A 96,643-nucleotide genomic window follows, 5' to 3' on the forward strand; every position below is an offset into this window, starting at 1 on the left:
CACCTTTCCCTGGTTTTAGCTGGGGGTTATAAAATTACCTTTGAGGAAGCGGAAAAAATAAAAAAAGATAGAACGCGCCATAAGGAAATTTTGCCGATAGTACGACCTGTTATTGAAAAAATGGCCTTAATTGTTAAGGAAAAAATAATCAATTATGACCATAATTTACCTGTTTATTTGGTTGGTGGTACTGCCTACCTTGAGGGCTTTGGCGAGGAATTTTCTAAGTTTCTGGGTAGGATAGCCTATGTTCCTCCCCATCCTTTGCTGGTAACCCCCCTTGGGATTGCGCTTTTTGGTTAGGGGTGAAAGAATGTCCATCTATCTTACCGCCATGAAAAATTATCTTGGACAACAAAAGACTACAGAGAGTTTTAAACCTAAAGCATTAATCTTAATTGCCGGTGCTACCGGTGGTGCTGAGGAAGGGTTTCTGGCCCTGGAAAGGATTAAAACTACTTATGACTTAATGGTAGTTGCCAGCCAAAATGCTTTTAACCTTTACGGGGAAGAAAACCTTAAATCTTTAACCGGTGTTTCCCTAATTCATAACGGGGAAGAGTTTAAAAATTATGATTTTTTAAAGACCATTTCGCTGGTTTTTTTACCGGTTATCACAGCAAATCTTGTGGGAAAACTTGCCCATGGTATTTATGATGAACCCTTAGCTTCAATAATATTTCATGCCAAACTTGCCGGTAAACCGGTTCTAGGTATTGTTGATGGAGCCTTGCCCGATGGGGAGGGTTTTAAAAGGCGGGGATTTAACAACCCGCCGGCGGGTTTGGTAAAGCTGATTCAGGAAAATATCGAGAAAGTCCGCGAGCAGGAAATATTTCTTTATGAGGGTAAAAAAATTTTGGCAAAACTTTCACCATACCTTGCCCTGCCTAATCCTGAGATACCCAAAGAAACCTCTTTTACCAGGATAAAAATAAAAAAACGCATTGTTACCCGGGACGACCTCTTAAACTTGAAGGAGGTAGAAGTAATCGTGCCGCAAAAGGCAATTTTAACTGATCTTGCCCGGGAATATGCCGCCCAGAAAAAAATAAAAATTACTTATGGTGAATAAGGCGGTGATGAGATGCTGTTAGGAAAGATTATCGGGAATGTGGTTGCTACGCGAAAAGACGAAACTTTAGTAGGAACGAAGATGTTGGTAACCCAACCGGTGGATTTAGAGGGAAATCCCGTTGGCCAGCCTTTTGTGGCGGTTGATACGGTAGGCGCGGGAATTGGTGAATTGGTACTTTATGTTACCGGTAGTGTTGCACCTTTTGCGGTACGCCGGGGGGACGTGCCTATTGATGCTGCAATTGTAGGTATTGTGGATAAGCTGGAATGGCAACGAAGCTAAAGGAGGTCTTTTATGGACGCTCAAACCTTTAAGACCGCAGTCATCCGGCGTAAACTGGTGGATGTTTTAATGGATCCGGACCAAAAGGCAACGCTGGTTTTAAAAAACGGTCTGGTAATTAACGTTATTACCCGGGAAATTTATCAAGCGGATGTGGCGGTTTATGATCAGTATATTTTAAAAGTTGGGGATGCTTCTGATTTAATTGGGCCGGAAACGGAAGTGGTGGATTTAGGGGGAAGATATTACGTTTCTCCGGGGTTTATTGATTCGCACATGCATTTTGAAAGCAGTATGTTGACCATTTCGGAGTTTAGTAGACTTTCTATCCCTACCGGTACCACCACGCTGGTGGCGGACCCCCACGAGATTGGAAATGCCTTGGGACCGATTGGCATTAAGGCCATGGCGGAAGAAACCAAAGTGGTACCCAACCGGGTTTATCTGGTAGTGCCGGCTCTTACCCCCGATTGCCCGGGTTTAGAAACGGCTGGCTACGATATCACCTCTAAAGATATGCCGGAGATTTTGAATTATCCTAATGTTATTGGTATTGGTGAACTTCAGGGGTTTTCTAATGCTAAGTATGTTTATAGATATACGCCGGAGGTTATCACAGACCTTATCTCCTCAACTACTTATGCCCAATCCATCGGTAAAATGATCGACGGGAATGCACCGGAGCTTTTTGGCAGTGAACTGGCAGCTCACTTAATTGCTGCGGGTACCGAGGCGTCCTGCCACGAAACTACTAGAAAAGATGAGTGTGTAGAAAAACTTCGCTACGGCATGTATGTTTTTATGCGGGAAGGCTCTACCCAGAAGAATATGGCGGAGTGCATTCGGGCGGTAACGGAAGAGGGTCTTGATTCCCGGAGGTTAATTGGGGCAACGGACGATATGGTAGCCGAAGATTTAGCAAAAAATGGTCACATGAACTGGGTAGTGTCCCGGATTATAAGGCAAGGCATTGACCCGGTTGAAGCAATACAAATGGTTACTATAAATCCTGCAACTTATTTTGGCTTAAAACATGTGGGTGTTTTGGCTCCCGGTAAGATGGCCGATTTAGTAGTGATATCGGATTTAATGGAAATGAAAATAGAAAAAGTTTATATCGGGGGTAAGTTGATGGCCGAAAAAGGCCGGATGGTGGTAAATATACCTAAATATACTTATCCTGAGGAAGTTAAACACTCGGTGAAATGTAAGCCGGTAACTGCTGAGGTTTTAGAGGTGAAAGCTACCGGTTCCAGTGCGGTAGTGCGGACTATTGGCCTTATCCCCGACCAGAACCTAACGGACGCTTATGAATTTACCGTTCCGGTAAGCGGTGGTGCGGCCCAAGCGGATCTTGCTCAGGATGTTCTACCCATAGCAGCTGTAGAAAGGTATGGACGAAAGGGCAGTATCGGAAGAGCTTTTGTTAAAGGTTTTGGCTTAAAAAGTGGGGCCTTTGCCGAAAGTGTTAGCCACGACGCCCATAACATAATCGTCGTGGGGACAAATTATCAAGACATGGCTTTAGCGGTAAATCGCGTCATTGAAATGGGCGGTGGAGTTGCTGTAGTTAAAAACGGTCAAGTTTTAGGAGATTTACGACTCCCGGTTGGGGGCCTTATTACCGATGAACTGGATGGTTTTGAGCTTTCGCAAAAGCTTGCCGCGCTTCACCGCTTGGCGGAGAGCGAACTGGGTTGTACTGTCCACGCACCGTTTATGCATTTGTCGTTTCTGGCCTTAACTACCAGTCCCAAATGGAAAATAACTGACCAGGGTTTGGTTGACGTCAACAGCTTCAGGATTATTCCGCCGGTTAAATAAGGAGGGGCTTTTTAATGCAAAAGGTGGGTTATTATCGTCCGGAAACTTTAGAGGAAGCCCTGGAACTTCTGGCTACAGGACAGGAAAATTATAAAATCCTTGCCGGGGGTACCGACCTGGTTTTGTACTTACGGGAGCGCAAAATAAAGCCAACGGCTTTAGTAGATATTACCCATATTGCTGCTTTAAAAGGTATAGCTGAATTTGACGGAAAGATTGTGATTAAAGCAGCAACAACTTTTACGGAAGTTGCCAATTCCCAACTTGTTCGCGAAAAAGTTCCAGCCCTTGCCGATGCTTGTAGTGTTGTTGGTTCCCCCCAAATAAGAAATCAGGGGACTATTGGAGGCAATATTATAAATGCCTCACCGGCTGCCGATTCAGTTCCTGCATTGGTATTATTTGATGGAGTTGCTAAGCTTAGAAGTAAAAATGGTTCTAGGGAACTTTTACTTACTGACCTTCTGCAAGGTTCCGGTAAAACATCTTTAGCCCCCGACGAATTATTAGAGGAAGTAATTTTAAATCCCTATCCGCAAAGTATTAGTGGCTTTTATAAACTTGGGCGCAGAAACGCGCTGGCTATTTCCCGGATTTCTGGGGCAGTGGAAATAGTATTTTCCAGCAATAAAGTAGAAAAAGCAAGGGTAGCTTTAGGCTCCGTTGCTCCCAATCCCTTTAGAGCAAAAGAATTGGAAGAGTTTTTAGTGGGACGGGAATTTACCAACGAAACCAAAGAACAATTTCTTCTCTTGGCTAAAAAGCTAGTGGCCGAAAAACTGGGAAGCCGTGCTTCTGCTCCCTATAAACGGGAGGCAGTAGCGGGAGTTATGCGGGAAGTTTTAAATCTTATTGAACTGCGCCGGGGGAGGTAGTAGTTGTGGAAAAGAAAAAGCTTTCCCTTATTGTAAACGGAAAATTAGTTGAAATGGAGGTTCCAACCCACCTCCGCCTCTTGGATTTCCTCCGGGATTATCTGCATCTTACCGGAACTAAGGAAGGTTGTGGGGAAGGGGAATGCGGCGCCTGTACGGTTCTTTTAGACGGAAAACCGGTAAATTCTTGCCTGGTCATGGCCCATAGTGCCCATGGCCGGGAGATTATCACCATCGAAGGATTGGGAACCCCGGATAAGCTCCATCCTGTTCAAGAAGCTTTTTTAGAAGCGGGAGCAGTCCAATGTGGCTTTTGTACTCCGGGGATGGTTTTAACTTCCTATGCCTTATTAAAGGAAAACCCCAATCCTACCCGGGAGGAAATTAAGGTGGCTATTTCTGGTAACCTTTGCCGTTGTACCGGTTACAACAAAATCGTTGAGGCCGTGGAGCTTGCCGCCCGAAAGGAGGGAAAGTAGATGGAGGAAAGAGTGGTTGGTCAGTCCCCCTGGCGGATTGATGGAATCGCTAAAGTTTCCGGCCGGGCAGTGTTTCCCCAGGATATTTACCTCCCCGGGATGGTTTATGGAAAAACCGTTCGCTCAAAGTATCCTCATGCAAGAATAACGAAGCTTGATGTTTCCAAAGCCGAAGCCTTACCGGGAGTATTAAAAGTATTTACCGCCAAAGATGTGCCCGGTCACAATGGTCATGGGGTTTTGCATCCGGATATCCCCGTTTTTGCCGACGGTAAAGTTACTTCCATAAATGACGCCCTTTGCCTGGTAGTGGCCAAAACTCAGGATATTGCGGAGGAAGCGGCTTTATTGGTTGAAGTGGAATATGAAGAGCTGCCTGCGGTTTTTGATCCCCGGGAGGCAATGAAAGAAACTGCTCCTAAACTTCGGGAAAACGGTAACATTGCTTATCACCTCAAAATTCGCAAAGGGGATGTGGAAAAGGGTTTTGCCCAAGCAGAGGTAATAGTTGAGGAAAGTTTTAAAACTTCCATGGTGGACCAGGCTTTTCTGCAGCCGGAGGCGGGGGTAGCGACCGTTGATGAACGGGGTCATGTGGTAATTTATGTAGCAACCCAGTATCCCCACTGGGATCGAACAGAAATTGCAAGAGCTCTGGGGATTCCCCAAAACCGGGTGCGGGTAGTTACTACGGCAGTGGGTGGAGCTTTTGGCGGTCGAGAAGATATGACTGTCCAAATCCACGCTTGTCTTGCGGCAATGGTTTTAAAACGACCGGTGAAAATTGTTTACGATCGCAGTGAATCTTTTAAAGCGCATAGTAAGCGCCATCCAATGTATATGGATTATAAGGTAGGAGCCACCCGGGATGGGAAACTGGTGGCCCTTGAAGCTACAATTATTGGCGATGCCGGTGCTTATCTTTCCTGGTCGCCGAATATCTTAAGAAAAGCTGCAGTTCACGCAACAGGACCTTATGTTATCCATAATGTAAAAGTTGATTCTTATGCCGTTCACACTAACAATCCCTTTACCGGAGCTATGCGAGGCTTTGGAGCAGCTCAACCACCAATGGCGTACGAAGCGATAATGGACATGCTGGCGGAAAAGCTAAAGCTACACCCCTTTACCCTTCGCTGGCGTAATGCCTTTGAAAGGGGCTCAGAAACGGCTACTGGCCAAATATTAGACATGAGCGTAGGGTTAAAAGAAACGATGATTGAGGCAGCCAAGCATTTTGGCTGGAACGTCGCAGAGCTTAAATAAGGAGGTGTGAGCGAGCGGTGAAAAAACGGGGAATCGGAATGGCTTCAATTTTTTATGGTACCGGTTATGGTAATGGCTTTCCCGACGTTTCTTCCGCAGTGGTAGAAATCCACGATGATGGAAGTGCAACCGTATTAACCGGTGCTGCAGACTGTGGCCAGGGATCCAATACGATCTTAACCCAGATTGCGGCAGAAGAACTGGGCCTTCCTATTGAGAAGATTACTTTAATTTCGGCGGATACCGACTGTACACCGGATGCCGGTACTACTGCAGCAACCCGGCAAACTTATACCTCTGGAAATGCGGTAAAATTGGCAGCCGCCAAGGCTAAAAAAATTTTGTTGGATTTTGCTGCGGGGGTTTTAGCGGTCAATACCATTGACGGTCTTGATGTTAAAGATGGTTATGTTTATGTCAAAACTTTTCCGCAAAAACGGGTAGCTGTAGCGGAGTTGGCAAGTCACGCCCGCTTTAAGGGGAACCGTTTGATTGGGGAAGCAAGCTTTACAACGCACTCTACTGTGGTCGATCCGGAAACTGGCCAAGGAGCCCCCTATTATCCCTACGCCTTTGCCACGCAAATTGCGGAAGTTGAAGTAGATACCGAGACCGGGAAAGTGGAAGTATTACGAATAGTTGCTGCCCATGATGTAGGTCGGGCAATTAACCGAATTTCCGTAGAAGGTCAAATTCAGGGAGGCGTGGCTCAAGGGGTAGGTTGGGCTTTAACGGAAGAAGTGGAGCTTAAAAACGGCCAAATTCAAAACCCAAGCTTTACCGAATATTTAATTCCCACAGCAATGGATATGCCTGAAGTTACACCGGTAATTGTAGAAACTTACGAAGAAACCGGCCCTTATGGAGCAAAAGGGGTTGGAGAACCGGCGATGCTTCCCACAATGCCTGCTATTTTAAATGCCATTTATAACGCCATTGGAGTAAGAATTACTGAACTTCCGGCTACCCCGGAAAAAATCTTAAAAGCTCTCAAGGAAAAAGAACAAAGCAATGATTAACTTTGCAGGTTATAGTTTACCGGAGCCGATTTGGCTTACGGGAGGCGGGGGCAAGACGTCTTTGATGTATTATTTAGCGCAAAATATTACCGGCCCCCTTCTCCTCACCACTACTACCAAACTTGCTTATCCACCCCGGGAAGAAGTTCCCTTTTACCAGGCAGAAAGTTTAGATCAACTTCTTCCGTTATTCCACGAGGGAAGAAAGGTTCTTGCAGGAAAGCGGGTGGAAAAGGAGAAAATAATTGGTTTTTCCCCGGAGGAAATAGAGAAATTTTACCGGCATAACCCGATACCTATGCTTATTGAAGCGGATGGCAGCAATCGCCGGCCTTTAAAAATACATCTTGCCCATGAACCGGTACTGCCCCAAGTGCCCGCGACCGTTATAGCAGTTATAGGACTATCGGCCTTAAATAAACCCTATAGCAGTGAATATATCCACCGGGGAAAAAATATACCGGGGAGGATTATTACTCCTGAAGATTTACTGAAACTGGTTAGGGAAGGGAAATATTTTTCACCCCGTACCAAAAACAAAGTAGTTTTTTTAAATCAGGCCGAGGTAATTGAGAAAAGGCTCTTAGAGGAAGTGATTACTTTATTTAAAGCAATACCCGATTTATTGGTGACCTATGGCTCGTTAAAGGAGGGCTACATCTTGTCGGGATAGTGGGAGTCATAATTTTAGCAGCGGGTAGTTCCCGGAGGATGGGCAGAAACAAACTTTCCCTTCCCCTTTTGGGGAAAACTGTTCTAGAACAAACCGTTACCCTGTATCAGCAGACTTTTCCCGAGATTCTGGTAATTACTCCTTTGCTTATTGCGCCGAGTTCTGTCCAGGAAGGCATGGGAGGAACGCTCCGCGAAGCTGCTCGCCTAATACCTCCCAGCTGGCAAGGGGTAGTGGTAGCCCTTGGGGATATGCCGTTTATTGCCCCAACGACCCTGAAAACCTTTTTCGCTGCCATTGAAAAAGCTCCCGAAGAGGTTTGGGCCTTAAGTTTTCAAGGCCGGCGGGGACATCCGGTTTATCTACCACGACGCTATTTTTCACTATTTAGTAGACTTTTCGGGGATGTAGGTCTTCGCCAGCTTTTACCGGAGTTAACGCCAAAAACTATTGATACGGAGGACTATGGGGTGGTTTTTGATTTAGATAAGCCTGAGGATTATGAACCTTACGGAAAACTTATTCTGGTAAAAGGAGCAGGAGATATTGCGTCGGGGATCATCTGGCGTTTATATCAAGCGGGATTTAAAGTGGTGGCAACTGAACTTCTAAAGCCAACGACCATACGCCGACCGGTAGCTTTTGCCCAGGCGGTATTTACCGGTGAACATACCGTGGAAGGAGTTTTAGCCAAGAAAGCTACCCTTTTGGAAGTTCCCAATTTACTGGTAAATGGCATCGTTCCTGTTGTTCCCGATGAAGAAGGGGTAGCAGTCAAAGGGTTAAAGCCCTGGGCAGTGGTAGACGCTAGACTTGCTAAAAGAAATTTAGGGACGACCAAAGATGAAGCCAAAATAGTCATAGGAGTGGGCCCCGGGTTTACCGCACCCGATGATGTGCACGCGGTAATTGAAACGAAAAGAGGACATTTTTTGGGACGGGCAATTTATCAGGGTACAGCTGAGCCCAATACCGGTGTTCCCGGGGAAATTGGTGGGCACACCGTTAGGCGGGTAATTTATGCTTCTGCCAGTGGGCGGGTGCACTGGTATTGTGATTTTGGTCAAAGGGTAAATGCCGGGATGGTGTTGGGAGAAGTTGCTGGAGAAAAAATTATTGCCCAAATTTCCGGAGTAGTTCGCGGCTTAATTCATCCGGAAGTGGACGTGAGGGCAGGCATGAAAATAGGCGATATCGATCCCCGGGGAATTCCTGAATACGCCACAACGATATCCGAAAAAGCCCTGGCGGTAGCTGGGGGTGTTTTAGAAGCGCTTTTAAAGCTGGACAGTTCCAGCTTGTAAATAAAAACATTATACCTTAAGGAGGAGATGCAGTATGAACAAGTACATCCATGCCGTACCCAACTTTTCCGAAGGCCGGCGGACAGAAGTGGTTGAGGCGATTGTCGACCAGGTCCGGAATATTCCCGGCGTAAAATTAATCGGGTATTTTCCCGATGCTGATTTTAACCGGACGGTAGTAGAGTTAATCGGGAAGCCCGAACCGTTAAAAGAAGCCTTAATTAACATGGCAGCCAAAGCCATTGAATTAATTGATATGGAAGAGCAACGGGGTAGCCACCCGCGCATTGGGGCTCAGGACACCATTCCTATCTTTCCCATGAGAAACATCACTTTAGAAGAGTGCATCCAACTGGCTGAAGAAATTGGCGTTGAGTTAAACAAGCGGACCGGGGTTCCCATTTACTTTGCCGGGGAAAACGCTAGAATTCCTGAGAAAAAAGCTCTTGATTTTATCCGGAAAGGTCAGTATGAAGGCTTAAGGGATCTTTTACTTTCGGAAAATCCTGATCCCAAGCGGTTGCCGGATATTGGCGATGTGAAAAATTTTGTCCACAAAGGTGCTACTATTGTTAGCGCTGGTACCAATCCTCTGGTGGCGTTTAACGTTATTCTTGGTACTGATAACCTGGAGATTGCCAAGCAAATTGCTAAAGCGGTTCGAGGACCTTCCGGCGGCTTTACTTTCGTTCGGGCGGTAGCTTTGAAGTTTACCGATAGGAATCAAGTAGTGGTTTCCATGAACATGTTTGACCATGAAGCTTGTCCCCTTTATAGAACCTATAACTTTGTGAAGTCCGAGGCAGCTCGCTGGGGCGTACCGGTAGTAGGAACGGAATTAGTGGGTACTGTACCGCAGGAAGCCCTGGTACGGGTAGCAGAATATTTTCTGCAACTGGAAAACTTTAACCGCGACCAAATTCGGGAGAACCATATTCCGGACTTAATTTAATGAACAAAGGGCAGGGTTTTCCCTGCCCTTAATTTAAAAAGGAGGTGGATTTATGCTAACAGACCTGTCTCTTCGTGGCTTTATTAAAGAGCTAGCTTCTTCATCTCCGGCTCCCGGCGGCGGAAGTGTTTCGGCTTTAGCCGGAGCTAATGGTGCTGCTCTCTTAAATATGGTGTTAAATTTAACCCTCGGGCGGGAAAAGTTTGCCGGCGTAGAGGAGGAACTGGCACCCTTAAAAGATAAAACCGAAGCTCTCTACGAACGTTTAGTTAACTTAATTGATATTGATACGGAAGTTTTTAATGATGTGATGGCTGCCTTTAAGCTTCCGAAAGATACCGAGGAACAGAAAAAAGAACGTTTGGCTAAAATTCAAGAAGCTTATAAAAAAGCTGCTGATGTTCCCCTGGAAGTTGCGGAAAAATGCCTGGAAGTTTTGCGGCTGTGTCCAAAAATTGCTGAAAAAGGTAATCCCAATGCTCTGTCCGATGCGGGGGTGGCTGCACAAATGGCTTATGCTGGTTTACAAGGAGCGGTAATGAATGTTAAAATTAACCTTACTTCCATTAAAGATGAAGGCTATGTTAGGGCGGCCCGGGAAAGGGTGGCAGCTTTCTTGGAAGAAGGGGCAGAGCTTAAAGAACGGGTTACTCAGTATGTTAGCCAAAGATTATAAACAAAATTAATAAGATTAAAAGAAAAAATCTACAAAATGTGACAAAATAATATTTTTTCTGAAAATTAAAGCAGGAATTTTAAAATCCTTGTCGAATAAGTAATACAGAAGAAAGATAAAGTTAAGTTATAAACAATTAACGTAAGTACCGGGGTAATATAGTAAAAAGTATATAAAGATGATTTACAAGGTTATGGGTAATAACCCGGAAGGGTTATTATAAAGGGGCACCGGAGGAATTATAAAAAAATTATTAAGAAAGGGGTATGGTTATGGCATCTAATCAAGGAGCGCTCGACCGGATTTTTAAGTTGAGCCAGAAGGGAACCAGTGTAAGAACCGAGGTTTTAGCTGGTTTAACCACCTTTGTTACCCTGGCTTACATTATTTTTGTCAACCCGGGTATATTAGCCGATGCGGGAGTGCCCAAGGAAGCAGCGATTGCTGCTACTATCTATTCTACGGCGATAGCAACAACGCTCATGGGCCTCTGGGCTAACTTCCCGGTGGCGGTAGCACCGGGTATGGGCTTAAACGCCTTTTTTGCCTACTTTGTTGTGGCTCAATTACATTTGCCTTGGCAGGTGGGATTTGGAGCAGTTTTCTTCTCCGGTATTTTCTTCTTGATCTTAACGATCGGTGGAATTCGGCAGGCGATTGTTAATGCGGTGCCCAACAACTTAAAAGCTGCTATTGGTGTGGGTATTGGTTTATTTATTGCGTTTATTGGCTTAAAAAACGCAGGTATTGTAGTTGCAGACCAGGCAACTTTTGTTACCCTCGGTCATATCACCAAGCCTGAACCGCTTTTGGCTCTTGTTGGCTTAGTCTTAACTGCAGTTTTAATGTCAAGAAATGTTAAAGGCTCCATGTTAATTGGCATTTTAACTACTACGATATTGGGAATGATTTTTGGGGTTGTTCCGGTGCCTAAAAGCTTAAGCGGCATTATGAGTTTCAATTTACCCAATATTAAGCCGACGTTATTAAAACTTGATATTGCCGGCGCTTGGAAGTTTGGCATATTTAATATCGTTTTTACCATGACCATGGTAGAACTTTTTGACAACATGGGAACCTTAATTGGTTTAACCAGGAAAGCCGGGCTAATGGACGAAAATGGCAAGATTGAAAACTTAGACCGGGCGCTGACCACTGATGCTATCGGAACTATCATAAGCTCATTGTTGGGAACAACCACGGTTACCTCCTACATTGAAAGTGCTGCTGGAATTGCCGAAGGAGGTAAGACCGGTTTAACAGCAATTACAGTGGCGATACTCTTTATTGTAGCTTTAATTTTTGCTCCGCTTATTGGTATTGTTCCAGGCTTTGCTACTGCTCCAGCTTTAATTTTAGTAGGGGCTTTGATGCTGGCGGAAATAAGACATATCGAATTTGATGATTTTACCGAAGCTTTTCCGGCCTTTATGACTATCATTATGATGCCCCTTACTTACAGTATTGCTAGTGGTTTTGGTTTTGGCTTCATTTCATATACTCTCGTCAAAGCCCTCACCGGAAAGTTTAAAGATATCAGTTGGGTTATGTGGATTGTTTCTATAGCTTTTGCTATTAATTTCTATATGCGGCTTCACTAAACAAATGAGTAAAAAACTAGGATGATAAGGCCAGGCGTAATGCCTGGTCTTTAATCCTTGTGGGAAAAGTTGCAAATTTAGTTTACAATGGTTAGCCCAAATTGCCTACCAAGGGAGTGACTGTTATGTCAATTTTAATTAAAAATGGCACTATCGTAACAATGAACGCTAACCGCGATATATTCCAAGGGGATCTTTACATTGAAGGCAATACTATAAAGCAAATTGGCCCATCTTTAAGCGTCACTGCAGATAAAGTAATTGATGCTACCAGCAAAGTGGTAATTCCAGGCTTGATCCAAACGCACATCCACCTTTGTCAAACCCTCTTTAGGGGACAGGCTGATGATTTGGAACTTTTAGACTGGTTAAAGCTTAGAATCTGGCCCTTAGAAGGAGGCCACGACCCCGAATCCCTTTACTATTCGGCGATGTTAGGTATTGGCGAACTGTTTAAAGGTGGTACCACCGCTATTGTTGACATGGCAACGGTAAACCATACCGATTCTAACTTCCAGGCAATTTATGATGGCGGTATCCGGGCGATTTCCGGGAAATGCATGATGGACTACGGCACTGAGGTGCCCAAAACGATGCAGGATACTACCGAAAATGCCCTTAATGAAAGTGTGCGGCTTTTAGAAAAGTGGCATGGCAGAGATAATGGGCGCATCATGTATGCTTTTACTCCCCGTTTTGCGGTATCGTGTACCGATGATTTATTAAGAGAAGTAGTTAAATTAGCTGGCCGGTATAAAGTACGTATTCACACCCATGCTTCGGAAAATAAAGGGGAAGTGGAGTTCGTACTGCAGGATCGGGGGATGCGGAACGTCCTTTACCTAGAAAAACTGGGGATGACTGCTCCTAATTTAATTTTAGCCCACTGCATTCACTTAGATGAACAGGAAATGAAAGTTTTGGCCGAGTCCAAAACTAAAATTGCCCACTGCCCCTCTTCTAATTTAAAACTGGCCTCGGGTATTGCTAAAATTCCGGAACTCTTGGATTTAGGAGCAGAAGTATCAATTGCGGCCGATGGAGCTCCCTGTAATAATAATTTAGACGCCTTTATTGAAATGCGGATGGCAGCGTTAATTCAAAAGCCGTTTTACGGACCAACGTCCATGCCGGCCCATAAGGTTTTTGAAATGGCTACCATAGGTGGAGCAAGGGCTATGGGCTTAGAGAACCAGATTGGTAGCTTGGAAGTGGGTAAAAAGGCAGACGTGGTGATTGTGGATTTAGACGAAATGAGAACAACTCCCAATGAAGGAGTAAACATATATACCCAATTAGTTTACCAGGCCCAGAGCAGCAATGTTTTAACGACTATAGTTGATGGAAAAATTGTTATGGAAAACCGGATGTTAAAAACAATGGATGAGGCGGAAGTTCGCCGGAAAGCCAATGAAAGTTTAAAACGAGTAGCTAACCGGGTTGGGGTTAGCTTAGCCTAGGTGATTACAATGAAGCCGGTTAAAGATTTGGTGGAAGTAGCTTTAGGTACCAAAACTGCGGATTTGGTTTTAAAAAATGCTAACGTTTTTAATAGTTTTACGGGAGAATTTTTTACTGGCGATGTAGCTGTGGTTTCCGGCTACATCGCCGGGATTGGGGATTACTCGGGAAAAGAAGAAATAGATCTTCAAGGTGCCTATGTTACGCCGGGGTTTATAGATGGACATGTGCATATTGAAAGTTCCATGGTTTCTCCCGCTGAATTTGCCCGGGCCCTGGTGCCGATGGGGACTCTAACGGCAGTGGTCGATCCCCATGAAATTGCCAATGTTACTGGAACTGCGGGAATTAGGTATATGCTTAATGCCAGTGAAAATTTGCCGATAAATATTTATGTAATGTTACCCTCCTGCGTGCCGGCAACTCCCCTGGAAACAGCTGGAGCAACCTTAACCGCTAAGGAATTGGCCCAGTTCATAAATCACCCCCGGGTGTTAGGCTTAGGAGAGCTGATGGATTACCCAGGGGTTTTAACTGCTTCTGAAGAAATGCTGAAAAAATTAGCGGTTGCCAATGAAAAGCTAATTGATGGCCATGCCCCGGGAATTACCGGGAAGGAGCTCACTGCTTATATTGCCGCGGGCGTAACCTCGGAACATGAGTGTACTACTGCTGAGGAAGCCCGGGAACGATTGGCTTACGGGATGTATTTAATGTTGCGCGAAGGCTCGGCAACGAAGAATTTATTAGATCTTTTACCGGTGGTTAACCGTTATACCGCTTCCCGCTGCTTGTTTGTTACTGATGATCGGCACCCGGAGGATTTAATTAAACTTGGTTCAATAAATCATATGGTTAAATTAGCGGTAGAAGCAGGGGCGGATTTGGCGACAATTCTCCAAATGGCTACCATAAATGCTGCTAATTACTTTAGGCTTTATGATTTAGGGGCAGTAGCTCCCGGTTACCGGGCTGATTTACTGGTTTTTGCTGATTTAGGGGAGTTTCGGCCAAAGTTAGTGTTTAAAGACGGCAAGTTAGTGGCCAAAGAAGGCAAGCCCCTTTTTAGCGGCTACCCGGTGGCTGACCGGGAAGTACGGAACACCATGCGGTTAAAGGAAATTAAGCCGGAAAAACTAAAAATACCGGCTAGCTCCAATAAGGCCCGGGTAATTGGGCTTGTGCCCCGCCAGATTGTAACCAAAAAACTGGAGCTGGAATTGCCGGTAGAAGGAGGGTACTTTAAAATCGTCCCTGAAAAAGATATCATAAAACTTGCAGTATTTGAACGGCATAATTATACTGGCAATGTAGGGGTTGGATTAATTCACGGTCTTGGACTTAAAAAGGGAGCAATTGCCTCTACGGTAGCCCATGATTCTCATAATTTAGTGGTGGCGGGTATTAACGATGACGATATTGTCCTGGCGGTAGAGGAACTACAGCGAATTGGGGGAGGGCTTACGGTAGTGGCTGATGGTAAGGTTTTAGGGAGCCTACCTTTACCGATTGCCGGTTTAATGTCTGACCGTGCCCTTAATGAAGTCCAGGAAGAACTGGAAAAACTTCACCGGTTGGTTAGAAGCCTTGGAGTTTATGACGATTACGATCCTTTTATGACCTTGGCCTTTTTAAGTCTGCCGGTTATTCCGGAGCTTAAACTTACCGACTTAGGACTGGTGGATGTGGGAACCTTTTCTTTAGTACCGGTCTCCCTTTAGGAGGATGGTTTTGGAAGATGGATATTTTAGATATTATCGGACCTGTAATGATTGGACCCTCTAGCTCCCATACCGCTGGAGCGGTGCGGCTTGGAAAAGTAGGACGGCTGGTCCTGGGGGAAGAGCCGAAAAAAGCGAAAATTTTTTTGCATGGTTCTTTTAAGGAGACCTATCGAGGCCACGGCACCGACCGGGCGCTGGTTGCCGGACTCTTAGGTTTTGATACTGCTGACTCGCGGATTCGCGATAGTTTGGAACTTGCCAGTAAACAGGGATTGGTTTATGAATTTTTACCTATAGAATTACCCGAAGCTCACCCTAACACGGTATATATGGAGTTGTTTGGTGCTAAAAACACAGCCAGGATTACTGGCAGTTCCATTGGCGGAGGGTCAGTGTTGATTACTGATATTAATGGCTTTCCGGTAAAGATCACCGCTAAATATCCAACCTTAATTGTTCCGCATGAGGACCGTCCGGGAGCGGTGGCCAAGGTTACCTCGGTTTTATCCTGGCACGGAATAAATATAGCCCAAATGAGTGTTGCCCGGCAAAAAAAGGGTGCCCAAGCTTTAATGGTAATTGAAACCGACCAACCGGTGGAGGAGGAAACTTTTCTGGAAATAAAAGGGCTACCGGGAATTACCGGTGGTTTTACAATACCCCCGCTTTAAGGAGGAAACCATGTTTATTGAGTCGGTAGAGCAATTAATTAAAGAAGCAAAAAAGCTTGGGCAAACTCTTGGAAAAACGGCGGTCATTTTAGAAGCCAAGGAACGGGAAGTTCCGGAGGAAGAATTAATAGCTACCATGCAAAAAAGGCTTTTAGTGATGAAAGAGGCAATTTCGGAAGGACTTACCGGAAAACCTTCGGTAGGAGGGTTGGCGGGAGGCCAGGCAGTTAAATATAAAAAACGGCTGGATGAGGGGAAAAATTTAGCCTCGGGAGTCTTTGGTAAAGCAATTACCTATGCTTTAGCTGTAAGTGAGGCCAATGCCTCCATGGGTTTAATTGTGGCGGCGCCTACGGCAGGTTCTGCAGGGGTTTTACCGGGTGTGCTTTTAAGTTTAATGGAGGAGTATGGTCTAAGCGAGGAAAAAGTGGTGGAAGGATTATATGCTGCGGGTGCTGTGGGCTTAGTTATTGCCCACAAGGCTTCTCTTTCCGGAGCTCAGGGAGGCTGTCAAGCGGAATGTGGTTCGGCGGCGGCGATGGCCGCGGTTGCTGCCGTTGAATTAATGGGTGGAACTCCGGAGCAGGCAGCTATGGCTGGGGCAATTGCCTTAAAAGGTATGCTGGGCTTGGTGTGTGATCCTGTGGCAGGACTGGTGGAAGTTCCTTGCGTTAAGCGTAATGTTGCGGCTGCAGTACAAGCTTTGGCGGCAGCGGATATGGCTTTGGCGGGGATAACCTCGGCAATTTCCTTTGATGAAGTGATTGGGGCGATGGGGGAAATTGGGAGGGAGCTCCCCTTATCTTTAAAGGAAACTGCCCTTGGTGGGCTTGCGGCAACTCCTACGGGAAAAGCCCTGGCGGCTCAAATATTCCAGCGAAAGGAGGAAAATGATGGCAAAGATAATTGATTTATCCCAGGAAATTTACCAGGGGATGCCGGTTTTTCCTTTGCACTTAACAACTTATATTTTTCAAAACATTACCCATGAGGAGAGCATAAAAAAAATAGGCTTTCCCTTTGCGACCAGAAACTTACTTATCAATGAACACGGTCCAACCCACTCGGATGCGGTTTATGAGTATAATCCTGAGGGTCCAACTATCGATACAATGCCTTTAGAATATTTTTTAGGACCGGCAATTTGCCTTGATGTTTCCCATGTTCCCTATGAACGGTATATTGAAATTTATGATTTAGAAGGGGCTTTAAGAAAACATGGACTTACCATTGAACGGGGAGATATTGTCCTTTTATACACAGCCCACTACAACCGAAACTACGGCACCGAAAAATGGCTTACTACCTATTCCGGTTTGAGCTATGCGGCAGCGGAGTGGCTGGTGCAGAAAGGGGTGGTAAATATCGGAGTAGATGCTCCGGCCATCGACCATCCCGATGATCCCAACTACTCGGGACATGCGGTTTGTGCTAAATATGGCTTAACGAATACCGAAAACTTAGCTAATCTCGATAAAGTGGTTGGAAAGCGCTTTTTGTATATTGGCCTTCCTTTAAAAATCCGGAAAGGTACCGGTTCCCCGATTCGGGCGGTAGCTCTTTTAAATGAATAGCAGGATGAATACAAAAAACATGAAAAATTTCTGTTGACAAAAAACCTTTTGTAATTTATTCTCTAAATAAAGAACTTTATATTTGGGCACAAAGGAGTGTCCACCCGAAGAGTTAGCTGGCAATGGTGCCTTATGAAAGGCGCCATTTTCTATTTTTAGGACGGTGACAGAATGTTTGGTGCAACAGTGATTATTGCTTCCGCGGATAGCAACTTTCGTAATTTAACCAAGGCTGCGGTTAAAAACCTCGACTACATTGTAGTAGGCGAGTGTGTCGATGGCCCTTCGGCTTTAAAAATGGCTAGAAATTTTCAGCCGGATATGTTTATTATTGATGATTATTTAACAGGGGTCCCCGGGCGAGAAATTGCCAAAATATTATCTTATGACCGCCAGTGTGCGGTAGTATTAGCTATGGAATTTGAAATTGATAAATTAGATGAGTTTTTAGGCGAAATGGGAGTAGTGGGGATTGTCTTAAAACCATTGGAAGAGGAACAACTTATTATGACGGTCCAGGTAACCGAACATAATTTCCAGCGAATTAAAGATCTCGAAAAAGAAATAGAAGACCTAAAAGATGCCTTAGAGACTAGAAAACTTGTGGAGAAAGCCAAAGGAATATTAATGGAAAGCCTGGGCATTTCCGAAAAAGAAGCTTTTCGGAAGATTCAAAAGCAAAGTATGGATAAGCGAATTTCCATGCGGGCAGTGGCCGAGGCGATTATCCTGGCTTTTGAAGTTAATGAAAAAAAGTAAAGGGGGAATTCAGATGAGTTATACTAAAAATGATATTATGGATATGGTACGGGAGCAAAATGTTAAATTTATCAGGCTTCAGTTCACCGACATTTTTGGGGTTTTAAAAAATGTGGCCATTCCGGTTGAGCAGTTAGAAAAAGCCCTTAACAATGAAATTATGTTTGATGGTTCAAGTATCGAAGGATTTGTGCGGATTGAAGAATCGGATATGTACTTATACCCGGACCTCAATACTTTTGCGGTATTTCCCTGGCGGCCGCGAAATGGTGCCGTGGCTCGGCTTATTTGCGATGTCTATAACCCCGATGGTACTCCTTTTGAAGGAGACCCCCGTTATGTCTTGAAAAAAGTATTGGCTGAAGCCAAAGAGCTTGGTTATACCATGTATGTAGGACCAGAACTGGAATTTTTCCTTTTCCAGGTAGATGCTGAAGGAAAACCAACTTTAGTGACCCACGATAATGCCGGCTATTTTGACTTAAGTCCGGTAGACTTGGGAGAAAATGCCCGGCGGGACATGGTGCTTGCTTTAGAACAAATGGGCTATGAAGTAGAAGCATCCCATCACGAAGTAGCTCCCGGTCAGCACGAAATTGACTTTAAGTATTCCGACGCTTTAGATGTGGCGGATAAAATTGTAACTTTTAAAATTGTGGTGCGCTCTATTGCTCAAAGGCACGGACTTCATGCCACTTTTATGCCAAAGCCTTTATTTGGGGTAAATGGCTCGGGAATGCATACCAACCAGTCGCTGTTTAAAAACGGAGTAAATGCTTTTTACGACCCCAGCGGGGAATTGCAGCTTTCCGAAACTGCTTACTACTACATTGGCGGGATTATGAAACATATTAAAGCAATTACTGCTCTTGCCAACCCTCTGGTAAACTCCTATAAGCGGTTGGTACCGGGATATGAAGCTCCAGTTTATATTGCTTGGTCCGATAGAAATCGAAGTTCGCTAATCCGGATTCCGGCTAAAAGAGGAGCATCCACTCGCATTGAATTAAGAAGTCCGGATCCCGGGGCAAACCCGTATTTAGCGCTGGCTGTGATGTTAAAAGCTGGTCTGGATGGCATTAAAAATAAAATTAAACCACCGGCGCCAGTAAATCAAAGCCTTTTTAAAATGACTGCCGAGGAACGGCGTGCCATTGGAGTTGATACTCTGCCCGGTAGCTTGAAAGAAGCGATTGATTATCTCTTAGAAGATAAAGTTATCCAGGAAGCTTTAGGCAAGCACGTATTTGAGAAGTTTGTGGAAGCTAAGTTAAAAGAGTGGGATGAATACCGGGTTCAGGTTCATGACTGGGAGGTAAAAAAATATCTCACCGTTTTTTAAAAAAGTGGGCTGTCAAAAAAATGGGGGACAGCCCCTTTTTTTGTGTTATGATTATGTTATTATTAATATAAAGTTAAATTGTGGTGTGATCTTTATAAATTGGTGAGGAAAATGCCGAAAACGATTAAATACCGTTTAATTTTCTTTTTAACCCTGACCACGGTAATTGTAGGAGTTATAAGTTTTGGGTTTACCCACTACCGTGAAATAAAAGTAGCGGAAGATTTGGGTCTAAATGCCTCACGGGGAATGGCTAAATTATATGAAGAAAAATTAGATAATTTAGATGAATACGCCTTTGAGGATATCTGGTGGAGTTATGATTTAGCCGAGGGCCTGTTAAAAGGCTTACCTTATAATGACTACTACCGGGAGATAGAAAACAATATTATTAAACGTATGACAGCCAAAAAAGGCTTTATTCAAGTTTTGGATTTAAAAGGGAACAGCATTTACAGCCAGGGGATAAAAATTTCGCCTACTTATTTTAGATATCTTATAAATAAGCCTACCATGATGGGCAGTATTTCTGGATTTTATGAAATAGAGGACCTTTTTGGCAAAAAGCATGTAGCCTATCTAAGGGCCGAGCAAGTTCTAAATGAAGCGGGAAAAACTTTGGGGGTAATTGTAGTTGGTTATAGTTTGGAAGAAAATCAAGTTCTTTTTTCGGAGTTATTTGCCAAAGATTTGCAAAAGCAAAAATTCGCGCCAGGCTTAATTTTGTACTGGAAAGACAGGCCTTTATGGCATTTTGGTGATGTTAAAAAAGAACTTTTATTACAGGAGAAGCTAAAGAAACTTCCGAGGGAAGAGTTACTGTCGGAAATTCAGGTTATTGATGGCAAAAAGTATTTTGTTTCTTATCTGCCTGTTGCTAGTCAAGGACCGGAGCGCTTTCTTACTTTGGGTGTATTTATAGCTGCTGACTCGCTGGTTAGACCTTATATCATAAACTTTTGGCAAGGGCTAATCCTTTATGTTGTTCTTTTGGGTTTATTGGTTGTGCTTGGGATTTATGGAATTATCAATCGGCAATTAGAAAAGCCCTTAAATGAGCTTATGGAAGTAATTATTGAATGGATTGAAGGCAAAGACCGGGATTTTGCTGAGTACCAGCAAAAGTATCCAGAATATAAAAAGCTTTTTACACGAATTTACGAGCTAAAAACCACCAAAGAAAAAATTGCCAATCAGTGGTACCGGCTGGCCGAGGGAGTTTATAATTTAGGTGAAGCGGCTAATGATGGCGATTTGGTTAAAGAGTTGATTTTTCATATAAAAGCGCAGGTTGAAGTAAAAGGAATAAAAATAATTTTAAAAAATTTAGAAAGCAATGAGGATTTTACAATTTATGAAGAAGGCCAAGTGGTTGCCGATTTACCGGCCTTTTGTCTGGAAAATGATGATCCTTTAAACTTTGTCCAGGAATGTCAAGAGGATACCTGTTGTTATCCTATTACCCTTGGGAGGGAAAAATTAGGATTTATTATAATTGCAGCCAAAGAGGAAAAAATTACTGCTGAGGTTCGGGAATTTCTAAGTAACTTAATTTTAATGAGTGGGCCATTAATTAAACTTTACCTTTTAAAAACCCACTTAGCGGAAATTTCGAAAAGAGATCCATTAACAAAGGCCTTTAACCGAAGGTTCTTAGAAGATGCGATTCTGGAAAATAGGGATTGCAACTACTCCCTTATTTTTATCGATATTGATAAATTTAAAGAAATTAACGATACTTACGGGCATAGTGTTGGCGATATGGTTTTAATTGAACTTACGAAAAAGATTCGGGAGAATTTAAGAAGTCAGGATCAAGTAATCCGGATGGGTGGAGATGAAATTTTAATTTACCTTCCTAATACTACTCTTGAGCTTGCCCGGGAAATAGCCAACCGGGTGATGGAATTAATAAGAAAGCATAAATTTGAAGTTACCAAAGATAATACAAAAGTTGCCTTTCCTATTTCGGCCAGTATGGGCATTGGAAGTTGCAAGGAGGGGGAAAGTTTTGGTGAACTTTTAGCCCGAGTAGATAGAGCTTTATACCGGGCCAAAGAAGAGGGAAGAAACCTAATTGTGGTAGCAGAGGATTAAAAATGTATACAAGATATTTTCTGAATTTACCTTGTCATAAGTATAAATATTCATTATAATTTTACTACAACTTGCCGGCACAACGGCGTGTCGGACCTTGAGGCATTGACGCCTTCCTGGCTTTAGGTACTGTTTTTGTGCCTAAAAGGGGGAAGGCTTTTTAATTTATAGATAGGAGGAAATGGAAATGGACCGGGCTTTTGAGCGAATTCCCTCCGGATGTGCGATAAGCGGTATCATGAATGTTTCTGGTAAGCGGATTTCGGGAGAGAAAATTATTACTTCAATTTCACTGATGCATGACCGGAGTAACGGTTTAGGTGGAGGTTTTGCCGCTTATGGTATTTATCCGGAGTTTGCAGACCATTATGCCTTTCATTTAATGTACCAGTCGGAACGGGGCAGAACTTTAACCGAGGAATTTTTAAACAAGCACTTTATTATTGAACGGGGAGAACCGATTCCCACCCGGCCGCATCCGGAAATTACCGATCCTCCGCTTTTATGGCGGTATTTCTTAAAGGCACCGGAAGAACGTCTCTATAAAAATCATGAACCGATGGATGAACGGGATTATGTGGTAGAAAAAGTGATGTTTATAAATGATAATATACCCGATAGCTATGTGGCTTCCTCCGGAAAAAACATGGGGGCTTTTAAAGGGGTGGGTTATCCTGAAGACATTGGTCGCTTTTTCCGGCTGGAAGAGTATGAGGGTTATCTTTGGACGGCCCATGGTCGCTTTCCTACCAACACCCCCGGCTGGTGGGGTGGAGCGCATCCCTTCACCCTGCTGGACTGGTCGGTGGTGCACAATGGTGAAATCTCTTCTTATGGCATAAATAAGCGGTATCTCGAGATGTTTGGCTATAAATGTACCTTAATGACCGATACCGAAGTAGTAGCGTATGCGGTGGATTTATTGCACCGCAGGCATGGATTACCTTTAGAAATTGTAGCAAAGGTCTTAGCGGCACCGTTCTGGAAAGATATTGAGAAAATGGAAGAAGAGGATAAGCGGCTTTATACCACTTTGCGCCAGGTATATGGTCCTTCCCTTTTAAATGGTCCCTTTAGCATAATTGTCGCCAATAATAAGGTCATGATGGGCTTAAACGACCGGATTAAGCTACGACCGATGGTCTGGGGGCGACGGGGTGATTTTTATTATATGGCTTCTGAAGAAAGTGCCATTTACGAAATAGAACCGTCTTTAGACGAAGTTCATGTAGCCAAAGGCGGTGAGCCGGTAATAGTCCGGCTAAAGGAGGGTGAACAAAATGGCTAATTTAATACCTCCCCGGTTTAAAGTGGTAATTGATTATGAAAAATGCCGGAAATGTAAGCGTTGTGTCATAAACTGCGGCTTTGGAGTTTATAGCTTTTCCGACCGGGTTATTCCTGATCATAAAAAGTGTGTTTCCTGCCAGCGGTGTGTGGCTTACTGTCCGGAAGAAGCTATAACCATTATTGAAAATCCTAATGTTTTTCGGCCAAACAGCTACTGGACAATGGAAGAACGGATTAATATTATGAAACAAGCTTCTTCCAGTGGGATGCTTTTAACCGGTATGGGCAATGACCGGCCATACAAAAATTATTTTGACCATTTATTAATTGATGCCTGTCAGGTTACCAACCCTTCCATTGACCCTTTAAGGGAACCGATGGAGCTTACTACTTATCTTGGGTCAAAACCAGATGCGGTAAAGGTGAAGGTTGAGGACGGTCAAATTAAACTTGATACCAAAATTGCTCCCCAAATAAAATTAGATACCCCGATTATTTTTTCCCCCATGTCTTACGGCTCAATTAGCTTAAACGCCCATAAGGCTTTGGCCCGGGCGGCAAAGGAATGCGGGATTTTAATGAATACCGGGGAGGGAGGACTCCATAAAGACCTTTATCCTTACAAGGATAGGATTATCGTCCAGGTCGCCTCTGGCCGTTTTGGGGTTAACCAGGAATATTTGGATCATTCAGCGGTGGTGGAAATTAAAATCGGCCAGGGGGCCAAGCCGGGAATTGGCGGACACTTGCCGGGAGAAAAGGTTAACCGGGAGGTTTCGGAAACCCGGATGATACCCGAAGGTACCGATGCCTTAAGTCCCGCTCCTCATCATGATATTTACTCCATCGAAGATCTGGCTCAGCTCATTTATGCCCTAAAGGAAGCAACCAATTATGAAAAGCCGGTTTCGGTAAAAATTGCTGCCGTTCATAACGTGGCAGCTATTGCCAGCGGTATTGCCCGGGCCGGTGCGGATATCATTTATATAGACGGTTTTCGCGGCGGCACGGGAGCAGCACCTACTATTATCCGCGATCATATAGGCATACCTATTGAACTGGCCATTGCGGCGGTGGATGACCGTCTGCGGGCGGAAGGGATAAGAAACAGCGTTTCTATTGTAGCTGCTGGAGGATTTAGACACTCGGGCGATGTGGCTAAAGCTATAGCTTTAGGAGCCGATGCGGTGGCGATTGGTACGGCAGCTTTGATTGCTATGGGTTGCCATGTTTGCCAGATGTGCCATACCGGCAACTGCTCCTGGGGTATTGCAACCCAGCGGCCGGAATTAACCCAGCGGCTGGATCCGGACTGGGCGGCTGGGCAATTAATAAACCTCATTAAAAGCTGGTCTTTAGAGCTAAAGGAAATCTTAGGTGCTCTTGGCTTAAATGCCATTGAAAGCTTAAGGGGCAGCCGGGAGCGGTTAAGGGGAATAGGACTTACCGATACCGAACTGGCCATTTTAGGCGTAAAACATGCCGGAAGGTAAGGTGGTGGCTATGGAGATAAATGCAAAAGGCATGTATTATCGGGATTTAAATAATATTTTACGGGAAAAGGTAGCCGAAGGGGTTACGGAATTTGTCCTGCAGGGAATCAACGGCCAGAGGTACCTGGGAACTGGTTTAAAAGGTAAAGTTAAAATAGAAGTTTATGGTACTCCTGGCAATGACCTGGGGGCATTTATGGATGGCCCGGAAATAACCGTTTACGGTAACGGTCAGGACGGCATTGCCAATACCATGAATGATGGGCGGATTGTGGTTCACGGCCATGCGGGAGATGTCCTGGGATACGGAATGCGCGGCGGTGAGCTTTATATTCGCGATTCGGTTGGCTACCGCGTGGGCATTCACATGAAAGAATATAAAAAGCAGGTGCCGGTAATCGTTGTGGGAGGTACCGCCGGAGCCTTTTTTGGCGAATATATGGCGGGAGGAATTTTGGTTGTGCTGGGTTTAAATAAAAAAGAAGGAGAACCGCTAACCGGGGACTACCTTGGTACCGGAATGCATGGCGGAGCGATTTATCTTCGGGGAGAAGTGGAAAAAGATATTTTGGGTAAGGAAGTGGCGGAATTCTCTTTAGAAGAGGAAGATTATCGCCGTTTAAATCCTCTTTTAGAAAATTATGCTAAGTTTTATAATATAGCCCTCGAAGAAATTATGGCGGTGCCCTTTAAAAAATTAGTTCCGGTATCCCATCGGCCTTATGGCAAATTGTATACTTACTAACCGCAATGCATAACTGCTTGCGGTTTTTCCTTTTTTTATTATAAGATATTGAAAAAAAGCTGAGGGATTTATTTTGGAAAATTTGAAGGTGGTTTTGGGGATTAGGGATTATCCTGAGAGGAAAAGGTTTAAGGAAATATTAAGAACCATGGGAGTTTTAGTGGTAGGCGAGGGGGAGGAAATCCGAGCCTTGATAAATTTATCCTCCAGGGTTTGTCCTGATTTAATTATTTTAGACGAAAAGCTTGGGGTTACCAAAACCCTTCCCTATACCAAAATATTTTATGAAAGCCGTTTGTGTCCGGTAATTTTATACGTGGAGCAACTTGATTGGGAATACCTGGAAGATTTCAAAAAAGGCCCTACTTTAAGCCTATTGGTTAAGCCGGTAACGGCATTAAGCTTGATGGGAGCAATTTATACTGCTTTGACCAACTTTAACACTTATCTGGAATTGGTTACTCAGAAGGAAGATCTTGAAAAACGTTTAGAAGAAAGGCGTTTAATTGACCGGGCTAAAGCTCTGTTGATGCGCTGGGAAAATTTTACGGAAGATGAGGCTTATCATTATCTTCGGGAGGAAAGCCGAAAGCACAATATTTCCATGGGTAAGGTGGCCATAGGGATTATTGAAAAGTATACATAAAAGTATACATAATTCAATTTAAGAAAATGTTGTAATTGATTGTGTTATTTTGTAAAATTAGTAGCGAGTTTAGGTCTAAAAAAGCCATAGTTTGGGGCGGTGAAGTCCTGCAAAGAAAGGTTTTTACCTTTCTTGGTGGGGCTTTTTTATTTTTGGAGGTATGGACCAATGGAACATATGGAGTTTCTCGAACAGTTAAATACTTTTAGTATTAAGTTTTTACGGCTGCAGTTTGTTGATGTTGCCGGAAATTTAAAAAATGTGGCGGTAACTTCGGAAAATGTGGGTGAAGTCTTAAAAAAGGAAATGACCTTTATCCACAATGGCGAGAAGGTATTATTTGAACCGGATTTAGAAAGTCTAACGGTTTTACCTTGGCGACCAAGGGAGGGAGCGGTTGGAAGAATTTATGGCAATCTGCTCCTCCCGAAGGATGAACAAAAGATAATTTGTCCGCGCAAATTTTTTACCCGGTTTAATTTCTCCCTTGAGGTAGCTGTAGAATTTTCTTTTTATTTGCAAGAAAAAGCTCAGGAGAAAATTCCGATAGATCCTGCCGGACTTTGGGACGTATCTCCTCTGGATTTGGGAGAAAATTTACGCCGGGATGTGGTTTTAACTTTGGAGAAAATGGGGATTGGGATTAAATATTCTGGACATGGGGCAAATCCGGGGGAGCAGGTACTGGGATTAAAACCGGTTAAGGGAAACAAGCTTCCCGATATTTTAACCACCGCCAAGTTTGTGGTCCGAACAATTGCCGAACGTCACGGGCTTAACGCTTCTTTTTTCCCGTACCATCATAAAAAACCCGGTCTTTCGATTAAATATACATTTTTTGGTGAAAAAGAAGAGATGGAGATGTTTTATCAAAAAATCGTAGCCCTTTTGCCCGATGCGGAAATAATTTTCCGGCCTTTAATTAACGATTATTATGGTTATCCTCAAAAACCGGAAAACTTTATTTTTTATGATGGGGACAATATAGTTTTGACCGTAAGTCCTAAAGCTAATCCCTATTTAGCTTTAAGTTTACTGGCGATGGAAACTAATGAAAGTGCTGAAAATCAAACTTTCGCCGCGGATTTTGGGCAGGCCTTACGCCGTTTTTCCGAAAGCATGAAACTTCAGGAATTTTTTGGTGAATTATTTTGGCGATATTTAAAAATAAAACAAAGAAGTTACCACGATTTTTGGGCAAAGGTTCATGAGGAAGGCGATAATGGGGATTAATTAAAAATTTTCAATAAAACTTGAAGGAGGGGTTACCTATGACTTTTAGCCTTGGCTTAAACGGTACCGAGGCCACAAGAACCAAAAGGCGTACGGGAGGGGATTTTAGTCCATACAGCGGGATGTGCGTTACTTGTCTCGACGGGTGCGTGGGCTATTGCGAAATAGCCAAATCGGCTATTCGCGGTAAAGAGGTGATTTATCCGCAACCGTTCGGTACGACCACCTCCGCCTCCCAGAAGGACTATCCGGTCGATTACTCCCACTTTAATATCATGGGTACCGCGGTAGGGGCTGTAGGCATTGAGGCTGATCCGGATAAAGCTATTTTCCCGGCAGCCAACATTGAAACCGCTATCGGAGCTAATAAAGACATTAAGTGCCGCTTCCCGGCAGTTATTGCGGGAATGGGGTCGACAAATGTGGCCGCCAATAACTGGGAGCATTTAGCGGCTGGAGCAGCATTGGCGGGAGTACCCATTGTTATTGGGGAAAATGTTTGTGGAATGGATCCAAATTTAGAACTGGAAAAGGGGCGTGTAAAACATTCTCCTGCCCTAGAAAAAAGGGTAAAAGCTTTTACCGACTGGTATCAGGGCTATGGAATTATTGCCGTACAGGCTAACGTGGAAGATACCCGTCTAGGGGTGCAGGAGTATGCTATTGAAAAACTTGGGGTTGAAGCGGTAGAGATTAAATGGGGACAGGGTGCCAAAGACATTGGTGGTGAGGTTAAATTAAATACCCTCGAGCGGGCACTGCAGCTTAAAAGCCGTGGCTATATCGTTCTGCCCGATCCGGAAGACCCGACGGTTCAGGAAGCTTACAGAAAAGGAGCTTTTAAAGAGTTTGAACGCCATTCACGGATTGGCATGGTAGATGAGGAAAGCTTCCACAAGCGGGTAGAGGAATTAAGAAAAGCCGGGGCCAAGTACATCTTCTTAAAAACCGGTGCCTATAGACCGACGGATTTAGCCCGGGCGGTGAAGTTTGCCTCCGATGCCAGGCTTGATCTGTTGACGGTGGACGGTGCCGGGGGTGGAACCGGAATGAGCCCCTGGCGGATGATGAACGAGTGGGGTATTCCTACCGTTTACATTCAGGCTTTACTTACCAGGTACTTGGACCGTTTAGCCGAAAAAGGAGCTTACATTCCTCCGGTAGCTATTGCCGGTGGCATTAGCTTGGAAGACCAGGTGTTTAAGGGTATTGCCCTTTCCGCCCCCTACGTCAAGGTAGTAGGTATGGCCAGGGGGCCTTTGGCTGCAGCTATGGTAGGTAAAACCGTAGGGGAGCGGATTAAAGCGGGTAAGGTACCTACCGAATACCAAAAATACGGAGAATCTTTAGAGCAGGTGTTTATCTTTGCCGAAGAGCTCAAGAATAAATTGGGCGCAGATTTATTTGCAAAGCTTCCTGTTGGGGCAATAGGTGTCTATTCATATTTTGAACGAATGGCCCAGGGATTAAAGCAGTTTATGACCGGGGCCAGGAAGTTTAACTTAAACGCTATTACCCGGGACGATGTGGCTGCCTTAACCCGGGAAGCCGCAGAAATCACCGGCATTCAGTACATCATGGATATCGATGCCGAAGAAGCCTTAAATATTTTAGGCTAGATGACTAATTTAGGGGCGGTTCTGAAATTTACTTGCAAACGTCAATAGCAGAGCCGTCCTAATCTTTGATGTTTAAATGGATACTGGATACATGAGGGGATAGTAAAAAAATTTGGTAAAAATATGTTATAATGAGTACAAATTGAAAAATGGAGGTCAAAAATGAGTCCCACCAAATACGATATTTTAAAGATAGTTCAGGAGAAAGGCATACGTTTTATCCGACTTCAGTTTACGGACATTTATGGAATTCCAAAAAATGTAGCTATAACTGCTGAGCAGTTAGAGAAGGCCTTAGACGGGGAGTTAATGTTTGACGGCTCTTCTATTGATGGTTTCGTGAGAATTGAAGAATCGGATATGTATTTAAAACCCGATCCTTCGACTTTTATTGTCCTTCCCTGGAGTGACCAGAGGTATAGTGAAGCCCGCTTAATTTGCGACATTTATACCTACGATGGACAGCCATTCTCGGGATGCCCTCGGGGGAATTTAAAGCGAATTTTAGCTGAAGCAAAACAGTTTGGCATTGATGAAATGTTTGTAGGACCGGAAGCAGAATTTTTCCTTTTTCAAACCCGGGAAGATGGAACATTAACGACTGTCACCCACGATGAAGCCGGTTATTTTGACTTGGCTCCAGTAGACCGGGGGGAAAATGCCCGGCGGGATATGGTCCTTGCCTTAGAACAAATGGGTTTTGAAGTGGAAGCTTCCCACCACGAAGTGGCGCCAGGTCAGCACGAGATCGACTTTAAATACGACTCGGCGGTGCGGACTGCCGATAAAGTCATTACCTTTAAGACGGTGGTACGGAAGATTGCCAAAAAACACGGACTTCACGCCACTTTTATGCCTAAACCGGTTTTTGGCATTGCCGGTTCCGGAATGCATTTGAATATTTCCCTGGCAAGTCAGGGAGAAAATATTTTTTATGATCCCAATACTCCTCATCAGTTAAGCGATACAGCATTATACTTTATTGGTGGCATTTTAAAACATGCCCGGGCAATTTCAGCTATAACCAATCCCCTGGTAAATTCTTATAAACGGCTGGTTTCAGGCTTTGAGGCTCCGGTATACATTGCCTGGTCTTTTCGCAATCGCAGCCCTTTAATTCGTATTCCTGCCAAACGGGGGCCGTCTACCCGCATTGAGCTTAGAAGCCCGGATCCTTCGGCTAATCCCTATTTGGCATTTGCCGTTTGTTTAAAAGCAGGATTAGATGGCATTAAAAATAAAATTCTTCCTCCCGAACCTTGTGAGCGGAATATCTACCACATGGCTGAAGAAGAAAGAAAGGCTTTGGGTATAGGTGACCTACCTGCCAGTTTAGGCGAAGCGCTAAAAGAATTAGAGCGGGATGAAGTGATTCGGGAGGCGTTAGGAAAGCATATATTTGAGCGTTATATGGAAGGAAAACGCCTGGAATGGAATACTTATAGGATGCAGGTCCATGATTGGGAATTAAAAGAATATCTTATTAAGTATTAATACGGGCAGTGCCCGTATTTCTTTAACTAATGATAGTCGAAAATTTCACTTATCTCAAAAAAATAAAAATTTTTGGGTAAATTTGTGGTATAATTATACATATTAAAATACACTTGCAAGCAAATCTAGCATTGTCGGGGGGTAAAACTAATGTACGATGTAGCAATTTTAGGTGGTGGCCCGGGCGGTTATGTTGCGGCGATTCGGGCGGCGCAGTTGGGGCTAAAAGTTGCAGTAGTGGAAAAAGAGGAGCTTGGAGGTACTTGTTTAAACCGGGGTTGCATTCCCACCAAAGCCTTAGTTTCTGTAGCCGAGAGGCTTCACCAGTTAAAAACTGCTGATATTATGGGCATTGAAATTACCGGTTATAATTTTGACTTTGAAAAGGTAGCCATAAGAAAAAACCAGGTAGTGGAGCGTTTGGTAAAGGGTATACACTATTTATTTAAGAAAAATAAAATTACTTTAATTAAAGGTACGGGCAAATTAACCGGTAAAAACGAAATTACTGTGGAAACTGCTGACGGCGTAGAGAAAGTTGAAGCGAAAAATATCATTCTGGCTACCGGCTCCAGGCCTGCTTTAATTGCGGCTTTGGGGTACGACGGGGAGCGGGTGATTACCAGCGACGAAGCCTTAAATTTAATCAGGCTTCCCGAAAGTTTGGTAATTATCGGTGGTGGGGTAATTGGCTCCGAGTTTGCCACCATTTTTGGGGAGATGGGGGTAAAAGTTACCATAGTTGAGCTTTTGCCATCGATTTTATCCAATACCGATAAGGAAGTGAGCCGTTATTTAACTTCCCTCTTTAAAAAGCGTGGTATTGGCATTAAAACTAAGGTCGCGGTCAAAGAAGTTAAAAAGGACGAAAAAGTAACAGTAATCATGGAAAACGGGGAAGAGATTTTAACTGATATGGTCCTTATTTCCATAGGGAGGGTATTAAATACCAAAAATATCGGCTTGGAAGATGTTGGAGTAGCCCTTGGACCTAAAGGGGAAGTGCTCGTGGATGAGTACCTTAGGACAAATATTGAAAATATCTACGCCATTGGCGATATCACCAATAAAATGCAACTAGCGCACGTGGCTTCCGCTCAGGGGATTCGGGTGGTGGAAAACTTAGTTGGGGAGCCAAAACCGATGAGCTACGATGTGGTTCCTGGCTGTATTTTTACTCTTCCAGAAATTGCCATGGTGGGCTTAACCACGCAGGAAGCGGAAGAAAAAGGGCTTAAAATTATCACCGGTAAGTTTCCCTTCCAGGCGTCGGGAAAAGCTGTGGCGATGGAGGAAACAGAAGGTTTTATTAAAATTGTCGCTGACTATGATACCCATCGAATTTTAGGCGGACATATTGTTGGTCCGCATGCCACTGACCTTATTGGAGAGCTTTTATTAGCAGTCCAGAAAGGATTGACCTTAGAGGAAGTTGCTCATACCATTCACGCCCACCCGAGCTTGCCGGAGGCAGTGATGGAAGCAGCCGAAGCAGCCTTAAACCGGGCGATTCATATTTAAGTAATATAAAAGAACAATAAGATAATTCTGTAGGACGGGAGGTCTTTTATGAAAAAAATTACTGTCTTTTGGGGCTGTCAAATTCCCGGCCGCCTGACTTTTATGGAAAAAAGTACCCGCCTTGGACTTTTAGCTTTAGGTTATGAAATTCATGATATTCCGGAGTTTGGCTGCTGCCCAGAAAAAAGCTTGATTAAAAATGAAGATGAAAAGCTCTGGCTGTTAAATGCTGCAAGAAACTTGGCCTTAGCTGAAAAGGCCGGTTATCACCTGGTAGTTGCCTGTAATGGTTGCTCGTCTACCTTAAAAACTGCCTATGTTAAGTTAAAAGGAAATCCTACCCTTTTAGCGGAAGTAAATGAAAAACTTGCAGAGTTTGGTTTAATGCTAAAAGGAACGCTAAAAGTTTACCATTTAATTGAGTTTTTAGCCGATGAGGTGGGTCCGGGAAAAATAAAGCAACTGGTGAAAAAGCCCTTGAAAGGACTAAAAATTGGCGTTCATCCTGGCTGCCACCAGAACCGGCCTTCTCCCGCGGCAGCTTTTGAAGATCCCTTAAATCCAAGAAAATATGATCTTCTGGTGCAGGCTCTGGGAGCAACCACCCTTGATTACCAGTCTAAATTAATGTGTTGTGGCAATAACCTCACTTTAGCCGGAAAACTGGAGGATGGCTGGCGCATGGCCCGGACTAAAATCCAGGAGTTAACGAAGCTGGGGGCTGATGCTTTAACGGTCACCTGTCCCGCATGTTTTATGCAGTTTGACCAAAAACAGGCGCTTTTTGCCCGCCAGGGAGATAATTTAAATCTTCCGGTTTTAACATATATGGAGTTACTGGACCTGGCTTTAGGAATTTTGCCGGAAGAGCTTTTACTAAAGGACCACCGGGTGGATACCGGAAAGTTTTTGCAAAAAGCGGGGTTAGTACCTTTCTCTTTACCCTTTAACGAGGAAGTACTAAAGCGTTGCCTTACTTGCGGTGCCTGTGAATACGATTGCCCTTCCGCTCGTACCGGGGTAATGTCACCCCAAGCAGTGCTTAAACGGTTTGTTGGCGGTGACATCGAAGGATTAATAAATTCGCCGGAAATTTGGGAATGCGTGGAGTGTCATACCTGTCTTGAGTATTGTCCGCAAAAGTTTGGTATGGAAAAGGTTTTTACCTGGTTAAAACACGAAGCCATGGCCCGGGGGGTATACCCGGATTCTCTAAAAGCTGGTTATGAATCGTTTTTAAAAACCGGGAGGCTTTCTAAAATTGATGACCGGCAGCGGCAAAAACTTGGCCTTCCGCCCTTATCTTCTGAAGAACCCAAGCTTTATGTAGAAAAATTGCGCTAGCCTTTGTTTTTCAATCTTTTTGGTGTATAATATGAGGGACGGCATCACATTTTTAAGGAGGAAGCTTTAAGTGGCATCATTAAAAAAAGTCGTGGTGGCTGTGCCTTCAAATCTTTTAGAAGAAGTGGATAAAACTGCTGCCCTGGAGAAGGTGAGCCGCAGTGAAGTTGTCCGCCAAGCTTTAAGGTTATATTTAGACGAAAAAAAGCGTAAAATGTTAAGAGAAGAGATGATTAAAGGCTATAAAGAAATGGCCAAAATCAACTTAAACTTAGCCTTGGAAGGGTTTTATTACGAAGAGGACGGTTATATGGAGGTTAAATAATGGAGATCAGGCGGGGGGATATATTTTACGCTAATTTAAGCCCCGTAGTTGGTTCGGAGCAGGGCGGTACCCGCCCGGTGTTAATTTTACAAAATGACATTGGGAATTTGTATAGCCCAACCACTATTATTGCTGCTATTACCTCGCAAATTAACAAGGCTAAACTTCCTACCCACGTAGAAATTCCGGCAAAAGAATCGGGTCTGGAAAAGGATTCGGTAATCTTGCTGGAACAAATAAGAACTATTGATAAAAGCCGCCTGAAAGAAAAAGTGTCATCTTTAAACAAAGAGTTGATGCGTAAAGTAAACCAAGCGCTGGAAATAAGCCTCGGACTGGTAGAAATTTAACCAAGACACCGGGGCTTTGCTATTTTGGAGGTATTTTATGTATATTGGAATACCGGTTTGGCCCGAGGACGGAATCTACAAAATTCGCCAAACCTACATTCAAAAAATAGTTAAGGCTGGAGCCGAGCCTTTTTTTATCCTTCCGGAGCAGGATTTAACAAAAGTATTTAATGTAATATCGGGGATTTTAATTCCCGGGGGAGGTGACATTGACCCGGGACTTTTTGGAGAAGAACCACGTCCAGGTATTAGAAACTATATTTGCCAGAAAGACCAATTTGAAATAAAGCTTATCAAAAAGGCCATATTTTTTTCTTTACCGGTTCTGGGGATTTGCCGGGGAATGCAGTTAATAGGGGTTGCTTTTGGGGCAGACATGTACCAGGATTTGTTTTCTGAAAAAGCCGGGGTTTTTGCCCATGAGCAGAAAGCTCCAGCCCATGAGACTACCCATTTCGTTACGTTAAATTCGGAAGGAATCTTAGGGCATATTTTTGCTGTTCCTAAACTAAAAGTCAACAGTTTTCACCATCAGGCTTTAAAAAATCCCGGCCCGGTACTTAAAGTAGAAGCGGTAGCTTTAGATGGTGTTATCGAAGCGGTAAGCGGACCCAAAATTCTCGGGGTGCAGTGGCATCCGGAACTTTTGGATGGGCACGAAGGAATCTTTACTTGGCTTATCGCTGAAGGAAGGAGGGTTTAAATGAAGCTTTTGCAAAATGGGGTAATTATCACTGCGACGGGAGAGAAAATAGAAGGTGATATTTTAATTGATGAGGAAGGGAAGATAGCTACAATTGGGGTTGGGGGCTTTAATGGAAAAAGGGAAGTAATTGACCTTCAAGGGCAGTACGTTTATCCTGGATTAATTGATGCCCATACCCATATTGGCCTTATGGAAGAAGGAATTGCTTTTGAAGGGGAAGATATCAACGAGTATTATGACCCGGTTACCCCCCACGCCCGGGCCCTGGATGGTATTTATCCTTTTGATGTAGCTTTTACAGAAGCTTATCGAGAGGGGGTATTGGCGGTCGGGGTTTTACCGGGAAGCAGTAACCCTATAGGAGGGACAGGCTATGCCCTTTCTACCTGGGGCAAGACCGTGGACCAGATGGCTTTCGGCCCTTGTGGGGTGAAGATTGCCTTTGGGGAAAATCCCAAGAAAAATTATGCCTACCAAAAAAGGGTTCCCGCTACCCGCATGGGGACGGCGATGTTGATTAGAGAAAATCTCCTCTATGCTAAGGAATATCTTTTAAAGAAAGAAAAAGGGGATAAGGTAGAGCTTGATTTAAAAAAAGAAGCTCTACTTCCTGTACTGAAACGTCAGATTCCCCTTAGAGCCCATGCCCACCGGGCCGACGATATTATGACTGCGGTTCGCATTGCCCGGGAACTTGAGGTGGATTTAGTAATCGAACATTGTACTGAGGGACACCTAATTATCGAAGAATTAAAAGAAGCGGGAGTACCGCTGGTGGTAGGACCTACCCTTACCGGTCGCTCTAAATACGAATTAAAAGAACTTGGTTGGGAAACTCCCCTAAAGCTTTTTGAAGCGGGCCTAAAAATAGCTATTATGACTGACCATCCAGTAGTCCCCCTAAAATATTTGCGCCTTTTAGGTTTTCTTTTACAAAATTATGGTTTAAAAGAAAAAGAGATTTTACCTTTATTTACGAAAAATCCGGCGGAAATATTAAAGATTAATACCTTTGTTGGCGATATAAAAAAAGGTTTATGGGCTAATTTACTAGTAACTGAAAGACCGTTGTTTTCTCTGGGTAAAATATCTATGGTGTTTATTAAAGGGGAGAAAATCGTCGGATAAGGTAGAAAAGGCGCGATAAAATTTTTTTAAAAATAAAAGGATTTTTTTTCTCTCTGGCGAAATATTGAATTGAGTGGAAGGAAATGGGGATGATGGGGGGGGAGTCCCATGGAAATTATGCAGGTTTTGGTTGCTGATGACCAACCTGGTATCAGGATGCTGTTAAGGATTATTTTAGAACAAATGGGATTTGGGGTGATTGAAGCCAAAAACGGTCAGGAAGCTATAGAAAAAGCTCTAAATCTTAAACCTGGGTTAATAATTATGGATATGCGGATGCCTTATAAAAGCGGTGATGAAGCTATAAAAGAAATTCATCCTCTCCTTCCTACTACCGATTTCATTGTAATGACTGCCTATACTGCGCCGGAAGTGTTAGAGAGGATAGACCGGGAAAAAGTTTTTGAGGTTATAGCTAAACCTTTTGACATTGAAGATTTTAAATCGGTATTAGAAAAATATCTTAAAGAAAAATTTCCATGGAAATATGCCTACGTATAGATTTTTACTAACGCTTTAGGTAAAATGAAAATTAAGGGGGAGTGGTAAGTGGGTGACATTAAATGTTCCAACTGTGAGCTTTGCGGTCGAGAAGTGCCGGCGGATTTAATGTGTACTTTGGTTTTAAACGATGAAAACAAAGTAGAGAAAGCCTGTTGGTGTATTTGCCCCGAGTGCCGGGAAAAATTTGAAAAAAATATTGCGGAGGTTTATAAGGCATTGATTAGTAAATAAACAAACCGGGTTTAGTTCCCGGTTTTTTTGTTGTTTGGTTGATTTACCAAAATATAAAAGCTATAATGTTTTTGAATTATTACAAAAGGGATGGGATTTAATGTTTTATGTTTTAAGTGATTCACCGGAAAAAACTAAAGAATTAGGAAAATTTTTGGGTCAAAATTTACTTCCCGGTAGTATTGTAATATTAGCCGGAAACTTAGGTGCAGGAAAAACTCTCTTGGTATCGGGAATTATTGCCGGGCTTGGGGTTAAACGGGCAGTAAAAAGTCCTACCTTTAATCTTGTTCATACCTATCCGGCAGAAAAATTTAATATCAACCATTTTGATTTATACCGCCTAACCGCCGCGGAGTTTTTTGAACTAGGAATGGATGAGTATTTTACCGATAGGGATATTAATCTTTTAGAATGGGGAGAAAAAATTGAACCGGAATTAGAAAACGATTATCTTAAAATTACCCTGGAAAATATAGCTGATGAGGTACGGGGAATAAAAATTGAGGCTTATGGCGAAAGATTTAATGATTTATTGGAGGCGCTAAAAAGATGGAGTTAGCGGTTATAGCTGTGACCCGCAGTATTTCTCTTGCTTTACGCCACAAGGACGAGATTATTTTCGAAATAAATGACCGCTTAAAAGAACCTCATGCGGCAGGTTTAATGCCCTTGATTGATTTTGCTTTAAGAAGGGTTAAGGGAAAACCTGCGGATCTACAGGCGGTTTATACCGTTTTCGGGCCAGGGTCTTTTACTAGCTTAAGAATAAATCTTGCTACCTGTCTTGGATTGGCTAAAGCTCTTGGTATTCCCGTTTATGCTACCGATACTTTAAGCCTGATTGCTGCTAACGTTGGAGCCTACCGGGGAGAAGTAATGGTTTTAATGGAGGTTAATCGCGAAGAGTTATATTATGGTCGTTTTTTAAATGCTCCCAAGCCTGTACCCTTAGAAATGCTTTCAGTTTTAACCTTAGAAGAGGTAAAAGCAAAGCTTGGCACCTTTTCTGGAATTTTAATAGGGGATGGAGCAAACAAACTGGGAAAAATTCCTGAAAATATAACATTTTTAAAAAATGCTGGCGAACCGCTGGCCCGTAATTTGTTTGCTTTAGATTTAAAGCCTGTTGACTTTTTAAACCTGAAACCTATTTATTTAAGAAAATCCCAGGCTGAAATAATGCGGGAGATAAGGGGAGAATAAAAATTGGAGTTAAAGCCGATGAAGATTAAAGATCTCCCTCAGGTCCTGGAAATTGAGAAACTATCTTATTCCAATCCCTGGACAAAAGAAAGTTTTTTATATGAAATTACCGAAAATCCTTTAGCTACTTATTTGGTAGCAGTAGAGGGGGAAAAGGTTATAGGATACGGTGGTATTTGGGTGGTATTAGATGAAGCCCATATTACCACTTTAGCGGTACACCCCTTATACCGAAGAAACGGAGTAGGGGCTAGTTTATTAAACGCTTTATTGGAGGTTGCTCGAAATAAAAAGGTCCGTAATATCATCTTAGAAGTGCGGGTATCAAACCTGCCTGCCCAGCATTTATATCAGAAAACCGGTTTTAAGCCAATAGGCCTTCGAAAGAAATATTATACCCGCCCCGAGGAAGATGCAATAGTTATGAGCATTGAATTAAAGGAGGAAATTTAATTGGGTAAGGTTATTTTGGGCATAGAAACGTCCTGCGATGAGACGGCAGTAGCTTTGGTAGAAGACGGGAAACATGTTCTAAAATCACTAATTTCTTCCCAAATTGACCTGCACCGTAAGTTTGGTGGTGTGGTGCCGGAAATAGCCTCGCGTAAGCACTTAGAAGTTATCTTTCCCCTTTTGGAGGAGCTGTTTTCGGATTTTCCCAAAGAAAAAATAGCGGCAGTGGCGGTTACTTATGGCCCGGGCCTGGTAGGAGCTCTTCTGGTAGGCCTTTCGGTGGCTAAAAGCCTAAGCTATGCCCTTAATATCCCTTTAATTGGGGTTAACCACATGGAAGGGCATATCTTTGCTAACTTTTTAGAGGACCCAAATCCAGTTTTCCCGGCATTGGTCCTGGTGGTTTCAGGCGGGCATACCGATTTAATTTTCATGCGCGGTTTTGGTGATTATGAGCTTTTAGGGGAAACTATTGACGATGCAGCCGGTGAATGCTTTGATAAAGTAGGCCGGGTATTAAATCTACCCTATCCTGCGGGGCCAATTATTGACCGGTTAAGTAGCAAAGGAAAACCTCTCTATAAGTTTCCAGTAGCTCGCTTAAAAGAAGGAAGCTATAACTTTAGCTTTAGCGGGCTAAAAACGGCAGTACGAATTTTTTGCGAAAAAAATCCCCAAGCCCGGGCCGAAGACATTGCTGCATCTTTTCAAGAAGCTTTAGTAAAAGCTTTAGTTGAAAAAACCGTGAAAGCCCTAAAAAACTATCAACCGGCTAAGATTTACTTAGCCGGCGGAGTTGCAGCCAATTCAAAGTTAAGAGAAGAGTTTTTAAATCTTGGGAAAGCTTTTAAAGTTCCGGTTCATTTTCCTTCCCTTCAGTACTGTACCGATAATGCAGCTATGATTGCCGCAGCGGGTTACCACCGCTATCTTTTAGGTAAATACGCACCGCTTAATTTAAATGCCTATCCTTCGCTGATGCTCGGAGAAGAAAAGTATTAATCCTGTGGAAAACTACTTGTGGATAATGTGGATAACTTTGTTGATAACTTGGTATTAAAGGGTTTTAGCTGTTGATAACTTTTAAAAATTTGTCAAAGTGTTACGATATTTATCCATCAGGTGTCGCATTAACTCGGCATTGGACGGGGGAGTGTAGGTTATGGCGTTAGCTCCCGCTTCAATCGTTTTTAAAATTGAATCACTGGTTGGGCCACCGGTAGCAATTATAGGAATTTGCGGGTAGTTTTTTCTAATTTGTCGAACCAATTCCGGAGTTTTTGCTCCCGCCGAAACATTTAAGATATCAGCACCGTTAGCTAAACGGGCTTCAATATTTTCTTCCGGTGAGATTACGGTTATGATTATTGGAATACTTACCGTTTGACGTACCATTTTTAAAGAGTGGTTGTCGATTGGACTATTTAAGACAACGCCCAGGGCGCCCTGAAATTCGGCGTCTAAGGCCAGGTTTATAACCCGCCGTCCCCGGGTGGTCCCGCCGCCAACTCCAATAAAAACTGGCTGATCGGCAGCGCTAATAATAGCGTGGGTAATAATGGGTTGAGCAGTAAAAGGGTAAACGGCCATGATAGCGTCAGCGTTGTTATTCCTGATTAATACAAGGTCAGTGGTAAAAATTATTGATTGAATATGCTTGCCTAAGATATCAATACCGGAAGCTTCTTTAATTACTTCCGGCATTTTTATTATATTGCCCCTTAAAACGGAAGTAACTGCAGGAATAATTCTCTCCAAGGCAATCGCTCCTAATATTAAAATTTTATTATTTTTAGTTTTACAAGTTTATTATATCTTTAAAGAAAAATCTGTAAAGAAGAATGGAGGAAGTCTGTGGAAAAATATTTGGCCGAGGCGGTAAAAAGTAATGTGCTTCCAATTACTTCCCGCTGCAATGTCCGGTGCTGTTTTTGTAGCCATAAGGGAAACCCGGCTAAAGTTTTAAACGTTTCTTTACCCCATGTACCACTTAAAAAAATAGCCCAATTTCTACCCTTTTTGGATCCCGAAAAGAAGATTATCATAGGGGAATCGGCTACCATTATAAACGAAGGTGAGCCGCTTTTACATCCCGAATTTAAAGAGATAATTTTAGCCATTAGAAAACTTTATCCCAGGACTCCTCTGTCAATTACCACCAATGGCCTTCTTTTAACCCGGGAGATGATAGAATTTTTGGCTTCCCTGGGAGAAGTGGAGCTGGTGGTTTCGGTAAATGCTCTAACCCCTTCTAAGAGAAAATTAATTTTTGGTTTTGCCTCGGAAATCTATAGTAACCTTGAATACCTTTCCCGAAAAATTCCCTTTACTGCAAGCTTTGTTTTTATGCCTCATGTTGTTGGGTATGGGGAATATGCTGACAGTATAAAAAAGCTTCTTAATTTAGGGGTTGAGGCGGTAAGGGTATTTTTGCCTGGTTATACTGCAAAGAATCAAAAACTCATCAAAGCTCCCCAAAATCTAAATACTCTTGCCGAAAAGCTTTTTTATGAATTTTTAGAAGAAAATACGCCGATAATTATTGAGCCGACACGTTTAAAAGATTTTAAGGCCGAAGTTTTGGGGATAATCCCCCGGGGTTTGGCATCGTTTCTAAAGAAAAAAGATATTGTTTTAAAAGTCAATGGTAAATCCCCTTTTAGCCGGATAGAAGCCTATAAACTTTTAAATACTCCCGGAGATAAGAAAGTAGAAATTCTGCGGCAAGGGAAAATTATAACTTTTAATTTTTCTAAAAAGACCGGGCAAAGGGCAGGAGTGGTTTTTTACCGGGATATTGAAGAGGAAACCCTTAGGCAAATAATAAAAAAAATTGAAACACAAAACGCAAAATCACCTTTAATTTTAACTTCAGCTTTAGCTGTGCTGCTAATCAAAAAAGGACTTAGAAAGCTTGGAAAGAGATATCCGGTTTTACCGGTAAAAAGTCGTTTTTTTGGGGGTAACATTAAGTCGGCCGGATTACTAACGGTAGACGATTATATTTGTGCTGTAAAAAAGGCGGTGACACTTTTAAAACCGGATTATCTTTTATTGCCGAGCATTTCTTTTGACCACCGAGGACGGGATTTAACCGGTAAAAGTTATCTGGAGATTGAAGAGCTTTTTAATATTAGGACGGAAATTTTGTGAAAAAGTTTTAAAGGAAAAGGAAATATCTTTATTTTGTCGAATATATAAAAAAATTTTAACAATTTTCAGGGGGGATAAAGAGCTAATGGTAGCACAAGAGCGGGAGGAAATAAAACACCTGCAGTTTTTACGGCTTAAAAATTTACTGGAAAGGATATATGCAAAGGTACCCTTTTACCGTAAGCGCCTGGATGCTATCGGTTTTACGCCGGACAAACTAAAATCATTGGCAGACCTTCGGCATCTTCCTTTTACTACCAAGCAAGACTTGCGGGATAATTATCCCTTTGGCCTTTTTGCGGTAAGCCAGGAAGAGCTGGTTAGAATCCATGCTTCTTCCGGCACTACCGGTAAGCCCACAGTTGTTGGTTATACCAAAAATGATATTGAACTATGGAGTGAACTAATGGCAAGGTCCATGCAAAAAGCTGGGGTAACTGCCAAAGATATCATCCACAATGCTTATGGATACGGGCTGTTTACCGGTGGATTGGGTTTTCATTACGGAGCAGAAAAGCTTGGGGCTACAGTAGTACCGGTTTCTGGAGGTAATAGTAAAAGGCAGTTGATGCTAATGGAGGATTTTGGGGCGACGGTTTTAACCTGTACTCCGTCCTATGCTTTGCACCTGGCGGAAGTGATGGTGGAGCTGGGGATTTCCAGGGAAAGGTTAAAATTGCGTCTGGGGATTTTTGGTGCGGAGCCCTGGAGTGAAGAATTAAGGGCCAAGATTGAAGAAAAGCTAAAAATAAAAGCTATTGATGTTTACGGCTTAAGTGAAATCATGGGGCCGGGAGTAGCTATGGAATGTCAGGAGCAAAAGGGACTTCATTTAAACGAAGATCACTTTTTACCGGAAATTATAGACCCGGACACCGGCGAAGTGCTGCCCGAAGGGGAAAAGGGTGAACTGGTTATTACTACCCTTACCAAAGAGGGGATACCCCTTTTGCGCTACCGGACGAAAGATATTACCGCCCTTTCTTATGAACCCTGTAAGTGCGGCAGTATGTTAGTTAGGATGGATCGGGTCACCGGCCGGAGCGATGATATGTTAATTATCCGGGGGGTCAACGTTTTTCCTTCCCAAATCGAAACAGTGCTTTTGTCTTTGGGATATACTGAACCCCATTATATGATTGTAGTAGACAAAAAGGGAGCTTTAGATCAGCTTGAAGTTTGGGTAGAGTTATCGGATCAGTTTTTCTCCGATGAGGTAAAAAGGCTTGAGCAGTGGGAGAAAAAGGTAGAGGCCGAACTTTATACCGTCTTAAATATCAATGCTAAAGTCCGGTTGGTAGAGCCGCGCACCATTCCCCGGAGTGAAGGGAAAGCCAAAAGAGTCTTGGATAAAAGGGATTTAAAATAAAAGGAGGGATTTTTAGTGATTGTAAAGCAGCTATCGGTATTTTTAGAAAACAAATCAGGAAGATTAGCCCGGGTAACAGAAATTTTAGGGGAAAATAAGATTAATATCCGGGCCTTATCGATTGCCGATACTACCGATTTTGGGATTTTAAGGCTTATCGTTAACAAGCCCGATGAAGCCTATAGACTCTTAAAAGCGGAGCAATTTATGGTAAGTTTAACCGATGTTATTGCTGTAGAGGTTCCCGATAATCCCGGGGGGCTTGCTGGAGTTTTAAAGACTCTAGAACCTCACAATATTAATATCGAGTATTTATATGCCTTTGTGGAAAAAGCATCGGACAATGCTTTAGTGGTCTTTAGAGTCGAAGAGATAGAAAAAGCCATTAAAATTCTCACCGATAATGGGATAAAGGTTTTTAAAGGTAGCAAAGTTTATAGCTTATAACCGGCCTTATAAAGCCGGTTTTTTGTTAAATTAAATTTAAAAAAATAAAAATAAGCAGGAAAATGACTTAAGAAAGAGAATTCTTAAAAGGTTATATGTTTTGAAAAGTCTGAAAATAAGGAAGATGTTGGGATGGATGATAAAAAATTTTTAAGAAAGGAAATATTAAACAAAAGAGCTGGTCAATTGCCAGAAGAAATTGAGGAAAAAAGCGCTAAAATTTTGCAACTCTTAAAATCTTTTCGAGATTATCAGCAATCCAGAACGGTTATGGTTTACCTGGATTTTCGGGGGGAGGTAAGAACCCGGGAAATTATAAAAGATTTATGGGCGCACGGTAAAAGAGTGGTAATTCCGGTAACTATCCTTTCGGAAAAAAAGCTTTTGCCGGTATACCTTTGGGATTTTGGGGATTTAATGGAGGGAACTTATGGCATCTTGGAGCCTAAAGAGGAAAAAAGACAGGTGGTAGCCCTGGAGGAAATTGATTTAATACTGGTGCCGGGGGTGGCTTTTGACCTAAAGGGAAACCGCTTGGGGTACGGGGCTGGTTTTTACGACCGGTTTTTATCCAAACTTCGACCTGGGGTAAAAAAGGTTGCTTTGGCTTTTGAGCTTCAGATTGTACCGAAAATTGTTAGTGGGCCCCACGACATCCCCATGGATTATATTATTACTGAGGAGCGCCTCATCAACTGCCGCCTGTATTAAACTGCTAATGGTTTAAATTAAATATATATAAATATTAAATTTTTTTAAAAGTTTCTTAATGTTTTTTCTGACTTCTAATTTCCACATCTAATTTTTAGCTTTTTAATTAGTTTTAATGTTTTATTAAATGGTTTAATCCAATTTCTAATCTTTAACTTCTAATTTCTAATTAGGGGGTGTGTTCCTTGGTTTGTGCTTGCGGGAAGGAAGTTACCGATCCTAAAAAAGAAAAGCTAAAAGAACTCCTTGTGCAGTATCAGGGGCAAAAAGGAGCCCTGATTCCGGTTTTACAGGGAGCTCAGGAGATTTACGGCTATCTCCCAAAGGATGTTATGGAGGAGATAAGCAGTAGTCTTAAAATCCCCTTTAGTAAGGTTTATGGAGTAGCCACCTTTTATGCCCAGTTTCACTTAAAACCCCGGGGGCGTAATGTTGTCCGGGCTTGTTTGGGTACCGCCTGCCATGTGCGCGGTGGGGCTAAAGTTTTTGAAGCAATCAAAAACGAGCTGGGGGTTGGCGATGGGGAAACGACTCCCGATTTACGGTTTACCGTTGAATCGGTGGCTTGTATTGGGGCTTGTGGTTTAGCTCCTGTTATTATGGTCAATGACGACACCTACGGTCGTCTTACCCCGGATAAAGTGAAAGAAATCCTGGCTAAGTATGAATAGGGGGTGCCTTATGAGAAAGGTTTTGATTTGTGCGGGGACGGGTTGCATTTCGTCCGGTTCACCTAAAGTTACCGAAAAGTTTCGGGAAGAATTGGCCCAAAGAGGTATAACCGATATAGAAGTTTACAACACCGGTTGTCACGGTTTTTGTGAACAGGGGCCGATTGTAATCATTGAGCCGGATAAGACTTTTTACTGTCGGGTGGAAGTAGACGATGTACCGGAAATTATTGAAAAACACCTTTTAGGTGGGCAAATTGTAGAAAAAGTCTTATTCCATGAACCCCAGGTGGAAAAAAAAGTAGAAAAGTATACCGAAATATCTTTTTATGCCAAGCAAAAGCGCTTGGTCCTGCATAATTGTGGTCATATTAATCCCGAACGGATTGAAGATTATGTGGTCAGTGGAGGGTATGAGGCGCTAAAAAAAGCTTTGACTACCATGTCGTCCCAGGAAGTGGTTGATGAGGTGAAAAAATCGGGCTTACGAGGTCGGGGCGGCGGCGGCTTCCCCACCGGAATGAAATGGCAGTTTACCAAAGACGCCAAAGGGGATAAAAAATACGTCGTCTGCAACGCTGACGAAGGTGACCCCGGCGCCTTTATGGACCGTTCTGTTTTGGAAGGGGACCCTCACGCGGTTTTGGAAGGTATGGCCATTTGCGGTTATGCGGTGGGAGCTGATGAGGGCTATATTTATGTACGGGCTGAATATCCCCTGGCTATTAAGCGCCTGCAAATTGCCATAAAACAAGCGGAAGAAAAAGGCTATTTGGGTGAAAATATCTTTGGTAGCGGGTTTAATTTCCGGATAAAAATTAAAGCCGGGGCTGGAGCTTTTGTTTGCGGTGAAGAAACCGCCCTTTTGACTTCCATTGAAGGAAATAGAGGAATGCCAAGACCTCGTCCGCCTTTTCCGGCGGTGAAAGGTCTATGGGGCAAACCAACCAATATAAATAACGTGGAAACCTTTGCTAACGTGCCCCTGATAATTAAAAACGGCGCCGACTGGTATGCCGCCATGGGTACCGAAGGAAGTAAAGGGACAAAGATCTTTGCCTTGACCGGTAAAGTTAATAATACCGGTCTGGTAGAAGTACCGATGGGTATCACTATGCGGCAGATAATTTTTGATATTGGTGGCGGGATTAAAGGTGGCCGGAAGTTTAAAGCGGTACAAATTGGAGGACCTTCCGGGGGCTGCTTGCCGGAAGAACTCTTGGACTTACCGGTGGATTATGACTCATTAATTAAAGCCGGTGCCATGATGGGTTCTGGCGGTTTGGTAGTTATGGATGAAACTACCTGTATGGTGGACGTAGCCAAATTTTTCTTAAACTTTACCCAAAAAGAATCCTGCGGCAAATGCGTTCCCTGCCGGGAAGGAACAAAAAGAATGTTAGAAATTCTCCAAAAAATCACTGAAGGAAAAGGAGAGCCGGGGGACCTTGAAACTTTGGAAAAATTGGCCTACAACATTAAAAGTGCAAGCCTTTGCGGTTTAGGGCAAACGGCTCCTAACCCGGTACTTTCCACTTTACGCTATTTTAGGCACGAGTATGAAGCCCATATTTATGACAAGAAATGTCCGGCGGGGGTTTGCTCGGCGCTTTTGCAGTATAAGATTCTTGAAGATAAATGCGTGGGCTGCGGAGCCTGTGCCCGGGTCTGTCCCGTGGGGGCAATTTCTGGCGAAAGAAAACAGCCCCATAAGATTGATCCGGAAAAGTGTATTAAATGTGGTTCCTGTATGGAAAAATGTAAGTTTGGCGCCATAGTTAAAGGCTAAAGGGGGGATATGGATGGCAGACATTACTTTAAAAATAAACGGTATAAAAGTAACGGTGCCTGAAGGCACGACGATTTTAGAAGCAGCTCAAACTGCTGGTTTTAAGATTCCAACCCTCTGCCACGACCCGGAGCTTTCTAAACCCGGAGCTTGCAGGATATGTGTGGTCGAGGTTAAGGGAGCGCGGAATTTAGCTGCTTCTTGCGTTACCCCGGTAGCGCCGGGAATGGAAGTTTTAACTCATTCGGAGCCGGTGATCAATGCCCGGAAAGAAATTTTAGACCTGCTTTTAAGTAACCACCCCGAAGATTGTCTTACCTGCGATAAAATGGGAGAATGTGCTCTGGCGGCTTATGCTTATGAGTATGGAGTCCGTCGGGGAAGTTATCAAGGGGATAAAAACGTTTACCCCATTGAAGATAATAACCCATTTATTGTTCGGGATATGAACAAATGCATCCTCTGTGGTAAGTGTGTACGGGTTTGTGACGAGATTGTTGGTTATTCAGTAATAGATTTTATCAACCGGGGCTTTAAAACCAAAGTGGCTCCACCTTATGATGGAACTTTAGCCGAATCCAATTGCGTCTTTTGCGGAAGCTGCGTTACCGTATGTCCTACTGGAGCGCTGACGGTCAAAGACACCCGGGGGAAATTTAGACCCTGGGAGGTTAAAAGGGTAAAAACCACCTGTCCCTACTGCGGCGTTGGCTGTAACTTTGATTTGCTGGTAAAAGACGATAAAGTGGTAGGGGTTGCCCCTAATCCTACTTCCGAGGTTAACGGCCGGTTTATGTGCGTTAAAGGCCGCTTTGGCTATAAATTTATCCACAGCGGTGACCGGCTGACCAAACCATTAATTAAGAAAAACGGCGAGTTTGTGGAAGCTACCTGGGATGAGGCTTTAGAGCTGGTAGCTGAAAAACTCGCGGAAGTGAAAGCCAAGCACGGCAGTGACGCTATAGGGATCTTAGCTTCCGCAAAATGTACCAATGAAGATAATTACCTTTTAAGTAAATTTGCCCGGGCGGTGATTGGTACAAACAATATTGACCATTGTGCCCGCCTCTGACACTCGCCTTCGGTGGCAGGTCTTGCCGCCGCTTTTGGCAGTGGTGCTATGACGAACAGCTTTGAAGACATCATGGAGACCGACTTAATTGTTTTAATAGGCTCCAATACCACCGAGTCTCACCCGGTAGCAGGTTATAAGATCAAGCAGGCGGTAAAGAAAGGGGCTAAATTAATAGTTATTGACCCCCGGAATATTGAACTGGCGAGCTATGCGGATCTTCACCTGCAGTTAAAGCCGGGGACAAACTTACCCTTACTAAACGCGCTGGCTCATGTAATTATTGAGGAAGGACTCTACAATGAGGAGTTCATCCGGGAGCGTACCGAAGGATTTGATTCCTACAAGGAAACGGTTAAAGATTATTCTCCGGAAGCGGTAGCCGAAATCTGTGGCGTGCCTGCCGAAAAAATCCGGGAAGCGGCCCGAATGTATGCTAAAGCTTCCAGAGCGATGCTTTTATACACCATGGGAATTACCCAGTTTAGCTTTGGTACTTACGGGGTTTTAGCTGTTGCCAACTTAGCCATGCTTACCGGCCATATCGGCAAAGACGGTGCCGGGGTGAACCCGCTTCGTGGGCAAAACAACGTTCAGGGTGCTTGCGACATGGGCGGCCTTCCCAATGTCTTCACCGGTTACCAGCGGGTTGATGATCCAAAGGCCAATGAAAAGTTTTCAAAAGCCTGGGGAGTAAAGCTTCCGGAAAAACCCGGCCTTACCTTAGGGGAAATGTTTGATGGTGCCTTATCAGGCAAGATAAAAGCCATGTATATCATGGGCGAAAACCCGGTTTTATCGGATCCCGATGCCCGGCATATTGAACATGCCTTAGAGAAATTAGATTTCCTGGTAGTGCAGGACATTTTCCTGACCGAAACGGCAAAATATGCGGATGTAGTATTGCCGGCGGCAACATTTGCGGAAAAAGACGGTACCTTTACCAATACCGAACGCCGGGTACAAAGGGTAAGAAAAGCAATACCCTGTGTTGGTGAATCCAAACCCGATTGGGAGATTATCTCCCTGGTGGCTGCCAAGATGGGCTATCCAATGAACTACCAATCCGCCGAAGAAATTTTTGAGGAAATGCGCAGCCTTACTCCCAGTTATGCAGGGATTACGTATGAACGCTTAGAGAAGAAGAGTTTACAGTGGCCGTGTCCGGCACCTGATCATCCGGGGACCAAATTCCTTCACAGCGACAAATTTGTGCGCGGCAAAGGCTTATTCCACCCGATTCCCTTTAGAGAACCGGAGGAAAAGCCGGATCATGAGTATCCCTTTACTTTAATTACCGGTCGCCGGCTTTACCATTACCATACTGGGACAATGAGCCGGAGGTCGATGATGGGCGAACACGTGCCTGAGGATCATCTCGAAATTAACCCGGAAGATGCCAGAACTTTAAAGCTAAGTGATGGCGATAGGGTCAGGGTAACCACCCGCCGCGGTAATGTGGAAATTAAAGTGGCAATTACGGATAAAGTGCCGGTAGGAACCGTATTTACCTCGTTTCACTTTTTTGAAAGTCCGGTCAACCAGGTGACCAACCCGGCCCGGGACCCCATGGCCAAAACGCCGGAGCTCAAGTTCTCTGCCGCCAAAATTGAAAAAATATAACTGATGGGACGGTTCTGTAAGCTTGCTGTAAGAACTATCCCTGGAGGAGGTAATTTTAAATGCCGTTTATTCAAATTGAAATGTTAGAGGGAAGAACTGTAGAGCAAAAACGAGAGCTGGTCAGAAGAATTACTGAAGCCGTAGTTGACGTGGTTAAATGCTCGCCGGAAGCGGTGAAAATTATTATTCGCGATATGAAACCGGAAAATTACGGAGAAGCGGGAGTCTTACGAGCGGATAAAAAATAAAAATTCTTTTAAAAGGCGGCTTTCTAGCTGCCTTTTTTCTTAAATAAAATAATCTAAAGATTTTGAAAAATAATTGCAGGAATTGCTAGAAAAATTGCGAAATATATTTTAAAGAGTTATTTTAAAGACTACCTTTTTTGGAGGTGATAATTTGCGGGAGATTTTAGTGGATTTAACAAAATGCCTTGGCTGTAAAACCTGTGAATTGGTTTGCGCTACCGCCCATAGCAAGGAAAAACAATTTTTTTCAGCAATTTTTGAAGAACCAAAGCCAGTGCGCCGAATCTTTGTGGAAGCAAATGGTCCAACCAATTTTCCTTTAATGTGCCGCCAGTGCGAAGATGCCCCCTGTGTTATGGCCTGCATGAGTGGAGCTTTAACCAAAGACGAACTTTCCGAAGAAGTTGTGTTAAACTCCCAAAGGTGTGTTGGCTGTTTTATGTGTGTGATGGTTTGTCCTTTTGGCGTTATGACAAAGAACCAGCATAAAGCTGCCAAATGTGACCGCTGCGCTGAAATTGGTTATCCCCAATGCGTTTTAGCTTGTCCCACCAAAGCCCTATCTTTTGCAGAGATTCCTACTTATGCTAAAAAGGAACGTCAAAAATACTTAACAAATTTCTTGGTGAGGGAGTGATTGGATGGAGAACAATAAATTATCGGTAGACCAGGCTGTTCCCAAGCTTTACCAAAAAGCCCGGGAAGAAGGGATAGTAACTGTTTTTGACCGCTACGAAGCGCAACAGCCCCAGTGTGGTTTTGGTTTATCCGGACTTTGCTGCCGCCATTGCGTTCAAGGACCGTGCCGGATCGACCCCTTTGGGGAAGGGCCGCAAGTGGGAATTTGTGGAGCAACAGCTGAAGTAATAGTGGCAAGAAATTTACTGCGCCAGGTGGCTGCCGGAGCTGCTGCCCATGTAGACCATGCTTATGATGTTTTAGAAGTTTTAGAAAAGATTGCTGAAGGAGCAGAAAGTTACGGGATTAAGGATGCGGAAAAATTAAAACAAGTGGCTCATACTTTAGGTATAGCTACCGCTAATAAAACGGAGCAGGAAATTGTCAAAGAAATGTGTCAGGTAATTTATTTTGATTTTGCCAATTCCAGTACTGCTCCGATGACCTACCTAAAAGCAAATTCTCCCAAGGAAAGGTTGGAACTCTGGGAAAAGCTTGGTGTGTTACCAAGAAATCCAGACCGGGAGATAAGAGAAGCTCTGCACCAGACTACTATGGGCATGGATGCAGACCCGGTAAATTTAATCTTAAAAACCCTTCGCCTGGGTTTAGTAGATGGTTTTGCGGGACTTAAGCTGGCCACTGACTTACAGGATATAATTTTTGGTACACCCCAACCGGTAGTGACCGAAGCTAACTTAGGAGTACTTAAAGAAGATTATGTGAATATTATTGTCCATGGCCACGTACCTCTTTTATCGGAAAAGATTGTAGAGTGGAGTCGAAAATTAGAAGAGGAGGCTAAAAAAGCAGGAGCAAAAGGAATTAATCTTGCCGGTATTTGCTGTACCGGCAATGAAGTATTGATGCGGCAAGGGGTTCCCTTGGCGACAAACTTTCTGGCTCAGGAATTAGCTATCGTCACTGGAGCCGTGGATTTAATGGTAGTGGATGTCCAGTGCATTATGCCCTCTTTAGCGGAAATAGCTGCTTGTTATCATACCCGCCTGGTAACTACTATGCCTATTGTCAAGATCCCTGGTGCTGAACACGTACCTTTTAACAGCGAAACTGCCGATACGGCTTCTCAAGAAATTGTAAGGATGGCTATTGCAAGTTTCCAAAAGAGAAATCCTGCCAAAGTCTACATTCCCCGGGAAAAAGCCAAGGTAGTGGCTGGTTTTAGCGTGGAAGCAATAGTAAAAGCTTTAGCAAAACTAAATCCAGCTGATCCTTTAAAGCCCTTAATCGATAATATTGTCTCGGGTAATATTCTGGGGGTAGTAGCCACCGTAGGTTGTAATAATGCCAAAGTAAAACATGACTGGTTCCATATTGAGTTAGTAAAAGAATTAATTAAAAACAATGTTTTGGTGGTTACTACCGGCTGTTCTGCTCATGCCTTAGCCAAAGCAGGTTTGATGGATCCGGCGGCAGCTGAATTGGCGGGCGAAGGGTTAAGAACAGTCTTAACCGCAATTGGTACTGCCAATGACTTAGGAGGGCCGCTGCCACCAGTTTTGCACATGGGAAGTTGCGTGGATAACTCCCGGATTGGGGATTTAGTAATAGCTGTGGCTAATTATCTCAAGGTTAGTCCTAAAGACCTGCCCATTGCTGCTTCTGCTCCCGAATACCAGCACGAGAAGGCTTTAAGCATTGGAACCTGGGCGGTGGCGATGGGCATTATGACCCATTTAGGGGTTATTCCGCCGGTTTTAGGAAGCCCCAAAGTTACCCAAATCTTAACCCAGGATGCTGAAACTTTAATTGGTGGTAAGTTTTATGTAGAAACAGATCCTTATAAAGCTGCAGCAGGCATGATTGAGCACATAAAGACCAAGCGGGCTTTGTTAAACCTTTAGGGGGTTAACTTTAATGAAATATTTAATTATTGGTAATAGTGCTGCGGGTGTTTTTGCGGCGGAAAACTTAAGAAAATTAGATCCTACTGGGGAAATTACGATATTAACCGATGAGCCATACGAGGTTTATGGCCGTTGCTTAACATCGTATTTTATTGCCGGGGATATCGGTGAGGAACAAATTTATATTCGCCCCAGGGATTTTTACGAAAAAAACCGGATTAAGCTAAAAAGACAGGAAAAAGTAATAAAAATTGATTTTGGAGAAAAAAAAGTTTTTACGGCAAAAAACTTTTACCCTTATGACCGTCTTTTAATTGCCAGTGGAGCGAAAGCTAAAAAGCTTTCGCTTCCTGGAAGTAACTTACCTGGAATTTTTAACTTAAGGACCTTAGAAGATGCTAAAAGTATCATCGACTGTTCCCAAAAGGCCGAACAGGCGGTAATAATAGGTGGAGGGCTGGTGAGCTTAAAAGGGGCTTATGGTTTGTTAAAGCGGGGAATTAAAGTTACCGTTGTCGTAGCATCCCCGCAAATATTGTCCCAGGTTTTGGATGAAACAGCGGCGGAGTTGGTGCAACAAAATTTAGAAAAAAAAGGAATGAAAATTCTTTTGGAGGAAGATGTTTTAGAATTTTTAGGGGAAGATAAAGTTTTGGAAGTTAAGCTTTTAAGCGGAAAAACTTTAAAAGCGGATTTGGTTTTGGTGGGAAAAGGGGTAACTCCTAATGTTGAATTTTTACCTGAGGCGGAGAAATTTGCCGAAGGCCTACCGGTGGACCAATATTTAAGGACTCCTTGGGAGGATGTCTGGGCTGCGGGAGATGTGGCAAAAACCTATGATATAGCTTATGGTAAACCTAGAGTTAATGCACTCTGGCCAATTGCCGCCGAACAGGGAAAGATAGCAGCAATGAATATGGTCGGACAAAATTATGTGTATCAAGGTTCCATAAGCATGAACTCCCTGGAGTTTTTTGGGTTTAGTACCATTGCAGCAGGTATTACCCGCAGGGATGAAGGTTACACAGTAATAAAAAAAAGACAGGGAGCAAACTACTTAAAACTTGTAATGGATGGAGCCAAATTAAAGGGATATATTTTAAGCGGTGAGGTGCGGGGAGCTGGAAGACTTACCCAGCTAATTCTTTCCGGAGGAAAAATAAATAAATTGCCCTCCTTTTTAAAAATATTTTAAAAACAATAAATTTCTGGTAAAATGTAGATAAAAATCAAAGGAGGGGAAGCAATGGACCAAAAAACTTTGGAAAATTTAATGGCAGCTTTTGCCGGGGAATCCCAGGCCAACCGAAAGTACTTAGCTTTTGCGAAAAAGGCGGAAGCGGAAGGTTATCCCAATATTGCCAAGCTTTTTAGAAGCGCGGCGGAAGCCGAAACCATACATGCTTTAAAACACTTGGAAGTTGCCGGTAAAATTGGCTCTACTTTAGAGAACCTGAAAACTGCGGTTGCCGGTGAAACTTACGAATTTACCGATATGTATCCGGAATTTATTAAAGAAGCTGAATCTTCCGGGGAAACTAATGCGGTTAGAAGTTTTAATTTTGCTTCCAAAGCCGAAGAAGTTCATGCCCGGCTTTACCAGGAGGCTTTAAGTGCCTTAGAAGCTGGTAAAGATGTGGAAGGAGAATATTACATTTGTCCAATTTGTGGGAATATTGAAAAGAAAAGGCCCGAGCGCTGCGCTATCTGCAATGCTCCGGGGGAAAAATTTTTCCAAGTTTAAACAAAATAGCCTTCGGTTTTTTCCGAAGGCTATTTCAATATTTACCAAAGTATTTTTATGCCAAAAAGGATAGACTAAAAAAAGAAAAAAACAATTGACAAATTTTACTTTAAGAAGTATTATCATTGTAAAGGTATAAAAATACTATAAAAAAGTTTCGCAAAAACTTACATAAGAGAAAAGGAGTGAAGCAAGGTGGCATTTTTACAGGATAAGGATGTACAGTTTCTTAAAGACAAATTTGCCAAAGAAATGGTCAACGATGTGACCGTTCGCTTTTTTACCAAAAGCCCGGTATTGGCTAATGATTGCCAGTATTGCGACCATACCAAACAGCTTTTAGAAGAATTAGCGGCTACCAGTGAAAAAATTAAGCTAGTAGTTCATACCTATCCTACCGAAAAAGAAATGGTGGAAAAATACGGTATCGACAAGATTCCTGCCATAGTTTTTGAAGCAAATGAGGATGTAGGGATTCGTTTTTACGGGATTCCTTCAGGCTATGAGTTTTCAACGGTAATTGAGACGATTATTGACCTTTCTAGAGGTAAGCCGGAACTTCCGGATAATGTTTTAGCTGAACTTTCTAAAGTTACCTCTCCGGTAACTATTAAGGTTTTTGTAACACCTACCTGACCGTACTGCCCACGGGCTGCAGTTGCAGCTAACCGGTTTGCTCAGGCTAACGCCAACATTCGGGCTGAAGTTATCGAAGTGAGCGAATTCCCGGAATTGGGCGATAAGTACAACGTTTTTGGTGTTCCCAAGTCTGTAATTAACGAGAAGGTAGAAATTGAAGGGGCAGCACCGGAAGCGATGTTTGTGCAAAAAATATTGGAAGCGGTACAGTAAAAAAAGCTGCGGGATAACCCGCAGCTTTTGTATATTTAACCTATACCTTGCCAAAATATTAATAAATTACGAACCGGAGGCAAGGTAATGGTTGAAAAGGCTTTAAAAATTATTGCACCTTTGCAAGCGTTTTTGGATAATGTTGAACCAACCCATGGATATGTCTTAAATAAAGCTTTAAAGCAATTGCAGGAAGAAAACTATAAAACAATTTATTATGAAAAATATTACCCATTAATTTACAGTGGCATGTATGCAGCGGATAAGGGCTGGCAAAATGTTAACCATTATTTTAATCCCCAAACGAAAAAAGGGTTATTTATTTTTATACCTGCCAGAGAAGTGTTGCAGCAGGAACTAAATAGTTTTTTAAAACTTCAAGAACAAAAAAACCCAAAAGCTTTCTGGCATTTTGGCCGAGCAGTCCACATTTTACAAGATTTTACTGAACCCCACCATTTAAAGCCTACTTTTTTAGATGGTCATAAAAAGTTTGAGCGTTGGGTGGGCAATAATATTAAAAAAATAATTAAAAACTTAAGTTTACCGTCTCTTTTTACGCCGTACTTAACTTTAGATGTAGAAACTTTTTGCCCCAAAATCCTAGACTATTATGATTTAGTTGGAAAAAAAGCTGGAGAACTTAACTACTACCGGGTTTCTAAGGAGCTACTGGCAGTAGCGGTGGAACTTACGAAGCTCATATTTTTAGAATTTGACAATTATTTTAAAAAATTTGGGTTATAAAATTGTTTTTACTTACATAATAATTTAGTGGGGGCGCAAAAGACTTATAACCGAAAAATTGAAATGGATTTTGCGAAGCGGCTGGGCAAGGAGACTTGCCCCCGTTTTTTATTTTTTTGGTATAATGAAAGAAAAAAACGGTGAGGAAAAATGGAATTTATTACTATTGAGGCTTTTTCAGAAGAAAGGTTTACCGAAAGAAAATCATTATTTATCGGTCGGGCGCTACCAGTAAGCTCCGAGGAGGAAGCAAGGGAGTTTATCGATGAGATAAAAGAAAAGCACAAAGATGCTACCCATAATGTTTATGCGTTCAGTATTGAAAACAGGATTACCCGGATGAGTGACGATGGTGAGCCTTCCGGTACCGCCGGACGACCCGTTTTGGAAGCAATTTTGCAAAAAAAACTAACCAATGTCTGTGTAGTGGTAACCCGGTACTTTGGGGGAATCCTTTTGGGAGCTGGGGGCTTAATTCGAGCTTACCGCAAAGCTGCTGAGCTTTGTTTGAATAATGCTTCTATAATCATTGTTAAGAAAATCCCGGTTTATAGAGTTACAGTTTGTTATGAGCATTGGTCACGGGTATTAAAACTTGCGGCTACCTTGGGCTTGCCGCAAAAGGAGCCGCAGTATCTTCAGGAAGTTACCGGGTATTTTGGAGTTATTCCTGAACTTGAAGAAAAATTTCTCCGGGAAGTAATTGATCTGTCTTCCGGCCAGGCAAAGATCCAAAAAGAGGATGAAATGCTGGTGAAATATAAAGAAGGTAAGTATTTACCCGTTTAAGGGGGGAAAGGATGAAAGTATTTGTGTATGGTACGCTTATGCAAAACCAGAAGGCGAATTTCCTGCTTTCCCGGCAAAAATTTTTAGGTCCCGGCGAAATTTATGGTTTTTCTTTGTTTAAGGTTTCTAACTGGTACCCCGGAGTAGTTAGGCGGGAGGGTGATCGGGTTAAAGGGGAGATTTATGAATTAGTATATGAACCAGAAAAGACTTTAGCCCGGCTTGACGATTATGAGGGGGAAGGTAGCTTGTACCAAAGGATTCTAACAAAAGCTATTGATCTTATGGACGAAGAACACGAAGTCTTTGTTTATGTTTATAACGGTACCGTGGATGAGGAAAAATACATACCCTATGACCAACAACCCTGGCAGGGTTAAAAATAAAAAAAGCCCTAAAAGGCTATCGTTTGGGTTGTGGGGTTTTTAAGGTTTACTCTCACCTTTTAGGGCCATGTTTTAAATTTCGACAAAAAAAGCAAAAACCCTTTTATTTTAAAGCTTGATAGTAAATTTTTTTTCTAAAAACGATTTTTTTTATCTTTTTACTTTTAACTAATTCTTGTAGCACTTCTTGAGTAAGGGTAAGAGAAATATTAAAATGAATTGCGATATCGCCTTTAGTTTGCGGTAGTATTAAAAGATGGAGGATTGCTTTTTTTAGATAAGCTTGCCGACAGGGACTTAAGTCGGCAAGCTTTTGGGCTCTAATATCGATAAAATTTGGATTTACGTTAAATTTTGTTAGAAAAAATAGTTGTCTAGCTTTTTGCCCAAAATTGCTACCTCCTTTTTATTCTGCTGGAACAAAATAAACATCAGTAGGTTTAAATTGAGAGAGGCGTTTAAACCTGGCTTTAACTTTCATGCCAATTTTAATTTCTCCGGGTTTTACACCCACCAGTCTTCCCAGGAAAAAGGTATCAACGTCCGGCCATTCTACTAAAATCAAATGAAACGGTGTTTCCTTTAAAAATTCTTCACTGCCAAAGTAGCAGGTAGTATAAGTATGCACGTAACCTTCTTTGGGTAGTTCAAACCATTCGGTAGGGCTACCGCAATGCATGCAGTGGGCCCGGGGAGTACCATACTTATAACCACAGCTAGGGCAGTAAGTACTTAGAAGTTTTCCTTCGGACAGACCTCTAAAAAATGGGGTATCCTGGGCATAGCTGTGAATATAGTCAATTTCATAATGGTGTTTTATAATCAAGGGGTCTAAATTAAAAACTATTGTTCCCGTTTGTTCGCTTTCCGGTAATTTAAAGTTTTTATTAGCCATTTTAAAACCCCCTTTCTAAAATAGAAACCGTAATGTAAGTGCCAGTACCGGCATGACTGTGAATTAATCCTCTTTTAGCATTTTTAATTTGCAGCTTGTCATTACCAAAATGCTTGCCGATGGTTCCCTGAAGCTGCCAGAAGGCAAAGACCGCTTGCATTAGACCGGTAGCACCTACTGGGTGGCCGCAAGCCAGAAGTCCGCCCGAGGGGTTTACCGGTACTTTCCCGTTGAGTTCGGCATAACCGCTTTCTACAAATTTACCGCCCTCACCGTACTTGCAAAGACCAAGGTCTTCATAGGTTTGAATTTCCGAGGAAGTGTAAGCGTCATGAAGTTCTACAAAATCCAGTTCTTTTAAAGGATCGGTTATTCCTGCCATTTTATACGCCTGCAGGGCTGCCATCCGCCCGCCCCGGAAAGAGTGCACTCCTGGATATTTTAAGTCTTTATAATCGTCTTCTTTTTCGTGGGGCAGTAAAATAACTTTTCCCGAGGGTCGGTCGGCTAAGCGCATCGTATCGGTACCGGTACCAATACCCGTGATTTTAACCGGTTTGTCGGTGAGTTTATAAGCCATTTCTTCCGAAGCCAGGATGGCTACCGCTGCTCCATCGGACATCACGCAAATGTCAAGTCGCTTTAAGGGGTCAGCGACCATTTCCGACTTTAACACGTCTTCAATTGTTAATTCCGCTGGAAATTGGCTGTAGGGGTTATAAATGGCATTTTTATGGTTTTTTACCGACACCATAGCTAATTGTTGTTCGGTGGTTCCAAATTCGTACATGTGTCGCCGGGCCATTAAAGCATAGTAACCGGTGTAAAATCCGCCTACGGGATAGTCAAAATTTGTATCTGAAGCATGAGCGATAAATTCGTTTCCTTTCCAGGTATTAACGTGAGACATGGTTTCAAAGCCGTAAGCCACGCAGACTTCAGCCCTACCGGATGCTATAGTTTCCCAGGCGGTTTGAAAGCATAATCCTCCAGTTGCGCCTCCGCCTTCAATTCTTTTGGACATTTTGGGAACTAAACCTAAATAATCCTGGACCATAATTCCGGCCATTAATTGCCGGGTAAAATGGTCGGAAAAATACGAAGCTACAGTGGCATCAATTTGTTCGCGGTCTAATTTTGGGATGTCATTCATAGCATAATCGAAAGCTTCTTTAACCATGTAACGAAAATCTTTGTCGGGGTTTGCTTTTTTAAATTTGGTAATGCCCCCGGCTACCATATAAACTGGACGCATCGAAAAACCTCCTTTTAATTTTATACCGGACAGCCAAGCTGCCGGGCGATGACCAGCCTTTGAATTTCTGACGTACCTTCACCGATGGTTAAAAGCTTGGCGTCTCGTAAAAACATTTCTACCTGATACTCGGTAATGTAACCGTAACCTCCGTGGATTTGTACCGCATCCAAGGCTACTTCCACGGCAATTTCCGAGGCGTAGAGTTTGGCCATAGCTGCCTCCTTGGCAAAGGGGCGGTTGTTTTCTTTAAGCCAGGCGGCTTTATAGGTAAGGTTTCTGGCCAGTTCAATCTTGGTGGCCATATCGGCCAGTTTGAAAGCAATTGCCTGGTTGGAGGATATGGGTTTCTTAAACTGAATTCGGGTGTTGGCATAGGCCAGTGCTTGCTCAAAAGCACCCTGGGCAACTCCTACCGAAAGAGCAGCAATTCCAATTCGCCCGTTGTTTAAAACCTGCAGAAACTGTTTAAATCCTTCCCCGGGTTTACCCAAAAGGTTTTCTTTGGGAATGCGGACATTTTCAAAGACCAGTTCGGTGGTATTGGAACCTCGCATGCCCAGCTTTTCCAGATTATCAATTATCGTAAAGCCGGGGGTACCAACTGGAACGATGAAGGCAGAGATTCCCCTGGTTCCTTTGCTGCGCTCGGTGACAGCAGTAATGGTAACGTATTTGGCGTAGCTGGCATTGGTTATAAACATTTTGCTGCCGTTTATGACGTAATGATCCCCGTCCAAAACGGCGGTGGTTTGGGTTCCACCGGCATCGGAGCCGGCATTTGGTTCAGTTAGGCCAAAGGCTCCTAAGTATTTACCAAGAGTTAATGGAGGCAGATAAGTTTCTTTTTGTTCTTCTGTTCCAAAAAGTAAAATTGGCATTGCTCCCAGGGAGATATGGGCCGAATAGGAAAGGGCCAGGGAAGGGCAAACCCTTGCTAACTCTTCTACAGCAATGGCAAAACTTAAATAATCGGAACCAATGCCTCCATACTTTTCCGGAATAGGGAGCCCCATAAGCCCCAGTTCCCCCAGTTGCCACCAGATTTCACCTGGAATTTTGCCGTTTTTGTCTATTTCCCGGACTTTGGGTTTTAAAACTTCCTCGGCAAACTTCCTTACGGTGGTCTGGAGTAGTTTATGTTCTTCGGAAAGCTCAAAATTCACCTCACTCCCTCCTTTCTTTACTAATTTCTTTCAAGGCACTGGGGTTTTCTAAAGAAGAAGTATCACTATTTACATCTCCTAAATAACTTTCCCGGATTAGGCGTCGCAATATTTTGCCGTTTCTGGTTTTAGGCAGGGCTTTGATGATTAATACGTCTTCGGGAGACAGAGCTTTAGAAAGTTTGGTCGCGATTTGGTTTTTGATTTTTTGGATAAGTTCCTCTTTGGCAATATCCTTTTTACTTGGAACGGCAACTACTACTAATACCTCTCCCTTAATTGGATGGGGCACTCCAAAGGCTGCCGATTCGGCTATTTCGGGGAGAGCGTTGACGATATTTTCCACTTCTGCCGGTCCCAGACGTTTTCCCGCAACTTTTATGGTGTCATCGGACCTTCCCAGGATGTACCAGTAGCCGTTTTCATCAATTTTGGCCCAGTCGCCATGAGCCCAGAGGTCCTGGCCAAAGCGGGAAAAATAGGTTTTTTCAAAACGCTCCGGTTCCTTAAAAAATCCCCGGGTAATACCGTTCCAGGGCCCTTTAATTACCAGTTCTCCCACCCGGTTTCTTACCGGTTTTCCCTTTTCATCGACCACGTCAGCATTAATTCCCGGTAAAACCCCGGTAAAAGCACAAGGAGGAATTGGGTGGATGGGGTAGGAAGCTAATATTCCTCCGGATATCTCCGTACCTCCGGAATAATTGATGATGGGAAGTTTACCTTTTCCTACTTTTGCAAAAAACCACTGCCAGGCTTCCTCGGTCCAGGGTTCACCGGTGGAACCTAAAATTCTAAGGCTTTTAAGGTTGAAGTTTGCCGGTTCGGCATCGGGAAAAGTCATGAGATGTCGGATTAAAGTTGGAGAAAGGCCTAAAACAGTAATTTGATGCTTTTCAATAAGTTCCCATAGCCGGGTGCGGTTCGGATAATCGGGAGAGCCTTCATAAAGAATTACTGTGCCACCAATCAATAAAGTTCCGTAAATTAACCAGGGCCCCATCATCCAGCCTAAATCGGTTATCCAAAAAACTCTGTCCTGGGGACCAATATCAAAGGCAAAGAGCATATCAATAGCGTTTTTTACCGGAAAGCCAATATGGGTATGAAGGGTTCCCTTGGGTTTTCCGGTCGTTCCGGAGGTATAGATGATTAAAAGGGGATCTTCGGTTTTGGTATCTGCCAGGGAAACTTCTTGCGTAAATTTTTCTTTCAGGTCGTTGTACCAATAAAGCTTTTCCCGGGAATAAGGAAGCTTTTGGGTATTGAAATTTGAAACCGTAAGAATAGCAGTGTTAAGGTCTTTAACTGCCTCAAGGGCTGTTTTTAAAAGAGAAACTTCCTGGCCCCGGCGGGAAAAGCCGTCAGCGGTGATTAACAGTTTAGCCCCGGAAAGGGTAACCCTTTCCCGGACCGCTTCCACGCCGTACCCGGAAAAAACCGGTACGGCCACAGCTCCGATATAGGCTAAAGCTAGCAAAAAGACTGGTGCTTCTTTAATCATCGGAAGGTAAATCGCAACCCTATCGCCCAAAGAAATGTCAAGATTTACAAGGACCGTTGCTGCCTTTTGGATTTCCCGGTAAAATTGTTGATAGGTCAGGGTTTCGACGGTAGAATTTTCTTTTTCGGCAATAATTGCAAGTTTTTCACCGTTTGCGAGGGCTTTTTTAACAACCGCGTCGTAGGCGATGTTAAAGCTGGCATTAGTAAAATATTTTGGATAGTGCCAGCCCTGGCTTAAATCTTCTATTTTTTCGTAGGGAGTGAAAAAAGTTAAGTCCAGTTGTTTGGCCATTTCCGAATAAAACCAGTCTGGATAGCTAAATGCTGCTTTAATTAACTCCTCAAAGCTTTTAAAGTGCCAGCGAGCCATAAAACGGGCAATAAAGCTTTCCTTTAAATGGCGTTCCTCCGGGATAAACAATTTTTCACCTCCTTTTTAAGAATTTTCTAAAAATTAAGAAAGCAAACTTCATGCCAACAAAAAAGTTAAAACCATAAAAATAGCTGCTTCACTTTTGAAGCAGCTAGCTAAGATCTACCCGAATTATTTTTGCAGCGATGCTTCACTATTGAAGCACTAAAAGCCGGTTTTAATGCCGTGTTTGCGGGCTTTTCTAATAAAGGAAGCCTGACTTATTCCTAAAGCCTTTGCGGCTTTGCGGGTTGAACCGTGGGTTTCTAAAGCTTTTAAAATAAGACTTTTTTCCACGGTATTGAGTTTTTTGGCTAGGGATAAATCTTCCGGATTTTCTTTTATTTTAACTGTGGTAAACAGATTTTGGTAATCTTCTAAAGTAACGATCTTACCCGTTGAAACAATGACAAGACGCTCCACAGTGTTACTGAGCTCCCGGACATTTCCGGGCCAGGGCTTTTCGGTCAAAAAATCAACCAGTTCCGGGGCGAAAAGTTTTTTAAAACCGTGTTTTTTGTTAAATACCTCCAAAAAATAGTGAATTAAAGCCGGGATATCTTCAGGACGCTCCCGCAGGGGCGGAATCACGATGGGAATTACATTTAAACGATAGTAGAGGTCTTCGCGAAAGGTTTTGTTTTTTACCATTTGGCTGAGGTCTCTATTGGTAGCGGCTATAATTCTTACATCTAATTTTCTCGGAGTCGTACTTCCAAGACGGTAAATTTCCTTGTCCTGTAAAACCCTTAAAAGCTTGGCTTGAAGCTGTAGGGGAAGGTCACCAATTTCATCTAAGAAAATTGTCCCGTGGTTGGCCAGTTCAAAGAGGCCGGGTTTTCCGTTTTTATTGGCGCCGGAAAAAGCTCCCTGCTCGTAGCCAAAAAGTTCTGATTCCAGGAGGTTGTCCGGTATGGCGGAACAGTTTATTTTAATGAAATTTTCCGTACGGCGCCTGCTTTCCTGGTGGATGAGGGAGGCAATTACTTCTTTACCGGAACCGGATTCTCCCAGTATTAGCACTGTCGCATCAATATCCGCAACGCGGCGGGCTAGTTCTACCACGTGCTCCATGGCAGCGCTTTTATAAACTATTGGTTGCTGGTATTGACTTTCCCGCAGGTGCTTTAAGGCTTCCCGGTAGTTTTCGAGGCGTTCGTTTAATAATGAATTTAGCCTTTTTAATTCTTTATAATAACTGCGAATTAAATCAGTACGGGTGACAATACCGATAATTTTACCATCACTATCTACTACGGGTACTCTCCCAACCGGTACTTCCCAGGTTTTATCGGCGTCTTCTTCCGGGGTAAAGGTAAAAAGTTCAGTAATCATCAGTTTTTTTACCGGTGTATCCGGAGAAAGGTTATTAAGGAAAGCATCAAGCACATGACTTTTAGTTATTAACCCTAAAAGTTTGTTACTTTGGTCAACCACCGGTAAAGCATCAATTTTGTTAAGACGCATAAGGTAAGTAGCTTCCCGCAATGTACCGTCAGGCTCAATGGCAATAAGCTTGGTAGTCATTATTTGCTTTATTTGCATAAATGTCACCCCTGATTAATATATTCTAAAAATTAAGACAAATTACCTGCTAATTTTTTAAAATATTTTTACTAAAAAAGAGCGGCAAAGTTACCGCTCTGTAATTATTTCTTTTATTTTTTCTAAAGTAGTTACATCTTCTAAGCTCGTAACATCACCTTTTACTTCACCTTTTGTTACCAATTCTTTTAACAACCGGCGCATAATTTTGCCGCTGGCGGTTTTAGGCATCACGGGAGTAAAATAGATTTTCGCCGGTTCAGCAATCTTACCGATTTTCTCAACTGCTATTTTTCTAATTTTTTCTTCTGATTCCTGCGTTACTTCATATCCTTGACGCAGTGTTACGAAGGCAATCGGAACTAACCCCTTGATTTCATCGGGAGCACCTACCACTGCCACTTCGGCAACTCCTTCCACTTCAATGATGGCACTTTCCATTTCCATGGTACTGAGGCGGTGACCGGCAACGTTTATTACATCATCAATCCGACCGGTAACCCAGAAATGACCATCTTTATCTTTAACTGCACCGTCGTTGGTAAAATAAGCCCCGGGTACTTGCCGGAAATAGCTTTTAAGATAAAGATCGTGTTCCTTCCAGAGGGTACGTACCAGCATAGGAATTGGTCTTGTCATAATTAAATTACCGGGGGTTTCCGGAGGTACCGGATTTCCTTCTTCGTCAACTACTTCTAACTTTGCCCCTAAGAACTGAATACCGCAGGAGCCCGGTTTCATCGGGGTAATCCAGGCAGCTCCTGCTAAGGGGGTGCCGGCCGTTTCCGTTTGCCCCCAGGTATTATTAATGTAAATTTTTTCTTTACCTAAATTTTCATACATCCAGTACCAGGCTTCGGGATTAAGCGGCTCTCCCACCGTGCAAATCACATCCAAGCAGGAAAGGTCGTAGGGTTCCATATACCGTTCGCCGTAACGCATTAGCATTCGTACGGCGGTTGGTGCGGTAAATAATTTATTTACCCGGTATTTATGGATTATCTGATAAAAACGATCGGGTTTAGGGTAGTCGATAGCTCCTTCGTAAAAAATGGTAGTAATACCGTTGGCAAGAGCTCCGACAATACCCCAGATATGCATTGTAAGCCAGCCGATGTCTGCCGTGCACCATAAAATATCTTCGGGGTGCAGGTCTAAGTGATATTTGGCGTAAATATAATTATTTACCGTAAAAGCAACACCGGAATGAACCACACCTTTAGGTTTTCCGGTGGTGCCGCTGGTGTAAAATACCAGACCCGGTTCGTTAGCTTCGATGGGTTCCGGTGGACAGTCTATTGGGGCTTTTTGCATTAATTCATCCCACCAGTAATCCCTGCCCGGAACCATCTTAACCGGTGTGTTAGTTCTTTTAACTACCACTACTTTTTGGATACTGTTGATTCCTTCGATAGCCTGATCAGCTTTGGGTTTTAAGGGTATTTCTTTACCGCGGCGATAGCCACCATCGGCGGTAATTAAGACCTGCGGCTCATAATGAATGAGCCGGTCCCGTAAGGCCTGTTCGGAAAATCCGGAAAAAACGGTATTGAAAATAATGCCGGTGCGGTAGCAGGCTAAAACGGCAATGACCGTTTCGGCTAGATTTGGAAGATAAATAGCCACCCGGTCGCCTTTTTTAAGGCCAAAGCTTTTTAAGACGTTGGCAAAACGGTTAACTTCGGCCCAGAGCATGCGGTAAGTATAAAATTTTGTTTCGTAATTTTCACCTTCCCAGATAAGGGCCAGTTTGTTGTTGGCTCCTTTTTCTAAATGGCGATCTAACATATTATAGGCCGGATTGGTGATGCCCCCAATAAAGTAACGAAAATTAGGAAGAGCCCCCTCAAAAGTTTTTTCCCAGGGATGAAGCCACCACAGTTCACGCGCCACGTCATTCCAGAACTTTTCCGGGTTATCCCAGGATAGTTTTAAAAGTTCGTTGAATTTTTCAATACTGCCCGCTACCGATTTTTTTACTTTTTCCGGATTAGGATAAAAAATCTTACTTTCTTTAATCATTTTTAACTCTTCCGTTAATTCTGTCATGAAAAACCCTCCTTTAAATTCTTTTTTTTAATTTTAAAAAAATAAAACTCTATTTAGGTAAAAAAAGGCTTAAATGTAAAAATAAAGAGGCGAATTGCTTAAATTCACTTTTTAGTGGTAATTTATAAAAGTACTTGACTACAGGGAAATATTAGTTTAAATTTAAGTTAACTAAAAACCCTCGGGGGTGCCGGATGAGCCCGGCTGAGAAGGCTTCGCGCTGAAGAAGCCTACCCTTTGAACCTGCTCTGGGTAATGCCAGCGGAGGGAGAGGAAATAATGATAAGTTACAGCCAACCTCTTCCATCTTCTGGGAGAGGTTGGCTTTTTTTGGGGAGGTATTCGATGGAAATTTACCGGATTATTGATGTTAATTTAAACCGGGCCCGGGAAGGAATCCGGGTGTTAGAGGAAGTAGCTCGCTTTGGTTTGGTGAGCAGGAAATTATTTGAGGAATTTAAACATTTGCGCCATTTTATCAAAGAAATAGAAAAAAGTCTTGCTGGAAATCCCTTGTGGTATCGGGATGCTCAAAACGACCCGGGACAGGAACTAAGCTCAGAGGAGATGGCGAGGAATAATTTGCGGGAGGTGGTGTTAGCTAACGCCAAAAGAGCTCAGGAAAGCCTGAGGGTTTTAGAAGAATTTGGGAAGCTGTTAGATGCTGCAATTGTCCTTAATGCCAAGAAAGCAAGGTTTTTACTTTATGAGCTGGAAAAAGAAGTTTTAACCTTAATTAAGCCTTCGGTGGATTTAACCTTATACGTACTTACCGATGATGTTTACCTTAACGAAGAAAAGTTCTGGAGGGTGGTCGAAGATTGCCTGAAAAATGGAGTGACAGCTTTCCAGTACCGGGCAAAAGGAAAAAAGGGAGCCGAAATGTACCGGGAGGGGTTAAGGCTGAAAGAGCTTTGTGCCAAATATGGGGTTTCGTTTTTTGTAAACGACCGGCTGGATCTGGGGATTGCTTTAAATGCCGATGGGCTACATCTGGGACAGGAGGATTTACCCCTGGAGGTGGCAAGAAAGCATTTTCCCGGAAAAATTATCGGGCTTTCGGCTACCAATTATGAAGAAGGGGTTTTAGGAATAAAGGCAGGAGCCGATTATCTTGGGCTTGGGCCAATTTTTCCCACGCCCACCAAGGAAGATGCCGCACCGCCCTGTGGGGTAGAAGTGATTCAGAAGCTTAAAGAGGAGTTTCCCAATACTTCGGTAATAGCTATTGGGGGTATTGATCAAGAAAAGGTTTCTGAGATTATTCGTGCCGGGGCCGATGGGATTGCGGTAATTTCGGCTGTATTTGGAGCAGAAAACCCGGCTCGGGCAGTTTATGAATTACGGGAAACAATAGTTAAAGCAAAGGAGTGAAGGATAATGACTCAACTTTTAAAAGCAAAAGAGGGAGTTATTACCAGGGAAATGGAAATAGTGGCTAGGGAGGAAGGAAAATCGCCGGAAGAAATCCGGCAAAAGGTAGCTCTGGGGGAAGTGGTAATACCAGCTAATGTTAATCACCAAAATTTACAGCCTAAAGGTATTGGGGCCGGACTAAAAGTAAAAGTTAATGCTAACCTTGGGACTTCGGAAAACCGCTGTTTTTATGAAGATGAACTAAAAAAATTAAAGGTGGCTATTAAAGCGGGAGCCGATGCAGTAATGGACTTAAGTACCGGCGGAAATCTTGATGAAATTAGAAGGGCGATTATAAAAGAAAGTTCGGTGCCGGTAGGGACCGTACCTTTATATCAGGCGGCAGCTGAAACGCTAAATAAATACGGTGATATAAGTCGTTTGGATCCGGAACTGCTGTTTGACGTTATCGAAAGACAAGCAGTTGACGGAGTTGACTTTATGACGGTGCATGTGGGGGTGACCCGGGAAATCCTTAAAGTTCTTGACCGGTTTCCCAGGGTAACGGAGGTGGTTAGTCGCGGTGGTTCTTTAACCATTGCCTGGATGGAAAAAAACGGAAGAGAAAATCCTTTGTATGAACAGTTCGATCGGCTTTTAGCTATTTGCCGGAAATACGACGTTACCATAAGCCTGGGGGACGGTTTAAGACCGGGAAGTATTGCGGATGCTACTGACCAGTTACAAATTATGGAATTAATGAAGCTCGGTGAACTGGTTAAGTATGCCCAAAATCAAGGCGTCCAGGTAATGGTGGAAGGCCCCGGGCATGTGCCCATCAATCAAATTGAAATGAATGTTAAACTTATGAAGCGGCTTTGCGCTAATGCTCCCTTTTATGTATTAGGGCCACTGGTTACCGACATTGCTCCGGGATACGACCATATTACTGCGGCGATTGGTGGCGCCTGGGCTGCGTACTTTGGGGCGGATTTCCTCTGTTGTGTTACTCCAGCGGAGCATTTAGGATTGCCCACGGTGGAAGATGTAGAAGAAGGGGTAATTGCCTTAAAAATTGCCGCTCATGCAGCCGATTTGGCCCGGGGGAACCGGGAAGCATGGAACTGGGATTATGACATGAGTGTAGCTCGAAAAGAGTTAAACTGGGAACGGCAGTTTGAACTGGCAATAAATCCCGAACGGGCCAGGAAAATGCGAATAGAGCGCGGCTCTCAAGACATAAAGAGCTGTTCCATGTGCGGGGAACTTTGTGCCATGAAAATTATGAATGAAAGGGGAGGAAAAAATGCTTGAAACGTTATGGGAAATCCGGGAGAAGGCCCTGGGCTTATCTCCTCTGGTGGTAAATTTAACCAATAATGTGGTGACTAATTTTACCGCAAACGTACTTTTAGCGGCCGGGGCTTCGCCGATCATGTCGGAGGGGATAGAAGAAGCTGACGATTTAGTCAAAATTGCTAATGCAGTAGTCATAAATATCGGAACCCTTCACTCCCGTCAGGTTGAGTATTTTAAGAAAGCAGTTTATTTAGCCAATAAATATCAAAAGCCTTTGCTGTTAGACCCGGTGGGTTTGGGAGCAACTAATTATCGTAATGATACGGTATTTGAACTGTTAGCTACCGGCAATTTTACTTTGATTCGGGGCAATTACGGAGAGATAAGTTTTTTGGCGGGAAACTCTTCTCAGGTAAAAGGGGTGGACAGTCAAACTTCCGATTTTGCAGCCGAAAATCTTACAGAAGTGGCTAAACGCTACAAAACTGTTCTGGTAGCAACTGGGCCGGTAGATTACGTTATTGCTGAAGGAGAATTGTATTTAAACAGTACCGGGGATATAATGCTTCAAAAAGTTACCGGAACCGGGTGTGCTCTAACCTCATTAATTGGTGCTTTTGTTGGGGTAACTGATGAACCGGCTCTTGCGGCCTTAGCGGCTTTAGCTTTTTACGGAGCGGCTTCCGAAAAAGCCCGGAAAATAAGTGCCGGTCCCGGGAGTTTTCTGGTAAATTTTGTAGATTCTCTTTATAATTTAACTAAAGAAGAGTTTTTGAAGTTAACTACGGAAAAAGTTCAAGTGTTACGGTGAGAAAAATGGAAGTTACAAAGATTGGGGAAGAAGGGATTATAGCTATTGCCCAGAAAGCTACTGAAGTATCTTCCGGGGTTATTTTGGGAATCGGGGATGATGCAGCGGTAGTTGAAATTAAGGGAAAGCTCCTTGTTACCACTGACTTATTGGTGGAAAACGTCCATTTTAAGCGAAATTACACGAAGCCGGAAATATTGGGGAAAAAGGCTTTAGCGGTAAATTTAAGCGACATTGCGGCAATGGGAGGTATACCTCGCTTTTGTCTGGTGAGCCTGGCTTTGCCCAAAACCACTGAAGTTAATTTTGTTGAAGGCTTTTACCAGGGATTAAAAAGTATGGCTAAAGAGTATGGGGTTACTTTAATTGGTGGCGATACTACCGGAGCTGGCAGCGAAATAATGGTGGCGGTCACGGTCCTGGGGGAAGCCTTAGAAGAAGGAGTTTTAACCCGAAGCGGAGCAAAACCCGGGGATGGGGTATATGTCTCCGGTTATCTCGGAGATAGCGCGGCAGGGCTTTATTTGCTTTTAAAGGAAAAATTGGGTTTATTGCCGGAAGAAGTGGAAAAATATCTGATTTCCCGGCACTTGGAACCCGAACCCAGATTGGAGTTAGGCCAGCTTCTCTGCCGTGAAAAATTTGCTACTTCTACCAATGATTTAAGTGACGGTCTTGTGAAAAAACTTCAGGAAATAGCGCGGTCTTCCGGGGTTGAAATTACGATTAACCGGGAGAAAATACCTTTGTCTTTTGCTCTTTTAACATTCTGCCAGCAATTTACCTTAAAACCTTTGGATTTGGCTTTACACGGCGGCGAAGATTATGAACTTTTGTTTACTGTGCCTGCCGAAAAGGAGGAAGAGCTTTTTAAACTGGACTTACCGCTGTTTAAAATTGGTATGGTTACGGGATATGATGAGCGGGGAAGGGTAAAAGCTGAAGATGGGGTAGTCTTGCAGGATAGGGGTTTCCAGCATTTTTAATTCTGAGGTGGAAGATATTTGCGCAGGGTAAAAATTATTTTTTTAACTTTTTTACTGGCAATTACCTTAACTAAAGCTTTTGCCAGTGCAGCTTCTCCGGCAAAGGAAATTAAACTTGTCTTTTTGGGGGATGTCTTAGCCGGCGGCAACTTAAATTATTACTACCAAAGATACGGCTATGATTATCCCTGGCAGAAGGTTAAAAAGTATTTTCAGGGTAAGCTTGTTTTTGCCAATTTAGAAAGCTGTATTTCTCTTCGGGGAAAGCCCGAAAAGAAAAAATACACTTTTCGGGGGCGACCGGAATTTTTAAAGGCTATGAAAAAGGCAGGAGTTACGGCGGTTTCGGTTGCTAATAACCACTCTGCGGATTATGGGCTAATAAGTCTTTATGATACCCTTGGCTACTTACGTCAAGAAGGGATTTACTACTCAGGAGCAGGAAGAGATGTTTATATCACGGAAATCCCCTGGCAGGGATATAAAATTGGTTTTCTTGCTTTTTCCCGGGTTATTCCTTCAACTGCCTGGGTGGCAAGCCCCAAAAAAACGGGAGTTTGGTCTATTTATGAGCCGAATGTAAGTAAAGTATTAAAATTAATTCATGAAAATGATGCTAAATACGATCTATTAGTGGTAAGCGTTCACTGGGGGGTGGAAAGGGATTTAACTCCAAATCCACCTGAAATAAAACTTGCCCATAAACTGGTTGAAGCGGGAGCCGATGTGGTGATGGGCCATCATCCGCATGTAGTGCAAAGGTATGAAATCTATAAAGGTAGACCAATCTTTTACAGCCTGGGTAACTTTATATTTACTTCCAATAGTAATAAAGAAACTGCAAAAACTGTTATTGTTGAAGCGGTATTTACGGGAAGGAAACTAAAAAGTGTGGATGTTAGGTATGGAGAAATGAAAAGAGGCCAGCCGGTCATTAAATAATAATCCCCGGTTTTTACCGGGGATTATTCCTTAATCCTTCAGTTTGCCAGCAAGATAGGCTTCATACGCGGACAAGTCAAAATAGCCGTGCCCGCTTAAATTAAAGACAATAGTTTTAGCAACACCTTCTTCCCGGCATTTAATTGCTTCATCAATAGCTGCGGCGATAGCGTGGGAAGATTCCGGTGCCGGGATGATGCCTTCGGTACGGGCAAAGTTTACTCCAGCTTCAAATACCTTTAACTGGGGATAAGCTTTAGCTGAAATAATTTTATTTTTGTAAAGAAGGCTTACCAAAGGTGAATCGCCGTGGTACCGAAGTCCTCCCGCATGGATGCCCGGTGGGATAAAATCGTAGCCTAAAGTATACATCGGCATTTTAGGAGTAAGTCCGGCAACATCGCCAAAGTCGTATTTATATTCCCCTTCGGTAAGAGTTGGGCAGGCCTTTGGCTCTACAGCAATTATTTCAATATCTTCACCTTTTAATTTTTCCCGCACAAAAGGAAAGGTAAAGCCACCAAAGTTACTGCCACCACCCACGCAGGCAATCAAGACATCGGGCTTTTCTCCTAAAAGGGATAATTCCTCATAAACCTCTTGCCCGATTACCGTCTGGTGTAAAAGGACGTGGTCCAAAACACTTCCTAGAGCGTACTTGGTCTTGGGGTCACTCATAGCTACTTCTACCGCTTCGCTGATCGCTATCCCAAGGCTTCCCGGAGAATTAGGGTCAGCTTCTAAAACCTTACGTCCGGCAGCAGTTTCCGGGCTTGGGCTTTTTACCACCCGGGCACCGAAAGTTTCCATGAAAATCCTCCGGTACGGCTTTTGGTCATAGCTTATACCCACCATATATACGGTTAACTTCAGCCCGAAAAAATTGGCAGCATAAGCTAAAGCGCTACCCCACTGACCGGCTCCGGTTTCGGTGGTAAGCTGTTCGGTTCCATCCAGCATATTGAAATAAGCCTGGGCTAGAGCGGTATTAAGCTTGTGACTGCCGGAAGCGTTGGTACCTTCATATTTAAAGTAAATTTTGGCGGGAGTATTTAGAAACTTTTCTAACTTTTTAGCCCTTTTAAGTGGGGTTGGACGGTACTCGGCGTAAGCTTCCCGGACTTTTTCGGGAATTTCAATGAAACGTTCGGTAGAAATCTCCTGTTCAATTAAACTTTTAGGAAAAAGACCTTCTAAATCCGCTGGCGAGATGGACTTGCCGGTAACAGGATGAAGAGGCGGGGGTGGAAGTTCGGGTAAATCAGCTTTAAGGTTGTAGTAATACTTGGGTAAACTTACCTTGCTCATCTAAACTCACCTCATCTAATATTAATTTCTACCATTATAGCAATTTGGTGCAAAAATTGGCAAGGAAATTTTAAAAATTTCTCGAAAAGTTAATTAATCCTGGTTCGGTACCATGGCAGGGTTGCGGTCAATGTTTAAAAGTATTAAACTTTAAAGTAGACCTAATTATTATCCAGATTATTATCCAGGAGGGGATATGATGGAAAAATTTATGGAAGTTTTAAACACCAGACGCAGCATTAGAAAATTTCTTGATCATCCGGTGGAAAAGGAGAAAATTTTAAAAATCCTGGAAGCCGGAATGAATGCGCCTTCGGCAGGTAACGAACAACCCTGGCATTTTGTGGTGGTAACCGACCGGCAAAAAATGCTGGCAATGAAAGAAAAACATCCTTATGCGGCAATGCTTTCCGAGGCAGCGGCGGTTATTGCCGTGGTTGCTGACCCTAAGCTTTTAAAATATCCCGGTCCTGGGCAGGAATTGTGGGTTCAGGACCTGTCTGCAGCAACGGAAAATATTCTCCTTGCTATACACGCTCTAGGGTTAGGCGGTGTTTGGCTGGCAGTACATCCTTATGAAGAGCGGGAGCGCGAAATAGCTAAAATTTTAGAAATTCCCGAAGGATACCGGATTTTAAACTTAATAGCTTTGGGTTATCCCAACCAAACACCCGATACGACTACGCGATTTAAAGAAGTAAGGATTCATTGGGAAAAATGGTAAACTTCCCGGCAAAACCGGGAAGTTTTTTTTGCCCAAAACCTTTTAGTTAGAGGGATTAGGGGATAAAGTGGTTTTTGGAGCTATTTTTATTGTTTATTTTTGATTTTGGTAGTTTAGGTTGGATAGTAAAGGTTTTTCCATTAAAAGGGATAGTGATGGAATGGGATAGCGAAGGAAAATATTATAAATAATTTTTATGAGGATTGTTCCGAAGGCCATGTGGTTATGCGCTAAAATATTGGTCCTATACGGTCAAGACACCTCATCCATGGCGTCTTTTTATGTGCTACATTTTGGGGTCAGCCTTTCTTGTAACAGGCGCAAAAAGGCCTGAACCGGGGCTGAGGGTTTATTATCTTTATGACGTAGCAGTTTAATTTCTCTTCTTATGGTTAATTCAGGAATTTTAAGTATATGCAGGCGCCCGGCGCAAACTTCTTGGTCGATGACAAACCTTGATAATAGGGCAATGCCCAGGTTGGCGGCCACTGCCTGTTTAATTGCCTCTAGGCTGCTAAACTGCATTGCTACCTTGATTTTTTTGCCCAGTTGTTGTAATCGCTGTTCTAAAGCAATTCGTGTGCTGGATCCAGGTTCCCGTAAAATAAAGGGTTCGGTCAAAATTTGGTCCAAGGTAACCGCTGACTTGCGGGCTAGAAGATGATCTTCAGCAACGACTATAACTAATTCATCGTGGGTTATGGTTTTTGCCTCAATTTGAGGATGAACAATTCCTTCGCCGCCACAGAAAGCAATTTCCAGCTCATGGTGCAGTAGCTTTTGTTCAATTTCATGGGAGTTGCTTATATCTAATACTACTTCAATGCCTGGATAGAGCTTGCGATATTGTCCTAATATCTCGGGTAATACATAAATGCCGGGAGTTGTACTGGCTCCCACCAACAAACGGCCTTTGCCCAATCCCTTTAAATCCCGGAGTGTATTTTCTGCTTCCTCTAACTGGTTAAAAATTTTTGTAGTGTATCGATACAGAGTTTGCCCGGCTTCGGTTAAATAGACTTTTCGGCCCAATTTTTGAAATAATTCTAAGCCGAGCTCCTGTTCCAGATTTTTTATTTGAACAGAAATGGTTGGTTGACTAATCAGTAATTCTTCTGCCGCTTTAGTAAACCCTTGGTGCTTAGCAACAGTATGAAAGACTTTTAGATAGTTTAAATTCATTCTGCACACACCTGGCTTACATAGATATTTTCAATTGATAACATTGAAAAGATATATTTATATTATAATTCATTTTTCGATAAAATTAAAGCAAAAAACAAGGGGGAAGTGCAGATGAAGGTAGGTATTATTCGTTGTCAACAGACAGAAGATATGTGCCCCGGCAATACTGACTTTGCCGTGGCGCGGGAGAACAAGGGCGTGTTTGCCACTAGCAATGAGCCTGTTGAGGTGATCGGTTTTGTTTCCTGCGGCGGTTGCCCGGGGAAGAAGAGCGTTACTCGGGCGGAAATGATGGTAAACCGGGGGGCGCAAGTGGTTGTGTTGGCATCTTGTATAACGAGAGGGAATCCGATCGGTTTTGCCTGTCCCCATCGAGATAACATATTGGCAGCAATTAAAAAAAGAATTGGAGAAAAAGCGGAAATCTGGGATTGGACTCATTAAAAATATCTGAAAATTTATGGAAGTTTTAAATACCCGGCAAACTCCCAATACGACTATACGCTTCAAAGAAGTAAGGATTCATTGGGAAAAATGGTAAACTTCCCGGCAAAACCGGGAAGTTTTTTTTAAATATCAAATGCGATAAGATTATGTTAGAGGTGATAGGATGAAGCGATTTTGGGGGCTACTGTTCTTACTCCTTTTTGGCTTTAATAAATTAGTCCTGGGCGGGGAAGTTATTGTAAAGGGCATTGTGGAGTCGGCTTTAGAAGGAAAACATTACGAATTAAAAGTGACCGATTTCGGCAATTTAAATAAGCCTGCACCCTATTATGTCTTATCTGGCGAACATAACTGGCAAAGCTATGTGGGAAAGGAAGTGGTGGTGAAAGGAACTGTCTTTGACGGTTACAGTATTTACATGAAACCGGGTTTAAAGGTAATTTCGATTAGCTTTCCTGCGGAAAATACTAAGCGTACTTTTAAAGAAAACCTTCCTTATTACTTTGGACTATTTTTAGTTGCCGGATTTTTTGGCTACTATATCTTTTTACGATACTTTAAAAAGAAGTGAGGAGAGTTTACCGTGTATCCTATTAGTTTAAATTTAACGGGGACCCTCGTATTAGTAGTAGGGGGTGGAAGGGTTGCTCTTCGGAAGGTGCAAAGTCTTTTAAGAGAAGATGCAAAAATTATCGTAGTTGCCCCGAAAACTCTTCCGGAATTAAAGGCTCTGGCCCAGAGCGGGCAAATTAAACTTTATCTGCGGGAATTTCAGGAAGAAGATTTATCCGGCCCCAAGTTAGTCTTTGCTGCCACCGATAATTCAGAGCTTAATAAAAGAATAGCTAATCTTTGTCAAAGACTGGGGATTTGGGTCAATGTAGCCGACAGTCCCGAGGAGTCCAATTTTATTGTTCCAGCGGTTTGGCGCCGGGGAGGTTGGGAAATAGCTGTGGGGACCTCTGGGTTATCTCCTTTTGCGGCCCGCCTTTTAAAAGAAGAGCTTTCCCGGTTAATTGAACCTGCCTGGGATGATTACCTGAAATTTTTGGGGGAATTACGTAAAGCCTTAAAGGAAAGCAAAATTGAGAAAAATAAGAGAGAAGAAATTTTAAAAGAAGTAGCCAAAATTTATGATTACCAGAAGTTTTGCCAGGAAAAGCCTTCGGTAAAATTAATCTTGGAAAAATTTAAATAAAAATATTTTCACAAAGCAGGATTTACGAAAAATTTTGCGAATTATCTTAAGTTAAGAAAGCCCCTAATAATATTTTTAAAAATTAAATAGCAAACTTTAAGGTGCCTTTAAGGCTTAAAAGGGAAGTCCGAGCCCAAGAGTTTGGGTAACGGCGCGGTCCCGCCACTGTAAGTAGGGAGTTACCCTATAATATCCACTGGTTTATACCGGGAAGGGTAGGGTAACAATGAACTACAGCCAGGAGACCTGCCTTAAAGTTTGGTTCGAAACCTACGCGGATAGGTGGAGAACGGGAGTTTGGTTATAAGTCCCCTTCTACCGGCGTAGGAGGGGATTTTAATTTTTAAAAAGGATGGTGGAGGGCATGTTAAAAACCAATTTTCGCTTATTGTTTTTGTTAATTTTTCTTTTAATTCCCACCCCGGTTCTTGCCATGCATATTATGGAAGGGTTTTTACCGGTAAAATGGGTGATTTTCTGGGATCTTGTTACTTTACCTTTTCTGGTGATAGGTTTTATCCGCTTGCAAAAGGAAGCTAACCGGGGGCCGGGAGCTAAACTAATGTTAGCCTTTGCCGGAGCGTTTATCTTTGTTTTATCGGCTTTAAAAATGCCATCGGTAACCGGAAGTTGTTCCCATCCTACCGGAACGGGGTTGGCCGCAATTTTATTTGGGCCGTTTATCACGACCGTATTAGGTTTTATTGTTTTGATTTTTCAGGCTCTTCTTTTGGCTCATGGTGGCATTACCACCCTTGGTGCTAATACTTTCTCCATGGCAGTTGCCGGACCACTGGTAGCTTACGGGGTTTATAAAGGTCTCCAAAAAGCTGGATTCAACAATAATGTTAGCATCTTTTTAGCTGCCATGCTCGGGGATTTATCGACCTATATGATTACCTCTGGGCAACTGGCGTTAGCCTTTCCGGGAAGTTCACTTTTTTTAAGTGCTTTAAAATTTATGGGAATCTTTGCCTTAACCCAAATTCCTTTAGCTATAAGTGAAGGGATTTTAACGGTTTTAACCTATAATTTCTTGAGCCGTTATGAAGATGCCAAAATATGGGTAGAAAAGGGTGAGCATTAATGAGAACGTTTACCAATATCATCCTGCTAATTTTGGTAATAGCGTTAATTGCGGTTCCAATGTTTTTAGTTAAGGGGGAATTTTCCGGCGCCGATGAATTAGCCTCCCGGGTGATTGAAAAGCAAGACCCCAATTATAAGCCCTGGTTTTCCCCCGTCTGGGAACCGCCCAGCGGCGAGATAGAGTCGTTTTTATTTGCCCTGCAGGCGGCTTTGGGCGCCGGGTTTGTGGGATTTTATCTGGGGTACTTGAAGGGAAAGAAGGAAGGAAAAAATGTTAACGGAACAGTTGGCCTATCAAAGTCCGCTAAGGAAAATTGACCCTGTTTATAAACTTCTTTTTTCCTTTGCGCTTTTATTCCTGGGGTTAACAGCTCCCAATCCTTTTTTTACCTTACTCCCTACCCTGGGGTTAGTAAGCTTTTTTCTGGTGAGAAAGGGAAAAATCCCCGGGCAAATTTATCTTAAGTACTTGCTTTTACCGGGAGGTTTTTTGCTGGCAAGCTTAATCGGGATAATGATTGACTTCCGGCCAGCTCCTTATGTTAACTGGAAAAATTTGTTTTTGGCTTTAAATGCCGGCGGTCGTGCCCTTACTTCTCTTCTGGGGTTGTATTTTTTAATTTTTACCACTCCCCTCCTGGATTTAATAGCGGGACTTTCGAGATTTGGTATTCCTCAATTTATAATTGAAATAATTATTTTTATTCACCGGTTTATTTTTATATTCTTCGAAATAGCCGGGGAAATCATTAAAGCCCAGGAAGCAAGGCTGGGCTACCGGAATTTTCGCCGGGGCATCTACTCCTTTTCTTTCTTAACTACCGGGATTTTTAAAGGAGGATTGGCCCGGGCGGGACAAATGACCATTTCTTTAGAAAGCCGGGGATACAACGATAAAATAGTTTTTTTGCAACCGGATTATCAAAATCAAAATTACCCCTTGTTATTTGTGGGTATAGTAGTTATGCTGGCGCTCTTTACTTATGGAGGTGCTTTTATTTGGAGGAGCTTTTAACCGTAAAAGGATTAAAATACGTATATCCAACGGGAAATGTGGCTTTAGACGGCTTAAATTTGGAGATTAAAAAAGGTGAGCGGCTTTTTGTCTTAGGGGAAAATGGCGCCGGAAAAACCACTTTTTTTCTCCACTTAAACGGGATTTTAAAACCAACTGCAGGAGAGCTATTTTGGCGGGGGGAAAAGTTTTCGTACAAAAGGGATTTTCTGTTAAGACTTCGGCAAAAAGTTGGGGTGGTGTTTCAAGATCCGGAGACCCAGCTTTTTGCCGGTACGATAGCGGAAGAGATATCTTATGGGCTTTTTAATCTCGGGTATTCGGAAAGTAAAGTGCGGGAAAAGGTGGAAGAAACTTTAAAAGAGCTCGGAATTTGGGAGTTGAGAGACCAGCCGATAGCTTCGCTTAGCCTGGGTCAAAAAAAGCTTGTCGCCCTGGGAGCAATTTTGGCGATGGAGCCGGAGCTTTTAGTTTTAGATGAACCGACGGCGTTTTTGGACCGGTATAACACCCGCCTCTTTTTAAATATTGTTGAACGGCAGTGGCAAAAAGGGATTACGATTGTCGCTGCTACCCATGAAATTGATTTGGCGTACCGTTTTGCCGACAGGGTAGCGGTTTTACATGCCGGAAAACTTTTGGCTTCAGGGCCGCCCGAAGAAATTCTCCTGGAATCCCGGATTTTGGAAAGCGCGAACCTGGAAGAGCCATGGCTTTTAAGGGGCAGTAAAATTTTAAAAGATAGCGGGCGGCTTTTAGCTCACGAATATCCGGTAAAAGAGGAAAAAAAGTTCTGGGAAGTACTTAACCGGGTAAAAACTCCCCGTTACGGGGTAACTACAGGTACTGTAGCCGCGGCAGCGGCTTTGGGAGCAGCCCGTTTCTTGCTCCTGGGGGAAAAAATGAAGGCAATTACCATTAATACGCCGGCAGGAATAACTTTTACTTTAACCCCGGAAATTTTAGAGAAAAATGCGACGGAAGCGGTTTGCGGCATTAGAAAAGAGGCAGGAGATGATCCGGATGTCACCGATCAGGCTTTAATCATAGCCCGGGTACGCCGGCAAAACTTCCCGGGGATTGCCATAAAAGGAGGACGGGGAGTGGGAGTTGTCACGGAACCGGGGCTTGCTGTACCGGTGGGAGAAGCGGCAATTAATCCGGTTCCGCGGCAACAAATCAAAGAAGCGCTGGAGCCGTTAATTTTGGGAAGGGAAACGGGGTTGGAAGTGATTATTGAAGTGCCCGAAGGGGAGAAGCTTGCGTTACAAACATTAAATCCGATTTTGGGGATTAAAGGCGGTATTTCCATCCTGGGTACCCGGGGTATTGTCGTACCTTACTCCCGGGAAGCTTATATCGAGTCCCTGCAACTCCAGCTAAAAAGAGCGTTATATTTGGATTTAAAAAGACTTGTTTTTGTTTTGGGCAATAAAAGTAAAAAAGTAGCCAAGAGGTTAAATGTTCCTGCTGAAGCTATCGTGGAAACGGGAAATTACCTGGGGGATATGCTGAAGATTTCGGAGAACGAAGGGGTAGAGAAAATTTTAATAATAGGGTACCTGGGAAAACTTATTAAAACTTACCTTGGTATTTTAAACCTTCACAGCCAGGTGGCCCGGGGCCAAAAGGAGGCTTTAGCGTTATTTTTATATTCTCTTGGAGAAAGTCAGGAGTTAATTAATAAAATTTATTCCACCAAAAATATGGAGCAGGCCCTGGAAATTTTGAAGAGCGCCGGGAAAGACCATTACCTGCCTTTACTTGCCCGGGCGGTTAAAGAAAAGTTAAAGAGCTATTATAGCGGTCTTACCATGGATGTGGCTTTTACCGATATATCGGGGGCGATTATTGCCACAACCTTTGACCGCCTTGAGGAGGGATGGCCGTGGGATGGGTAAAAGTCGTGGGGGTCGGTCCGGGTAGTCCCGAGTACCTTACTAAAATTGGCGAAAGGGTAATTAGTGAGGCGGATTATGTGGCCGGGGCGGAAGAACTTTTAAAAACTTTTGCTCCGGATAAAAAACATCTATCTTTTGGTGAATTTGGCGCGGTTTTAAAGCAAATGAAAGATTTATCAAGAAGTTTTAACATTGCTCTTCTTTTGCGGGGCGATACCGGCTTTTACAGTTTATTAAGAAAGATTGAAAGAGAAAATCCAGGACTTGTTACCGAGGTAATACCGGGGATAAGCTCGGTGCAGTTAGCTTTTGCCCGCTTGAAAAAATTGTGGGATGGGGCTGCTTTTTATTCTTTGCACGGAAGAAACCTTCCTGAGAAATTAAAAGAAGAGTTTACGGTCCATGTATTTTTATTAGGAGAGAAAATCAATACCTCTTCCCTAAAACAACTTTTGCAAAAACACGGCCTGGAGGGAGCTTCTTACTATTTACTTTATGATTTAAGTTATCCGGAAGAAAAAATAGTAAAGCTTTCCTTTGCCGATTTACCTCCGGAGCTTTCAGGGAGGGGGATATTAATTGCTGAAAGATGAAGATTTTTATCTACCCGGAACTCCTTATACCAAAGAAGAAATCCGGGCAGTCCTTTTAAAAAAGCTTAACCTGAAAGGCGAGGAAGTGGTTTACGAAGTAGGGTCAGGCTCGGGCACCATTACGGTGGAACTGGCTTTAAGCCTTCCCCGGGGTAAAGTATATGCTTTTGAAAAAGACCTCCAGAGGCTTACCGTAATTAAAGAAAATCTACGAAGATTTTCGGTAAGGAATGTGGTTTTAATTCCCCAGGCCTTACCCTGTGATTTATCCGCCTATCCTCCGCCGGATTTGGTTGTAATTGGTGGAAGTTCTAGTTTAAGAGAAGTACTAAAGCAGGTTGGAGCCTGTTTAAAAAATGGTGGGGTCCTTGCCGGTTTGGCAGTTACCCTTGAATCATTAGCTATTTACCAGGAGTTTTTTCAAAACAGCTCTTTTACCGATTTTGACGGGATTAGCATAGCGGTTACCAGGCTTAAAAAAGCCGGAAGCTATCATATCTTAAATGCCCAAAATCCCGTATTTATCTTTACCGGAAGGAAAAAGGAGGAAAATAATGGCTAAACTTTACGTGGTTGGTGTTGGTCCGGGGGACCCCGAGCTTATTACGGTGAAAGCTATGAAGATTTTGCGAGGGGTACGGGTTTTAGTTTTTCCCGGAAAAAGGGCTTTTAAAGTTGTGGAAAGTTTTCTTTCAGATGATAAAGAAATTCTCTTTTTTAATTTTCCCATGGTGGAAGACGAGGGGAAAAAAAGGGAAGCGGCGCACACCTTTGCCCAAAAAATTTTAGAGTATCTAAACCGGGAAGAAGTTTCTTTTTTTACCCTGGGAGACCCGGGTTTATACAGTACCGCTGGATATTTATTGGAGGCGCTAAAGCAGTTAGGTTTTGCAGGGGATATAGAAATAGTTCCGGGGATAAATTCCTTTTCACTGGCAGCCGCTAAGTCTTTCTTTAACCTTGCTTTTGAAGATGAAAAGGTAGAAATCCTATCGACTTTGCCGGAAGATTTTACTTTTGAGCCCAAAACTACCTATGTTTTTTTAAAACTTTCCTCTTATTACGACCGCTTTTTAGAGCTGGTAAAGGAAGCAAAGATCCAGGGATATTACTTTAAAGAGCTTGGTACCGAAGAGGAAAAAATCTGTTCTTTTAATGAACTTCCCGAAAAAACCGGGTATTTTTCCCTGGCCTTAGCGAAAAGGGGGAATTAGCGGTGAAAGTTTATTTAGTAGGCGCCGGACCTGGAGATCCCGAGTTAATAACTGTTAAAGGGAAAAAACTTTTGGAGGAAGCTGATTTAATCGTTTATGCAGGCTCCCTGGTTAATCCCGGACTTTTGGAATATGCCAAACCGGAGGCGGTGAAAGTTGACTCGGCGCCCAGAACTTTAGAAGAAATAGTGGAGATAATGGTCGAGTATGCTCGAGCCGGAAAAGTTGTCGTACGCTTGCAGACCGGAGACCCAGCCCTCTATGGGGCGGTAGAGGAACAAAAAAGAGCTTTAAAAGCCTATGGAGTTGAGCTGGAATGGGTGCCGGGAGTTAGCTCTTTTCTTGGGGCGGCTGCCCGCCTGGGTTACGAATTAACCGTTCCAGACGGTACCCAGACGGTAATTTTAAGCAGAGTTGCCGGGAGAACTCCGGTGCCGGAAAAAGAAAATTTAGAGGCATTGGCTAAAATCGGGTCAACCCTTGTGCTCTTTTTAAGTGTGGATAAAATCGATGAGGTTGTCGCCGAAATTTCCCGGGTAAGAGCTTTTGATACTCCGGTAGCGGTAGTTTATAAGGCTACTTTTCCCGAAGAAAAAATTATTACTGGTACTTTAGCGGATATTGCTCAGAAAGTAAAAGAAGAAAAGATAAACAAAACCGCCCTTATCTTTGTAGGGGAGTTTTTAAATCCGCCCCCTACTCGCTCAAAATTATATGCTCCCGATTTTACTCATGGTGGGAGAAGAGAAAGTGATTAAGAATTTAATAATTTTTTACTTTACCGCAGCCGGCGAAACTCTGGCCCGGCGCCTTTTAACCCTAAAGCTTGGGGGGAACGTTACTCTCTTTTCCGGTAAAAGCGCGGAAATTAAAAACTGTCTTAAAAAAAACTGGAACAACGATACAGCTTTTCTTTTTATCGGAGCCTTAGGAATTGCGGTTCGCTTAATTGCTCCCTTTATCAAAGATAAGTTTTCCGACCCGGCGGTAGTTGTAGCCGATGAAACGGGTAAATATTTTATAAGCGTTTTATCCGGGCATTTTGGTGGGGCAAATGAAATTTGTCAACTTTTAGCCCAAAAGCTGGGGGGAGAAGCGGTAATTACCACCGCCACCGATGTTCAGGGAAAAGTTGGCTTGGATGTTTTGGCCAGAAAATACGGGTTAAGGTATGCTGACCGGGAAGTTTTTAAAAGGGTAAATGCTGCCTTAGCCCGGGGAGAAGAGGTTAAGTTTTTTGCCAGTTCTTTGCCTTCCGATTTTCCCTATCCTTACCGGGCAGAAATTGAAGAGGAGTTTTCTGGCATTAAAGTATTGATTTCGCCGTATCTTATTGCTCTAAAACCCAATGAATACCAGCTCTATCCTCCGGCGGTTTGGGTGGGTATAGGCTGTCGCCGGGGAGTAGAGTTTGCCCTGCTGGAAAAGGCAGTTTTAAAAGCTCTCCAAGAGGGTGGTGTTTCTTTAAAGGGTGTTGCCGGAATAGCCAGCATCGAACTTAAAAAAGATGAGACTGCTCTCCTGGAGCTGGCGGCGAAATACGGGCTTAAAACAAAATTTTTTACGCGGGAGGAACTTTTGGAAGTAATTAATACAAAAAATTTACAACAATCTTCTAAAGTTTTAACAAAAGTAGGGGTGGGAAACGTATGCGAAGCGGCGGCTATCAAAGCGGCAGGAATGGGGAATTTAATATTGCCCAAGAAAATTTTTCCGCAAACGACCGTAGCTCTGGCGGAAGCCTTGCGGTGGTGGGAATAGGACCGGGAGGAAAGGAAGAACTGACTCCTTTAGCCTTAAGTTACCTCCAGCAGTGTACGGTAATAATTGGTTATAAAACCTATATTGATTTAGTTAAATCTTTAATTGGTGAGAAAAAAGTAGTGGCTTACGGTATGAAGGAAGAACAAGCGCGAGCTTTAGAAGCTATCAACCTTGCTCTTTCGGGGGAACGGGTAGTGGTGATCTCCGGCGGTGATGCTGGAGTTTATGGAATGAGCGGGGTGGTATTAGAGGCTTTAAGGGAGAAAAATATTTCCCCCCGGAAAATAAATTTAACAATTATTCCGGGTATTACTTCTGCTTTAAAAGCAGCAAGCTTGCTGGGATCACCTTTAAACCATGACTTTTGCTTGATAAGCTTATCAGACCTCTTAACTCCCTGGGAGGTAATCGAGAAGCGGCTCCGGCATGCAGCTTTAGGAGATTTTGCTATCGCCTTGTACAATCCCCAGAGTCACCGGAGGAAGAAGCTCAGGAGAGCCATTGAAATTTTGCTGGAGTATAAAAATCCAGCTACACCGGTTGGTATTGTCCGGGAGGCCGGAAGATTGGCAGAAGAAATCAAGTTAAAAACTTTAGCGGAAATTACCGAAGAGGATGCCGATATGCGCACGGTAATAATTATCGGTAATAGCCAGAGCTATTTTTATGAAAACTTTATTATTACACCCCGGGGGTATAAGTGGTGATTTTATTGCTGGGAGGCACCAGTGAAAGTAGTTTAATTGCCGATTTACTCGAAAGAAAAGGTTTACCTTTTATTTTATCGGTGGCATCAAATTTGGGCCTTATGCGGTTTAAAAAATATGAAAAAACTTTACATGCTGGAGTTCTGGATTTTCACGGTCTTCTGGATTTTGTTCAGAAAAATGGGATTAAGTTAATAATTGATGCTACCCATCCCTTTGCTAAAAATGCCAGTGAAAATGCTATCAGAGCGGCCCAGGTATTAAATATACCCTATATCAGGTTTGAGCGCCCCAGGGATGAAATAAAAAATCCCCTTATCATAGAGGCCATTGATTTAGAAGCAGCCTTAAGGGAACTACCGCAACTTGGTAAGCGGCCATTAATAACTGTGGGAGTAAAAATGCTTCCGGAAATCATCAGAAAAAGTGCTGTTTTAGGGCAAAAACCTGTAGTTAAAGTTTTGCCCCTAAAGGATAATTTTACCCTTTTGGATGATTTAGGAGTTCCTCCCGAGGACCGGCTTTCCTTTTGGGGTCCGGGAAGCCGGGAGCTTATTTCTCAGCTAATTAAATTTTATTCCCTGACCGGGCTTTTGACCAAAGAAAGCGGTGATTTAGGAGGCGAAAGGGAAAAGGTAGAAAGCTTTTTAAGTCAGAGTTTACCGGTAATTTTAATAAAACGTCCGGTGGTTTTTTACCCTCAATTAGTATCCACGCTGGAACGGTTGGAAGAAATTTTAAGATTGGAGGCGGAAAAATGGAAAAAGCAGTAGTTTTGCTGGCTCACGGTTCCCGGGTGGCGCAAGCGGTGGAGAAATTTCGCGAAGTGGTAGGAAAGTTAAGGGAGCGCTTTCCCTTCCGGCTCGAGGAGGCGTTCATGGTAAGGGCTAATCCCAATTTAAAGGAAGCGCTTTTAAGGTTGTATCAGGAAGGATACCAGGAAATAGCCATTTTCCCGGTTTTTCTATTTGAGGGTCTTCATTTAGTGCACGATATTCCGGAAGAAATTGACCAGTTAAAAGCCCAGTATCCCAATTTAAAAATCACGGTTTTTAAACCTTTAGGCGAAAACGAACAGTTTATCGAGTTTTTAACGGCGGTGTTGGAAGATGAATTATAAATTTTTAAATAATCCAAAAGAGATTGAACAAAAAAGCTTTGCCATTATTGAAAGCTTAACGGGACTTGGCAATACTCCTGAAGACCAGGTAATTAAACGGGCCATCCATGCTTCGGGTGACCCGGATATTAGAAAGGATTTTCGTTTTCATCCCGCGGCAATCAATCAGGGACTTGTTGCTTTAACAAAGAAAAATCTGATTATCACCGATGTGGAAATGGTCCGGGCTGGAATTACCGGTTATGACGGCGAGGTAGTTTGCTTGATCCGGGAGGAAAGAATTAAGAGAAAAGCTTTGGAGAAGAATGTTACTCGGGCGTATCAGGCGATGATGGAATTAAAAGATAAAATGGACGGAGCAGTTATAGCAATTGGTAATGCCCCGACTGCTCTTTTAGCGGTGATTGAACTCATAAAGACCGGGGTAGAGCCGGCGCTGGTGGTGGGAGTGCCGGTGGGCTTTGTGGGAGCAAAAGAAAGTAAGGAACTTTTGCTGAACTGTGATGTGCCGTATATCACTTTACTGGGCTATAAAGGAGGCAGTACCATTGCGGCAGCAATAGTTAATGCTTTAATTAAATTATCCAGGACCGGAGGGAAATAAAGTGAAGGTGTTAATTACCGGTGGGGTGCGTTCGGGCAAAAGTAGTTTTGCGGAAAAGTTAGCGACCTCTTTCGGGGAAAAAGTGGTATATGTGGCTACCGCTACTGCCGGTGACGAAGAGATGCGTGAGCGGATTGCCAAACATCAAAGCCGTCGTCCCCCTAACTGGACCACGGTGGAGGAGCCGGTAAATTTACGGGACGTTCTTTTAACAGCCCGGGGAGATGCGGTTCTGGTCGATTGTCTAACCCTCTGGGTTACCAATTTACTTCTTAAAGAAGAAGATGTGGTTGGTAAAGCTTATGAAGTGGTAGAAATATTTCCTAAGATTACCGTTCCGCTTATCTTTGTTACCAACGAAGTAGGCTCGGGAATTGTTCCCGATAACCCGTTAGCCCGTAAGTTTAGGGATGTAGCCGGCCTGGTCAACCAAGTTTTTGCTAAGTACTGTGATGAAGTTTACCTTACCGTGGCGGGAATACCGGTAAAAATCAAGGGGGTGAGCTAATGGCCAGGGCGATAATGTTTCAGGGAACCGCCAGCCATGTAGGAAAATCGGTGCTGACTTTAGCTTTAGCCCGGGTGCTGTATCAGGACGGCTTTAAAGTTGCCCCCTTTAAAGCACAAAATATGGCTCTAAATTCCTACGTAACTTTGGATGGCGGAGAAATGGGTAGAGCCCAGGTAGCCCAGGCGGAAGCCTGCGGGTTAGAGCCCCGGGTAGAAATGAACCCGGTGTTATTAAAACCTTCGTCCGATAAAGGGAGCCAGGTTATAGTTTTGGGTAAACCCGTCGGTCACTATTCGGCCAAGAGCTACCATTTAGAACGGCGCAGTATGGTTTGGGAAGCGGTAAAAAAAGCTTACGAAACTTTAGCGCAAGAATTTGATTTTATTGTGATTGAAGGTGCTGGAAGTCCGGCGGAAGTAAATTTAAAAGCTTCCGACATTGCCAATATGAAAACCGCTTTTTTAGCCAATGCTCCGGTTATTTTAGTGGCCGATATTGACCGGGGAGGAGCTCTTGCTTCCCTGGTGGGGACAATGGAACTTTTAGAGCCCGAGGAAAGGAAAAGGGTGTGCGGCTTTATCTTAAATAAATTCCGGGGAGACCTGGAATTATTAAAGCCTGCCCTGACTTTTTTGGAAGAAAAAACCGGTGTTCCGGTTTTGGGGGTAATGCCTTATATACCCGAATTGTTAATTCCCGAAGAAGATTCGGTAAGTTTGGAAGAAACTGTTAGTAACCGGGAGAAAGATTTAAAAATTGGCGTGTTGTGGTACCCCAGGATTTCCAATTTTACCGATTTTGAAATATTCCAGTATGAACCGGACGTGGAGCTTATTTACATCAAAACTCTTCAGGATTTTCGGGACGATTTTGATCTGGTAATATTGCCGGGAAGTAAAAACACCGTAGCCGATTTAAACTATTTAAAACAAAGGGGCCTTGACCAAAAGCTTTACGCTTATGTAAAGAAAGGAAAACCCCTGATTGGAATTTGCGGGGGTCTTCAGATGCTTGGAGAAAAGATTTTGGATCCCGATTTGGTGGAGGGCAAGGAAACGGAAGTTAAAGCCTTAGGAATCCTCGATACTGTCACCGAATTTCGCGGGGATAAAATTACCCGGCGGACAAGTACCCGGGTTACCAGGGCCGATGGCTATTTCTTTCTCCAGAGGGAAGAAATCTCCGGCTATGAAATTCACCACGGTCGAACTTTTCTTTCAGGGGAAAGAAGTGATGTATTGGATAATAGGGAAAATCCGTTGGTATTTGCCTGCGGCAGAGTTTTAGGAACTTACCTACATGGTATTTTTGATAACGATCTTTTTCGCCACCGATTGTTAAATCGGTTGCGGCGGGAAAAAGGGCTTGGCGACCTTGAAAATCGCCCGACTTCTTTAAAAAATCTGCGCCTGGAAAATTATGACAAAATAGGCCGGGTGTTCAGGGAAAACGTTAATTTGAAGAAAATTTACGAGATTTTGGGGATCTGAGATGAAAGTAATTTTTCTTACCGTGCTAATTGCCTTAATACTAGACATTGTCTTTAAGGATCCTGGACAAAATTATCACCCGGTAGCTTTAATTGGCCGGTACATTGCTTTTATAGAAAAAAAGCTTTACCCGAAAAAGCCTATCAAGAGCGCTTTAATCGTTCGCGGAGGTTTACTGGTAGGGCTAACCTTATTGCCGGTAAGTTTCATAGCTTTTGTCTACCAGCATTTTACCCAGAAGCTACCTTTTCTTTTCCAGGTTGTTTTTCAGGGGATAGGGCTGTTTTTTGCTATAGCCCCGACCGGTTTGGCTGTTTCGGTTAATACCATAAAAAACTACCTTAAAGACGGTAACCTTGCAGAAGCCCGAAAAAGTCTTGGAATGATTGTAAGCCGTGATACCCGGGAATTACCGGTGACGGAAGTGGTAAGGGGAAGTTTGGAGAGCCTGGCCGAAAATACCAGCGATGGGGTAGTGGCTCCCCTCTTCTGGTATTTAATTGGAGGGCTTCCTGGAGTATGGTTTTACCGGGCTGTAAATACTTTAGACAGCATGGTGGGCTATAAAAGTGAAAGGTATCTTTATTTCGGGCGAATTGCGGCAAAATTGGATGATCTTTTAAATTACCTTCCCGCCCGCATGACGGGAGTTTTAATGGTTTTAGCAGCCTTTATCTTAAGATATGATTGGAAAAGGGCAATAAAAACCTGGCTTAGAGATGCTAAAAAACACCCGAGCCCCAACGGCGGAATTCCCGAAAGCGTCCTGGCGGGAAGTCTTGGGGTCAGGCTTGGAGGCGAAAACATTTACCACGGGCAGAAAAGCTTTCGAGCTTATTTAGGTGAACCGCTAAATCCGTTAACTCCGGAGGTAATCGACAGGGCTTTAAAACTTTTCTGGCTTACGGTAATTTTAATGGTTTTACTTTTAGGGGTTTCTTTTTTGTGGGGTGAGGTGTGATGAAAGGATTTATAATAAGTGGTACCGCTACCGGAGCAGGCAAGAGTACCCTAACCGTTGGGATATTGGCAGCTTTAAAACACTTGGGCTTAAAGGTGCAGGCCTTTAAGGCTGGGCCTGATTACCTGGATCCTACCTACCACCGTTTAGCGCTTGCTAAACCTACCTATAACCTCGATGAGATCCTGACTTCTCCGGGATTGGTTCGCCGTCTTTTTTACGAAAAAGCTAAAGCAGCGGACGTAGCGGTAGTGGAGGGGGTAATGGGCTTATTTGATGGCCGGGACGAACAGTTTTCCGGGAGCACTTACCGTTTGGCCAAGCTTTTAAATCTTCCGGTAATTTTAGTGGTTGACGCCCAGAATCTTGGTACCACCGTAGCAGCTCAAGTTTACGGTTATCTTAAATTTAAAAAAGATATCAAAATTGCCGGGATTATTTTAAACAAAGTTTCGGGGAAAAACCATGAGGAACATCTTTTATCGGCCTTAAAGCCGTTGGGGGTTAAGGTTTTTGGGGTGTTTTACCAAAACGAACTTTCCAGACTTAAATCCAGGCATTTAGGCCTTATCCCGGCCACCGAAGAGCAAAATATCGTAGAAATTATTAAAGAAATAAAAGATAAAGTGCTGGCAAAAATTAATTTTGCTGACTTGCTGGCAACTTTACCGGAGTTAACTGTTCCGAAAAAGCTTCCGGCAATTAAATACCCCGATTTAAAAGGAAAGCGCGTAGCGTATGCCTTTGATAAAGCTTTTAATTTTTATTACCAGGAGGCAATTGAGTATTTGAGAAGATCTAACGTCGAAGTCTTTGCGGTAAGTCCCTTAAACGATTCCGATTTTCCTCCCGTAGACTTACTTTTTTTGGGGGGTGGTTATCCCGAGCTTTTTGCCAGGGACTTATTTTTAAACCAAAAATTTATCCAGAATTTAAAAAAGAAAATCCAGGGTGGTCTTAGAGTTTATGCGGAATGCGGCGGTTTTATTTATTTAACTTCCGGCGTTAAGGTTAAGGAGCAAACTTATCCTTTGACCGGTATTTTACCCGGGGAAATGAAATTAATCGATAAACTTCAGGGCCTGGGGTATTACCAGGGAAAAGCCGTTGGAGGATTTTTGGGGCAAAACTTTCAGAAAGAGCTCACTGGGCATAAATTTCATTATTCCACTTATTCAGGGCCGCAGGACAATCCTGCGTATCTCTTACGGAAAAACGGACGGGAAGCCTTTGATGGGGTGGCAAGAGACAATATTTTTGCCTCGTTTTTACATCTTAATTTCTACGGTAAGGCCGATTTAGTAAAGGCCCTTGTAGGTGGAAGAAAAGGATGAAAATAAAAGCGTATGTTTGCGGTACGGCGGGAGAACTGGTTCAGGGAAGTATTGGAGGAAAAGATTTTTTATTAACTGCCCCGGTTAACATAGGGAATACAGTTGAAATTGCTCTTAACGAAAAACTTGAAATTCCCGAAGATCGACCCAAAATCAAGCGGTTAGTAGAAATATTTTACAGTAAATTTTCGGTTAAACATAAATTTACCATAAAAGTTACGAGAAATCTTCCCGAAGGCCGGGGCATGGGCAGCAGCACGGCGGATTTAGCCGGAAGTTTGGCTGGGATGTTAAAGCTAAGTGGAATTAGGATTAACCGCGGGGAGTTTTTAAAAATCTTAACCCAGGTGGAGCCCACCGATGGGAGCTTTCTTCCGGGAATTTCTCTCGTTGACCACCGCCGGGGGAGTTTTTGGTACCGGATAGCGGCGGCAAAAAACTATAAAATATTTTGGATTGATACCGGCAAAGCGGTAGATACGATTGCCTTTAACCGGCGGGAGGACTTAAAGGAACTAAATCGGCTTAAAGAGCCCAAAGTGCGTCAGGCGCTCAAAATGGTGTTCTGGGGTTTAAAAACCGATAATTCGTATCTTTTTGGGGAGGGGATAACCATTGATGCTTTTGCCCACCAGTTAATATTGCCTAAAGAGGAACTTTTCTGGGTTTACAGGGTTGGTAAAGGACTGGGAGCGGTGGGGGTTAACGTGGCCCATAGCGGCAGCGGGATTGGCCTTTGGTTTCATAATTCGTGGTCGCGGGAAAAAGAAGAAATCTTAAGAAAAAAGTTTTCTTCCTATACATGCCGGGTATTAACCCTGGTGGATGGGGGAATTACTTTGGAGGTTCAGGATGCTTGAACACGGAGGAAATAAGCAACTTTTTTACGAAAAATACGGGGTTTTACCGCGTTACGATTTTAGCGCCAATTTAAACCCCCTGGGTCCACCCAGAGACGCTCTTAAACTTTTGCGGGAAAACTTAAAGGAGTTAATTTCTACCTATCCCGATTACCGGTACCGGGAGTTAGAAAAGGCAGCTTACGGGTATTTTCAAAAGGAAGAAGTAGTTCTGGGAAACGGGGCTTCGTCCCTTTTAAACTATTTACTTTTTTATCTAAAACCTTCCCGGGGGTTAATTATCGGACCTACTTTTAACCTTTACGAAAAAACGCTAAGAAATCGCGGAATACCGGTAGAAAAGCTGGACTGTGCTTTAGAGGAGAAAGGGTATAGTAATGCCAGGGCTTATCTTTTACAAAAAGGCCGGAAGGGAGATTTATTGTTTATTTGCCGGCCGAACAACCCCGATGGCTCTGCCTGGCCCGTAAGTGAATTATTTAAATTAATTGCTTTATGTCAGGAAAAAGGGATAAAGCTTCTTTTAGATGAAAGTTTTGCCGATTTTATGGAAGATGAGAGGGAAATCTTTTGGCGAAATTCCGGTAAGCTAAAAGATGTCTTTATCTTAATTTCCCTTACCAAAATTTTTGCCATTCCCGGCTTAAGGCTTGGAGCTTTAATCTTACCGGAAAAGGATTATAAAGATTTTAAAAAATTTTTACCCGAGTGGGAGATAAATAATCTGGCAGCGGAGATAGGGCCGGTACTTTTGGCCCAGAGGGATTATCTGTTAAAAACCAGGACTTTAGTAAAAAAAGAAAGGGAGTATTTAAGCCAAAATCTTTTTCGTCTTGGCTTTCAGGTTTTGCCGTCCAAAGCAAATTTTTTAATGGCTTATCTTCCTGAAAGTATCAGCTCAGAACAGCTTCTTTCTGAACTGGCAAAATACCGGATAGCTGTAAGACCGCTTCAAAATTTTGGCTTGAAACGGGAAGCGGTGCGGATTGCGGTAAAAACCCGGAAAGAAAACCGGGTGCTGATAAATGCCTTAAAAAATATTTTATTCAAGGAGGTTTTTTAAATGAATATCAGAACCCTTACTACTTTAGCAATTTTAATTGCCTTAAGCGCCGTTGGCGCCTTTATTAAAGTTCCCAGTCCTACCGGAACCGTAGCTTTGGATAGTTTACCCGGTTATTTTGCTGCCCTTTATTTGTCCCCGGGTTTGGGAGCTTTGGTGGCTGCTTTAGGACATTTACTTTCCGCCGCTACTGCAGGTTTTCCCCTGACCTTACCGCTCCACCTGTTAGTTGCGCTGGAGATGGCCATTTTTGCTGCGGTATTTGGAGTTTTAGGTAAGCGCAATGTTATTGTAGGTATTGTGGTGGCTACCTTATTAAATGGAGTCATAGCTCCCCTTTCCTTTGCCCTTATGCCCAAATTTGGTATGGCCTTTTTCACCGCCATGGTAGTACCCCTGTTGGTGGCATCGTTTGTTAATATTTTGCTGGCCGGTTTAACTGCCCGGGCTCTTCGTGGAAAAACGGAGAGATGAGTATGGCCGGATTTAAATACCGGGATTTAACCATCGTACCTCTATCCCGGGAAAAGATGGTAATTGCTGCCGATAGCATTGGTGGGGTTGGTCCGAAAGCCGGGGATATAGTAAAAACTTCCGGAGAAATCGTTGGTCGTTACGGGGCTCGGGTGGTATTGATGGAGCTTTTAGCGGTAAAGGCCAGGCCGCAGGTAATTTCCTGTACCGTTTCGTGTGAATGGGAACCTACTGGTAAGGAAATTTATCAGGGGGTGTTGGCGGAAGTAAAAACCCTGCCTTTTGCCATTGAAATTACCGGAAGCAGTGAAAAGAATTTTACTACAAATACCACGGGAGCCGGTTTTACGGCGGTGGGTCTGGGAGACGAGCTTTTAGTAAACAGGATTTGCGAAACTTCGGACTTATATATCGTAGGCGTACCTCTGTTAGGGGAAGAAGTGTTAAAATTTCCGGAACTACAGGCTACACCTCATTTGGTTTATGAATTGAGCCAAAATAATGATGTACTGGAAATAATCCCCTGTGGGTCCGGCGGAGTTGGGGCGGAACTAATGTGGCTTAAAAATCAGGGATTTGAAATAGAGAGCGTTATAGCCCCTACCTTTTCCCTGGAAAAATCGGCAGGACCGGGAACTTCACTGCTGGTGGCGTTAAAAGAGGGTATTGAGCTTAAAGCGGAGATTCCAGTGCATTATCTGGGTAAAGCCACAAAAGTCAAAAAAGCTTAGGAGGTTTGCAATGAACGGCAAGGTATACTTAGTAGGGGCGGGTCCGGGAGACCCGGAGCTCATTACGGTAAAAGGGATAAAACTTTTAAAAGAGGCTCAGGTGGTTGTTTACGACCGGCTGATAAGCCCCGAGCTTCTAAAATATGTAAATCCTTCTGCTGAACTTTACTATGCCGGAAAAGCTCCTGGCCGACACAGTTTAAATCAGGAGGAGATAAACGAGCTTTTAATACAAAAAGCCCGGGAAGGAAAAATGGTGGTACGGCTTAAAGGGGGAGATCCTTTTGTTTTTGGCCGTGGAGGGGAAGAAGCTTTGGCTTTAACCCGGGCCGGGATTCCCTTTGAGGTGGTTCCGGGAGTTACTTCGGCGATAGCGGTACCGGCGTATGCGGGTATTCCGGTAACTCACCGCCGGATTGCTTCAAGTTTTACGGTAGTTACCGGCAATGAAACGGAAAATAAAGAAGAACGGGAGGTAGACTGGGGAAAAATTGCCCGGGTCGGGGGTACCCTTGTCATTTTAATGGGATTAAGTAACCTTCCGTTTATAAAAGGTGAACTTTTAAAATACTTGCCTGCCACCACACCGGTGGCGGTAATTTACCGGGGAACTACCCCCAGCCAGAAAATTGTCACCGGGACCCTGGAAGACATTGTAGAAAAGGTATTGGCGGCGGGGATCAAGCATCCGGCGGTAATTGTGGTGGGTGATGTGGTAAAATTACAAGGGGAGCTTGGTTGGTATTCCCCATCAGCATTAACGGAGTGAGCTTAAAATGTTAACTACCTTTCTTTTAGGCCTTACCTTTTTCACCAGGATTCCGGTACCGGGAAAACTTAATTTTTCCGAAGAAAAATTTAACAGGGCTCCTATCTTTCTTCCCGCTTATGGTTTAGTTACCGGTGGTATCTTAGCCTTAATAATTGAATTATTCGGAAGGTCCTTTCCGGCCTTTTTCTGGGCCGGAGTTATAATAGCCGGGCAAATTTATTTATCGGGAGCCCTGCATATCGATGGGTTACTGGATAGCCTTGATGCAATTTACTCCAACCGCGACCGGGAAAAAAGGCTGGAAATTTTAAAGGACTCCCGGGTAGGCTCGATGGCGGTGGCGTTTTTTGGAGCGTTTTTAATTCTAAAATACGGAAGTTATGCTTCCTTTACTCCGAAAATGCAGGCCTTTACGGTGCTTGTTTCCGAAATTATCCTGCGGGGAACGGGCTACCTGGTGATTTATTCCTTCCCCTATGTGGGTTCTTCCTTGGGACGGGGTTTTAAAGATAATGCTTCAACTGCCGGGTTAATCTTTACCCTGGGGCAAACCTTACTTTTTACCCTGGGAGCAGCGGCGTTTTTTAATTTTTCTCTAATTAAAATTTTAATAATTTTGCTTTTGGCTTATCTTTTTGCGTTTGTGGTGGCAGCTCGCTGGCAGCGGTTTTTTGGGGGACTAACGGGAGATAATTACGGCGGAATTATGGAATTAACCGGCCTTTTTGTTCCGGTGGCGGTTTTACTTATCAATATTATTGGGGTGGTGTGATACCACCCCTTTTAGCTTTTAATGGATTGTTAAGGTAAAATTCGCTTTTATTTCTCCAACTATTTCTTTTTTGTGATTTTTAATTACCGGACGGTAGTGAGCATTTATCTTTTGCAGCTCTTCATCATTTAGAAATCCAAGCTGGCGCAGGGCTTCTAAAGTAATAGCACCCAGGGCCCGGGCGTTACCATCGGCCACTTTTACCGCAACGGCAATACCTTTGTTAAGAACACCTACGATTTGCACCGCTTCCGCCCCAATTTTGGACACAAACCTACCGGGAAAACTTCCCATTAAATCGGTATCAAAACGGCCGGTTCCTGCGACCATTACCGGATAGGCATTCATGCTGTGTACTACTGTTTCTACCGCTTCTTTTAGTTTCCCGGAAAACAGGTCGGGCCGTGAGAGTTTCGCAAAGGCTAAAGCTCCATTTTTCAGGGGTACGGCAAAAACCGGCACCCCACAGCCGTCAATGCCGATCTTAATATTTTTTGGATAAACTTCGGTAAAGTCAGCAATAAACTTTAAAATTTCCTGCTGGACCGGATGGTCAAGCTTTTCGTAACCTTTTAACGGATAATTTTTAGCTTGGGCTAAGGCTAGCATGCCTGCATGTTTGCCCGAACAGTTGTTATAAAGGGGCGTTGGCTCCAGTCCCTCTTGTTTAAGCCATAACGCAGTTGGACGATCGAAAGGCTCATGGGTGCCGCAGCTTAGATAACCTTCGTCAAGCCCGATTTTTTGTAAAATTCCTGCTACCGTTTGGGTATGCTCTACGGTTCCGCTGTGGGAAGCGCACATTACAGCAATTTCTTTAGCGGAAAAATTAAAAGGCAAATCCTGACTTAAAAGGGGTAAAACCTGGATTGGCTTAGATGATGACCTGAGATAAGTTACAAGTTCCGGGTTTCCGGCAGAGGCTACAATCTTGCCGGTGTAATCGACCACGGCAATGGAACCAAAGTGGACACTTTCGACGATATCACCCCGGGTAACTTCTGCCAAAAGAGTGTAATCTGTTGCAAAATTCATTATCTCACCTCATTTTTCTCCTCCATCCATTATATCATTTTCGTTAACTCCGGAGTATCTTGTTTAATAGACAACCCCTGGAGTTTCTTTACGAAGGCTTTCTTTAAAGTTTTGAATGTTTTCTTGAAGGAAGGTAATGTCGGCTTTCTCCCGAAGCTCTTTTACCCATTTAGCAAAGATTTCTTTTTCTTTTTGCGAAGTTTCTAGAGGTTCATGCTCTCCAGTTGGCTTATTTTTCTGAGATGAGATGACTTCAGTATATAGCTTTTGGATGATAATCCGGTTTTTCAGGATCTCTTTATACTCTTTTTCCGACATTTGTGTATAAATTTGCTGGTATAATGACGGCAAATGGTTTTTAAGCTGCTTCAGCCTTGCTTCTATTTCTTCCCTTGTGGCATCTATCTTTCGCCTCTTGGCTTCCTGCAGAATAAGTTTTTCATCTATTAGGTCGGAAAGGATTTGGTCGAGGCGGTTAGCAGCCAGGCTTCCTGCTATCCGGTAGTTTTTGATAACCTTATTCACTTCCGAAGTAGTTAAGGCTTCGCCGTTTATAATTACCAGAACGTTAGGTTGATAGGTTTTCTGATTTACATTAAAAAAAAACTTAACCGATAGCAGCAACCCAGCTAACGCGAAAAAAATACCACATAATAATATGTTTTTATTATGTAGTTTATAAAAAGGTTTCAAGTATAATCTTCCTCCTCCGGCACTTTCTTTTCCTAAAAAAACAGAGCGGGACCTGCCCCGCTCTTTAAAGTTTTTGCTTAAATTTAATATCTATTCCGATTGTTAAGCCATTCGGACCGATGGTCTGCACAGAGGGTAGTGTTTTCGGTGGGACCGTAGAGAATGGGGTACATTAAGCAGGTTGGCCGCGTGCAATGGTTATTTCCATCGGTGGGTGACCACTGGGCCAGACCGTAATTATGTCCCGTTTCGTGACGAACGATTATTCCATTCCAGTTGCTTCCGCTGTCAAAGATTAGTGAGCCAGGTTTGTTAATGTACGCTATACCTAAAGTATTTCCGTAAGTTTGTCCGGAAAAAGCTACCATAAGATCAGCACCGTTGGTAAGACCGACTTCTATTTTAGCTTCATCCAGTAGATCGCCAGGAGTTATATTATTGGAATTCCAGACATTTTGGGCAACGGAATAGAAATCTATACCAAATTGTTCGTAAAGGTAGTCGTCAGCAACTTCAACGGCATAGTTGGCCCAGTACATCCAATTTGTACCGTAGCGGGCCCGCCATTCTTCGTCGCACGGCTCATTTATATAAACAGGTATTGAGAAAAGACTAAAAGTTTCGTTATTACCGAGGATAGGCGGTTTCATGTTTTTTTCGGGCAGGGAGTCCGGGTCTGGCGGTTGTGGCCCATTGGGATCCGAGGTGACGATGTCAACAAGCAGCCCGGTTTTTGGGTCAAGATATACCCCGGCCTTTGGATA

The 96,643-nt window shown here is 43.3% G+C and carries 99 protein-coding genes, 2 pseudogenes and 2 riboswitches (1 of these 103 cut by a window edge); of the genes and pseudogenes, 89 read left to right on the forward strand and 12 right to left on the reverse strand.

All coding sequences use genetic code 11. The features are described 5' to 3' along the window. The 40 genes and pseudogenes from eutJ to tsaD all read left to right on the forward strand — a co-directional run. Positions 1-303 carry the 3' portion of an ethanolamine utilization protein EutJ gene (eutJ, locus tag cpu_RS02225; RefSeq protein WP_075858356.1) on the forward strand. Its footprint begins 507 nt before the window's first position, so 303 of the gene's 810 nt are visible here — the last part of the coding sequence; its start codon lies beyond the left edge, outside the window; it ends in the stop codon at positions 301-303. 10 nt (positions 304-313) lie between these two features. Beyond that, on the forward strand, positions 314-1,075 hold the full coding sequence (locus tag cpu_RS02230) for a flavoprotein (protein ID WP_075858357.1): 762 nt from the start codon (positions 314-316) through the stop codon (positions 1,073-1,075). A gap of 12 nt (positions 1,076-1,087) precedes the next feature. Beyond that, positions 1,088-1,360, forward strand: a complete 273-nt coding sequence (locus cpu_RS02235; RefSeq protein WP_075858358.1) for a EutN/CcmL family microcompartment protein — start codon at positions 1,088-1,090, stop codon at positions 1,358-1,360. 12 nt (positions 1,361-1,372) lie between these two features. Then, complete coding sequence (gene ade, locus cpu_RS02240; RefSeq protein ID WP_075858359.1) at positions 1,373-3,184, forward strand: adenine deaminase; 1,812 nt, start codon at positions 1,373-1,375, stop codon at positions 3,182-3,184. A gap of 14 nt (positions 3,185-3,198) precedes the next feature. Further along, positions 3,199-4,059, forward strand: coding sequence for an FAD binding domain-containing protein (locus cpu_RS02245; RefSeq protein WP_075858360.1), 861 nt, complete (start codon positions 3,199-3,201; stop codon positions 4,057-4,059). 5 nt (positions 4,060-4,064) lie between these two features. Further along, on the forward strand, positions 4,065-4,538 hold the full coding sequence (locus cpu_RS02250) for a (2Fe-2S)-binding protein (RefSeq protein ID WP_075858361.1): 474 nt from the start codon (positions 4,065-4,067) through the stop codon (positions 4,536-4,538). Continuing rightward, complete coding sequence (locus tag cpu_RS14105) at positions 4,539-5,804, forward strand: xanthine dehydrogenase family protein molybdopterin-binding subunit (RefSeq protein ID WP_075858362.1); 1,266 nt, start codon at positions 4,539-4,541, stop codon at positions 5,802-5,804. It abuts the gene before it with no gap. A 17-nt stretch (positions 5,805-5,821) separates the two neighbouring features. Continuing rightward, positions 5,822-6,823, forward strand: coding sequence for a xanthine dehydrogenase family protein molybdopterin-binding subunit (locus cpu_RS14110; RefSeq protein WP_075858363.1), 1,002 nt, complete (start codon positions 5,822-5,824; stop codon positions 6,821-6,823). Beyond that, positions 6,816-7,496, forward strand: a complete 681-nt coding sequence (gene yqeC, locus cpu_RS02265) for a selenium cofactor biosynthesis protein YqeC (RefSeq protein WP_075858364.1) — start codon at positions 6,816-6,818, stop codon at positions 7,494-7,496. The genes cpu_RS14110 and yqeC overlap by 8 nt, the downstream gene beginning before the upstream one ends. Next, positions 7,496-8,800: a selenium-dependent molybdenum cofactor biosynthesis protein YqeB gene (gene yqeB / locus cpu_RS13310; protein WP_077177123.1), complete on the forward strand. Its 1,305-nt coding sequence runs from the start codon at positions 7,496-7,498 to the stop codon at positions 8,798-8,800. Before yqeC ends, yqeB begins: the two co-directional genes overlap by 1 nt. Before the next feature lie 34 nt (positions 8,801-8,834). Then, positions 8,835-9,752: a glutamate formimidoyltransferase gene (ftcD, locus tag cpu_RS02280; RefSeq protein ID WP_075858365.1), complete on the forward strand. Its 918-nt coding sequence runs from the start codon at positions 8,835-8,837 to the stop codon at positions 9,750-9,752. A gap of 52 nt (positions 9,753-9,804) precedes the next feature. Then, the gene (locus cpu_RS02285; RefSeq protein ID WP_075858366.1) at positions 9,805-10,428 is read left to right on the forward strand and encodes a cyclodeaminase/cyclohydrolase family protein; all 624 of its coding nucleotides are present in this window, start codon (positions 9,805-9,807) and stop codon (positions 10,426-10,428) included. Between the two features lie 272 nt (positions 10,429-10,700). Further along, entirely contained in the window at positions 10,701-12,029 is a 1,329-nt protein-coding gene (locus cpu_RS02290; protein WP_075858367.1) for an NCS2 family permease, read from the forward strand. A 125-nt stretch (positions 12,030-12,154) separates the two neighbouring features. Then, on the forward strand, positions 12,155-13,489 hold the full coding sequence (locus tag cpu_RS02295) for a 5'-deoxyadenosine deaminase (RefSeq protein WP_075858368.1): 1,335 nt from the start codon (positions 12,155-12,157) through the stop codon (positions 13,487-13,489). A gap of 9 nt (positions 13,490-13,498) precedes the next feature. Continuing rightward, on the forward strand, positions 13,499-15,211 hold the full coding sequence (gene ade, locus cpu_RS02300; protein WP_075858369.1) for an adenine deaminase: 1,713 nt from the start codon (positions 13,499-13,501) through the stop codon (positions 15,209-15,211). Between the two features lie 17 nt (positions 15,212-15,228). Then, entirely contained in the window at positions 15,229-15,885 is a 657-nt protein-coding gene (sdaAB, locus tag cpu_RS02305) for an L-serine ammonia-lyase, iron-sulfur-dependent subunit beta (protein WP_075858370.1), read from the forward strand. 10 nt (positions 15,886-15,895) lie between these two features. Beyond that, positions 15,896-16,795, forward strand: a complete 900-nt coding sequence (gene sdaAA, locus cpu_RS02310) for an L-serine ammonia-lyase, iron-sulfur-dependent, subunit alpha (protein WP_075858371.1) — start codon at positions 15,896-15,898, stop codon at positions 16,793-16,795. Beyond that, complete coding sequence (locus cpu_RS02315) at positions 16,779-17,459, forward strand: cyclase family protein (protein WP_200800623.1); 681 nt, start codon at positions 16,779-16,781, stop codon at positions 17,457-17,459. Before sdaAA ends, cpu_RS02315 begins: the two co-directional genes overlap by 17 nt. Positions 17,460-17,630: 171 nt before the next feature. Beyond that, positions 17,631-18,218 carry an ANTAR domain-containing response regulator gene (locus cpu_RS02320; protein WP_075858373.1) on the forward strand — a complete coding sequence of 196 codons (588 nt, stop codon included), beginning with the start codon at positions 17,631-17,633 and terminating at the stop codon, positions 18,216-18,218. A 13-nt stretch (positions 18,219-18,231) separates the two neighbouring features. Next, positions 18,232-19,560 (forward strand): type I glutamate--ammonia ligase, encoded by a 1,329-nt coding sequence (gene glnA / locus cpu_RS02325; RefSeq protein WP_075858374.1) that lies wholly within the window; start codon positions 18,232-18,234, stop codon positions 19,558-19,560. 111 nt (positions 19,561-19,671) lie between these two features. Next, a complete protein-coding gene (locus cpu_RS02330) occupies positions 19,672-21,657 on the forward strand; it encodes a GGDEF domain-containing protein (protein ID WP_075858375.1) in 1,986 nt (661 codons plus the stop codon). Positions 21,658-21,844: 187 nt separating this feature from the next. Then, positions 21,845-22,945, forward strand: a complete 1,101-nt coding sequence (locus cpu_RS02335) for a class II glutamine amidotransferase (RefSeq protein WP_075858376.1) — start codon at positions 21,845-21,847, stop codon at positions 22,943-22,945. Beyond that, a complete protein-coding gene (locus cpu_RS02340; protein WP_075858377.1) occupies positions 22,938-24,440 on the forward strand; it encodes a glutamate synthase-related protein in 1,503 nt (500 codons plus the stop codon). Before cpu_RS02335 ends, cpu_RS02340 begins: the two co-directional genes overlap by 8 nt. After that, positions 24,427-25,185 carry a GltB/FmdC/FwdC-like GXGXG domain-containing protein gene (locus cpu_RS02345; protein WP_075858378.1) on the forward strand — a complete coding sequence of 253 codons (759 nt, stop codon included), beginning with the start codon at positions 24,427-24,429 and terminating at the stop codon, positions 25,183-25,185. The genes cpu_RS02340 and cpu_RS02345 overlap by 14 nt, the downstream gene beginning before the upstream one ends. A 406-nt stretch (positions 25,186-25,591) precedes the next feature. Beyond that, a pseudogene (locus cpu_RS14220) lies at positions 25,592-25,804 on the forward strand (ANTAR domain-containing response regulator); the annotation flags it as partial. Positions 25,805-25,999: 195 nt separating this feature from the next. Beyond that, a complete protein-coding gene (locus cpu_RS02355) occupies positions 26,000-27,064 on the forward strand; it encodes a type I glutamate--ammonia ligase (RefSeq protein ID WP_075858380.1) in 1,065 nt (354 codons plus the stop codon). Positions 27,065-27,102: 38 nt separating this feature from the next. Then, a complete protein-coding gene (locus tag cpu_RS02360) occupies positions 27,103-28,683 on the forward strand; it encodes an FMN-binding glutamate synthase family protein (protein WP_075858381.1) in 1,581 nt (526 codons plus the stop codon). Between the two features lie 162 nt (positions 28,684-28,845). Next, positions 28,846-30,177, forward strand: a complete 1,332-nt coding sequence (glnA, locus tag cpu_RS02365; RefSeq protein ID WP_075858382.1) for a type I glutamate--ammonia ligase — start codon at positions 28,846-28,848, stop codon at positions 30,175-30,177. 150 nt (positions 30,178-30,327) lie between these two features. After that, on the forward strand, positions 30,328-31,698 hold the full coding sequence (gene lpdA, locus cpu_RS02370) for a dihydrolipoyl dehydrogenase (protein WP_075858383.1): 1,371 nt from the start codon (positions 30,328-30,330) through the stop codon (positions 31,696-31,698). Between the two features lie 48 nt (positions 31,699-31,746). Next, positions 31,747-33,042 (forward strand): heterodisulfide reductase-related iron-sulfur binding cluster, encoded by a 1,296-nt coding sequence (locus tag cpu_RS02375; RefSeq protein ID WP_075858384.1) that lies wholly within the window; start codon positions 31,747-31,749, stop codon positions 33,040-33,042. 70 nt (positions 33,043-33,112) lie between these two features. Continuing rightward, on the forward strand, positions 33,113-33,367 hold the full coding sequence (locus cpu_RS02380; RefSeq protein WP_075858385.1) for a CopG family ribbon-helix-helix protein: 255 nt from the start codon (positions 33,113-33,115) through the stop codon (positions 33,365-33,367). Then, complete coding sequence (locus cpu_RS02385) at positions 33,367-33,717, forward strand: type II toxin-antitoxin system PemK/MazF family toxin (protein WP_075858386.1); 351 nt, start codon at positions 33,367-33,369, stop codon at positions 33,715-33,717. Before cpu_RS02380 ends, cpu_RS02385 begins: the two co-directional genes overlap by 1 nt. Positions 33,718-33,754: 37 nt before the next feature. Beyond that, positions 33,755-34,420: a gamma-glutamyl-gamma-aminobutyrate hydrolase family protein gene (locus cpu_RS02390; RefSeq protein WP_075858387.1), complete on the forward strand. Its 666-nt coding sequence runs from the start codon at positions 33,755-33,757 to the stop codon at positions 34,418-34,420. Continuing rightward, positions 34,421-35,551 carry an amidohydrolase family protein gene (locus tag cpu_RS02395; protein ID WP_075858388.1) on the forward strand — a complete coding sequence of 377 codons (1,131 nt, stop codon included), beginning with the start codon at positions 34,421-34,423 and terminating at the stop codon, positions 35,549-35,551. Positions 35,552-35,659: 108 nt separating this feature from the next. Beyond that, positions 35,660-36,052 (forward strand): response regulator, encoded by a 393-nt coding sequence (locus tag cpu_RS02400; protein ID WP_075858389.1) that lies wholly within the window; start codon positions 35,660-35,662, stop codon positions 36,050-36,052. Between the two features lie 48 nt (positions 36,053-36,100). Continuing rightward, the gene (locus cpu_RS02405; RefSeq protein WP_075858390.1) at positions 36,101-36,286 is read left to right on the forward strand and encodes a hypothetical protein; all 186 of its coding nucleotides are present in this window, start codon (positions 36,101-36,103) and stop codon (positions 36,284-36,286) included. 100 nt (positions 36,287-36,386) lie between these two features. Further along, on the forward strand, positions 36,387-36,848 hold the full coding sequence (gene tsaE, locus cpu_RS02410; protein ID WP_075858391.1) for a tRNA (adenosine(37)-N6)-threonylcarbamoyltransferase complex ATPase subunit type 1 TsaE: 462 nt from the start codon (positions 36,387-36,389) through the stop codon (positions 36,846-36,848). Further along, positions 36,839-37,492 carry a tRNA (adenosine(37)-N6)-threonylcarbamoyltransferase complex dimerization subunit type 1 TsaB gene (tsaB, locus tag cpu_RS02415; protein WP_075858392.1) on the forward strand — a complete coding sequence of 218 codons (654 nt, stop codon included), beginning with the start codon at positions 36,839-36,841 and terminating at the stop codon, positions 37,490-37,492. Before tsaE ends, tsaB begins: the two co-directional genes overlap by 10 nt. A 3-nt stretch (positions 37,493-37,495) precedes the next feature. Beyond that, positions 37,496-37,945 (forward strand): ribosomal protein S18-alanine N-acetyltransferase, encoded by a 450-nt coding sequence (rimI, locus tag cpu_RS02420; RefSeq protein ID WP_305764297.1) that lies wholly within the window; start codon positions 37,496-37,498, stop codon positions 37,943-37,945. Then, positions 37,946-38,947, forward strand: a complete 1,002-nt coding sequence (tsaD, locus tag cpu_RS02425; RefSeq protein WP_075858393.1) for a tRNA (adenosine(37)-N6)-threonylcarbamoyltransferase complex transferase subunit TsaD — start codon at positions 37,946-37,948, stop codon at positions 38,945-38,947. An 81-nt stretch (positions 38,948-39,028) separates the two neighbouring features. Here the strand turns inward: tsaD and cpu_RS02430 are convergent, their stop codons facing one another. After that, on the reverse strand, positions 39,029-39,649 hold the full coding sequence (locus cpu_RS02430; protein ID WP_200800629.1) for a beta/alpha barrel domain-containing protein: 621 nt from the start codon (positions 39,647-39,649) through the stop codon (positions 39,029-39,031). A gap of 150 nt (positions 39,650-39,799) precedes the next feature. On the opposite strand from cpu_RS02430, the gene cpu_RS02435 reads away from it, so the two are divergent. From cpu_RS02435 to cpu_RS02510, 17 genes and pseudogenes are all read left to right on the forward strand, one after another. Continuing rightward, the gene (locus cpu_RS02435; protein WP_075858395.1) at positions 39,800-41,098 is read left to right on the forward strand and encodes a DUF512 domain-containing protein; all 1,299 of its coding nucleotides are present in this window, start codon (positions 39,800-39,802) and stop codon (positions 41,096-41,098) included. Positions 41,099-41,183: 85 nt separating this feature from the next. Beyond that, complete coding sequence (locus cpu_RS02440) at positions 41,184-42,467, forward strand: phenylacetate--CoA ligase family protein (RefSeq protein ID WP_075858463.1); 1,284 nt, start codon at positions 41,184-41,186, stop codon at positions 42,465-42,467. A gap of 15 nt (positions 42,468-42,482) precedes the next feature. Further along, a complete protein-coding gene (locus cpu_RS02445; RefSeq protein WP_075858396.1) occupies positions 42,483-42,914 on the forward strand; it encodes an ACT domain-containing protein in 432 nt (143 codons plus the stop codon). 132 nt (positions 42,915-43,046) lie between these two features. After that, positions 43,047-43,625, forward strand: a complete 579-nt coding sequence (locus cpu_RS02450) for a 5-formyltetrahydrofolate cyclo-ligase (RefSeq protein ID WP_075858397.1) — start codon at positions 43,047-43,049, stop codon at positions 43,623-43,625. A gap of 176 nt (positions 43,626-43,801) precedes the next feature. Continuing rightward, complete coding sequence (gene nuoE, locus cpu_RS02455) at positions 43,802-44,296, forward strand: NADH-quinone oxidoreductase subunit NuoE (RefSeq protein ID WP_234970168.1); 495 nt, start codon at positions 43,802-43,804, stop codon at positions 44,294-44,296. 10 nt (positions 44,297-44,306) lie between these two features. After that, complete coding sequence (gene nuoF, locus cpu_RS02460; protein ID WP_075858399.1) at positions 44,307-46,085, forward strand: NADH-quinone oxidoreductase subunit NuoF; 1,779 nt, start codon at positions 44,307-44,309, stop codon at positions 46,083-46,085. Between the two features lie 13 nt (positions 46,086-46,098). After that, positions 46,099-48,780 (forward strand): formate dehydrogenase subunit alpha, encoded by a 2,682-nt coding sequence (gene fdhF / locus cpu_RS02465; RefSeq protein WP_077177124.1) that lies wholly within the window; start codon positions 46,099-46,101, stop codon positions 48,778-48,780. Positions 48,781-48,839: 59 nt separating this feature from the next. Continuing rightward, positions 48,840-49,028, forward strand: a complete 189-nt coding sequence (locus tag cpu_RS02470) for a 4-oxalocrotonate tautomerase (protein WP_075858400.1) — start codon at positions 48,840-48,842, stop codon at positions 49,026-49,028. Between the two features lie 151 nt (positions 49,029-49,179). Continuing rightward, entirely contained in the window at positions 49,180-49,665 is a 486-nt protein-coding gene (locus cpu_RS02475; RefSeq protein ID WP_075858401.1) for a 4Fe-4S dicluster domain-containing protein, read from the forward strand. A gap of 4 nt (positions 49,666-49,669) precedes the next feature. After that, on the forward strand, positions 49,670-51,571 hold the full coding sequence (gene cooS, locus cpu_RS02480; RefSeq protein ID WP_075858402.1) for an anaerobic carbon-monoxide dehydrogenase catalytic subunit: 1,902 nt from the start codon (positions 49,670-49,672) through the stop codon (positions 51,569-51,571). Positions 51,572-51,584: 13 nt separating this feature from the next. Continuing rightward, the gene (locus cpu_RS02485) at positions 51,585-52,769 is read left to right on the forward strand and encodes an NAD(P)/FAD-dependent oxidoreductase (protein WP_075858403.1); all 1,185 of its coding nucleotides are present in this window, start codon (positions 51,585-51,587) and stop codon (positions 52,767-52,769) included. A 51-nt stretch (positions 52,770-52,820) separates the two neighbouring features. Then, positions 52,821-53,318, forward strand: a complete 498-nt coding sequence (locus cpu_RS02490) for a rubrerythrin family protein (RefSeq protein WP_075858404.1) — start codon at positions 52,821-52,823, stop codon at positions 53,316-53,318. Between the two features lie 195 nt (positions 53,319-53,513). Then, positions 53,514-53,954 (forward strand): thioredoxin family protein, encoded by a 441-nt coding sequence (locus cpu_RS02495; protein ID WP_077177125.1) that lies wholly within the window; start codon positions 53,514-53,516, stop codon positions 53,952-53,954. A gap of 12 nt (positions 53,955-53,966) precedes the next feature. Beyond that, positions 53,967-54,170 (forward strand): annotated as a pseudogene (locus tag cpu_RS13580) (thioredoxin family protein); the annotation flags it as partial. An 87-nt stretch (positions 54,171-54,257) separates the two neighbouring features. Continuing rightward, entirely contained in the window at positions 54,258-54,917 is a 660-nt protein-coding gene (locus cpu_RS02500; protein ID WP_075858405.1) for a zinc dependent phospholipase C family protein, read from the forward strand. Between the two features lie 150 nt (positions 54,918-55,067). After that, positions 55,068-55,706: an IMPACT family protein gene (locus cpu_RS02505; RefSeq protein WP_075858406.1), complete on the forward strand. Its 639-nt coding sequence runs from the start codon at positions 55,068-55,070 to the stop codon at positions 55,704-55,706. A gap of 11 nt (positions 55,707-55,717) precedes the next feature. Further along, positions 55,718-56,086, forward strand: a complete 369-nt coding sequence (locus cpu_RS02510; protein ID WP_075858407.1) for a gamma-glutamylcyclotransferase family protein — start codon at positions 55,718-55,720, stop codon at positions 56,084-56,086. Positions 56,087-56,498: 412 nt separating this feature from the next. Here cpu_RS02510 and cpu_RS02515 read toward each other — a convergent pair whose 3' ends face one another. The 6 genes from cpu_RS02515 to acs all read right to left on the reverse strand — a co-directional run bounded on the left by cpu_RS02515 (position 56,499) and on the right by acs (position 64,920). Next, a complete protein-coding gene (locus cpu_RS02515; protein WP_075858408.1) occupies positions 56,499-56,987 on the reverse strand; it encodes a Zn-ribbon domain-containing OB-fold protein in 489 nt (162 codons plus the stop codon). Between the two features lies 1 nt (position 56,988). After that, positions 56,989-58,242, reverse strand: a complete 1,254-nt coding sequence (locus cpu_RS02520; protein WP_075858409.1) for a thiolase domain-containing protein — start codon at positions 58,240-58,242, stop codon at positions 56,989-56,991. Positions 58,243-58,262: 20 nt separating this feature from the next. After that, positions 58,263-59,408: an acyl-CoA dehydrogenase gene (locus cpu_RS02525; RefSeq protein WP_075858410.1), complete on the reverse strand. Its 1,146-nt coding sequence runs from the start codon at positions 59,406-59,408 to the stop codon at positions 58,263-58,265. 1 nt (position 59,409) lies between these two features. Further along, positions 59,410-61,335, reverse strand: coding sequence for an AMP-binding protein (locus cpu_RS02530; RefSeq protein WP_075858411.1), 1,926 nt, complete (start codon positions 61,333-61,335; stop codon positions 59,410-59,412). A 156-nt stretch (positions 61,336-61,491) separates the two neighbouring features. After that, the gene (locus cpu_RS02535) at positions 61,492-62,871 is read right to left on the reverse strand and encodes a sigma 54-interacting transcriptional regulator (RefSeq protein WP_075858412.1); all 1,380 of its coding nucleotides are present in this window, start codon (positions 62,869-62,871) and stop codon (positions 61,492-61,494) included. Positions 62,872-62,961: 90 nt separating this feature from the next. Then, positions 62,962-64,920, reverse strand: a complete 1,959-nt coding sequence (gene acs / locus cpu_RS02540) for an acetate--CoA ligase (protein WP_075858413.1) — start codon at positions 64,918-64,920, stop codon at positions 62,962-62,964. 173 nt (positions 64,921-65,093) lie between these two features. After that, a riboswitch (TPP riboswitch) is annotated at positions 65,094-65,207 on the forward strand. A gap of 58 nt (positions 65,208-65,265) precedes the next feature. Between acs and cpu_RS02545 the strand changes: the two genes are divergently transcribed. The 5 genes from cpu_RS02545 to cpu_RS02565 are packed head-to-tail and all read left to right on the forward strand — an operon-like array spanning position 65,266 to position 70,314. Then, complete coding sequence (locus cpu_RS02545; protein WP_075858414.1) at positions 65,266-66,294, forward strand: thiamine phosphate synthase; 1,029 nt, start codon at positions 65,266-65,268, stop codon at positions 66,292-66,294. 6 nt (positions 66,295-66,300) lie between these two features. Beyond that, complete coding sequence (gene thiC / locus cpu_RS02550) at positions 66,301-67,590, forward strand: phosphomethylpyrimidine synthase ThiC (protein WP_075858415.1); 1,290 nt, start codon at positions 66,301-66,303, stop codon at positions 67,588-67,590. Continuing rightward, positions 67,583-68,386 carry a hydroxyethylthiazole kinase gene (gene thiM, locus cpu_RS02555; RefSeq protein ID WP_077177128.1) on the forward strand — a complete coding sequence of 268 codons (804 nt, stop codon included), beginning with the start codon at positions 67,583-67,585 and terminating at the stop codon, positions 68,384-68,386. The genes thiC and thiM overlap by 8 nt, the downstream gene beginning before the upstream one ends. A 5-nt stretch (positions 68,387-68,391) precedes the next feature. Beyond that, complete coding sequence (thiL, locus tag cpu_RS02560) at positions 68,392-69,372, forward strand: thiamine-phosphate kinase (protein WP_075858417.1); 981 nt, start codon at positions 68,392-68,394, stop codon at positions 69,370-69,372. Positions 69,373-69,390: 18 nt separating this feature from the next. Beyond that, positions 69,391-70,314 (forward strand): CapA family protein, encoded by a 924-nt coding sequence (locus tag cpu_RS02565; RefSeq protein WP_075858418.1) that lies wholly within the window; start codon positions 69,391-69,393, stop codon positions 70,312-70,314. A 30-nt stretch (positions 70,315-70,344) separates the two neighbouring features. Here the strand turns inward: cpu_RS02565 and cpu_RS02570 are convergent, their stop codons facing one another. Then, the gene (locus tag cpu_RS02570; protein WP_075858419.1) at positions 70,345-71,622 is read right to left on the reverse strand and encodes a TrpB-like pyridoxal phosphate-dependent enzyme; all 1,278 of its coding nucleotides are present in this window, start codon (positions 71,620-71,622) and stop codon (positions 70,345-70,347) included. A 199-nt stretch (positions 71,623-71,821) separates the two neighbouring features. Between cpu_RS02570 and cpu_RS02575 the strand changes: the two genes are divergently transcribed. Continuing rightward, entirely contained in the window at positions 71,822-72,346 is a 525-nt protein-coding gene (locus cpu_RS02575) for a nitroreductase family protein (protein ID WP_075858420.1), read from the forward strand. 279 nt (positions 72,347-72,625) lie between these two features. Here the strand turns inward: cpu_RS02575 and cpu_RS02580 are convergent, their stop codons facing one another. Further along, positions 72,626-73,528: a selenium metabolism-associated LysR family transcriptional regulator gene (locus cpu_RS02580; RefSeq protein WP_075858421.1), complete on the reverse strand. Its 903-nt coding sequence runs from the start codon at positions 73,526-73,528 to the stop codon at positions 72,626-72,628. Positions 73,529-73,642: 114 nt separating this feature from the next. On the opposite strand from cpu_RS02580, the gene cpu_RS02585 reads away from it, so the two are divergent. From cpu_RS02585 to cpu_RS02710, 26 genes are all read left to right on the forward strand, one after another. Then, positions 73,643-73,975 (forward strand): CGGC domain-containing protein, encoded by a 333-nt coding sequence (locus tag cpu_RS02585; RefSeq protein WP_028051470.1) that lies wholly within the window; start codon positions 73,643-73,645, stop codon positions 73,973-73,975. A gap of 166 nt (positions 73,976-74,141) precedes the next feature. Further along, positions 74,142-74,549, forward strand: a complete 408-nt coding sequence (locus tag cpu_RS02590; protein WP_075858422.1) for a hypothetical protein — start codon at positions 74,142-74,144, stop codon at positions 74,547-74,549. Between the two features lie 12 nt (positions 74,550-74,561). Beyond that, positions 74,562-75,176 (forward strand): precorrin-2 dehydrogenase/sirohydrochlorin ferrochelatase family protein, encoded by a 615-nt coding sequence (locus tag cpu_RS02595; protein ID WP_075858423.1) that lies wholly within the window; start codon positions 74,562-74,564, stop codon positions 75,174-75,176. Positions 75,177-75,258: 82 nt separating this feature from the next. Continuing rightward, a riboswitch (cobalamin riboswitch) is annotated at positions 75,259-75,444 on the forward strand. A gap of 96 nt (positions 75,445-75,540) precedes the next feature. Beyond that, positions 75,541-76,263, forward strand: coding sequence for an energy-coupling factor ABC transporter permease (locus cpu_RS02600; RefSeq protein ID WP_075858464.1), 723 nt, complete (start codon positions 75,541-75,543; stop codon positions 76,261-76,263). Next, on the forward strand, positions 76,263-76,583 hold the full coding sequence (locus cpu_RS02605) for an energy-coupling factor ABC transporter substrate-binding protein (RefSeq protein ID WP_075858424.1): 321 nt from the start codon (positions 76,263-76,265) through the stop codon (positions 76,581-76,583). Before cpu_RS02600 ends, cpu_RS02605 begins: the two co-directional genes overlap by 1 nt. Further along, complete coding sequence (cbiQ, locus tag cpu_RS02610) at positions 76,537-77,280, forward strand: cobalt ECF transporter T component CbiQ (RefSeq protein ID WP_075858425.1); 744 nt, start codon at positions 76,537-76,539, stop codon at positions 77,278-77,280. The genes cpu_RS02605 and cbiQ overlap by 47 nt, the downstream gene beginning before the upstream one ends. Next, positions 77,265-79,181 (forward strand): cobalt-precorrin-5B (C(1))-methyltransferase CbiD, encoded by a 1,917-nt coding sequence (gene cbiD, locus cpu_RS02615; protein WP_075858426.1) that lies wholly within the window; start codon positions 77,265-77,267, stop codon positions 79,179-79,181. Before cbiQ ends, cbiD begins: the two co-directional genes overlap by 16 nt. Next, on the forward strand, positions 79,169-79,774 hold the full coding sequence (gene cbiE / locus cpu_RS02620; RefSeq protein WP_075858427.1) for a precorrin-6y C5,15-methyltransferase (decarboxylating) subunit CbiE: 606 nt from the start codon (positions 79,169-79,171) through the stop codon (positions 79,772-79,774). Before cbiD ends, cbiE begins: the two co-directional genes overlap by 13 nt. Beyond that, positions 79,761-80,336 carry a precorrin-6Y C5,15-methyltransferase (decarboxylating) subunit CbiT gene (gene cbiT / locus cpu_RS02625; RefSeq protein ID WP_075858428.1) on the forward strand — a complete coding sequence of 192 codons (576 nt, stop codon included), beginning with the start codon at positions 79,761-79,763 and terminating at the stop codon, positions 80,334-80,336. Before cbiE ends, cbiT begins: the two co-directional genes overlap by 14 nt. Further along, positions 80,329-80,988, forward strand: coding sequence for a precorrin-2 C(20)-methyltransferase (locus cpu_RS02630; RefSeq protein ID WP_075858429.1), 660 nt, complete (start codon positions 80,329-80,331; stop codon positions 80,986-80,988). The genes cbiT and cpu_RS02630 overlap by 8 nt, the downstream gene beginning before the upstream one ends. Before the next feature lie 2 nt (positions 80,989-80,990). Then, the gene (cobM, locus tag cpu_RS02635; protein ID WP_075858430.1) at positions 80,991-81,746 is read left to right on the forward strand and encodes a precorrin-4 C(11)-methyltransferase; all 756 of its coding nucleotides are present in this window, start codon (positions 80,991-80,993) and stop codon (positions 81,744-81,746) included. Then, positions 81,739-82,749, forward strand: a complete 1,011-nt coding sequence (locus cpu_RS02640) for a cobalt-precorrin 5A hydrolase (RefSeq protein ID WP_159433964.1) — start codon at positions 81,739-81,741, stop codon at positions 82,747-82,749. Before cobM ends, cpu_RS02640 begins: the two co-directional genes overlap by 8 nt. Continuing rightward, entirely contained in the window at positions 82,737-83,459 is a 723-nt protein-coding gene (gene cobJ / locus cpu_RS02645; protein WP_077177132.1) for a precorrin-3B C(17)-methyltransferase, read from the forward strand. Before cpu_RS02640 ends, cobJ begins: the two co-directional genes overlap by 13 nt. Beyond that, complete coding sequence (gene cobK, locus cpu_RS02650; protein WP_075858431.1) at positions 83,456-84,232, forward strand: precorrin-6A reductase; 777 nt, start codon at positions 83,456-83,458, stop codon at positions 84,230-84,232. Before cobJ ends, cobK begins: the two co-directional genes overlap by 4 nt. Continuing rightward, positions 84,217-84,579 carry a sirohydrochlorin chelatase gene (locus tag cpu_RS02655; protein WP_075858432.1) on the forward strand — a complete coding sequence of 121 codons (363 nt, stop codon included), beginning with the start codon at positions 84,217-84,219 and terminating at the stop codon, positions 84,577-84,579. Before cobK ends, cpu_RS02655 begins: the two co-directional genes overlap by 16 nt. Continuing rightward, entirely contained in the window at positions 84,569-85,183 is a 615-nt protein-coding gene (locus cpu_RS02660; RefSeq protein WP_075858433.1) for a precorrin-8X methylmutase, read from the forward strand. Before cpu_RS02655 ends, cpu_RS02660 begins: the two co-directional genes overlap by 11 nt. Before the next feature lies 1 nt (position 85,184). Beyond that, entirely contained in the window at positions 85,185-85,691 is a 507-nt protein-coding gene (gene cobU / locus cpu_RS02665) for a bifunctional adenosylcobinamide kinase/adenosylcobinamide-phosphate guanylyltransferase (RefSeq protein WP_075858434.1), read from the forward strand. After that, entirely contained in the window at positions 85,691-87,184 is a 1,494-nt protein-coding gene (locus tag cpu_RS02670; RefSeq protein WP_075858435.1) for a cobyric acid synthase, read from the forward strand. The genes cobU and cpu_RS02670 overlap by 1 nt, the downstream gene beginning before the upstream one ends. A 1-nt stretch (position 87,185) precedes the next feature. Continuing rightward, complete coding sequence (gene cbiB, locus cpu_RS02675) at positions 87,186-88,145, forward strand: adenosylcobinamide-phosphate synthase CbiB (protein WP_075858436.1); 960 nt, start codon at positions 87,186-87,188, stop codon at positions 88,143-88,145. Then, entirely contained in the window at positions 88,145-89,479 is a 1,335-nt protein-coding gene (locus cpu_RS02680) for a cobyrinic acid a,c-diamide synthase CobB (RefSeq protein WP_075858437.1), read from the forward strand. The genes cbiB and cpu_RS02680 overlap by 1 nt, the downstream gene beginning before the upstream one ends. Then, positions 89,476-90,339, forward strand: a complete 864-nt coding sequence (locus cpu_RS02685) for a GHMP family kinase ATP-binding protein (RefSeq protein WP_075858438.1) — start codon at positions 89,476-89,478, stop codon at positions 90,337-90,339. Before cpu_RS02680 ends, cpu_RS02685 begins: the two co-directional genes overlap by 4 nt. Further along, on the forward strand, positions 90,332-91,402 hold the full coding sequence (locus cpu_RS02690; RefSeq protein WP_075858439.1) for a pyridoxal phosphate-dependent aminotransferase: 1,071 nt from the start codon (positions 90,332-90,334) through the stop codon (positions 91,400-91,402). Before cpu_RS02685 ends, cpu_RS02690 begins: the two co-directional genes overlap by 8 nt. Then, positions 91,403-91,876, forward strand: a complete 474-nt coding sequence (locus tag cpu_RS02695; protein WP_075858440.1) for an ECF transporter S component — start codon at positions 91,403-91,405, stop codon at positions 91,874-91,876. A 2-nt stretch (positions 91,877-91,878) separates the two neighbouring features. After that, positions 91,879-92,607: a hypothetical protein gene (locus tag cpu_RS02700; protein ID WP_075858441.1), complete on the forward strand. Its 729-nt coding sequence runs from the start codon at positions 91,879-91,881 to the stop codon at positions 92,605-92,607. Positions 92,608-92,617: 10 nt separating this feature from the next. Next, positions 92,618-93,376, forward strand: a complete 759-nt coding sequence (cobA, locus tag cpu_RS02705) for a uroporphyrinogen-III C-methyltransferase (protein ID WP_075858442.1) — start codon at positions 92,618-92,620, stop codon at positions 93,374-93,376. Positions 93,377-93,383: 7 nt separating this feature from the next. Continuing rightward, the gene (locus cpu_RS02710; RefSeq protein WP_075858443.1) at positions 93,384-94,151 is read left to right on the forward strand and encodes an adenosylcobinamide-GDP ribazoletransferase; all 768 of its coding nucleotides are present in this window, start codon (positions 93,384-93,386) and stop codon (positions 94,149-94,151) included. Between the two features lie 18 nt (positions 94,152-94,169). On the opposite strand, the gene cpu_RS02715 is transcribed toward cpu_RS02710, so the two are convergent. The 3 genes from cpu_RS02715 to cpu_RS13585 all read right to left on the reverse strand — a co-directional run. Further along, entirely contained in the window at positions 94,170-95,186 is a 1,017-nt protein-coding gene (locus tag cpu_RS02715) for an asparaginase (RefSeq protein WP_075858444.1), read from the reverse strand. A gap of 63 nt (positions 95,187-95,249) precedes the next feature. Then, positions 95,250-95,879: a SurA N-terminal domain-containing protein gene (locus tag cpu_RS02720; RefSeq protein WP_075858445.1), complete on the reverse strand. Its 630-nt coding sequence runs from the start codon at positions 95,877-95,879 to the stop codon at positions 95,250-95,252. Between the two features lie 83 nt (positions 95,880-95,962). Further along, positions 95,963-96,643, reverse strand: a 681-nt coding sequence (locus cpu_RS13585) for a M12 family metallo-peptidase (RefSeq protein ID WP_159433965.1), incomplete at its 5' end; no start/stop codon positions are given.

The sequence above is a fragment of the Carboxydothermus pertinax genome, assembly GCF_001950255.1.
GTDB classification, from domain to species: domain Bacteria; phylum Bacillota; class Z-2901; order Carboxydothermales; family Carboxydothermaceae; genus Carboxydothermus; species Carboxydothermus pertinax.

What these genes read in the sequence shown, in the direction of transcription:
- cpu_RS02230 (WP_075858357.1), top strand. Translation starts at nt 314, where the DNA reads ATGTCCATCTATCTTACCGCCATGAAAAATTATCTTGGACAACAAAAG.
- cpu_RS02235 (WP_075858358.1), top strand. Translation starts at nt 1,088, where the DNA reads ATGCTGTTAGGAAAGATTATCGGGAATGTGGTTGCTACGCGAAAAGAC.
- ade (WP_075858359.1), top strand. Translation starts at nt 1,373, where the DNA reads ATGGACGCTCAAACCTTTAAGACCGCAGTCATCCGGCGTAAACTGGTG.
- cpu_RS02245 (WP_075858360.1), top strand. Translation starts at nt 3,199, where the DNA reads ATGCAAAAGGTGGGTTATTATCGTCCGGAAACTTTAGAGGAAGCCCTG.
- cpu_RS14105 (WP_075858362.1), top strand. Translation starts at nt 4,539, where the DNA reads ATGGAGGAAAGAGTGGTTGGTCAGTCCCCCTGGCGGATTGATGGAATC.
- yqeC (WP_075858364.1), top strand. Translation starts at nt 6,816, where the DNA reads ATGATTAACTTTGCAGGTTATAGTTTACCGGAGCCGATTTGGCTTACG.
- ftcD (WP_075858365.1), top strand. Translation starts at nt 8,835, where the DNA reads ATGAACAAGTACATCCATGCCGTACCCAACTTTTCCGAAGGCCGGCGG.
- cpu_RS02285 (WP_075858366.1), top strand. Translation starts at nt 9,805, where the DNA reads ATGCTAACAGACCTGTCTCTTCGTGGCTTTATTAAAGAGCTAGCTTCT.
- cpu_RS02290 (WP_075858367.1), top strand. Translation starts at nt 10,701, where the DNA reads ATGGCATCTAATCAAGGAGCGCTCGACCGGATTTTTAAGTTGAGCCAG.
- cpu_RS02295 (WP_075858368.1), top strand. Translation starts at nt 12,155, where the DNA reads ATGTCAATTTTAATTAAAAATGGCACTATCGTAACAATGAACGCTAAC.
- ade (WP_075858369.1), top strand. Translation starts at nt 13,499, where the DNA reads ATGAAGCCGGTTAAAGATTTGGTGGAAGTAGCTTTAGGTACCAAAACT.
- sdaAB (WP_075858370.1), top strand. Translation starts at nt 15,229, where the DNA reads ATGGATATTTTAGATATTATCGGACCTGTAATGATTGGACCCTCTAGC.
- sdaAA (WP_075858371.1), top strand. Translation starts at nt 15,896, where the DNA reads ATGTTTATTGAGTCGGTAGAGCAATTAATTAAAGAAGCAAAAAAGCTT.
- cpu_RS02315 (WP_200800623.1), top strand. Translation starts at nt 16,779, where the DNA reads ATGGCAAAGATAATTGATTTATCCCAGGAAATTTACCAGGGGATGCCG.
- cpu_RS02320 (WP_075858373.1), top strand. Translation starts at nt 17,631, where the DNA reads ATGTTTGGTGCAACAGTGATTATTGCTTCCGCGGATAGCAACTTTCGT.
- glnA (WP_075858374.1), top strand. Translation starts at nt 18,232, where the DNA reads ATGAGTTATACTAAAAATGATATTATGGATATGGTACGGGAGCAAAAT.
- cpu_RS02330 (WP_075858375.1), top strand. Translation starts at nt 19,672, where the DNA reads ATGCCGAAAACGATTAAATACCGTTTAATTTTCTTTTTAACCCTGACC.
- cpu_RS02335 (WP_075858376.1), top strand. Translation starts at nt 21,845, where the DNA reads ATGGACCGGGCTTTTGAGCGAATTCCCTCCGGATGTGCGATAAGCGGT.
- cpu_RS02340 (WP_075858377.1), top strand. Translation starts at nt 22,938, where the DNA reads ATGGCTAATTTAATACCTCCCCGGTTTAAAGTGGTAATTGATTATGAA.
- cpu_RS02345 (WP_075858378.1), top strand. Translation starts at nt 24,427, where the DNA reads ATGCCGGAAGGTAAGGTGGTGGCTATGGAGATAAATGCAAAAGGCATG.
- cpu_RS02355 (WP_075858380.1), top strand. Translation starts at nt 26,000, where the DNA reads ATGGAACATATGGAGTTTCTCGAACAGTTAAATACTTTTAGTATTAAG.
- cpu_RS02360 (WP_075858381.1), top strand. Translation starts at nt 27,103, where the DNA reads ATGACTTTTAGCCTTGGCTTAAACGGTACCGAGGCCACAAGAACCAAA.
- glnA (WP_075858382.1), top strand. Translation starts at nt 28,846, where the DNA reads ATGAGTCCCACCAAATACGATATTTTAAAGATAGTTCAGGAGAAAGGC.
- lpdA (WP_075858383.1), top strand. Translation starts at nt 30,328, where the DNA reads ATGTACGATGTAGCAATTTTAGGTGGTGGCCCGGGCGGTTATGTTGCG.
- cpu_RS02375 (WP_075858384.1), top strand. Translation starts at nt 31,747, where the DNA reads ATGAAAAAAATTACTGTCTTTTGGGGCTGTCAAATTCCCGGCCGCCTG.
- cpu_RS02385 (WP_075858386.1), top strand. Translation starts at nt 33,367, where the DNA reads ATGGAGATCAGGCGGGGGGATATATTTTACGCTAATTTAAGCCCCGTA.
- cpu_RS02390 (WP_075858387.1), top strand. Translation starts at nt 33,755, where the DNA reads ATGTATATTGGAATACCGGTTTGGCCCGAGGACGGAATCTACAAAATT.
- cpu_RS02395 (WP_075858388.1), top strand. Translation starts at nt 34,421, where the DNA reads ATGAAGCTTTTGCAAAATGGGGTAATTATCACTGCGACGGGAGAGAAA.
- cpu_RS02400 (WP_075858389.1), top strand. Translation starts at nt 35,660, where the DNA reads ATGGAAATTATGCAGGTTTTGGTTGCTGATGACCAACCTGGTATCAGG.
- tsaE (WP_075858391.1), top strand. Translation starts at nt 36,387, where the DNA reads ATGTTTTATGTTTTAAGTGATTCACCGGAAAAAACTAAAGAATTAGGA.
- tsaB (WP_075858392.1), top strand. Translation starts at nt 36,839, where the DNA reads ATGGAGTTAGCGGTTATAGCTGTGACCCGCAGTATTTCTCTTGCTTTA.
- cpu_RS02430 (WP_200800629.1), bottom strand. Translation starts at nt 39,649, where the DNA reads ATGCCGGAAGTAATTAAAGAAGCTTCCGGTATTGATATCTTAGGCAAG.
- cpu_RS02440 (WP_075858463.1), top strand. Translation starts at nt 41,184, where the DNA reads ATGGTAGCACAAGAGCGGGAGGAAATAAAACACCTGCAGTTTTTACGG.
- cpu_RS02450 (WP_075858397.1), top strand. Translation starts at nt 43,047, where the DNA reads ATGGATGATAAAAAATTTTTAAGAAAGGAAATATTAAACAAAAGAGCT.
- nuoF (WP_075858399.1), top strand. Translation starts at nt 44,307, where the DNA reads ATGAGAAAGGTTTTGATTTGTGCGGGGACGGGTTGCATTTCGTCCGGT.
- cpu_RS02470 (WP_075858400.1), top strand. Translation starts at nt 48,840, where the DNA reads ATGCCGTTTATTCAAATTGAAATGTTAGAGGGAAGAACTGTAGAGCAA.
- cooS (WP_075858402.1), top strand. Translation starts at nt 49,670, where the DNA reads ATGGAGAACAATAAATTATCGGTAGACCAGGCTGTTCCCAAGCTTTAC.
- cpu_RS02485 (WP_075858403.1), top strand. Translation starts at nt 51,585, where the DNA reads ATGAAATATTTAATTATTGGTAATAGTGCTGCGGGTGTTTTTGCGGCG.
- cpu_RS02490 (WP_075858404.1), top strand. Translation starts at nt 52,821, where the DNA reads ATGGACCAAAAAACTTTGGAAAATTTAATGGCAGCTTTTGCCGGGGAA.
- cpu_RS02500 (WP_075858405.1), top strand. Translation starts at nt 54,258, where the DNA reads ATGGTTGAAAAGGCTTTAAAAATTATTGCACCTTTGCAAGCGTTTTTG.
- cpu_RS02505 (WP_075858406.1), top strand. Translation starts at nt 55,068, where the DNA reads ATGGAATTTATTACTATTGAGGCTTTTTCAGAAGAAAGGTTTACCGAA.
- cpu_RS02510 (WP_075858407.1), top strand. Translation starts at nt 55,718, where the DNA reads ATGAAAGTATTTGTGTATGGTACGCTTATGCAAAACCAGAAGGCGAAT.
- cpu_RS02515 (WP_075858408.1), bottom strand. Translation starts at nt 56,987, where the DNA reads ATGGCTAATAAAAACTTTAAATTACCGGAAAGCGAACAAACGGGAACA.
- cpu_RS02520 (WP_075858409.1), bottom strand. Translation starts at nt 58,242, where the DNA reads ATGCGTCCAGTTTATATGGTAGCCGGGGGCATTACCAAATTTAAAAAA.
- cpu_RS02535 (WP_075858412.1), bottom strand. Translation starts at nt 62,871, where the DNA reads ATGCAAATAAAGCAAATAATGACTACCAAGCTTATTGCCATTGAGCCT.
- acs (WP_075858413.1), bottom strand. Translation starts at nt 64,920, where the DNA reads ATGACAGAATTAACGGAAGAGTTAAAAATGATTAAAGAAAGTAAGATT.
- cpu_RS02545 (WP_075858414.1), top strand. Translation starts at nt 65,266, where the DNA reads ATGGAAATTTACCGGATTATTGATGTTAATTTAAACCGGGCCCGGGAA.
- thiC (WP_075858415.1), top strand. Translation starts at nt 66,301, where the DNA reads ATGACTCAACTTTTAAAAGCAAAAGAGGGAGTTATTACCAGGGAAATG.
- thiM (WP_077177128.1), top strand. Translation starts at nt 67,583, where the DNA reads ATGCTTGAAACGTTATGGGAAATCCGGGAGAAGGCCCTGGGCTTATCT.
- thiL (WP_075858417.1), top strand. Translation starts at nt 68,392, where the DNA reads ATGGAAGTTACAAAGATTGGGGAAGAAGGGATTATAGCTATTGCCCAG.
- cpu_RS02570 (WP_075858419.1), bottom strand. Translation starts at nt 71,622, where the DNA reads ATGAGCAAGGTAAGTTTACCCAAGTATTACTACAACCTTAAAGCTGAT.
- cpu_RS02575 (WP_075858420.1), top strand. Translation starts at nt 71,822, where the DNA reads ATGGAAAAATTTATGGAAGTTTTAAACACCAGACGCAGCATTAGAAAA.
- cpu_RS02580 (WP_075858421.1), bottom strand. Translation starts at nt 73,528, where the DNA reads ATGAATTTAAACTATCTAAAAGTCTTTCATACTGTTGCTAAGCACCAA.
- cpu_RS02585 (WP_028051470.1), top strand. Translation starts at nt 73,643, where the DNA reads ATGAAGGTAGGTATTATTCGTTGTCAACAGACAGAAGATATGTGCCCC.
- cpu_RS02590 (WP_075858422.1), top strand. Translation starts at nt 74,142, where the DNA reads ATGAAGCGATTTTGGGGGCTACTGTTCTTACTCCTTTTTGGCTTTAAT.
- cpu_RS02600 (WP_075858464.1), top strand. Translation starts at nt 75,541, where the DNA reads ATGTTAAAAACCAATTTTCGCTTATTGTTTTTGTTAATTTTTCTTTTA.
- cpu_RS02605 (WP_075858424.1), top strand. Translation starts at nt 76,263, where the DNA reads ATGAGAACGTTTACCAATATCATCCTGCTAATTTTGGTAATAGCGTTA.
- cbiQ (WP_075858425.1), top strand. Translation starts at nt 76,537, where the DNA reads ATGTTAACGGAACAGTTGGCCTATCAAAGTCCGCTAAGGAAAATTGAC.
- cpu_RS02630 (WP_075858429.1), top strand. Translation starts at nt 80,329, where the DNA reads ATGGCTAAACTTTACGTGGTTGGTGTTGGTCCGGGGGACCCCGAGCTT.
- cpu_RS02655 (WP_075858432.1), top strand. Translation starts at nt 84,217, where the DNA reads ATGGAAAAAGCAGTAGTTTTGCTGGCTCACGGTTCCCGGGTGGCGCAA.
- cpu_RS02660 (WP_075858433.1), top strand. Translation starts at nt 84,569, where the DNA reads ATGAATTATAAATTTTTAAATAATCCAAAAGAGATTGAACAAAAAAGC.
- cpu_RS02670 (WP_075858435.1), top strand. Translation starts at nt 85,691, where the DNA reads ATGGCCAGGGCGATAATGTTTCAGGGAACCGCCAGCCATGTAGGAAAA.
- cbiB (WP_075858436.1), top strand. Translation starts at nt 87,186, where the DNA reads ATGAAAGTAATTTTTCTTACCGTGCTAATTGCCTTAATACTAGACATT.
- cpu_RS02680 (WP_075858437.1), top strand. Translation starts at nt 88,145, where the DNA reads ATGAAAGGATTTATAATAAGTGGTACCGCTACCGGAGCAGGCAAGAGT.
- cpu_RS02685 (WP_075858438.1), top strand. Translation starts at nt 89,476, where the DNA reads ATGAAAATAAAAGCGTATGTTTGCGGTACGGCGGGAGAACTGGTTCAG.
- cpu_RS02690 (WP_075858439.1), top strand. Translation starts at nt 90,332, where the DNA reads ATGCTTGAACACGGAGGAAATAAGCAACTTTTTTACGAAAAATACGGG.
- cpu_RS02695 (WP_075858440.1), top strand. Translation starts at nt 91,403, where the DNA reads ATGAATATCAGAACCCTTACTACTTTAGCAATTTTAATTGCCTTAAGC.
- cpu_RS02700 (WP_075858441.1), top strand. Translation starts at nt 91,879, where the DNA reads ATGGCCGGATTTAAATACCGGGATTTAACCATCGTACCTCTATCCCGG.
- cobA (WP_075858442.1), top strand. Translation starts at nt 92,618, where the DNA reads ATGAACGGCAAGGTATACTTAGTAGGGGCGGGTCCGGGAGACCCGGAG.
- cpu_RS02710 (WP_075858443.1), top strand. Translation starts at nt 93,384, where the DNA reads ATGTTAACTACCTTTCTTTTAGGCCTTACCTTTTTCACCAGGATTCCG.
- cpu_RS02715 (WP_075858444.1), bottom strand. Translation starts at nt 95,186, where the DNA reads ATGAATTTTGCAACAGATTACACTCTTTTGGCAGAAGTTACCCGGGGT.